Annotated in this window: 107 protein-coding genes and 2 pseudogenes (2 of these 109 only partly in view); 44 read left to right on the forward strand and 65 right to left on the reverse strand. The window is 72.6% G+C overall.

Going from position 1 to position 111,976, the window contains the following annotated elements; all coding sequences use genetic code 11:
- Positions 1-779, reverse strand: the 5' portion of a protein-coding gene (locus JYK18_RS37330; protein WP_206808402.1) for a TetR/AcrR family transcriptional regulator. Its footprint begins 376 nt before the window's first position; the window shows 779 of its 1,155 coding nt (coding positions 1-779); its start codon is at positions 777-779; its stop codon lies beyond the left edge, outside the window.
- A 172-nt stretch (positions 780-951) separates the two neighbouring features.
- Here JYK18_RS37330 and JYK18_RS37335 point away from each other — a divergent pair, with 172 nt between their 5' ends.
- On the forward strand, positions 952-2,514 hold the full coding sequence (locus JYK18_RS37335) for a long-chain-fatty-acid--CoA ligase (RefSeq protein ID WP_206808404.1): 1,563 nt from the start codon (positions 952-954) through the stop codon (positions 2,512-2,514).
- Here JYK18_RS37335 and JYK18_RS37340 read toward each other — a convergent pair.
- On the reverse strand, positions 2,465-3,538 hold the full coding sequence (locus JYK18_RS37340; protein WP_206808407.1) for an alcohol dehydrogenase catalytic domain-containing protein: 1,074 nt from the start codon (positions 3,536-3,538) through the stop codon (positions 2,465-2,467). The genes JYK18_RS37335 and JYK18_RS37340 overlap by 50 nt on opposite strands.
- Positions 3,535-4,020: a DUF4334 domain-containing protein gene (locus tag JYK18_RS37345; protein WP_206808408.1), complete on the reverse strand. Its 486-nt coding sequence runs from the start codon at positions 4,018-4,020 to the stop codon at positions 3,535-3,537. Before JYK18_RS37345 ends, JYK18_RS37340 begins: the two co-directional genes overlap by 4 nt.
- A gap of 141 nt (positions 4,021-4,161) precedes the next feature.
- Between JYK18_RS37345 and JYK18_RS37350 the strand changes: the two genes are divergently transcribed.
- Positions 4,162-5,358 (forward strand): oxygenase MpaB family protein, encoded by a 1,197-nt coding sequence (locus tag JYK18_RS37350; RefSeq protein WP_206808410.1) that lies wholly within the window; start codon positions 4,162-4,164, stop codon positions 5,356-5,358.
- Here the strand turns inward: JYK18_RS37350 and JYK18_RS37355 are convergent.
- From JYK18_RS37355 to JYK18_RS37390, 8 genes are read right to left on the reverse strand one after another with little or no spacing between them, the layout of a single operon-like run.
- Complete coding sequence (locus JYK18_RS37355; protein WP_206808412.1) at positions 5,330-6,697, reverse strand: dipeptidase; 1,368 nt, start codon at positions 6,695-6,697, stop codon at positions 5,330-5,332. The two genes, JYK18_RS37350 and JYK18_RS37355, sit on opposite strands and share 29 nt — an antisense overlap.
- 3 nt (positions 6,698-6,700) lie before the next feature.
- Positions 6,701-7,120 (reverse strand): hypothetical protein, encoded by a 420-nt coding sequence (locus JYK18_RS37360; protein WP_206808414.1) that lies wholly within the window; start codon positions 7,118-7,120, stop codon positions 6,701-6,703.
- Positions 7,117-8,550 carry an APC family permease gene (locus JYK18_RS37365; RefSeq protein WP_206808423.1) on the reverse strand — a complete coding sequence of 478 codons (1,434 nt, stop codon included), beginning with the start codon at positions 8,548-8,550 and terminating at the stop codon, positions 7,117-7,119. The genes JYK18_RS37360 and JYK18_RS37365 overlap by 4 nt, the downstream gene beginning before the upstream one ends.
- A gap of 58 nt (positions 8,551-8,608) precedes the next feature.
- Positions 8,609-9,757, reverse strand: coding sequence for a M24 family metallopeptidase (locus JYK18_RS48150; protein WP_206808425.1), 1,149 nt, complete (start codon positions 9,755-9,757; stop codon positions 8,609-8,611).
- A 9-nt stretch (positions 9,758-9,766) separates the two neighbouring features.
- Positions 9,767-10,204, reverse strand: coding sequence for a DUF6292 family protein (locus JYK18_RS37375; protein WP_206808427.1), 438 nt, complete (start codon positions 10,202-10,204; stop codon positions 9,767-9,769).
- A gap of 8 nt (positions 10,205-10,212) precedes the next feature.
- Positions 10,213-10,713, reverse strand: a complete 501-nt coding sequence (locus JYK18_RS37380; protein ID WP_206808428.1) for a DUF1269 domain-containing protein — start codon at positions 10,711-10,713, stop codon at positions 10,213-10,215.
- Complete coding sequence (locus JYK18_RS37385; protein WP_307796237.1) at positions 10,710-11,759, reverse strand: AI-2E family transporter; 1,050 nt, start codon at positions 11,757-11,759, stop codon at positions 10,710-10,712. The genes JYK18_RS37380 and JYK18_RS37385 overlap by 4 nt, the downstream gene beginning before the upstream one ends.
- Entirely contained in the window at positions 11,756-12,232 is a 477-nt protein-coding gene (locus JYK18_RS37390) for a hypothetical protein (protein WP_242583919.1), read from the reverse strand. The genes JYK18_RS37385 and JYK18_RS37390 overlap by 4 nt, the downstream gene beginning before the upstream one ends.
- Positions 12,233-12,502: 270 nt before the next feature.
- On the opposite strand from JYK18_RS37390, the gene JYK18_RS37395 reads away from it, so the two are divergent.
- The 4 genes from JYK18_RS37395 to JYK18_RS37410 all read left to right on the forward strand — a co-directional run bounded on the left by JYK18_RS37395 (position 12,503) and on the right by JYK18_RS37410 (position 17,465).
- Positions 12,503-12,712 (forward strand): hypothetical protein, encoded by a 210-nt coding sequence (locus tag JYK18_RS37395; protein WP_206808429.1) that lies wholly within the window; start codon positions 12,503-12,505, stop codon positions 12,710-12,712.
- Between the two features lie 61 nt (positions 12,713-12,773).
- Complete coding sequence (locus JYK18_RS37400; RefSeq protein WP_206808430.1) at positions 12,774-15,473, forward strand: LuxR C-terminal-related transcriptional regulator; 2,700 nt, start codon at positions 12,774-12,776, stop codon at positions 15,471-15,473.
- Between the two features lie 108 nt (positions 15,474-15,581).
- Positions 15,582-16,973: an MFS transporter gene (locus tag JYK18_RS37405; protein WP_206808432.1), complete on the forward strand. Its 1,392-nt coding sequence runs from the start codon at positions 15,582-15,584 to the stop codon at positions 16,971-16,973.
- A gap of 9 nt (positions 16,974-16,982) precedes the next feature.
- Positions 16,983-17,465 carry a potassium channel family protein gene (locus JYK18_RS37410; protein WP_206808434.1) on the forward strand — a complete coding sequence of 161 codons (483 nt, stop codon included), beginning with the start codon at positions 16,983-16,985 and terminating at the stop codon, positions 17,463-17,465.
- Here the strand turns inward: JYK18_RS37410 and JYK18_RS37415 are convergent.
- Positions 17,456-18,148 carry a hypothetical protein gene (locus JYK18_RS37415; protein ID WP_206808435.1) on the reverse strand — a complete coding sequence of 231 codons (693 nt, stop codon included), beginning with the start codon at positions 18,146-18,148 and terminating at the stop codon, positions 17,456-17,458. The genes JYK18_RS37410 and JYK18_RS37415 overlap by 10 nt on opposite strands.
- Before the next feature lie 153 nt (positions 18,149-18,301).
- A complete protein-coding gene (locus JYK18_RS37420; RefSeq protein ID WP_206808436.1) occupies positions 18,302-18,712 on the reverse strand; it encodes a hypothetical protein in 411 nt (136 codons plus the stop codon).
- A gap of 179 nt (positions 18,713-18,891) precedes the next feature.
- On the opposite strand from JYK18_RS37420, the pseudogene JYK18_RS47190 reads away from it, so the two are divergent.
- Positions 18,892-20,205, forward strand: a pseudogene (locus JYK18_RS47190) (BTAD domain-containing putative transcriptional regulator); the annotation flags it as partial.
- A 1,418-nt stretch (positions 20,206-21,623) separates the two neighbouring features.
- Here the strand turns inward: JYK18_RS47190 and JYK18_RS37430 are convergent.
- The 3 genes from JYK18_RS37430 to JYK18_RS37440 are packed head-to-tail and all read right to left on the reverse strand — an operon-like array spanning position 21,624 to position 25,119.
- Positions 21,624-22,751, reverse strand: coding sequence for a cytochrome P450 (locus JYK18_RS37430; protein ID WP_206808437.1), 1,128 nt, complete (start codon positions 22,749-22,751; stop codon positions 21,624-21,626).
- The gene (locus tag JYK18_RS37435) at positions 22,748-24,109 is read right to left on the reverse strand and encodes an AarF/ABC1/UbiB kinase family protein (RefSeq protein ID WP_206808438.1); all 1,362 of its coding nucleotides are present in this window, start codon (positions 24,107-24,109) and stop codon (positions 22,748-22,750) included. The genes JYK18_RS37430 and JYK18_RS37435 overlap by 4 nt, the downstream gene beginning before the upstream one ends.
- The gene (locus JYK18_RS37440; RefSeq protein ID WP_206808439.1) at positions 24,106-25,119 is read right to left on the reverse strand and encodes a methyltransferase; all 1,014 of its coding nucleotides are present in this window, start codon (positions 25,117-25,119) and stop codon (positions 24,106-24,108) included. The genes JYK18_RS37435 and JYK18_RS37440 overlap by 4 nt, the downstream gene beginning before the upstream one ends.
- A gap of 194 nt (positions 25,120-25,313) precedes the next feature.
- Here JYK18_RS37440 and JYK18_RS37445 point away from each other — a divergent pair, with 194 nt between their 5' ends.
- Both JYK18_RS37445 and JYK18_RS37450 read left to right on the forward strand, forming a co-directional pair.
- Positions 25,314-25,673: an antibiotic biosynthesis monooxygenase family protein gene (locus JYK18_RS37445; protein ID WP_307796339.1), complete on the forward strand. Its 360-nt coding sequence runs from the start codon at positions 25,314-25,316 to the stop codon at positions 25,671-25,673.
- Positions 25,670-26,461 carry an SDR family oxidoreductase gene (locus tag JYK18_RS37450; protein ID WP_307796238.1) on the forward strand — a complete coding sequence of 264 codons (792 nt, stop codon included), beginning with the start codon at positions 25,670-25,672 and terminating at the stop codon, positions 26,459-26,461. Before JYK18_RS37445 ends, JYK18_RS37450 begins: the two co-directional genes overlap by 4 nt.
- Before the next feature lie 50 nt (positions 26,462-26,511).
- On the opposite strand, the gene JYK18_RS37455 is transcribed toward JYK18_RS37450, so the two are convergent.
- From JYK18_RS37455 to JYK18_RS37510, 12 genes are all read right to left on the reverse strand, one after another.
- Positions 26,512-27,582: a polyprenyl synthetase family protein gene (locus JYK18_RS37455; protein ID WP_206808443.1), complete on the reverse strand. Its 1,071-nt coding sequence runs from the start codon at positions 27,580-27,582 to the stop codon at positions 26,512-26,514.
- Positions 27,579-28,892, reverse strand: coding sequence for an FAD-dependent monooxygenase (locus tag JYK18_RS37460; protein WP_206808444.1), 1,314 nt, complete (start codon positions 28,890-28,892; stop codon positions 27,579-27,581). The genes JYK18_RS37455 and JYK18_RS37460 overlap by 4 nt, the downstream gene beginning before the upstream one ends.
- A 2-nt stretch (positions 28,893-28,894) precedes the next feature.
- Entirely contained in the window at positions 28,895-29,827 is a 933-nt protein-coding gene (locus JYK18_RS37465) for an aromatase/cyclase (protein WP_206808446.1), read from the reverse strand.
- Between the two features lie 10 nt (positions 29,828-29,837).
- Entirely contained in the window at positions 29,838-30,623 is a 786-nt protein-coding gene (locus JYK18_RS37470) for an SDR family NAD(P)-dependent oxidoreductase (RefSeq protein ID WP_206808451.1), read from the reverse strand.
- Positions 30,624-30,645: 22 nt separating this feature from the next.
- Positions 30,646-30,900, reverse strand: coding sequence for an acyl carrier protein (locus JYK18_RS37475; protein WP_206808452.1), 255 nt, complete (start codon positions 30,898-30,900; stop codon positions 30,646-30,648).
- Positions 30,894-32,126 carry a ketosynthase chain-length factor gene (locus JYK18_RS37480; RefSeq protein WP_206810085.1) on the reverse strand — a complete coding sequence of 411 codons (1,233 nt, stop codon included), beginning with the start codon at positions 32,124-32,126 and terminating at the stop codon, positions 30,894-30,896. The genes JYK18_RS37475 and JYK18_RS37480 overlap by 7 nt, the downstream gene beginning before the upstream one ends.
- Positions 32,123-33,382, reverse strand: coding sequence for a beta-ketoacyl synthase (locus tag JYK18_RS37485; protein WP_206808454.1), 1,260 nt, complete (start codon positions 33,380-33,382; stop codon positions 32,123-32,125). Before JYK18_RS37485 ends, JYK18_RS37480 begins: the two co-directional genes overlap by 4 nt.
- Positions 33,379-33,720, reverse strand: coding sequence for a TcmI family type II polyketide cyclase (locus JYK18_RS37490; protein ID WP_307796239.1), 342 nt, complete (start codon positions 33,718-33,720; stop codon positions 33,379-33,381). Before JYK18_RS37490 ends, JYK18_RS37485 begins: the two co-directional genes overlap by 4 nt.
- Positions 33,717-35,183 (reverse strand): FAD-dependent monooxygenase, encoded by a 1,467-nt coding sequence (locus JYK18_RS37495; RefSeq protein WP_206808458.1) that lies wholly within the window; start codon positions 35,181-35,183, stop codon positions 33,717-33,719. The genes JYK18_RS37490 and JYK18_RS37495 overlap by 4 nt, the downstream gene beginning before the upstream one ends.
- Entirely contained in the window at positions 35,180-36,154 is a 975-nt protein-coding gene (locus tag JYK18_RS37500) for a squalene/phytoene synthase family protein (protein WP_206808460.1), read from the reverse strand. The genes JYK18_RS37495 and JYK18_RS37500 overlap by 4 nt, the downstream gene beginning before the upstream one ends.
- Positions 36,151-37,119, reverse strand: coding sequence for a hypothetical protein (locus JYK18_RS37505; RefSeq protein ID WP_206808461.1), 969 nt, complete (start codon positions 37,117-37,119; stop codon positions 36,151-36,153). The genes JYK18_RS37500 and JYK18_RS37505 overlap by 4 nt, the downstream gene beginning before the upstream one ends.
- A gap of 215 nt (positions 37,120-37,334) precedes the next feature.
- Complete coding sequence (locus JYK18_RS37510; protein ID WP_206808462.1) at positions 37,335-37,829, reverse strand: nuclear transport factor 2 family protein; 495 nt, start codon at positions 37,827-37,829, stop codon at positions 37,335-37,337.
- Between the two features lie 208 nt (positions 37,830-38,037).
- Between JYK18_RS37510 and JYK18_RS37515 the strand changes: the two genes are divergently transcribed.
- Positions 38,038-38,721, forward strand: coding sequence for a response regulator transcription factor (locus JYK18_RS37515; RefSeq protein ID WP_206808463.1), 684 nt, complete (start codon positions 38,038-38,040; stop codon positions 38,719-38,721).
- 186 nt (positions 38,722-38,907) lie between these two features.
- Here the strand turns inward: JYK18_RS37515 and JYK18_RS37520 are convergent, their stop codons facing one another.
- Together JYK18_RS37520 and JYK18_RS37525 are read right to left on the reverse strand one after the other, a co-directional pair.
- On the reverse strand, positions 38,908-40,152 hold the full coding sequence (locus JYK18_RS37520; RefSeq protein ID WP_206808468.1) for an FAD-dependent monooxygenase: 1,245 nt from the start codon (positions 40,150-40,152) through the stop codon (positions 38,908-38,910).
- A 95-nt stretch (positions 40,153-40,247) separates the two neighbouring features.
- Positions 40,248-40,757 carry a hypothetical protein gene (locus JYK18_RS37525; RefSeq protein WP_206808469.1) on the reverse strand — a complete coding sequence of 170 codons (510 nt, stop codon included), beginning with the start codon at positions 40,755-40,757 and terminating at the stop codon, positions 40,248-40,250.
- Here JYK18_RS37525 and JYK18_RS48350 point away from each other — a divergent pair.
- The 4 genes and pseudogenes from JYK18_RS48350 to JYK18_RS37555 all read left to right on the forward strand — a co-directional run.
- Positions 40,748-41,569, forward strand: a pseudogene (locus tag JYK18_RS48350) (ALF repeat-containing protein); the annotation flags it as partial. The gene JYK18_RS37525 and the pseudogene JYK18_RS48350 overlap by 10 nt on opposite strands.
- 500 nt (positions 41,570-42,069) lie before the next feature.
- Positions 42,070-44,511, forward strand: coding sequence for an ALF repeat-containing protein (locus JYK18_RS47785; RefSeq protein WP_307796240.1), 2,442 nt, complete (start codon positions 42,070-42,072; stop codon positions 44,509-44,511).
- Positions 44,512-44,543: 32 nt separating this feature from the next.
- A complete protein-coding gene (locus JYK18_RS37550) occupies positions 44,544-46,109 on the forward strand; it encodes a tachylectin-related carbohydrate-binding protein (RefSeq protein WP_206808474.1) in 1,566 nt (521 codons plus the stop codon).
- Between the two features lie 114 nt (positions 46,110-46,223).
- Positions 46,224-46,580: an HPF/RaiA family ribosome-associated protein gene (locus JYK18_RS37555; protein WP_206808476.1), complete on the forward strand. Its 357-nt coding sequence runs from the start codon at positions 46,224-46,226 to the stop codon at positions 46,578-46,580.
- Positions 46,581-46,662: 82 nt separating this feature from the next.
- On the opposite strand, the gene JYK18_RS37560 is transcribed toward JYK18_RS37555, so the two are convergent.
- Positions 46,663-47,520 carry a hypothetical protein gene (locus JYK18_RS37560; protein WP_206808478.1) on the reverse strand — a complete coding sequence of 286 codons (858 nt, stop codon included), beginning with the start codon at positions 47,518-47,520 and terminating at the stop codon, positions 46,663-46,665.
- A 19-nt stretch (positions 47,521-47,539) separates the two neighbouring features.
- On the reverse strand, positions 47,540-48,160 hold the full coding sequence (locus tag JYK18_RS37565) for an L-threonylcarbamoyladenylate synthase (protein ID WP_206808481.1): 621 nt from the start codon (positions 48,158-48,160) through the stop codon (positions 47,540-47,542).
- Between the two features lie 140 nt (positions 48,161-48,300).
- Between JYK18_RS37565 and JYK18_RS37570 the strand changes: the two genes are divergently transcribed.
- Entirely contained in the window at positions 48,301-48,696 is a 396-nt protein-coding gene (locus JYK18_RS37570; RefSeq protein WP_206808487.1) for an STAS domain-containing protein, read from the forward strand.
- On the opposite strand, the gene JYK18_RS37575 is transcribed toward JYK18_RS37570, so the two are convergent.
- The 5 genes from JYK18_RS37575 to JYK18_RS37595 all read right to left on the reverse strand — a co-directional run bounded on the left by JYK18_RS37575 (position 48,663) and on the right by JYK18_RS37595 (position 59,745).
- Positions 48,663-49,949: a cytochrome P450 gene (locus JYK18_RS37575; RefSeq protein WP_206808488.1), complete on the reverse strand. Its 1,287-nt coding sequence runs from the start codon at positions 49,947-49,949 to the stop codon at positions 48,663-48,665. The two genes, JYK18_RS37570 and JYK18_RS37575, sit on opposite strands and share 34 nt — an antisense overlap.
- Before the next feature lie 167 nt (positions 49,950-50,116).
- On the reverse strand, positions 50,117-50,809 hold the full coding sequence (locus JYK18_RS37580) for a LuxR C-terminal-related transcriptional regulator (protein WP_206808489.1): 693 nt from the start codon (positions 50,807-50,809) through the stop codon (positions 50,117-50,119).
- A 529-nt stretch (positions 50,810-51,338) separates the two neighbouring features.
- The gene (locus tag JYK18_RS37585; RefSeq protein WP_206808491.1) at positions 51,339-54,155 is read right to left on the reverse strand and encodes an AAA family ATPase; all 2,817 of its coding nucleotides are present in this window, start codon (positions 54,153-54,155) and stop codon (positions 51,339-51,341) included.
- A gap of 5 nt (positions 54,156-54,160) precedes the next feature.
- Positions 54,161-56,878 (reverse strand): LuxR family transcriptional regulator, encoded by a 2,718-nt coding sequence (locus JYK18_RS37590; protein ID WP_206808493.1) that lies wholly within the window; start codon positions 56,876-56,878, stop codon positions 54,161-54,163.
- Positions 56,875-59,745: a LuxR family transcriptional regulator gene (locus JYK18_RS37595; protein ID WP_206808495.1), complete on the reverse strand. Its 2,871-nt coding sequence runs from the start codon at positions 59,743-59,745 to the stop codon at positions 56,875-56,877. Before JYK18_RS37595 ends, JYK18_RS37590 begins: the two co-directional genes overlap by 4 nt.
- A 161-nt stretch (positions 59,746-59,906) precedes the next feature.
- Here JYK18_RS37595 and JYK18_RS37600 point away from each other — a divergent pair, with 161 nt between their 5' ends.
- Positions 59,907-60,092 (forward strand): hypothetical protein, encoded by a 186-nt coding sequence (locus tag JYK18_RS37600; protein WP_206808497.1) that lies wholly within the window; start codon positions 59,907-59,909, stop codon positions 60,090-60,092.
- 177 nt (positions 60,093-60,269) lie between these two features.
- Here the strand turns inward: JYK18_RS37600 and JYK18_RS37605 are convergent, their stop codons facing one another.
- Positions 60,270-61,028, reverse strand: a complete 759-nt coding sequence (locus tag JYK18_RS37605) for a thioesterase II family protein (RefSeq protein ID WP_206808499.1) — start codon at positions 61,026-61,028, stop codon at positions 60,270-60,272.
- A gap of 170 nt (positions 61,029-61,198) precedes the next feature.
- On the opposite strand from JYK18_RS37605, the gene JYK18_RS37610 reads away from it, so the two are divergent.
- Positions 61,199-62,617, forward strand: a complete 1,419-nt coding sequence (locus tag JYK18_RS37610) for an acyl-CoA carboxylase subunit beta (protein ID WP_206808501.1) — start codon at positions 61,199-61,201, stop codon at positions 62,615-62,617.
- An 84-nt stretch (positions 62,618-62,701) separates the two neighbouring features.
- Here JYK18_RS37610 and JYK18_RS37615 read toward each other — a convergent pair whose 3' ends face one another.
- Genes JYK18_RS37615 through JYK18_RS37625 form a run of 3 tightly spaced genes read right to left on the reverse strand, consistent with a single transcriptional unit; the run spans position 62,702 to position 64,586 of the window.
- Complete coding sequence (locus tag JYK18_RS37615) at positions 62,702-63,655, reverse strand: pirin family protein (protein ID WP_206808503.1); 954 nt, start codon at positions 63,653-63,655, stop codon at positions 62,702-62,704.
- Positions 63,652-63,951, reverse strand: a complete 300-nt coding sequence (locus tag JYK18_RS37620) for a GNAT family N-acetyltransferase (RefSeq protein ID WP_206808505.1) — start codon at positions 63,949-63,951, stop codon at positions 63,652-63,654. The genes JYK18_RS37615 and JYK18_RS37620 overlap by 4 nt, the downstream gene beginning before the upstream one ends.
- Entirely contained in the window at positions 63,948-64,586 is a 639-nt protein-coding gene (locus tag JYK18_RS37625; protein WP_206808507.1) for a TetR/AcrR family transcriptional regulator, read from the reverse strand. The genes JYK18_RS37620 and JYK18_RS37625 overlap by 4 nt, the downstream gene beginning before the upstream one ends.
- Positions 64,587-64,657: 71 nt before the next feature.
- On the opposite strand from JYK18_RS37625, the gene JYK18_RS37630 reads away from it, so the two are divergent.
- Together JYK18_RS37630 and JYK18_RS37635 are read left to right on the forward strand one after the other, a co-directional pair.
- Positions 64,658-65,224 (forward strand): peroxiredoxin-like family protein, encoded by a 567-nt coding sequence (locus JYK18_RS37630; protein ID WP_206808508.1) that lies wholly within the window; start codon positions 64,658-64,660, stop codon positions 65,222-65,224.
- 10 nt (positions 65,225-65,234) lie between these two features.
- Positions 65,235-66,311, forward strand: coding sequence for a DNA alkylation repair protein (locus tag JYK18_RS37635; RefSeq protein WP_206808509.1), 1,077 nt, complete (start codon positions 65,235-65,237; stop codon positions 66,309-66,311).
- Here JYK18_RS37635 and JYK18_RS47790 read toward each other — a convergent pair.
- Positions 66,308-66,499 carry a hypothetical protein gene (locus JYK18_RS47790; RefSeq protein ID WP_206808510.1) on the reverse strand — a complete coding sequence of 64 codons (192 nt, stop codon included), beginning with the start codon at positions 66,497-66,499 and terminating at the stop codon, positions 66,308-66,310. The two genes, JYK18_RS37635 and JYK18_RS47790, sit on opposite strands and share 4 nt — an antisense overlap.
- Before the next feature lie 11 nt (positions 66,500-66,510).
- The gene (locus tag JYK18_RS37645; RefSeq protein ID WP_206808511.1) at positions 66,511-66,924 is read right to left on the reverse strand and encodes a DUF6292 family protein; all 414 of its coding nucleotides are present in this window, start codon (positions 66,922-66,924) and stop codon (positions 66,511-66,513) included.
- Between the two features lie 173 nt (positions 66,925-67,097).
- On the opposite strand from JYK18_RS37645, the gene JYK18_RS37650 reads away from it, so the two are divergent.
- The gene (locus JYK18_RS37650) at positions 67,098-67,373 is read left to right on the forward strand and encodes a DUF3040 domain-containing protein (protein WP_206808512.1); all 276 of its coding nucleotides are present in this window, start codon (positions 67,098-67,100) and stop codon (positions 67,371-67,373) included.
- Between the two features lie 21 nt (positions 67,374-67,394).
- Here JYK18_RS37650 and JYK18_RS37655 read toward each other — a convergent pair whose 3' ends face one another.
- Positions 67,395-68,750 carry an erythromycin esterase family protein gene (locus tag JYK18_RS37655; protein ID WP_206808520.1) on the reverse strand — a complete coding sequence of 452 codons (1,356 nt, stop codon included), beginning with the start codon at positions 68,748-68,750 and terminating at the stop codon, positions 67,395-67,397.
- A 29-nt stretch (positions 68,751-68,779) separates the two neighbouring features.
- Entirely contained in the window at positions 68,780-69,241 is a 462-nt protein-coding gene (locus JYK18_RS37660) for an NUDIX domain-containing protein (protein ID WP_206808522.1), read from the reverse strand.
- A 193-nt stretch (positions 69,242-69,434) separates the two neighbouring features.
- Between JYK18_RS37660 and JYK18_RS37665 the strand changes: the two genes are divergently transcribed.
- Together JYK18_RS37665 and JYK18_RS37670 are read left to right on the forward strand one after the other, a co-directional pair.
- Entirely contained in the window at positions 69,435-69,932 is a 498-nt protein-coding gene (locus tag JYK18_RS37665) for a metallophosphoesterase (protein ID WP_206808524.1), read from the forward strand.
- A gap of 15 nt (positions 69,933-69,947) precedes the next feature.
- Positions 69,948-70,295, forward strand: a complete 348-nt coding sequence (locus JYK18_RS37670; RefSeq protein WP_206808526.1) for a sporulation protein — start codon at positions 69,948-69,950, stop codon at positions 70,293-70,295.
- Here JYK18_RS37670 and JYK18_RS37675 read toward each other — a convergent pair.
- Positions 70,232-71,257, reverse strand: a complete 1,026-nt coding sequence (locus JYK18_RS37675) for a LacI family DNA-binding transcriptional regulator (protein ID WP_206808527.1) — start codon at positions 71,255-71,257, stop codon at positions 70,232-70,234. The genes JYK18_RS37670 and JYK18_RS37675 overlap by 64 nt on opposite strands.
- Positions 71,258-71,342: 85 nt before the next feature.
- Between JYK18_RS37675 and JYK18_RS37680 the strand changes: the two genes are divergently transcribed.
- Together JYK18_RS37680 and JYK18_RS37685 are read left to right on the forward strand one after the other, a co-directional pair.
- On the forward strand, positions 71,343-73,394 hold the full coding sequence (locus JYK18_RS37680) for a bifunctional aldolase/short-chain dehydrogenase (RefSeq protein ID WP_206808529.1): 2,052 nt from the start codon (positions 71,343-71,345) through the stop codon (positions 73,392-73,394).
- Positions 73,394-74,749, forward strand: coding sequence for a rhamnulokinase family protein (locus JYK18_RS37685; protein ID WP_206808531.1), 1,356 nt, complete (start codon positions 73,394-73,396; stop codon positions 74,747-74,749). The genes JYK18_RS37680 and JYK18_RS37685 overlap by 1 nt, the downstream gene beginning before the upstream one ends.
- 25 nt (positions 74,750-74,774) lie before the next feature.
- Here JYK18_RS37685 and JYK18_RS37690 read toward each other — a convergent pair whose 3' ends face one another.
- Positions 74,775-77,390 carry a glycoside hydrolase family 97 catalytic domain-containing protein gene (locus JYK18_RS37690; RefSeq protein ID WP_206808535.1) on the reverse strand — a complete coding sequence of 872 codons (2,616 nt, stop codon included), beginning with the start codon at positions 77,388-77,390 and terminating at the stop codon, positions 74,775-74,777.
- Between the two features lie 222 nt (positions 77,391-77,612).
- Between JYK18_RS37690 and JYK18_RS37695 the strand changes: the two genes are divergently transcribed.
- Positions 77,613-78,392, forward strand: a complete 780-nt coding sequence (locus JYK18_RS37695; protein WP_206808536.1) for a DeoR/GlpR family DNA-binding transcription regulator — start codon at positions 77,613-77,615, stop codon at positions 78,390-78,392.
- 154 nt (positions 78,393-78,546) lie between these two features.
- Positions 78,547-79,440: a glycoside hydrolase family 16 protein gene (locus JYK18_RS37700; RefSeq protein ID WP_206808537.1), complete on the forward strand. Its 894-nt coding sequence runs from the start codon at positions 78,547-78,549 to the stop codon at positions 79,438-79,440.
- Here JYK18_RS37700 and JYK18_RS37705 read toward each other — a convergent pair.
- Complete coding sequence (locus tag JYK18_RS37705) at positions 79,437-80,978, reverse strand: AMP-binding protein (protein WP_206808538.1); 1,542 nt, start codon at positions 80,976-80,978, stop codon at positions 79,437-79,439. The two genes, JYK18_RS37700 and JYK18_RS37705, sit on opposite strands and share 4 nt — an antisense overlap.
- Positions 80,979-81,085: 107 nt before the next feature.
- Complete coding sequence (locus tag JYK18_RS48155) at positions 81,086-82,285, reverse strand: CdaR family transcriptional regulator (protein WP_206808539.1); 1,200 nt, start codon at positions 82,283-82,285, stop codon at positions 81,086-81,088.
- Between the two features lie 275 nt (positions 82,286-82,560).
- Between JYK18_RS48155 and JYK18_RS37715 the strand changes: the two genes are divergently transcribed.
- Entirely contained in the window at positions 82,561-83,490 is a 930-nt protein-coding gene (locus tag JYK18_RS37715; protein ID WP_206808540.1) for an RluA family pseudouridine synthase, read from the forward strand.
- 3 nt (positions 83,491-83,493) lie between these two features.
- On the opposite strand, the gene JYK18_RS37720 is transcribed toward JYK18_RS37715, so the two are convergent.
- Positions 83,494-84,546 (reverse strand): cobalamin-independent methionine synthase II family protein, encoded by a 1,053-nt coding sequence (locus tag JYK18_RS37720; RefSeq protein WP_206808546.1) that lies wholly within the window; start codon positions 84,544-84,546, stop codon positions 83,494-83,496.
- 169 nt (positions 84,547-84,715) lie between these two features.
- On the opposite strand from JYK18_RS37720, the gene JYK18_RS37725 reads away from it, so the two are divergent.
- The 5 genes from JYK18_RS37725 to surE all read left to right on the forward strand — a co-directional run bounded on the left by JYK18_RS37725 (position 84,716) and on the right by surE (position 88,235).
- Positions 84,716-85,810, forward strand: coding sequence for a hypothetical protein (locus JYK18_RS37725; protein ID WP_206808550.1), 1,095 nt, complete (start codon positions 84,716-84,718; stop codon positions 85,808-85,810).
- Between the two features lie 15 nt (positions 85,811-85,825).
- Positions 85,826-85,999, forward strand: coding sequence for a hypothetical protein (locus JYK18_RS37730; protein ID WP_206808551.1), 174 nt, complete (start codon positions 85,826-85,828; stop codon positions 85,997-85,999).
- A 99-nt stretch (positions 86,000-86,098) separates the two neighbouring features.
- Entirely contained in the window at positions 86,099-86,476 is a 378-nt protein-coding gene (locus JYK18_RS37735) for an STAS domain-containing protein (RefSeq protein ID WP_206808552.1), read from the forward strand.
- A gap of 68 nt (positions 86,477-86,544) precedes the next feature.
- Positions 86,545-87,492: a 1-phosphofructokinase family hexose kinase gene (locus tag JYK18_RS37740; protein ID WP_242583927.1), complete on the forward strand. Its 948-nt coding sequence runs from the start codon at positions 86,545-86,547 to the stop codon at positions 87,490-87,492.
- The gene (surE, locus tag JYK18_RS37745) at positions 87,489-88,235 is read left to right on the forward strand and encodes a 5'/3'-nucleotidase SurE (RefSeq protein ID WP_206808555.1); all 747 of its coding nucleotides are present in this window, start codon (positions 87,489-87,491) and stop codon (positions 88,233-88,235) included. Before JYK18_RS37740 ends, surE begins: the two co-directional genes overlap by 4 nt.
- 121 nt (positions 88,236-88,356) lie before the next feature.
- Here surE and JYK18_RS37750 read toward each other — a convergent pair whose 3' ends face one another.
- Positions 88,357-88,737: an STAS domain-containing protein gene (locus tag JYK18_RS37750; RefSeq protein ID WP_307796241.1), complete on the reverse strand. Its 381-nt coding sequence runs from the start codon at positions 88,735-88,737 to the stop codon at positions 88,357-88,359.
- A gap of 349 nt (positions 88,738-89,086) precedes the next feature.
- Between JYK18_RS37750 and JYK18_RS37755 the strand changes: the two genes are divergently transcribed.
- Positions 89,087-89,452, forward strand: coding sequence for an STAS domain-containing protein (locus JYK18_RS37755; protein ID WP_206808558.1), 366 nt, complete (start codon positions 89,087-89,089; stop codon positions 89,450-89,452).
- 44 nt (positions 89,453-89,496) lie between these two features.
- Here the strand turns inward: JYK18_RS37755 and JYK18_RS37760 are convergent, their stop codons facing one another.
- The 6 genes from JYK18_RS37760 to JYK18_RS37785 form a co-directional block, all read right to left on the reverse strand.
- Positions 89,497-89,886, reverse strand: a complete 390-nt coding sequence (locus tag JYK18_RS37760; protein ID WP_307796242.1) for a response regulator transcription factor — start codon at positions 89,884-89,886, stop codon at positions 89,497-89,499.
- Positions 89,883-90,989 carry a PAS domain S-box protein gene (locus JYK18_RS37765; protein ID WP_206808559.1) on the reverse strand — a complete coding sequence of 369 codons (1,107 nt, stop codon included), beginning with the start codon at positions 90,987-90,989 and terminating at the stop codon, positions 89,883-89,885. Before JYK18_RS37765 ends, JYK18_RS37760 begins: the two co-directional genes overlap by 4 nt.
- 31 nt (positions 90,990-91,020) lie before the next feature.
- Complete coding sequence (locus JYK18_RS37770) at positions 91,021-91,431, reverse strand: ATP-binding protein (protein WP_206808560.1); 411 nt, start codon at positions 91,429-91,431, stop codon at positions 91,021-91,023.
- A gap of 72 nt (positions 91,432-91,503) precedes the next feature.
- A complete protein-coding gene (locus JYK18_RS37775; RefSeq protein ID WP_206808561.1) occupies positions 91,504-92,133 on the reverse strand; it encodes a response regulator transcription factor in 630 nt (209 codons plus the stop codon).
- Positions 92,134-92,209: 76 nt separating this feature from the next.
- A complete protein-coding gene (locus JYK18_RS48160) occupies positions 92,210-93,634 on the reverse strand; it encodes a CYTH and CHAD domain-containing protein (RefSeq protein ID WP_206808562.1) in 1,425 nt (474 codons plus the stop codon).
- 138 nt (positions 93,635-93,772) lie between these two features.
- The gene (locus JYK18_RS37785; protein WP_206808563.1) at positions 93,773-94,417 is read right to left on the reverse strand and encodes a PhoU domain-containing protein; all 645 of its coding nucleotides are present in this window, start codon (positions 94,415-94,417) and stop codon (positions 93,773-93,775) included.
- A gap of 93 nt (positions 94,418-94,510) precedes the next feature.
- Here JYK18_RS37785 and JYK18_RS37790 point away from each other — a divergent pair, with 93 nt between their 5' ends.
- The gene (locus JYK18_RS37790) at positions 94,511-95,470 is read left to right on the forward strand and encodes a hypothetical protein (protein ID WP_307796243.1); all 960 of its coding nucleotides are present in this window, start codon (positions 94,511-94,513) and stop codon (positions 95,468-95,470) included.
- A gap of 46 nt (positions 95,471-95,516) precedes the next feature.
- Complete coding sequence (locus tag JYK18_RS37795; protein ID WP_307796244.1) at positions 95,517-96,014, forward strand: DUF6328 family protein; 498 nt, start codon at positions 95,517-95,519, stop codon at positions 96,012-96,014.
- Positions 96,015-96,018: 4 nt separating this feature from the next.
- On the opposite strand, the gene JYK18_RS37800 is transcribed toward JYK18_RS37795, so the two are convergent.
- The 3 genes from JYK18_RS37800 to JYK18_RS37810 are packed head-to-tail and all read right to left on the reverse strand — an operon-like array spanning position 96,019 to position 96,940.
- Entirely contained in the window at positions 96,019-96,285 is a 267-nt protein-coding gene (locus tag JYK18_RS37800) for a DUF4235 domain-containing protein (RefSeq protein WP_206808565.1), read from the reverse strand.
- A complete protein-coding gene (locus JYK18_RS37805; RefSeq protein WP_206808568.1) occupies positions 96,282-96,545 on the reverse strand; it encodes a DUF3618 domain-containing protein in 264 nt (87 codons plus the stop codon). The genes JYK18_RS37800 and JYK18_RS37805 overlap by 4 nt, the downstream gene beginning before the upstream one ends.
- Positions 96,542-96,940 (reverse strand): phage holin family protein, encoded by a 399-nt coding sequence (locus tag JYK18_RS37810; RefSeq protein ID WP_206808570.1) that lies wholly within the window; start codon positions 96,938-96,940, stop codon positions 96,542-96,544. Before JYK18_RS37810 ends, JYK18_RS37805 begins: the two co-directional genes overlap by 4 nt.
- Before the next feature lie 127 nt (positions 96,941-97,067).
- On the opposite strand from JYK18_RS37810, the gene JYK18_RS37815 reads away from it, so the two are divergent.
- The gene (locus tag JYK18_RS37815; RefSeq protein WP_206808572.1) at positions 97,068-97,400 is read left to right on the forward strand and encodes a plasmid stabilization protein; all 333 of its coding nucleotides are present in this window, start codon (positions 97,068-97,070) and stop codon (positions 97,398-97,400) included.
- A gap of 82 nt (positions 97,401-97,482) precedes the next feature.
- Here JYK18_RS37815 and JYK18_RS37820 read toward each other — a convergent pair whose 3' ends face one another.
- From JYK18_RS37820 to JYK18_RS37835, 4 genes are all read right to left on the reverse strand, one after another.
- Positions 97,483-97,944: an SRPBCC family protein gene (locus tag JYK18_RS37820; protein WP_206808574.1), complete on the reverse strand. Its 462-nt coding sequence runs from the start codon at positions 97,942-97,944 to the stop codon at positions 97,483-97,485.
- 30 nt (positions 97,945-97,974) lie between these two features.
- On the reverse strand, positions 97,975-98,175 hold the full coding sequence (locus JYK18_RS37825) for an MbtH family protein (protein ID WP_206808577.1): 201 nt from the start codon (positions 98,173-98,175) through the stop codon (positions 97,975-97,977).
- 159 nt (positions 98,176-98,334) lie between these two features.
- Entirely contained in the window at positions 98,335-98,541 is a 207-nt protein-coding gene (locus JYK18_RS37830) for an MbtH family NRPS accessory protein (RefSeq protein ID WP_206808579.1), read from the reverse strand.
- A 40-nt stretch (positions 98,542-98,581) separates the two neighbouring features.
- Positions 98,582-101,332, reverse strand: a complete 2,751-nt coding sequence (locus tag JYK18_RS37835) for a BTAD domain-containing putative transcriptional regulator (RefSeq protein ID WP_206808581.1) — start codon at positions 101,330-101,332, stop codon at positions 98,582-98,584.
- A gap of 905 nt (positions 101,333-102,237) precedes the next feature.
- On the opposite strand from JYK18_RS37835, the gene JYK18_RS37840 reads away from it, so the two are divergent.
- On the forward strand, positions 102,238-105,042 hold the full coding sequence (locus JYK18_RS37840) for a LuxR family transcriptional regulator (protein WP_206808584.1): 2,805 nt from the start codon (positions 102,238-102,240) through the stop codon (positions 105,040-105,042).
- Positions 105,043-105,137: 95 nt separating this feature from the next.
- Here the strand turns inward: JYK18_RS37840 and JYK18_RS37845 are convergent, their stop codons facing one another.
- The gene (locus JYK18_RS37845) at positions 105,138-105,782 is read right to left on the reverse strand and encodes a FadR/GntR family transcriptional regulator (RefSeq protein ID WP_206809921.1); all 645 of its coding nucleotides are present in this window, start codon (positions 105,780-105,782) and stop codon (positions 105,138-105,140) included.
- Between the two features lie 186 nt (positions 105,783-105,968).
- On the opposite strand from JYK18_RS37845, the gene JYK18_RS37850 reads away from it, so the two are divergent.
- The 7 genes from JYK18_RS37850 to JYK18_RS37880 form a co-directional block, all read left to right on the forward strand.
- The gene (locus JYK18_RS37850) at positions 105,969-106,673 is read left to right on the forward strand and encodes a DUF998 domain-containing protein (protein WP_206808585.1); all 705 of its coding nucleotides are present in this window, start codon (positions 105,969-105,971) and stop codon (positions 106,671-106,673) included.
- A 75-nt stretch (positions 106,674-106,748) separates the two neighbouring features.
- Positions 106,749-107,510: a 3-oxoacyl-ACP reductase FabG gene (gene fabG, locus JYK18_RS37855; RefSeq protein WP_206808588.1), complete on the forward strand. Its 762-nt coding sequence runs from the start codon at positions 106,749-106,751 to the stop codon at positions 107,508-107,510.
- A gap of 5 nt (positions 107,511-107,515) precedes the next feature.
- Positions 107,516-107,968 (forward strand): MaoC family dehydratase, encoded by a 453-nt coding sequence (locus tag JYK18_RS37860; protein WP_206808590.1) that lies wholly within the window; start codon positions 107,516-107,518, stop codon positions 107,966-107,968.
- 86 nt (positions 107,969-108,054) lie between these two features.
- Positions 108,055-109,083 (forward strand): phosphotransferase family protein, encoded by a 1,029-nt coding sequence (locus tag JYK18_RS37865; RefSeq protein WP_206808592.1) that lies wholly within the window; start codon positions 108,055-108,057, stop codon positions 109,081-109,083.
- Positions 109,084-109,085: 2 nt separating this feature from the next.
- Entirely contained in the window at positions 109,086-110,309 is a 1,224-nt protein-coding gene (locus JYK18_RS37870) for an acyl-CoA dehydrogenase family protein (protein WP_206809922.1), read from the forward strand.
- On the forward strand, positions 110,306-111,484 hold the full coding sequence (locus JYK18_RS37875; RefSeq protein WP_206808599.1) for an acyl-CoA dehydrogenase family protein: 1,179 nt from the start codon (positions 110,306-110,308) through the stop codon (positions 111,482-111,484). Before JYK18_RS37870 ends, JYK18_RS37875 begins: the two co-directional genes overlap by 4 nt.
- Positions 111,481-111,976: the beginning of an acyl-CoA dehydrogenase family protein gene (locus JYK18_RS37880; protein WP_206808602.1), read on the forward strand. The gene runs 587 nt beyond the window's last position; 496 of the gene's 1,083 nt are visible here — the first part of the coding sequence; it begins with the start codon at positions 111,481-111,483; its stop codon lies beyond the right edge, outside the window. The genes JYK18_RS37875 and JYK18_RS37880 overlap by 4 nt, the downstream gene beginning before the upstream one ends.

Raw genomic sequence — 111,976 nt, forward strand, 5'->3', positions numbered from 1 at the left:
GCCGCCTGGAGGCACGCGGCGGCCAGGATGTCCGCCTTGCCAGGGAAGTACCGGTACAACGCAGACGGGACCAGCCCCACCGCTTCGGCGATCTTCGCGTTGGTGACGTTCGTGAAGCCGTCCTGTTCGAACAAAGTTATCGCGGCTTCGAGGATTTCCGAACGCCGGGTGCGGGCGGTGGGCCTGGCGGGCAGGTCGACAAAGCGGCCGCCGACAAGCGGGTTGGTGGCGAGCACCCGGGTCGCGGACGCGACCAGCAACTCCTCCAGGCGCCGCTGGGCGATGGACACGCGGTGCATCGTGATCGAGCCGATCGCGCCGAGGGCGGCCGCCGCACGGAGGTCCTCCTCCGGCAAGGGGTGCTCGGCCCGCGCCGCCTCCCTGACGCGCTCGACGATGTGCCTGAACTTCGCCGCCAGCACGTGCCGGTCGTCCCGGTCCAGGAAGCGCGACTCCCACCGGTACAGCCCGCTCGAAGCGCGGTGGGTCAGGGTGAGCCGGGTCGCCGCGGTGAGCACCTCGGCCAGCGCCCCCTCCGGCGGCACCTCGTCGATCGCGGCCGCCAGCCGGTCCACCATCAGGTTCGCGCACTCGGCGAACAACGCGTACTTGTTCGGGAAGTGCCGGTACAGCGCCGCCGCGGTGATGCCCACGCCGGCGGCGATCTCCTCCATGGACGCCGCGTGGTACCCGCGCTCGCTGAACACCCGGCCCGCCGCCTCGACGATCAGCTGCCTGCGGTTGCGCGGCCGGACGGCCGCCGCCGACTCCGCGGTCACTGCGGCACCCGGGCGGACGGACGCGGGAACGAAGCCATAAGCCAGTCAACCACGACCGGCGCGGTGGCGGGCGAGCGGCGGGCGCCGTGTGATTCTCGATTAACTTAGTGCTTCTCAACCGGGGATCCACCAGGCATAATGGCGCCACTCGAACCAACCCAAGGAGTGGCCGATGTCGAATGCCGAGGTCCCCGCCTGGTCCTTCCGCCACCACTGGATGGCGCACACGGCGACGCACGCGCTGATGCGACCGGACAAGCCCGCGCTGCGCTACCTCGGGGAGACCACCACCTGGGCGCAGCTGTCGCGGCGGTCCCGGCAGCTCGCCGCCGCGCTCGCCGGCCGGGGCGTCGCCGACGGCGACCGCGTGGCGCTGCTGACCCTGAACCACCCGTGGTTCGTCGAGAGCGTGCTCGCGGCGAACAGCCTGGGCGCCATGGCCGTCCCGCTCAGCTTCCGGCTCGCACCGCTGGAACTCGACTACATCCTGGCCGACTGCACGCCGAGCGTGGCCATCGTCGACGCCCGGCTCCTCCCGCTGCTCCAGGCCGCCCCCGCCGCCGCGTCGATCGGCACGGTGGTGGTCATCGGCGGGGAAACCGAGGAAGAACCCTACGAGGAGTTCCTCGCCGCCCACGAGCCGATCGAGCTGCCCGACGTCAGCGAGGAGACGACCGCGCTGATCATGTACACCTCGGGCACCACCGGCCGCCCCAAGGGCGTGCTGCTCTCCCACCGCAACATGCAGTTGCAGGCGATGACCTGCATCCGCGCGATGAAGATGTTCGACGACTCCGACGTCGGCTTCCTGACCGCGCCCTTCTTCCACATCGCCGGCCTCGGCTCGATCGTGGCGAACCTCCTGGTCGGCGGCACGGTGGTGATCCACCCGCTGGGCGCCTTCGACCCGAAGGCGGTGCTCGACGCCTACGAGCGCGAGGGCGCCACCGTGGTGTTCAACGTGCCGCAGCAGTGGGACCTGATCTGCGCGCAACCGGACATCGAGCAGCGCGACCTGAAACTGCGGATCATCAGCTGGGGCGCCGCGCCCGCCAGCGACTCGACGCTGCGCGCGATGGCCGAGAAGTTCCCCGGCGCGCTGAACGTGGCCGTGTTCGGGCAGACCGAGACCTCGCCGATCACCTGCGTGCTCAGCGGCGAGGACTCGCTGCGCAAGCTCGGCTCGGTCGGCAGGCCGATCCCGACCATCCAGTACCGCATCGTCGACGAGGCGATGAACGACGTGGCCGTCGGCGACGTCGGCGAGATCGTCTACCGCGGCCCCACCGTGACGCAGGGGTACTGGAAGAAGCCGCGGGAGACCGAGGAGGCCTTCGCCGGTGGCTGGTTCCACTCCGGCGACCTGGTCAAGCAGGACGAGGAGGGCTTCGTCTGGGTGGTCGACCGCAAGAAGGACATGATCATCAGCGGCGGCGAGAACATCTACTGCGCCGAGGTCGAGAACGCGATCGCCGCGCACCCGGCGGTGCGGGAGGTCGCCGTGGTCGGCCGCGCCGACGAGCGCTGGGGCCAGGTGCCGGTCGCCTACGTCGCCCTCGCTCCCGACACCACCCTGTCGATGCCGGAGCTGACCGAGTTCCTCGACGGGCGCCTCGCGTCCTTCAAGCGCCCCAAGGATCTCGTGGTCGTCGCCGAACTCCCCCGCAACGCGGGCGGCAAGGTGGTCAAGGGCGCGTTGCGCACCCTGGACGAGAAGGCACCAGCACCGGCTTGAGCACCCGGCCCGCCCGCTGGTCGGCGACCGCCCGGTCGTACTCGGCCAGCGGGTAGGCCGTCACCAGCCGGTCGAGGGGCAGGCGCCCGTCCCGGTACCGCCGGGCCAGTTCGGGCACGAGCACCGCGGGCTCGGCGTCGCCCTCGACGCACCCGCGCAGCTGGAGTCCGCGCAGCATCAGCGATCGCACGTCCAGCGTCGCTTCCCGGGGGCCGAGCCCGACCAGCGCCAGCACCCCGCGCGGGGCGAGCAGGTCGAGCACGCGGGCGATCAGCTCGGGCCGTCCCGTGGTGTCGAGCGTGTGGGTCACCGGCGGGATCGGCTCGTCCAGCGACGCGACGGCCTTGGCCCCCAAGGAACCGGCGAGCTCCCGTCGCGCGGCGACGGGTTCCGCCACCACGACTTCGACGCCTTCGGACAGGGCGGTCAGCATCGCCGCGGCGCCCACGCCACCGCCGCCGACCACCAGCAGCCGGTCACCCGGCACGGGCCGCAGCGCGTTGAGGACCGCGCCCGCGCCGGTCAGGAACCCGCAACCCAGTGGCGCGGCGATTTCCGGGGCCAGGTCGCCGACCCGGACGCAGGAGCGGGCGGCCACCACCGCGGCCTCAGCGAAGGACGACTGCCCGAAGAAGGCCCCGAACACCGGCTCACCGTCGACGCGGATCGTCGGTGAGCCGTCCGGCCGCGCCCCCGAGTTGTTCAGCGCGTTCGCCGAGCCGCAGTAAGCCGGTTGGCCCGCACGGCATTGCGCGCAAGCACCGCAGGACGCGAACGAGAGGACCACCCGGTCCCCCACCGCCAGCGTGCCGACCCCCGCGCCCAGCCGCTCGACGACGCCGCAGCCCTCGTGCCCGAGCACGGCGGGCCGGTCCCCGAGCGCCCGCCGGGTGACCAGATCGGTGTGGCACACGCCGACCGCCTCGATCCGGACGATCACCTCGTCCGGGCGCGGATCGTCCAGTTCGGCCTCGACCACCTCGCTCGGCCCCGTGCCGCGCGAGAGCAGGACCGAGGTCCTCAATCGCGTTCCAGGCCGAAGTAGAAGTGGCGGCCGTCCGCGAGCGCGACGCCCGGCTTGCCGTTCATCACGCCCATCAGCGTGGTGTCGTCGACGCGTTTGAAGTGGTCGAAGACCGGCATGCCGTCGTACACCATGGTGGCGGTGACCTCGCCGCGGAACTCGACGTTCCACAGGCTCGCCTCGCCCTTGCCCGCCAGGGTGTCGGAGTAGAGGCTGCCGTCCTCGGCGCGGCAGATCAGCGGCTTGGCGTCGTCCAGCGCGACGAACCGCTTGCCGTGCCACCGGCTGCTCGCCAGCACCTTCTCGATCGGGTGACCGGTGGAGAAGGCGAACCCCCGCCACGAGCCCAGGATCGACGCGGCGTCGACGACTTCGAGCGCCGCCCAGACCGCGTCGAGCCGGTCCGGATCCACCCTTCCCGGTGCCGCGCGCAGTTCCCGCCAGTCCTCCAGCACGGACGTCCGGCTCTGCTCGGTGGTCATCCTGGCTCCTCCGGGGTAGCGGATCCGATTCAGCCGCGAGAGCCCTTGCCGACCGGCTACCCGCGTCGCTATGTTAACGAAGAGTCTCGCGCTTGATCAAGCGGCAGCGCTCCATACCTACCGAGGAAGCTAGGTAAGTAAATGAGCAATCTCAGCAGAAGGAACGTACTGTCCCTCGGCGTCGCGCTGGGCCTGGTGGGTGCGGCCGGCGCGGTACCCGGCCTGGCCTCGGCGGCGTCGGCCCAGGCGGCCGCGGGCGACCCGTGGTGGGTCTGGGACGACGAGATCGACGGCATCATGGCCCGGATCCTCGACGCCGGCGGCGTTCCGGCGGTCAACACCGCGATCAAGCCGTGGGTGAACAACAACCACGCGCTGCCGAGCGGGCTGCCCGCCGACCTCTCCGGTTACCTCGGGAAGGTCAACAAGCTGCCGTCCTGGGCGAACCAGTCGAAGCTGCGCCTGGCCGCCGACTTCAACCGGCGCAAGGACACCTACCTGTTCATGCTCTACGGCCTCGGCAGCGGCATCATGAGCACGGTCATCCCGCGCGAGGCCAAGTCGGTGTACTGGTCCGCGGGTGGCGCCGACATGCAGGACCGCGCGGCGAAGACCTTCACCTTCGGCTACGACCTGGCCGACCTCAACGCCTTCGAGCCCAGCGGCCAGTTCGTCGTCACCGCCAACAAGACGCGCCTGGTGCACGCCGCGGTCCGGCACCTGCTGCCGCAGTCGCCGCACTGGTCGGCGGTGGCGGACGAGCCGGACCGCATCCCGATCAGCAACGGCGACATCCTGGTCACCTTCCACAGCCTCGGCACCTTCGTGCACAAGAAGCTCAAGGACTGGAAGGTGCCGATGACCGCGGCGGAGGAGGACGCCTTCCTGCACTCGTGGCAGGTCGCCATCCACCTGCTCGGCGTGCGGCCGGAGTTCATCCCGAAGACCTGGGCCGAGGCCTACGCGCAGTCGGGGCAGGCGCTCACGCCCATCCTCGCGCCGTCGTTCGAAGGCAAGGAACTCGCCGAGGACCTGCTCGGCCTGACCGCGCAGATCGATCTCGGGGTGACCAGGGGTTTCCTCAACGAGTTCGTGCGGTACCTGCTCAGCGACGAGATCGGCGACTGGCTGAACCTGCGCCGGGACTACGCCGCGAAGGCCGTGATCCAGACCGGGTGGCCCGCCTACATCGCCTTCCGCGAGGGCCTGATCCCGATCATGCCGGTCGGCTTCTACATGTTCGACCAGCTGATCCGCGCGATCGCGATGCTGTTCCTCAACAAGGTCACCTCGCCGACCACCACGCCGATCACCATCCCGACCGGGAACCGCCCCTGACCGCGGTGGCGTAGGCACGCAGGAACAACGCCTCGGCCAGGGCCACGGCCGCGATCTCGCCGGGGTCCACGCTCTCGTTCGGCGCGTGGATCAGCGAGCGGGGGTCCTCCACGCCCATCAGGATGATCTCCGCTTCGGGATAGGTCTCGGCGAGCACCGTGCAGAGCGGGATCGAGCCGCCCTGGCCGAGGGTGGTCGGCGCGACGCCGTACGCCTCCGCCATCGCCCCGGCCATCGCCCGGTGGGCGGGGCCGTCGACGGTGGTGGCGAACGGCGCGCCCGAAGCCTCGGTCCGCACGGTGACCTTCGTGCCCCAGGGCGCGGCCGTGTGGAGGTGGTCGATGAGCGCGACCTCGGCGGCCCGGAGGGCGGTGCCCGGCGGGACGCGGAGGTTCAGCCGCGCCGCGGCCCTGGGGGTGATGGCCGCCGCCGAACCCCGTACCGGCGGGCAGTCGATGCCGAGAACGGTCACCGCCGGGCGCGCCCACAGCTGGTCGGCGACGGTGCCGTCGCCCAGCAGCGACACGTCCGGCAGCACCCCGGCGTCGGTGCGGAACTCCTCGGCCGGGTACGGCTCCCCGTGCCAGGTCTGCCCGGCGGGCAGCCCGGCGATCGTGGTGTTGCCCGCGGCGTCGCGCAGGGTCGCCAGCACCGCGACGAGCGCGGCGAGCGCGTCCGGCGCCGGGCCGCCGTACATTCCCGAGTGGACGGCCGAGTCCAGCGCCTCCACGGTCAGCACCACGTTCACCATGCCGCGCAGGCTGACCGTCACCGCCGGCTTGCCCACCGCGGCGTTCCCGGTGTCGCACACCAGGATCGCGTCGGCGCGGAGCAGGTCCGGATAGTCGGTGACGAAGTCCTCCAGCCCGCCGGTCCCCTGCTCCTCGCTGCCTTCGACGACCACCTTCAGGTGGACGGGCAGGTCGTCGCCGAGTGCGCGCAACGCGGTCAGGGTGGCGATGATGTTGCCCTTGCAGTCCGCCGCGCCGCGGCCGTGCCAGCGACCGTCCACTTCGGTCAGCACGAACGGCGGGGTGTGCCAGGCGGACTCGTCCACCGGCGGCTGCACGTCGTAGTGGGTGTAGAGCAGCACGGTGGGCGCGGCGGGATCACCGCACAGCCGGGAGCCGAGCACGGCCTGGCTGCCGTCCGCGGTTTCCACCAGCCGGGCGTCGTCGAAGCCGGCCCCGGCGAACGCGTCGCGGACCCACTGGGCCGCGCGCAGGCACTCCCGCGGCGGGTACCGCACGGGATCGGCGACCGACTGGATCGCGACCAGGTCGGCGAGATCGAGGCGGGCCAGCGACATCAGCCCGGTCACGTGCGCGCGCAAGTCCATGGCTCACTCCGAATTCTGTGCGGTGCGAAGGCCGTCGACGTAGTCTTCGAACTCCGACAACCGGTCCGGGCAGTAGATGGCGATCACCGCGAGCTGGCCCGCGGCGAGCTTGTCCCCGGCCAGGACCGGCCGGGAACCGGGGCCGCCCGCGCCGTTCGACAACATGCCGAGCGACGCGGCCCGCTGTGCCGCGCCGACGGGGTCCGCGCAGACCGGGCCGCCGTCGTCGCCGAGCAGGCGCACCACCTGGTCCCGTTCCGGTACCGCGGTGCCCAGCTCCGTCAGCGCGGCGATCAGCCGGTCCGCCTTGTCCTCGGCCGCGCGGTTCGCCTTCCCGGCCCGCCACGCCGCCACCGCCAGCGCCATCAGCGCCACGGTCAGCGCGGCGACCACGGTGTAGAGCACGATGCGACCGGTGGTCATGACTCCTCCTCCGGCTGCCGCCACGACGGTTTGCGGAAGCGGTAGAACAGGAACGGCACCACGAGCCCGAGCCCGATCGCCCCGCCGGCGACGATCAGCACGTACACGGCGGTGTTGCCGGAACCGAACTGCGACGGCGGGACGAAGCCGACCAGCAGCGCCGCCAGCGAGGCGGTGAAACCGACCCCGCACAACCCGGTGAGCACGGGTGCGCGATAGCCCCGGGGATGGCCGGGTTCCTTGCGGCGCAACCGGACCGCGGCGACGAACAGCAGCAGGTAGGTGATCAGGTACACCTGCGTGGTGATCACCGAGAAGATCCAGTACGTGCTGGAGACGTCCGGGATGAACGCGTACAGCAGCGCGATCACCGTGGTGACCAAACCCTGTGCCACCAGGATGTTCTGCTGCACGCCGTGCTTGTTCCGCTTCTGCAGCACCGGCGGGAGGTAGCCCTCGTTCCGCGAGATGAGCAGCAGCCCCTTCGACGGCCCGGCGAGCCACGTCAGCATCCCGCCGAGCGAAGCGGCGACCAGCATCACGCCCACCACCGGTGTCAGCAGCTGCCAGCCGAACTGGGCGAACACCGCGTCGAACGCCTGCATCACGCCCGCGGTGAGCGAGAGTTCCCCGGCGGGCACCACCCAGCTGATCGCCAGCGCGGGCAGCACGAAGATCAGCAGTACCAGTCCCATCGCCAGGAACATCGACTTCGGGAACTGCTTCGCCGGATCGCGCAGCGAGGAGACGTGCACCGCGTTCATCTCCATCCCGGAGTAGGACAGGAAGTTGTTCACGATCAGCACCAGGCTGGCCAGCCCGGCCCACTCCGGCAGCAGTTCGCCCGCGGTCATCGGGGCCGCCGGGGCGTTTCCCTGGCCCAGGAACACAAAACCGAGGGCGACCAGGACGACGCCGGGCACGAGGGTGCCGATGACCAGGCCACCGCTCGCCAGCCCGGCGACGCCCTTGGTGCCGCGCGAGGAGATCCAGACCCCCGACCAGTAGGCGACCACGATCACCGTCGCGGTCCAGAGCCCGTTGCTCGCCAGCGCGGGGTCGAAGACGTAGGCGAGGGTGCTCGCGACGTAGCCGAGCAGGCTCGGGTAGTAGAAGATCGTCATCGCGAACTGGCACCAGACCGCGAAGAACCCCGCCGGGCGGGAGATCCCGCGGGCGACCCAGTTGTAGACCCCGCCCCGGTAGCCCGACGCGAGTTCGGCGGAGACGAGCGAGGTCGGCAGCAGGAAAACGAGTGCGGGTACCAGGTACAGGAACACGCACGCCAGCCCGTAGACCGCCATCGTCGGCGACGGCCGCAGGCTGGCCACGGAGCTGGTGGTCATCAAAGCCAGTGCCACCCAGGAAATCCAGGCGGCGGGCGGTCTCGTGCGCTCGGCGGAACGGTCCGGTGACCTGTGCTGAGTCATGGGATCAGCCTCCGGGTGACGCGGTGGCCCGCGCCTCGCCCGTCGCGTGTGAACGGAGCTAGCCGACCACGCGGAGGGCGTGCTCGGCGTGGGTGAGCCGCCGCCCGCCGTCGGGGGTGACGGTGACGATGTCCGCCAGGCGCACGCCGAAGCGGCCCGGCAGGTCGATGCCCGGTTCGAGGGAGAAGCACATCCCGGGTTCGAGGCGCTGCTCGGAACCGGGCAGCAGGAACGGCGGCTCGTCGGTGGTCAACCCGACGCCGTGGCCGGTGCGGTGGGTGCTCCGATCGCCGTAACCCGCGTCGCCGATCACCTCGCGGGCGACGCGATCGACCTGCCCGCACCGGATCCCGGGCCGCACCGCCTCGAACGCCGCCTGCTGCGCGGCGCGCACCACCTCGTGCACGCGCCGGAGTTCCGCGGCCGGTTCGCCGACCACGACCGTGCGGGTGGTGCCGGAGCCGTACCCGCACATCAACCCGCGGACGCCGAGCACGACCGCGTCACCGGGTCCGAGCACGCGGCCGGTGGGTCCCTGGTGCGCCCGGGCGCTGCGGGGCCCGGACCCGACGAACGCGCGGTCGACGCGGTCGTGCCCGAACCGCCGCAGCAACCGGGTCAGGTGCGCGGCGACCTCGACCTCCCGCCGGCCGGCGAAGGGCGTGCGGACGAGCTCGGCGTACGCCGCGTCGGCCGCCGCGCCCGCGGCGGTGAGCCGGAACAGCTCCCCGCCGTCCTTGACCGCGCGGAGGTGCGGCAGGCAGCCGGAAAGCCCCCCGTACCGGCTTCCCGGTACTGCCTGCCGCAAGCGCGCCGCGTGGCTCGCCCAGATGGCGTCGGACACCGCGAACACGCCACCCGCCTCCAGGTATTTTCCCGCCACCGCACAGGGATCGTGGTCCCAGCAGGCGATCCCGACGCCGAGCGCCGCCGCGGTCGCCGCCAGTCCGTCGCGTTCCCCGTCCGGGACGAGGAGCACCGGGGGCCGGTGCGTGGAGAGGATGAACAGGACCAGGCGCCGGGGTAGGCGTTCGTATCCGGTCAGCCAGACCAGGTCCGGGCCCGGTGCGACGAGCACGCCGTCCAGCCCCGCCGCCATCGCGCGCCGGATCGTCCGGCCGATCCGGCGCGCGTGGTCGGCCGCGGTGAACGGGGGCGGCGGCCACCGCGGCCCGCCTTCGATCGTGTCGTCCCGCTGGATGTCCACGGCCTCAAGCTAGGCGGGCCCCGGCTTCCGGGTGCTCACCCCGCACAGGTGAACCGGGGCCGCCCGGTGCCGGGGCACGGCGTACCCGGCCAGCCGCGCGAAAACCTCGCGGGCGTCCCCTCCCAGCGGCCGGTCGGGCCGGCCGGGCAGCTCGGCGCGGAACAGGCCGCGGTGGAAGGCGGCGACCGCCTCGGGCTCCGGCAGGACGTCGATCCCGTGGTACCGCAACACCCTCAGCACCCCGGTGGCGCGGGTGTGCAGTTCCGCCGCCCAGCCGCGTTCGGCGTCCCAGGTGAACACCACGTCGCGGCCGGGGAACCAGCGCAGGCGGCCGGTCAGGGCGAGGCAGGCGCTCGCCGGGTGGTCCGGGTGCACGGCGGCGGTGTCCACCGCCGGGCCCAGCGCGGCGGCCACCGACCGGACGTACCGCCGCAGCCCGGTGGCCACCGGCCCGGTCAGGACGGCACCTCCTCGTTCGCGAAGACCTCCCGCAGCGCCTCCTCCTGCTCCGGGGTCAGGCTGGTGAACACCAGCTCCGGCGGGTCGTCGGCGAAGACGTCGGAGATCCGGTCGATCACCGCGTCGGAGGTGAGCAGGAACAGCGCCGAGGTGCCCGGGCTGAGCCGCTCCTTGATCCGCCGGATGAGGTCGTCGTCGATGCCGACGTCGCTCAGCGCGCCCCCGGCGGCGCCCGCGGCGGCCCCGACCGCCGCACCCGCCAGCGGCATGAGGAAGAGCAGGCCGAACAACATGCCCCAGAACGCACCGGAGAGCGCGCCGCGGCCGGCCAGGTCGTGCAACTGCCGCAGTTTCGGCCGTTTGCGGTCCAGCGGCCAGGACACCACGGCGGCGTCGTGGACGGAGACGAGCCGTTCCCTGGCCAGTTCCTCCACCCGGCGCGAGGCGAGTTTCGCCCCGTCCGGTGAGTCGAACCGCCAGATGGTCAGCGTGGTCATGATCGATGTCCTTTCTCCGATTTGGCGGTCCGCAGGAGCGCGGCCGCCCATTCCGCCCGCGGGTCGACGTCGACCAGCACGGCCATCACCAGCAAGGTCGCCGGCACCGCGAGCAGCGCGCCGAGCGGACCCAGCACCCAGGCCCAGAAGACCAGCGACACGAACGTCAGCACCGCCGAGAGCCCCACGGCGTCCCCGACGTACCGGGGCTGGACCAGCGACTGGAGCACGAAGTTGAGCACCACGTAGACCCCGACGACGCTGAGCGTGGTGCCCCAGCCGCCGCTGAGCAGGCCCAGCAGCGCGGGTGGTGCGACGCCGAGCAGGAACCCGACGTTCGGGATGTAGTTGGTCACGAAGGAGAGCAGCCCCCACAGCACGGGCAGCGGGATTCCCAGCCACAGCAGGGCGATCGTGTCGAGCACCGCGACCGCGGCGCCGAAGGCCGTGGTCACCACCAGGAACCGGCGGGTCTTGCCGGTGAACCCGGCCAGCGCGACGCGGACCCGGGGCCGCGCGCGTCCGACGGCTTCGAGGCGGCCGCCGACGGTCCCGGTCTCGACGCTGAAGAACAGCAGCAGCGCCAGCAGGAACACGATGCTCGTGGTCACCGCGGTCAGCTCGCCGAGCAGCGCCGCCGCGGACGAGGCCAGCTCGCCGGGGTCGATCGAGTGCACGAGCGCGTCGAACTGCTCCGGGCCGATCCCCCAGGCGCGCAACCGATCCGCGGCCCCGGCGCGCAACGCGCGCGCTCGTTCGGTGTAGCCGGGCAGCAACGCCGCCAGCCGGACCAGCGAACCCACCACCACCGCGGTGAACACCAGGAACACCCCGTACACCGCGGTCACCAGGGTGGCGGTGGCGAGCCAGGCGGGCAGTCCCCGGCGGCGCAGCCACCGGTGCACCGGGCTGACCACGATCACCATGACCAGCGCGAGCAACACCGGTGCCACCAGCCAGGCCGCCGCGCGGAGCCCGGCCACCACGACCACCGCCGACGCGGCACCCAGCAGCACCACCAGCCCGCGGGGCAGCGGGCCGGTCACCCGATCTCTTCGCCACCGCGGACGATGACCGCCCAGATGACCACCACGCACAGCCCGATCACCAGCAGCGACCACAGTGGCTGGACGGTGAGGAAGGCCAGTTGCGCGGTGGCGTTGAAGATCAGCAGCACCACGGTGACCACGCGGGCCCACTGCGCGCCGCCGAGCAGCGCCGCCCCGGTGAGCACCACCAGCACGCCGACGGCGGTGTGCAGCCAGGCCCAGGCGGTCAGGTCGAGCACCAGCACCGCGGTGGGCGCCACCAGGTAGTAGTCGTCGGTGATCAGCCCCGCCAGGCCCTCGATCACGTTGAACGCGCCGATCAGCACCATCATCGCGCCGGCGAAGGCGATCCACCCGCTGCGCACCACGCCGTGGCGGGTGGAGCGGCCGGGTGAGCGCGCCAGGCGCCATTCAGCGGACACGTCGTTGACGTCGGCAACGTCACCGTAATGCTGCTGGTGCTCGCTCATCTGCTTTCCTCTCGTCGGTGAATTTCCCGGCGCGGTCACCGTCGCACCGGTACCGCCGGGACCACTTCGCCCAGTGCGGGCGAGACCGGGAATCCACATCGGCGGCGACCGCATTCCCGGCCCCGCGCACTAATGCTGGTTTTTCCGCGCCCGCGCACCCGCCGCGATCGACCATTCACCCGGCACGGGCGAGGTACGGCTCACCGGTGCACCAGCACGATGGCCGCAGCCGGCAGGCAGCGGCCGGGCGGCATGGCGGAGGAGGCCGGTATGAGCGGTTCGGGCAAGCGCGGGCGCACCGGAATGGCGATCGCCGGGGTGGTGGTCTCGCTCGTGCTCACCACCCGGGAAACCGAACCCGGACAACCGGGGGTTTCCGGCCCGGCCGCCGCCGAAGTGGTGGTCGCCGAATGCCTCGGCGCTTTCACGAAGCTGGCGAGGGCGGTATTCCTGCTGGCCGCGGCCGCTCCGGAAAGATAACGCCTCGCACTATTTTCCGACGAAACTCGATCAGTGCCCGGAAACAGGGAGAAAAATGCAGATGGCGCAGGTGCACGGTACCGCTTTCCCCGGCCGTGCCGTACCGCACGGAGCAAGACCCCGGCCGCACGAGATCGCCCCGCCCGCGGTCGTCGCGGCGGCCAAGGTCCGCATTCCGGCGGCCCCGCCCGCGGTACTGGTCCGGGAACGGCTGCACACCCTGCTCGACGCCGCGGTGGCCGAGGCGGACACCGGTCCCCCGGTGACCGTGGTGTGCGCGCCGGCCGGTTCCGGCAAGACCACCATGCTCGCCACCTGGGCGCGGCACCGGGTCGACCGGTCCGGTGCGCACGTGGCCTGGGTTTCGCTGGACGCGGAGGACAACGACGTCGTTCTACTGTGGACGGCCGTGGTCCGCGCGCTGGAGCACGCCGGTGCCTGGCCCTCCGGTGCCGGGCCGACCCCGCCGCCCGGTGAACCGCACGGCTCGTTCGTGGCCAGGCTCGGCACCGCGCTCGAGCGGCTGGCCAAACCCGTGGTGCTCGTCCTCGACGGCGTGCACGACCTGCACTCCGACGGCGCCGTGCGCACGGTGAACTTCCTCCTGCGCCACTGCCCGGCGACCATGCCGGTGGTGCTGGCGACGCGGTTCCCGCCGCCGCTGATCCTGCCCCGGCTCCGGCTGGAGGGACGGCTGCGCGAGATCGGGCCGGACATGCTCACCTTCACCCCGGTCGAGGCCCGCCTGCTCTACCTCCGCGACGGCGTCCGGCTCACCGACGCCGAACTCGCCCTGCTGATGGAGCGGACCGAGGGCTGGGCGGCCGCGCTCCGCCTCGCCGCGATCGGCCTGGACGCCGGGCAGCCGCACGGGGAACTGATCAGCCGCCTCACCGGTGACGACCACTTCGTCGCCGACTACCTGCTCGGTGAGGTCGTCACCCGCCAGCCGGAGGACGTCCAGCGGTTCATGCTGGCGACCTGCGTCTGCCGCACCTTCCCGGCGCGGCTGGCCGCCAAGCTGTCCCGGCAGGAGAACGCCGGGCAGATCCTCGACTGGCTGGAACGCACCGGCGTGGTCACCGCCGCGCACGACCGCGACGGGGCCAGCTACCGCTACCACCCCCTCCTGCGCGGGTACCTGCGCGCGGAACTGGGCAGGCGCGACGTTTCCGCGCTGCACCGGCTGCACCGCACCGCCACCGGCTGGTACCTCGCCGCGGGTGACGAACTGCGGGCGATCGAGCACTCCGCCCGCGCCGGGGACAACGACCTGCTCACCCGCCTGCTCGCGAAGCACGGCCTCGCCCGCGTGCTCGCGGGCGACGGCCGGCGGCTGGGCCGGGTGCTCGACGCCGTACCGGGCCACGTGCTCGGCAGGCCGTCGGTGGCCCTCGTGGCCGCGGCGACCGCACTGGAACTGGGTGACGTGCTCGCCGCGGACCACCTGCTCCGGTCCGTGGACGGGGCCGCGTACCCGTTGCGCACCCAGCGCCTGCGGGCCCTGCGCGCCACCATCGAGGTGCACCGGGCCCGCCTGCGCGGCGACACCACCGAAGCGCTGAACGCGCTCAAGTCCACCCGGGCGGGCCAGACCGGTGATCTCGACGTGGACCTGTTCGCCCACCTCAACCGCGGCATCGCGGCGGTGTGGACGGGAAACCACGAGGCCGCCGAGGCGGACCTGACCGAGGCGCTGCGGCTGGCCGTCGCCGAAGGGCGGGACGCGGCGCGGTTGCAGTGCGAAACGCAGCTCGCCGCACTGGCCGGCGCCCGGGGCGACCTGGCCACCGTGGGCACGCGGGCCAGGGCCGCGCTGGCCATCGCGAAGGACCGGACCTGGGAAAGCACTTCGCGCTGCGCCTACACCTACGCGCTGCTGGGCGTGGAGGCCCACGAGCGGCTGGAGGACGAGCGGGCGGCACGGCTGGCCGGGCTGGCCACCGAACTGCTGGCTGCGCCGGTCGATCCCAGCATCGAACTGTTCGTGCGCACCCTCGGCGCGCTGGTCGAGTTCGGCACCGCCGACGACCCGCACCAGGTGGTGGCCGCGCTGCGGGAGCACTGGCAGCGGCTGGGCGATCGGTCCATCGTGCCCGCGCTGGTCGCCTACGCCGCCCCGGCCCAGCAGCGGATGGCGCTGCTGGTCGGCGAGTACCCGTGGGCGGCCGACGTGCTGCGGCAGGTGACCGATCTGCTCGGCGACGGTGGTGAGCAGGCGCTGCTGCGCGCGATCCTGCACGCCCACCGCGGCAAGGCCGGTTCGACGCGGCGGGTGCTGGAACCCCTGCTGGCCCAGCGGTTGCCGGTGGTGTCCCCGGCCACGCTGGTGCACGGCTGGTTGCTCGAAGCGCAGCTCGCCGCCCGGTGCGACGAGGAGCACCGGGCCCACGAAGCGCTCACCGAGGCGCTTTCGCTGGCGGCCCCGCACGAGGCGCTGCGGGCGTTCCGCGACGCCGGCCAGGCCGTGCGGTCCCTGCTCGCCGGCGGCGCGGGGCGGTTCGGCAGGCTCGACGCGTTCGCCGCCAGGGCGCTGGCGGAGATCCCGGTGACCGCCGCCGATCCCACCGACGGGCTGACCGAACGGGAGCAGGCGCTGCTGACCGAGCTGCCGTCCATGCGCACGGCGGAGGAGATCGCGAACACGATGTTCGTCTCGGTGAACACGGTGAAGACGCACCTGCGCGGCATCTACCGCAAGCTCGGCGTCAACCACCGCCGCGACGCGATCACCGTCGCCCGCACGCGCGGGTTGTTGTGACGTGGTCGCCGCACTGGTGTTGTTCGCGGTGCTGATGATCGGGCCGCTGCTGCTGGAACGGCTGGAGCGCCGGGTGCTCCGTCCGTCCACAACGGACGATGAGTCCCGGTGAGCGCCCGCTCCGGAGTGCTCGTGGTGACGTGTGCTTCGACGCTGGTGGTGAACGCGAACACCTCGGCGGTCAGCATCCTGCTGCCCGCCATCGGCGAGGACGTCGGGGTGGGACCGTCGACCCTGCGGTGGGCGGTGACGGGGTACTCGCTCGTCGGCGCCGCGGTGATCGTGACCGGCGGGGTGCTCGGCGACATCGCGGGACGGCGGCGGGTTTTCGCCGGCGCGCTGGGGTTGTTCGTGGTGTCGTGCGTGCTGATCGCGCTGGCGCGCACCGGCGCGGGGGTGATCGCCGGGCGCCTGCTCCAGGGCGCGGCGGGGTCGACGCTGGTGGCGTGCGGGCTGAGCCTGCTCACGGTGGCGACTTCCGGCCCGGCGCAGGTGCGGGCGGTTTCCTTGTGGGGCGCGGCTTCCGCGGTCGGCGCCGCCGCCGGGCCGCTGGCCGGGGGCGCGCTGGCCGGTTCGATCGGCTGGCAGGCGCTCTTCTGGATCGACGCCGCGATCGCGGCGGCCTGCGTACCGCTGACGGTGCGCACGGTCGCCGAGTCGCGCGACCCGGATCGCCCGCGTGCCATCGACTTCGCCGGCCTGCTGCTCCTCGCCGGGGTGCTGGTGCCGTTCGTGCTGGCGCTCGGCGAAGGGCCGGACTGGGGCTGGACCTCGGCGGCGACGCTGGGCTGCTTCGCCGTCTCGGCCGCCTCGCTGGCCGGGTTCGCCGCGGTCGAGCGGCGGGTGCGCGCCCCGCTGGTGGAGCCGCGGTTGCTGCGCAATCGCGTGCTCGTCGCGGCGACCGCGGCGATCCTCATCGTGGCCGGCGCGCTCAACGGCCTGATGTACGTGCTGAGCCTGTACTTCCAGGATCCGGCGGGCCTGGCGATGAGCCCGCTGGCCGCCGGGCTCGCCACCCTGCCCGCCGCCGCGGGGCTGGTGGTCGTCGCGCCGTTCGTCGGTCCGCTGGCCACACGCTTCGGCACGCGCACCGTGGTCACCGCCGGGTTCGCGCTCACCACCGCCGGTTTCGCGCTGCTGGCCACGCGCTCCGGTTACGCGGGCCTCGTGCTGCCCCTCCTCGCGATCGCGGTGGGCATGGGGTTCGCCAACGGGTGCGCGTCCTCGGCCGCGACCGCCGCGGTGCCGGTGAACGAGGCCGGCGCCGCGTCGGGCATCTCCAACATGGCCCGCTACGTCGGCGCCGCCCTCCTGGTCGCCGCGACCGCGACGAGCTACGGCACCGCGGGCTTCGCCCGATCGGCCCTGGTGCTGGCCGCCGTTTCGGCGCTGGGCATCGTGCTCGCGCTTTGTTACGGTCGCCACCGCCCGCCCCCCAGCGGCGCGGCGAACCGCGTCGCCGCGGCGGCCGGGGTCGCGCACACCATTCCGGGAAGCTGAGGTCAGCGCATGCCCGTCGGGGCCGTCGTGCGGCCACTCGTGACGGCCGGCCTGCTGCTCACCGCGTACTACCTGCTCCCGGTGGACCGGCGACTGACCGGCTGGCACGCGGCCGGGCTGATCGCCGGGCTGTGCCTGGTGATCGCCGTCGTCGCCTGGCAGGTCCGGCTGATCTCCCGCGCGAAGTACCCGGCCCTGCAAGGGGTTCAGGCACTAGCGCTGAGCGTGCCGCTGTTCCTGCTGCTCTTCGCCAACACCTACTACCTGCTCTCGCACACCCTGCCGCCGAGCTTCACCGAACCGCTGACCAGGACCGACGCCCTCTACTTCACCGTCACCGTGTTCGCCACCGTCGGCTTCGGCGACATCGCACCGGTCAGCCAGGCCGCGCGCGTGCTGGTCACCGTCCAGATGGTCGGCAACCTGCTGGTGCTGGGCGCGGCCCTGCGCGTGATCGTCACCGCCGTGCAGCGCAGGCGGCGTCAGGAGTAGGTCACCGAGAACTGGTTGGTGCGGAAGTCCAGGCCGCCGCTGGACGAGGTGATCTCGTAGCCGAACTGGGCCCGGCTCAGCGTGACGTCACCGAACCAGGCGCGGGCGCGGATCCAGTTCATGATCGCGAGGATGTCGACCGTGCCCGCGGTGGTGTTCGACCGGCGGAGGAAGGAGAAGACCTGCGCCGAACCGTGGGAACCGCGGTAGACGGCCCAGTCGTGCCCGCCGACCGTGGCGTTGGTCTGGAAGGTACCGATCGGCCCGATCGGGCCGGTCTGGTTCATCCACAGCATGATCTCGTAGGCGTGGTCGTCGGCCCAGATGTCGTAGGTGCTGGTGTGGGCGCCGCTGCCGGGCACGGTGACGTTGAAGCTGCTCGACACGCTGTTGAGCGAACTGAGCCGCCGGTTCACCTGCCGGGTGGCGTTCGGGTAGGACTTCACGCCGCCGGTGTTGGGGTGGTTGGCCCAGACACCCCAGTTGCCGTACGAGTTGGCCCAGATGGTCTGCGGGCCGCCGCCGTCGCCCCAGATGTTGTTGTAGAGGGTGTAGCCGCCGTTGTCCCAGGTGGCCCAGCGGTCGGCGGAACTCCAGGTCGCCGCCATGGCCGGGGACGGCAGTGCGGTGAACACCAGTGCCAGCACCAGTGCGGTGATCGCCGGGCGGGTGAACTTGACCATGACCGACTCCTTCGTCGCTGACCGTCGAAGCGCTTCGACGGTAGACCAGCGGCGCGAGCCTTGGCCAGCGAACTCCGGCCCACCGGATCTGCTCGCCCCGGGGCGTCCCCCGGGCGCGGACACCCTCCTCCGCGCCCGGGGAACCGCCGGTGCTCAGCCCTTGAAGTGGACCATTCCGGCGAAGGGCAACTGCACGCTCTGCGCGCGGATCTTGCCGGTCGCCAGCACGTAGCCCCAGGGCACGTTCGCGCTCCCGCTCTGCCCGCAGCCCAGGTCGTACCAGCCGCCCGCGCCGCTGGAATTGAAGCCCCAGCCCTGCACGCACACGGTCACGTCACCGTTGACCACGTTCCAGGTGTAGTTCTTGTTGTAGCCGGGGTACCCCGACGAGCCACAGCTGGAATTCGTGTCCGGGCCCCAGAACCCGGGCGGCGCCGCCGCGGTGCCGCCGCACTCCTGGATCCCGGCTTCCCCGGCCGAAGCCGCGGTGGCGCCGGCCATCCCGGAAAACACCGACAACGCGAATGCCGCGGTGGTCACCGCGGCCCTCATCTTCTTCCCCACAGGTACTCCACATTTTCCGTAAGGTGATCTCCGTACGGGCCACCGCTCTTCCCGGTCGTCATCCGCCGAGCCGGTGCCCCTGTCGGAAAATCCTGCCCGGCCGGGCTTGCAGGAAACTGGCACGCCCTTGCAGCGCACCGGATGGGCGGACGAACAATTCATCGGGGGATGAGAAACAAATGGAAGTGACGTTGCTGGGCAGTGTCGCGCTCCACTCCGGCGACGGACCGGTCGACACGGGCTCGGGCCGCCAGCGCTGCGTGCTCGCCGCACTGGCGGTGGACGCCGGTCAGGTGGTGCCCACCGCGCGCGTGGCCGAACGCGTCTGGGGGGCGACCCCGCCCCCGCGCGCGAGGGCGACGCTGCACAGCTACCTGTCCCGGCTCCGGCGCAGCGGCGCGGAGATCACCCACCGCAGCGGCGGGTACGTGCTGGAACTGCCTGCCGAGGCGATCGACCTGCACCGGTTCCGCGCGCTCACCGCACTGGCCAGGAACGCGACCCCGGCGGACGCGGTGCCCCTGCTGCGGGAGGCGCTCGGCCTGTGGCGCGGCGACGCGCTGGCCGGATTGGACGGTTACTGGGCGGCGGGCGAACGCGACCGCCTGCACCAGGAACGCGTCACCGCGGAGAACGAGCTGACCGACGCCCTGCTGGCCGAGGGCCGGGGCGAACAGCTGGTGGCCGGCCTGGCCGCCCGCGTCGCGGCGGCACCGCTGGAGCAGCGCACCACGGCCCAGTACCTGCGCGCGCTGCGGCAGACCGGGCGCGTGGCCGAGGCGCTGACCCACTACCAGGACTTCCGGCGCGGGCTGGTCGACGAGCTGGGCATCGAACCGGGACAGGCGGTGCAGGACGCGCACCGGGAGCTGCTCGGCGGCGGCGCCGAGGCCGGGCCGCCCCAGCTCCCCGTGCCGAGGCAGCTGCCGGCGCCGCCCCGCCACTTCGCCGGCCGCCACCCCGAGCTGGACCGGCTCGACATCGCCTTCGACGCCACCGCCGTGGCCATCGCGGGCACCGGCGGCATCGGCAAGACCTGGCTGGCGCTGCACTGGGCCCACCGCCACCTCGACCGGTTCCCGGACGGCCAGCTGTACGTGGACCTGCGGGGGTTCAGCCCGGACGAGGCACCGATGGAGCCCGGGGTCGCGGTCCGGGGGTTCCTCGACGCGCTCGGGGTGGCGGCGAACGCCACCCCCCAGGGCCTGCACGCCCAGGCCGCCCTGTTCCGGAGTCTGGTGCGGGACAAGGAACTGCTGCTGATCCTGGACAACGCCGCGGACAGCACCCAGCTCACCCACCTGCTGCCCGGCGGGACGAGCTGCACCGTGCTGATCACCAGCCGCGACCGGCTCCAGGGCCTCGTCGTCGAGCACGAGGTCCACCACCTCCGGCTCGAGACGATGTCCGACGAGGAAGCGGGCGCGGTGCTCGAAGCCCGGCTCGGTGCTCCCCGCGTCCCCGGTGAAGCCGCGGCGGTGCACGAGATCGTGCGCATGTGCGGGGGTTTCCCGCTCGCGCTGAGCATCGTGGCCAGCCAGCTCCACACGCGACCGGACGCCGGCGTCGCCACGCTGGCGGCGGAGCTGCGCGAAGCCGGCCTCGACGCGCTCGACGCCCCCGATCCCACCGCGAGCCTGCCCGGTGCCCTGTCGTGGTCCCGCGACCGGCTCACCCCGGCCCAGGCGCGCCTGTTCGCCCTGCTGGGCGTGGCCCCGGGCCCGGACATCGGCCTGCCCGGCGCCGCCCGGCTCGCGGACCTGCCCGTCCGCCGGGCCCAGGGCGAACTCCGCGCGCTGGAGCACGCGTCGCTGATCGACCTCGATGCCGCCGGCCGCTACACCATGCACGACCTCCTGCGCCGGTACGCCATCGACACCGCGAACGAGCTGCCCGCGGCGGAGACCGACGCCGCGGTGCGGCGGCTGGTGGACTTCTACGGCGCCGCCGCCCACGCCGCGGACCGGGTGCTCTCCCCCTACCGTCCACAAGTGACAGACGAGCGGCGGCCCGCGGCGGAGGTGCCCGAATTCCGCGACACGGCGGAGGCGCTGAGCTGGTTCGAGGGTGAGCACCGCTGCCTGCTCGCCGCGCAGCAGGCCGCCGCGGCGCGCCGGTGGCACCGGCAGGTGTGGGAGCTGGCCTGGTCGCTGGACACCTTCCACGCCCGCCGGGCGCACCGCCACGACGACCTGAACTCCTGGCGGACCGCGCTGGCCAGTGCCGAGCAGCTGGCCGATCCGGACATCCGGGCCACCACGCACCGGCTCACCGGCACCGCCTACGCCGATCTCGGGCTGCAGGAGGAAGCCGGGCACCACCTGGAGCTGGCGCTGGCGATCGCCGAGCGGAGCCGGGACGAGCCCAGCCAGGCCCGCGCGCACGCCGCGCTCGCCTGGATCTGCGGCAGGCGCGGACTGGCCGCCGAAGCGCTCGCCCACGCGCTGCGCGCGCTGCGGGTGCAGGAGAAGCTGGGCAATCCGGTGTGGACGGCCGACGCCGGGAACACGGTCGGCTGGTACTACGCCAGGATCGGCGACCACGAGCGCGCCCGGAACCACTGCCTGGCCGCGCTCCGGCGGTACCAGGGCAGCGGCGAAATCGAGGGCCAGGCCGCCACGCACGACAGCCTGGGTTACGTGGAGAGCGGGGCGGGCAATCTCCGGCTCGCCCTCGAGCACTACCGGAAGGCGCTGGCCCTGCGCCGGGAGACCGGCGACGTGGTCCGGGAGGCGAACGCGCTGGAACGCATCGGCGACACCCACGCCGCGCTCGACGACTACGGCGCGGCGCGGCGACTACGGCGCGGCGCGGCGCAACTGGCAGCACGCGGTCGCGCTCTACCGCGCCCAGCGCCGCACCCAGGAGGCCGAGGCGCTGCTGGCCCGGCTCGGCGAGGGGCCGGGCCTGGTCAAGTGCGGATGAGCAGCCGTCGCAGCGCGTGGAAGTTCTGCGACGGCCGCCTCGGCGGTCCCGGTTCGGCCAGCGCGAGCCCGGGTAGTTGCCCGGCCACCTCCCGGAGCACCTCCTCGGTCTCCACCCTGGCCAGCGCGGCACCGAGGCAGAAGTGGCCACCGCCGCCGAAGGCCAGGTGACCGGGGCCGTCCCGGCCCGGGGCGAACCGGCCGGGTTCGGTGAACCGGGCCGGGTCGCGGTTGGCTTCGGCCAGGTGCACCAGCACCTTCTGCCCGGCGGGCACGACCAGTTCGCCGAGGCGCTGCTCGGTGACCGCCAGCCGCCCGGTGGTGCGCAGCGGCGGGTCCAGTCGCAGGACCTCCCGCACCACGGCCCCGGCGCGGCCGGGCTCGGCCCGCAGCGCGGCCAGTTCGCCGGGGTGGTGGAGCAGGTCGAGCACGCCGTTGCCGATCAGGCTCGCGGTGGTTTCCTGCCCGGCGATGAGCAGGAGCAGCACGATGGCGAGCGCTTCGTCCAGGCTGAGCTCGCCCGCTCCGGCCCGCAGCAGTTCGCTGACGAAGTCCGTGCCCGGCTCGTCCCGGCGCTCGGCGAGCAGCGGCAGCAGGAACATCGCGCACTCGATCGCCGCGTGCCCGGCGTCGAGCAGTTGCTCCTCCGCGGGATCGGTTTCCAGCACCGCGGTCAGCCGGGGTGCCGTCGCGCTGATCAGCTCCGCGCCCTCCTGGCCCACGTCGAGCAGTCCGGCGATCACCGCCACCGGCACCGGGTGCGCCAGCAGGCCGACCAGATCGGCCACACCGTCCACAGTGGATATCTCAGCCACCCCGGCCACGCCGGCCGCGGCGATTTCGGCGATCCAGGGGCGAAGCGCCTCGATCCGCTTCGCCGAGAAGCTCGGGGCGACCAGTTCGCGGAACCGGTCGTGCGCGGGCCCGTCGGTGAACAGGTCGAGCATGGTCCGCATCAGCGGCGGCAGGTCCTCGGCCCCGCCCGCACCGGCCAGCAACCGCAGGTTGACCTCCAGGTCGCTGACCCAGCCCTGGCCGTGCAGGACCTGGCGGGCCAGCGGGAACGAGGTGACCACCAGCGCGCCGAGCCGCTCATCGTGGTGCACGCCGGTCATGCGCGCCCGGCCCGGAACCCGGCGGCCAGCTCGCCCAGTTCGGTGGCGGGCGGGCGCAGGCCGTCCAGCTCCGCCAGCACCGCCGCCCAGTCGGCGGTGCTCCGCAGCGCGCCGAGGATCGCGGTCACCCCGGTGTCCATCCGGGAGTGGAACAGCGTGTGCGGTGGCATGGTCAGCTGCTTCAGCACCGCGCCGTACGGGCCGAACGGGGAGAACATCCGCCGGTTGAGCGCGGCGGCGTGCTCACGGGTGTAGGTGAACGGCTGCTCGGCGGTGAGCGGGAGGAACTGCGCGGACATCCAGTCGTGCAGCTCGGCCGGGCTCGGGCCGTCCTCCTCGCGCAACGAGCCCAGTGCCAGCGAAGCCCGCCACACGCCCTCGGCGTCCGCCTCGGCCCCGGCCCGCTGCAACGCGACGATCTGCGCGAGGCGATCCGGCTCGAACTCCTTGACGCAGCCGAAGTCCAGGAAGGTGACGGAGCCGTCGGGGTGGAACAGGTAGTTGCCGGGATGGGGATCGGCGTAGGCGACGCCCAGTTCGCGCAGGCTCCCCCACAGGAAGCGGAAGACCACCTCGCCCCAGCGGTCGCGCAGGTCCTGCGCGGCCCCGGTGGCTTCGGCCCAGGGCAGGCCGTCGGCCAGCTCGGTGGTCAGCACCCGGCCGGTGGACAGCTCCGGCAGCACCGCGGGCACGCGGATGAACGGGTGCCCGGCGTAGGCCGCGGCGAACCGCCGCTGGTGGCGCGCCTCGGCCCGGTAGTCCACCTCCTCCCCGATCCGGCCGGCGATTTCCCCGATCAGCGCCCGGGTGTCCACCGCGGGCATACCGCGGCTGAGCACCCCGCGCACGCGCAGGAACGCGGTCAGCAGTTCGACGTTGGCCAGATCGGCCCGGATCGCTTCGCCGATGCCGGGGTACTGCACCTTGACCGCGACCTCGCGGCCGCCGGGCAGCCGCGCCCGGTGCACCTGGCCGATCGAGGCGGCGGCCAGCGGTTCGGTGTCGAACTCGGCGAAGTGCCGCTCCAGCGGCCCGTCCAGTTCCGCGGTGAGCACCGCCGACGTCTCCGCCCACGGCATCGCCGGAGCACCGGACTGCAGGCGGCTGAACGCCTCCTGCACCGATCCCGCCGAGCCGCCGGGGTCCAGCGACAGGAACGAGAGCAGCTGCCCGGCCTTCATCAGCACCCCCCGGGACCGCCCGAGCAGCTCCGCGTACCGGCCGGCGGCGCGTTCGCGGGCGGCTTCACGGCGCTGCCCGCCCTGCAGCGCCGCCACCACGGCCCCGCCCGCGGTCCGCCCGGTCAGCGCCGCCAGCGGCAGCGCCCGCTTCAGCCGGCCGGTGGGCAGTTCGCTCATCGGACCGGGCGTGCCCGCAGCACGCTGAACCCGCTCTGGCCGCAGGGCGTCACCTCGTCGAGGGCGAATCCGTTCCCGTCGAGCAGGGCGGTCAGCTCGGCCGCGGTGCGCTCGCGCCCGCCGGTCCCCACCATCAGGTTCAGATCACTCATCACCGCCTGCACGTTCGGGACCGGGTCACCGGGCCCGGGCAGGACCAGTTCGACCAGCAGCAGCACCGAATCCGGCCGCATGGCCGCCCGGCAGCTGGCCAGGATGGTGCCCGCCCGCTCGTCCGGCCAGTCGTGCACGATGCTCTTGAGCAGGTAGGCGTCCGCACCGGCCGGGACCGAGGTGAAGAAGTCGGTGGGCACCACCTCGCAGCGGTCGGCCACGCCCGCTTCCCGCAGCACTTCGGCGGCCCCGGTCGAACCGGCGGCGGAATCGGCCAGCACGCTCTTGAGCTCCGGGTGCGCCACGAGCAGCCGCGACAGCAGCAGGCCGTTGCCCCCGCCGACGTCGGCCAGCGTGCCGACGCCGGTCAGGTCGCAGTGCTCGACGATGTCCGGTGCGGCGAGCGCGGTGGCCGCCGCCATCGCGCGGGCGAACCGCGCCGCTGTCCCCGGTTCGGCGTCCAGGTGGTCGAACCAGCCGGTGCCGAAGGCGCGGTCGAAGCCGGGCTCACCGGTGCGCAGGCTGTGCCCCAGCTCGCCCCACGAGCGCCACGCCTCGTGGCCGCCGGTCAGCACCGCGAATTCACGCAGCGAGCCCGGCACGTCCGATCGCAGGAGCTCGCCCAGCCCGGTGAGCGAGTACTTGTTTTCCTCCGCGCTCACCACGCCGAACACCGCCGCGGCCCGCAGGACGCGGGTCAGCGACGGGCCGTGCGTGCCGGTCAGCCCGGCCAGTTCCGCGGCGGTGCGCGGGCCGCCGGCGAGGTGGTCCGGCACCCCGAACTCGGCGATCGCCTGCAGCACCTTCGCCGGGATGTAGCCGGCCACCATCGGCAGCAGCATCGAAGGATCGGTCATCGTCGTCGTGCCCCATTTCCGCCCGGGAGTGTAGGTGGCCGACTCTGCCGACCCCGGTGCGCGGTGGTCAACGAAATCCGTTGAGAACGAACACAAATGATTGTCAGGCAACGGTAAACCCGCAGTTCGCCGTCCACCGCCGGTGTTACCGTCGCGCCGACCCGATCGTTTCCAGCGAGGAGATTTCCTTGACCGTGCAGGTGGATCTGACCGAATCCGATGTGGACGAACCGGTGACCCTGATCAACGCGTTCACCGTGCCACCGGGGGAATCCGAGTTGTTCCTCGAACGCTGGAAGGACAACGCGCGGGTGATGGCCGCCCAGCCCGGTTTCCTCCGCGCGCGGATGTACCACGCGCTGACCGAGCAGGCGGAACTGAATTTCGTCAACGTCGCCGAATGGCGCAGCGGGCGCGATTTCGACGCGGCACGCGCGAATCCGGAATGGCGGGCCTCGATCAAGCGGATGATCGACGACCCCGGCCTGCACGTGACCCCGCGGCCGGTGGTGCACCGGGTCGGCATCGACGTGCGCCCGGGGGACGCGCTGTGACCGCGGGGAGGGTGGCGCTGGTCAGCGGCGCCGGCCGCGGCATCGGCGCGGCGACCGCGCGGATCCTCGGCGCCGGCGGTTACCACGTGGTCGTCAACTACCTGAACCGCGAGGACGCGGCGAAGGAGGTGGTGGCGGCCATCGAAACCGCGGGCGGTTCGGCCGAGCCGTTCCAGGCCGACGTCCGCGACGGCGCCGCCGTGGCCGCGATGACCGCGCACATCCGCGACACCCGCGGCAGGCTCGACGCGCTGGTGTGCAACGCGAACACCGCGCACCCGCCGTTCGCCCAGCTCGACGAGCTGAGCTGGGAAACCTTCTCCGCCAAGGTGAACAGCGAACTGGCCGGGGTGTTCTTCCTGACCCAGCGCGCGCTCGAGCTGATGCGGCCGCGGAAGTCCGGGCGCATCGTCTACGTCTCCAGCATCGACGCCGACGCGGCGGCGGGCAGCGTGGCGCAGTCGGCGGCGAAGGCCGCGCTCAACACCTTCAGCAGGCACGTCGCCGGGCACGCCGGGCGGTCCGGCATCTCGGTGAACACGATTTCGCCGGGCGCGGTGCGCACCGACGCCAGCGCCACGGTCAACACCCCGGAACTGCGGCAGTACCTGCGTGAGCGGTCGGTGCTGGAGCGCATGCTCGAACCGGAGGACCTCGGCCGGGTGATCGCCGCGTTCGCCGGCGGCTCGCTGGTCGCGGCCACCGGGCAGGTGATCACCGTGGACGGCGGCATGGATGTGCTGGCCCAGCAGATCTCCCTGGTCGGCGAGCGCACCACGCTCGACTGAGCACCACGGCGGAAAGCCCCGGGGCAGGTGTCCCCGGGGCTTTCCGCGGTTCAGGCCACGCCCGAGACCCGGGCGGCGAACTCGGTGAGCAGCCGCTTCGCCTGGTCGTCGAGGTCCGCGGGGTCGAGCGCGGCCACCGCGTCGGCGGCCAGCGCGGCGCAGGTGCGCTCGACCTCCGCCCGCGCGCCCGCCTCGATCAGCAGCTCCTGCACCAGGGTCACTTCGCCGTCGGAGAGCCCGCCGTCGGCCGCCCGCCGGAGCAGTTCGCCCGCGACCGGATCGCTGACCCGGCGGCGCGCCACCGCCAGCAGCAGCGTCCGCTTGCCCTGCCGCAGGTCGTCGCCCACCGGCTTGCCGGTGACCGCCGGATCGCCGAACGCGCCGATCAGGTCGTCGCGCAGCTGGTAGGCCAGCCCGGCCGGCCTGCCGAACGCGGTGAACACCGCATCGAGCTCGCCCAGCCGCCCGCACAGCGCCGCGCCCAGCCGCAGCGGCCCCTCCACCGTGTACCGCCCGGTCTTGTACCGGGCGATCACCAGCGGGTCCGGCGCGGTGTCGGCCGGTCCCGCCGCAGCGAGCAGGTCGAGGTACTGCCCGATCCCGGCGTCGACGGCCATTTCGAAGAACACCTGCTGCGCGGCCGCGCCCGCCCCGCGCAGCAGGCCGATGGCGTGGAAGAAGGCCAGATCGCCGACGATGGTCGCGACGCCTTCACCGAACCGCCGCCCCTCACCCGAGTACCCGGCCACGGCGTGCCGCCGCCCGAAGACGGCGTGCGTGGTGGGCAGCCCGCGCCGGACCGGCGAATCGTCCATCACGTCGTCGTGCACCAGGCACCCGGCGTGCAGAAGTTCCAGCGCGGCACCGACATCGACCACCCGGTGGTCGGCCGGATCGCCACCGGCGCCGGTGAAGGCGAGGTGGGCCAGTGCCGGGCGCAAGCGCTTGCCACCACCGAGCACCGCGGTCAGCAACGCGTCGACGACGTCGGCCGCCTGCGGCACGAGCTCGGTGTACCGCTCCCGGTCACGGGTGAGCACCTCGCGGAGGCGGTCGTCGACCCGCCCGGCGATCGCCCGGCCGGCCTCGGCGAGACCGGGCCCCAGTGCCAGCGCGCTCATGCCGCCGCCCGCGCGGTCGGGGGCCGCTGCTCGCCGAACCAGCGGCGCAGCGCCGAAGCCAGCCCGCCCGGCTCGGTGCCGGTCCAGGCCACGTACCCGTCCGGCCGGACCAGCACCCGCTCCGGGCCGCGGTCGAGCAGCAGCCCGCGCCCGGCCGCCAGCAGGTCCACTGTGGACTCGCCGTTCGCCAGGCGGGTCTCGGGCAGCCGCCCGCCGGTGCCGGGGTACCGCACGTCCAGCCCGCCGATCGCCCCGGCCAGGTGCGCCGCGACGCTCGGCCGGTCGAGCAGCTCGGTGAGCACCGAGCGCACCGGCTCCACCTCCGGCCCGCCGAACAGCAGCGTCTCCTGGGCGGTGACCAGGTCCATGGTGCGCACTGCCACCGGGTGCCGTTCGTCGTGGTAGCTGTCGAGCAGGCCGGGCGGTGCGTCGCCGCGCACGGTCGCGGCGAGCTTCCAGCCCAGGTTCAGCGCGTCCTGCAGGCCCACGTTCAGCGACTGCCCGCCGACCGGCAGGTGCCGGTGCGCGGCGTCGCCCGCCAGCAGGACCCGCCCCCGCCGGTACCGCGTGACCAGCGCGCGGGTGTTGTCGAAGGCGTCCACCCACACCGGTTCCCCGTGGGAGACGTCCTCCCCGGTCACCCGGTGCCAGGCGGCGGCCAGCGCGCCGTAGTCCGGCGGCGGGCCGGGCCGCCTGCCGAACTCGTGCACCATGAGGCGGGTCCGGCCCGCGCGGGTGGCGGCCACGGCGACCCCGCGCGGATGGCGTTCGAACCGCCGGTCGGGCACCCGCAGGCCGAGCACGTCGGCCCGGAGGATCTCCCGGGTGGGCGGCACCTCCGTGTGCTCGAACCCGGCCAGCCGCCGCACGGTGCTGTCCTGCCCGTCGCAGCCGACCAGGTACCCGGCCCGCAGTCCGGTCGAGCCGAACCGGGCGATCACCCCGTGCTCGTGCTGGTCGAGTGCGGTCAGTTCCCGTCCGCGCACCAGGTCCACGCCCAGTTCCGCGGCCCGCGCCGCGAGTGCGGCCTCGGTCCGGTACTGCGGCACCTTCCGGTACCCGGCCGCGCTCGCCAGTGCCAGCCCGGCGAAGTGGCCACCGGCCTCCGGCACGGCTTCGGCCAGCAGCCCGAAGAAACCGCGTTCGCGCAGCACCTCGACCGTGCGCGGGTTGAGCTGGGCCGCGCGGGATTCCGCCATCGGCTCGGCCAGCCGGTCCACCACGGTCACCGGCACCCCGGCCAGCCGCAGTTCCGTCGCCAGCAGCAGGCCGACCGGGCCCGCCCCGGCCACCAGCACCCCGGTGGCCACGATCAGCGCCCTTCGGCGAAGGACTTCGCGTGCCCGAGCGTGGCCAGGCTGTTCGTGCTCAGCGCCGTGCGGACGAACTCCTCGGCCTGCGCCGGCCCCGCGCCCGTGCCGAGCACGGACTCGATCCGGGACTGTTCGATCCGCACGCTGTGCCGCGAGGTGACCCGCACGCCCCCGCCGTCCGGCTCGATCACCCACTGTCCGGTGTGGAGGCTCAGCAGCGCGGGCAGGCCGATCTGCTTGTAGGCGATCAGCCGGTGCGGCAGGCACACGCGGATCGACTTCGTCGCGTGCCGCGAACCGTCCCCGGCCTCGGTGTCCATCGCCAGGGTCTGGAGCCCGGGCACCGGTTCCTCCAGCGACACACCGGCCACGTGCGGCAACCGGTCCGGCCAGTGCTGCGCCTGGTCGAGGAAGTCGAAGACGTCCTCGGCCCGGCCGGCCACGGAAACGGTGTCGGCGAAGCTGATCACCGGGTCGCCGTGCTCGGCGTGCCGTTTGAGCGCGGCGAGCTCGGCGTCGCTGTTGCGGTCCACCGCGCGGTCGATCCAGGCGAGGTCGGCCGGGTCGCCGGTCGCGGCGCGGTAGGTGTGCAGCAACCGCACGCGGCACTCCCGCTCCCCGCCCGGCTCGATCACCCACGCGCCGCTCATCGCCCCGACGGGCGGCTGCGAGACCTCCTGGCGGAAGTCGATCCGGAGCCCGTCCGGGTCCAGCTCGCGGCGGGAGGTCCAGCCCTTGGCCGTGCCGTTGGCGGTGGCCCAGATGCGCAGGCGCTCGGCACCCCGCCCGCCCGGCGCGTGCGCCACGTGCTCGACGTGCACGGTCGGGCCGAACACCTGCGGCCAGTTGCCGGCGTCGGCCACCAGCGCGTAGACCGACGCGGCCGGGGCGGCCACGGTGATCTCGTGCTCCACCTCTCGAGTGGCGGTCATCGTCCTCCTGTCAGAAGTTGCCGAGTCCGCCGCAGACGTTGAGCGCCTGCGCGGTGATCGAGGCGGCGGTGTCGGAGACCAGGTACCCGGTCAGCCCGGCCACCTCGGCGGGGGTGGCGTAGCGCCCGAGCGGGATCTTGGCCTCGAACTTGGCCAGCACGGCCTCCTCGGTGATCCCCCAGAACGCCGCGTAGCGCGCCCGGACCCCCTGTGCCATCGGGGTTTCCACGTAGCCGGGGCACACCGCGTTCACGGTGATCCCGGTCGGGGCCAGCTCGTTGCCCAGCGCCTTGGTGAAGCCGACCACGCCGTGCTTGGCGGCCGAGTACGGGGCACCGAGCACCACGCCCTGCTTGCCCGCGGTGGAGGCGATGTTGACGATCCGGCCCCAGCCGCGCCCGGACATGCCACCGGCGGACAGCACGGCCCTGCTCATCAGGAAGACGCTGTGCAGGTTCGTGCTGATCACGTCGAACCACAGCTCGTCGGCGATCTCCGCGGTCACCCCGCCGCCACCGCGACCGGCGTTGTTGACCAGGATGTCGACCGGCCCGTACCGGTCCACCGCCGCGTCCACAAAGGACTTCACCTGGTCCGGGGAGCGCACGTCGCAGGCGCGGCCGCCGGCTTCGTACCCCTTCGCGCGCAACTGCTTCACGGTGGCGTCGACGGCCTCGCCGTCGCGGGCGCACAGGAAGACCCGTGCTCCCCGCTCGGCGAGCAGTCCGGCGATCGCGTGACCGATCCCGCTGGTGCCACCGGTCACCAGCGCGGTCCGTCCACTGTGCTCGGTCATCCTGGGTTCCTCCGGCACCGGCTCAGCCCGCCCGCACCGAGCTCGCGGCGTTCACCAGGTCCAGCAGTTCGCGCGGGGTCCGCACGTCGGCCACCGCGTCGTCCTCGACGCGCACCCCGTGGTCGCGGGTGATGCGGGCGACGGTCTCGATCACCGCGATCGAGTCGTAGCCCAGCTCGTCGAACGCGGTGTCGAGGATTTCGCCGTCGAGATCGACCTCCTCGTCCACGCCGGCGCTCTCGCGCAGCAGGTTCCTCAGTTCGTCCAGGGTCAGCACGCTTTCTCCTCCGGTCGCCGATCGCGCAGTACCACCACCGAGTTGAACCCGCCCGCACCGCGGGCGAGCACCACCACCGTGCGCAGGTCGGCGGTTCTCGGGCTGCCGGTCACCAGATCGATCCGGTGCCCGGGGTCGGGAATCACCCTCGCCGTGGCCGGCAGCACCCCGTGCCGCAGCGAGAGCAGAGCGGTCGCCACGTCGAGCGCGGCGCCGCCGGCGGCCAGCCGACCGGTGAGCGCCTTGGGCGCGGTCACCGGCACCGCGTGCGGGCCGAACACCGCGGTGATCGCGCCGGCCTCGGCCCGGTCGGCCTCGGGGGTCGCGGCGGCGTCGGCGAACACCGCGTCCACCTCGCCCGGCTCGGTACCGGCGTCGCGGAGCGCGTTCTCGATCGCCCGGCGCAGCGCGGGCGGGCGGCCGCGCCCCGGCGGCGGGTCGAAGGTGGCCGCGTATCCGGCGAGTTCGCCGTAGACCACCGGCGCACCGCGGTCGCGCGCCGAGGTTTCGCTTTCCAGCACCAGGATCGCGCCGCCCTCGCCGGGCACGTGCCCGGCGGCCCGGCGGTCGAAGGGCAGGTACGCGGTGTCCGGATCGGTGCCGGTGCTCAGCCGCCCGTCGGCCGAGAGCGCCACCCAGCCCCACGGGCAGAGCGCACCGTCGACCGCGCCGGTGACGATCGCGCGGGCGCCGCGGCGCAACCGGCGCCGGGCCTCCCCCAGCGCGTCGAGCCCGCCCGCCTGGTCGGTGACCACCACCCCGCCCGGCCCCTTGAGCCCGTGGCGGATGGAGATCTGCCCGGTGTTCACCGCGTAGAACCAGGCGAACGACTGGTAGGCGCTGACGTGGTCACCGCCGTGGCGCCACAGCTTCTGCAGTTCCCGCTGGCCGAATTCGAAGCCGCCCGCCGAACTCGCGGTGACCACCCCGAGTTCGCCATCGGGCAGCTCACCCGGCCGGATCCCGGAATCGGCCAGCGCCCAGTCCGCGGCGACCAGGGCCAGCCGGGTCATGTGGTCGGTCTGCGGCAGCAGCCGGCCCGGCAGGTGCGCGGCCGGGTCGAAGCCGGGCACCTCCCCGGCCAGGGTCGCCGGGTACCCGGAGGCGTCGAACCGGCGCACCGGGCCGATGCCGCCGCGGCCGGCGAGCGCGGCCTCCCAGTACCGGCCGGCGCCGAGCCCGTTCGGCGCGGTCACCCCGATCCCGGTGAACACCGCGGCGCTCACGCGGCCACCTCCCGCAGCACCACCGCGCTCTGGAACCCGCCGAACCCGCTGCCGACGCTGAGCACGGTGCGGGTGCGCCACGGCCGGGCGGTCACCGGCACGTAGTCGAGATCGCATTCGGGGTCCGGCTGGTGCAGGTTCGCCGTCGGCGGCACCACGTCGTGCCGGATGGCCAGCACCGACGCGGCGATCTCCAGCGCGCCGATCGCGCCGAGCGAGTGCCCGATCATCGACTTGATCGAGCTGACCGGGGTGCGGCGGGCGTGCTCGCCCAGCGCGCGCTTGACCGCCGCCGTCTCGTGCCGGTCGTTCTGCCGGGTGCCCGAGCCGTGCGCGTTGACGTAGTCGACCTGCCCGGCGTCGATCCGCGCCTGGTCGAGCGCCGCGGTGATCGCCCCGGCCAGTTCGGTGCCGTCCGGGCGGAGACCGGTCATGTGGTGGGCGTTGCACCGCGTGCCGTACCCGGCGAACTCGGCGTGCACCACCGCCCCGCGCCGCCGCGCGTGCGCCAGGCTTTCCAGCACGAACACCGCCGCGCCCTCGCCGAGCACGAACCCGTTGCGGGTGGCGTCGAACGGCCGTGAGGCGTGCGCCGGGTCGTCGTTGCGCGGGGTGGTCGCCTTGAGCGCGTCGAAGCAGGCCACCGTGATCGGGGAGATCGGCGCGTCGGTGGCCCCGGCGAGCACCACCTCGGCCGAACCTTCGCGGATCAGCCCGGCCGCGTGCGCGACCGCGTCGAGGCCCGAGGTGCAGCCGGTGGAGACCACCGACACCGGCCCCTCCGCGCCGAAGGCCACGGCCAGTTCCGCGGCGAACGAGCTCGGCACCAGGAAGTTGTGCAGGTGCCGGACCGCGTACTCGTGCTCGACCTCGAACAGCCTGCCCTCGTCGCTGACCACCCGGTACTCCTGCTCCAGCCCGGTGGTCGCGCCGACGGCGGTGCCCAGGGTGACACCGAGCTCGCCGGGGTCGAGCGCGGCCAGGTCGATCCCGCTGTCGCGCACCGCTTCCCCGGCCGCGACCAGCGCGAGCTGCGCGGCCCGGTCGGTGCGGCGGATCTGGCGCGGGGTGAGCCCGGCCGCGATCGGGTCGAAGTCGATCTCGGCGGCCGTTCTCGACCGGAACGGCGCCGGGTCGAACCTGCTGATCAGCCGGGTCGCCGTCCGCCCTTCGCGGAGCAGCTCCCAGAACGGCCCGGTCCCGGTGCCGCCCGGTGCCAGCACGCCGATCCCGGTGATCACCACCCGTTCGCTCATCGGTCCCGCTCCGCGGCCCAGTCGTAGAAGCGCTCCGCCATGGCGTCCTTCGGCGACCGCCAGGTGGCCGGGTCGTAGGCGGTGATGAACGGCTTGAGCTCCTCGCTGATCCGCGCGAACTCCGGGCGCGTCCTGGCCGCCTCGATCCGCTCGGGCCCCTCCTGCCCGTCGAAGTCCTGCAGGTGGAAGTACAGGCCGCGGTAGTGGAACAGCTGCCGCCGCCGGGTGCCCATCAGCTCCGGCATCGCGCCGCGGTCGAACTCGGTGAACAACGCGGCGACCTCGGCGCTCGAGGCCGCGTCCATCCGCGCCACGATCAGCGTGCTGTGCCCGTTCACCGCGCCACCCCCGCTTCCATCGGCCGGGCCGCGCCGAACCAGCGCCCGAGTTCGGTTTCCAGCTCCGTGGTCCCGGTCCAGGCCACGTACCCGTCGGGACGCAGCAGCAGCGCCGCCACCCCGGCCGGCCAGCCCGCCGGGGTGTGCGCGAGCGGCCGCGCGACGACGTGGTCGACCCGGTCGGCCCAGCCTCCGGCGGCCGCGGCCAGCCCGGCCGAGCCGGTGCCGTCGAGCAGCACCCCGCGGCCGTCGTGCAGCAGTTCCGAGACCGTCCTCCGGGCATCGAGCGGCACGTCGGGCATCCGCATGCCCAGCGGCGCCGGGCCCGGACCGAGGTCGTAGCGGATGTCCAGGCCGCTCACCATGCCCACCAGCAGCCGGGCGGCATCGGGCACGGCCATCAGCTCGGCCATGATCGCGCGCAGCGGGTCGACCTCCTCCCCGCTGAGGTAGAGCAGCCCCTGGGCCAGGGTGTTCCGCAGCACCCGGCTCCCGACCGGGTGGCGTTCGGCGTGGTAGCTGTCAAGCAGTCCGGGCGGTGCCGTGCCCCGCACGGTCGCGGCGAGCTTCCAGCCCAGGTTCACCGCGTCCTGCACGCCGAGGCTCAGCCCCTGCCCACCGGCGGGCAGGTGGATGTGCGCGGCGTCACCGGCCAGCAGCACCCGTCCCTTGCGATAGGTGCTCACCTGGCGCGTGGCGTCGGTGAACCGGCTGTGCCACCGGACCTCCGCGTCGTGCAGACGCTGCCCGGTCAGCTCCAGCCACCGGTCGGCGATCTCGCCGAAGGCCGGTTCGCCCGCGCCCGGGGACAGGCCCAGCGGGCAGACGATGATCCGGTCCACCCCGCCGCCCAGCGGCGCGGCCATCACCATGCCGCCGGCCACCCGCTCGCCGATGAACCGCGGGCGGATGTCGCAGCCGGCCACATCGGCCAGGTACATCTCGCGCGTGGCCGCGGTGCCGGGGAAGTCGAACCCGGCCAGCCCGCGCACGGTGCTCTGGCCACCGTCGCAGCCGACCAGGTAGCCGGCGGAGAACTCGGCGGGGCCGTCCGGGCCGTCGGCCACCGCGACCACGCCGTCCCCGGTGTCGGACAGCTCCACCAGCGAGTGCCCGCGCAGGATGGTCGCCCCCAGCTCACCGGCCCACTGCTCGAGCACCGCCTCGACCCGGTGCTGCGGAATGCCGCGCACGCCGAAGTGCGCCCCGTCGACCACCCCGAAATCCAGCGGGATCCCGCCGAAGTGGCCCTGCGTGGTGGTTTCCACCGCGCCGAAGCGGCCGAGCAGGCCGCGCTGGGCGAACACCTCGGTGGCCCGCGCGGTGAACCCCAGCCCGCGTGACTGTCCACTCGGGACTGCCCGGGCCTCCAGCACCACCACCTCGGCGCCGCCCAGCCGGAGCTCACCGGCCAGCATCAGCCCGACCGGCCCGGCGCCCACCACGATCACGTCGTGCTTCACCACGGGAATCCCTTCCGCCGGAGCGCCGCCCCGGCGATGTCGCGATAGGTGCGGCCCAGCGCCCTGGCCTTGAACGAGACCGGGGTGCGGAACCCGGGCGCCAGGTGCGCCACCGGGTCCTGCTCCAGCGCGAGCAGCCGCAGTTCGTTGAGGGCGAACTCCCACTCGATGAAGGTGCGGGAACTCACCGGGAGCAGCCGCGGCCACGGCCGGGCCGTGTCGAAGCTCTCCCGGACGCGCCGCACCTCGGCGGCCAGCAGGTCCCGCACCGCCGGGCCGAGCCGGCCACCACGCACCCCGGCCTCGAGCTCGGCGCGGCCGAGCCCGGCCGCGGCCACCGCGTCCAGCGGCAGGTAGAGGCAACCCAGTTCGAGGTCCTCCCGCAGGTCCCACAGGAAGTCGATCATCTGGAACGAGGTGGTGGCGTGGCCGCACAGCTCGGCCGCCTCGGCGCTTTCGTTGCCCAGCAAGCGGTTCGCCCACACCGCGGGCATCAGCGTCACCGTGTCGATGAACCGCCGCAGATCCTCGCGGGTGCGGTACTCGGTCGTGGTGAGGGTGTCCCGCTGGCCCTGCACCCACCGGGGGACCTCATCCAGCGGCAGCTCCCAGCGGCGCATCAGGTGCACGAAGGCGCGGGCGACGGCCCGGTCGGACTCCTCGTCGCGCGACGCGCTCACGGCCGGCGTTTCGTCCTTCACCGCCGCCGAAAAGGCCGCCTCCCATTCGGCGAGCCGGCGTTCCCGGATTTCGACGCTGTGCTCGCGGAGGTCCACGATGTCGTCGACGTAGGTGATGAAAGCGAACAGCACTTCGAAGTACGGGCGGGTCGACGGCGGGAACATGAATCGGATCGCGGTACCGGACCCGCGTGCCCTGGCTTGGCGCCGCAGCAGCGCACTCGCCCGGCGGTAGGCGTCGCGATCCAGCGGACCGGTGATGCCCGCGGCATCGAGTTCGGCGTCGTTCACCGGCGGCCTCCCGGCTGCGAAAGGCGGAGCGCGCTGGCCGCGAACAAGGTCGACAGCACACGCGAGCCGAAGTAGACCGGGAACCGCCCCAGCCGGTAGTACGGCGAAGCCGGCCAGGCGCCGTCCGCACCCTGCTGCCGGGCGAGCAGCCGCCGCCGCGCGGGCTGCCCACCGGTGACGCCGATGTTCACCGCGGTGATCGTGCGCAGCGCCACGTTGATCGACCGGTCCCGGTCGGCGCCACCGGCGGCTTCCAGGTCGCGAAGCGCTTCGGCCAGCGGGGCGGCCACCAGCTCCCGGCAGTCCCCGAACCGCCCGGCCAGCCGGGACACCGAATGCAGGAACGCCTCCGGGTAGGGGTAGTACCGGCTGCCGTCACGGTAGGCACCGGAGCTCAGGTGCTCCACCACGTAACGCTGGGTCGCCTCGATCACCTCCCCGGCCCGCACCAGACCCTGCCGGTCCGCCTCCTTGAGTACACAAAGGACGTTCGCGCAGACGACCGGGTCGTGTTTGCGGCCGCGCACCAGCCTGCCGTCGTCCCAGTACACGGTGACCACACCCGGCAGCACCGGGGCGGGCTCGGGGAGCTCGCCCTCCGGCGGCGCGGCGGCACGCAGCAGCTCCCCGGCGAAGGCGGCGAGTTCGCCGTCCGGCAGCAGGTCCTTCTCCAGCAGGCCCTGCGCGGCGACCGCGGTGCAGTCGGTGTCGGCCGGGAAGGCGCCTTCCTCGGCGAACAGCCGCACCCGGTGCCCGGCCCGGCCGCGCTCGATCAGCCGGGCGAAACTGCCCGCCAGCACGTCCTCCTCCGGCGGCAGCAGCGACAGCCCGAGGATCACCGTGGACAGGTCGTCGCTGAAGTCGAAGCCGACGTCCACCCCCAGTTCGCTCCGGATCGCCGCCCGGGCCCCGGTGATCCGGTGCGACCGGGCGAACGACGGGTCGAAGCTCACCTGGGAGAGCATGCGCTCTTCACTGTCCACACAGGATCGAATGAAGGCGATGGCCCGGTCGAGCGCCACCGCTGTTCTCGCCGTCGTGCCCGTCGCCCGCATGGGCATTGTTTTCTCGCGCAAGTTCATGCGTTGACTTCCCCGGCCTCGATTTCGATTACCCGAATTCCAGCGGATCGGCAAAGCCGGGTCAATGCGGGCGGATTCAGGGAATTGACAATTCCCGGTCAGGCATTCGGCAGGGCGGTGGCACCGGTGAAGACGCCGGGCAATTCCGCGTCACCACCGACCCAGACCGGGTGGAACTCCAGCACGCGGAAGCGCCAGCCGCGCGGCCCGCGCACCGCCTCGGCGTCGTAGTAGCCGCCGAGCACGAAGTGCGTGCCCGGCGCCGCCGCGTCGGGCACGTGCACCGCGACCAGGTGCGCGCGCACCCTGGCCACGTCGCCGTCCGGCTCGACCAGCACGGTGGACCCCGTGTGCAGCGTCTTCTCGAAGCGGGCGCGGCCGTGGGCGTGGAACTCGGCCAGCCCGGCCAGGCCGTGGAACTCCCCGAGCGGGAACACCGCGCGCACGTCCTCGGTGAACACCCGGGCGCACCACTGGTCGTCGTCGTGGGCGTCCAGCGACACCAGGTAGCGATCGGCCAGCTCGCGCAACTCCAGCCGGTCGGCCAGTTCCTGCTCGCGGGTACGCGTGCCACCGGGTACGGGCAGCGTCATTTCAGCCTCCAACAAAAGGTGAGCGGATTTCGGCAAGGCTGACACGGCCGCGGCCGGGCGGTCAACGCACTTGCAGAATCCTTGCAACATCCTTGTGTCAGATCTTTGCAAAACGTCTGGTCGGCGGCCCTGACTGCCCGGCGGACATTAAGCGCAGTTCTGCTATTGTCCACGATGTCATCGCAACGGCGATCCGCTGGGGGATTCTGTGGCGCGAATTCTGTACACCGACGACGATCCGGACCGCACGTCCGCGGTCGTCACGAGCCTGCGGCAGCGCGGGTTCGAAGTATCCAAAGTAGACGACGAGTCGGCGGTGGTGGCCTGGGCGCCGTTCGCCGACGTCGTGGTGCTCGACCTCGACCTGCCCGCGCTGAACGGCTACGAAGCGTGCCGCCGGATCCGGGCGGCCTGCGCGGTGCCGGTCATCGGCACCGCCGAGCACGATTCCGATCTCGACCGCGTGCTCGGCCTGTGCAGCGGCCTGAGCGCCTTCCTGCCCAAGCCGTTCGACGCCAGGCAGCTGCTGCAGCGCGTGCACGCGGCCTCCGGCCGCGGCGGGCCGCGGCCGGACGAGATCGTCCACGGGCCGCTGCGGGTCACCCCGCAGCGCCGGGAGGTGCGGGTGGGCGAGCGGCCGGTCGAGCTGACGAGGAAGGAGTTCGACCTGCTGCACCTGCTCGCCGCGGAACCGGGCCGGGTGTTCACCCGGCGCGAGATCATGTACGTGGTGTGGAACGACGAATGGGCCCAGTCGAGCCGCACCATCGACACCCATGTGAGCAGCCTGCGCGGCAAGCTCGGGCTGACCTCGGTGATCCACACCGTGCGCGGGGTGGGCTTCCGGATGGGGTTCGCCGAGCAGCTGCGACCCTTCTCCGCGTCCGCCTGAGGCGGTGGCCCCGGCGGCACCGAGCCGGGGCCACCGGCACCGTTGTGGTCAGCAAAGCCTGGCTCCTCGGGTCCGCGGCACGAGCGTGGGCGAGCCTGGCAAGCGGCGGTGTCATTTCCCTGTCACCCGCTCACCCCGGCGACCCCTGGTCGCCCCGGTCACCCCGGCCACCCCCGGTCGCCCCGGTCACCCCACTGTCTCCGGCGCGCCCGCCGCGCTGATGTCCATCGCCTTCATCCGCTGCGCCTTCCCCGCCGTGGTGTCCAGCAACCAGCGGAAGAAACCGCCCGACCGGGGAGATTTCAGCCCGCAGAGCACGGTCGAGCGGGCCACCCGCTCCAGCCGGCTCGCGGGGGTGAAGAACTGCCGCTGCCGGACCGCTTCCCGTTGGTGGTAGGCGACGAAGGGGCGCAACCGCCGTTCCCACCGGTCCAGCGCGTCCGCCACCGGGTACCGCGCCAGCAGGGTGCCCAGCAGCTGCGCGGCCGCCATGCCGGTCGAGGCCCCCATGCCCGAGTAGAGCGTCATGCACCAGGCGGAGTCGCCCAGCAGCACCACCCGGCCGCGGTGCCAGCGGTCCAGCCGGATCTGCTCGGCCGAGTCGAACAGCGGCCGCTCGGCGCGCTCGTACTCGGCGAACACCGCCTCCAGCAGGGCACCGGGCGGCTCCGGGCCGAACGCGGCCCGCAGCCGGTCGATCGGCGGTGCGGTGAACTCGGCGGCCACATCGGTGGTGCGGTAGGAGAACAGCGCCGCCGGCGTGGTCCCGGTGAAGGGGAACAACCACATCGAGCGGCCGACCTCCGCGAGCACCGCCCCGTCGCCCGGCCGGAAGCCGGGTACCGGCCGGGCCAGCTTCACCGCGCCCACCATGTAGTTCAGCCGTCGCACGTGGACACCCGCCGGGCCGAAGGCCAGCGCGCGCACCGCCGAGCGCACCCCGTCGGCGCCGACGACCAGGTCGAAGCGCTCGGTGCCGGAGCGGCCGGTCGCGGTGTCGCGCAGGGTCACCTCGACCCCGTCCGGGTCCTGCTCGATGGCCGTGGGCACGGTGGCGAACCGGATCGCCACCCCCGGCGGCAGCGCCCGGTACGCCGCGGCCTCGACGTCCCCGCGCAGCAGCACCCGCGGCGTGCCGGGCAGTTCGTGGAAGCCCACGCACCGGCGGCCGCGGCCGGACCGGTCCACCTCGTGGATGCTGCCGTCCCGGCTGGCCCGGTCGGCCAGGTCGCCGAGGAAGCCGAGCCGGGCGGCCGCCGCGGTGCCCGCGCCGAACAGGCCGATGAAGTAGCCCTCGGTGCGGCGGGCCGGTGCCCGCTCCACCACCACCGGCTCCCAGCCGGCCCGCCGCAGGCTGATCGCGGTGGAAAGGCCGCTGATGCCCAGGCCGACGACCAGCGCGCGGCGACCGTTCCCGGTACTTGTGATCACGACCCCCACCGAATCCGGAAAATTGTTTTCACCGCCTTTCTAGCGAGTTCGGCGAATGGTCGTCAAGCCGCTCATTCGCGAACTACAAATCTTTGTCAGACAATGCGGAGTTCCATGAGCGCCGCTTCGACACCGGTGTCACTCTCCCCGACCGGCTTCCACAGTCCGGCCGCCACGTCGTAGGTCTTGGACTGGCCACTGGCCGCGGTGAGCTTGGCGGTGAGGTTCTTGTCCCCGCCGTAGATCAGGTAGACGCTCGGGACCTGCATGCTCAGGTAACCGGTGGCGCCGACCGCGCGGAAGCAGACGTCGCCGGCGGCCCGGCTGCGCAGCTGGATCAACGTGGGCCCACCGCAGTCGGCCAGTGCGATGTGGCCGTCCCCCCGGCCGAGCACGATGCCGCGCTCGGCGAGGATCTCCTCGGCGTTGGGGTGGACGAAGTCCTCGACCAGGGACCCGGGCGCGTCGGCGGGGGCGGCGGGGGCGGCCGCGGCCGGGGACGCCGCGCCGGTCCCGGCGAGCCCGGCGGCCCCGGCCACCGCGGCCGCGGCCAGCACGGCGGTCAGCGCGACCTTGACGCCCGGGGGCAGCGTGAATGAGGGCATGGTTCTTTTCCTTCGGGATAGGTGCAACGCAGAAGTTCGAACACCGGCCAGAATGCCATTGCCGGGACCCGGCTGGCGATAAGCCATTCGGCCGATTGCCGCCGGGAGCACGGCTGCTACCTTCATTCCGCCCGGATGGGCGTTCACTTTTCAATTCTCTGACATTTCTGCCTCATTGTGCTGCCCAAATCAGCGAGAGGAATGGGCTGGTGCGTGTTAGAAGATCACTGAGACGGGGCCTGGCCGCCCCGCTGGCGGCGTTGACCGCCCTGTCCCTGCTGGTGGCCCCGGCCGCCGCCGACCCACCGCCGTCGGCACAGAGCGTGCTGACCGACCGCGCGGTGACCCTGTCCATCCTGAAGTCCGGCGGGCCGGGCGTGGCCAGGGCCGCGGGCACCGCGCTCGCGGGCACCGACGAGGACGTGCGCACGTTCCTCGCCACCGGGTTCGCCGTGGCCGAGGAGAACGACCTGCGGGTCCGCGTCGGGCAGATGCTCGCCGAGGGCGGGCCCGGTGTGCGCCAGGCCGCGCAGACCGCGCTCGGCGGCTCGGCCGAGACCCTGCGCACGTTTCTCGCCTCGGGCTGGCAACGCCCGTGGGAGGACGACATGCGCGTGCAGATCGCGCAGCTGATCAACTCGGGCGGCCCCGGGGTGAAGGCGGCCGCGCAGCGCGCGCTCAACGGCACCGTGCAGCAGCTGATGACCTTTCTCGGCACCGGCCGCCAGAGCGCGCAGGACGACGACGACCGGGTGCGGGTCGGGCAGATCATGAACGCCGGCGGCCCGGCGGTGAACCGGGCCGCGCAGGCCGCGCTCAACGGGTCCATCGAGGACGTGCGCGCGTTCCTGCTCGACGGTTACCTGGTCGCCGCCGCCCGCGACCACGAGACGCTCTCCGTCGCGCAGCTGGCGGATCTGGCCAAGGAGGCGGGGACGCAGGCCGCGCAGCAGACCGAGATCGCCAGGGACGCCTCCAGCAAGGCGGTGGAAGCGGCGCGGTTGGCCAAGGAAGCAGGCGAGACGGCGGCCCGTGAGGCGGCCGCGGCCCGGGATTCGGCGATCAAGGCGGGCAACGCGGCCGGCCGGGCCGCCGGCGCCGCCGGGCGCGCCGCGCAGGCGGTCGCAGGCCGGTGCGGCGTCGCGGGCGGCCAACGACGCGGCCCGCGTGGCCGCCAACGCGGCCGGGCAGGCGTCGCACGCGGCGTCGCTGGCCAGCCAGACCGCGGCCAAGGCGCGGAAGGCGGCCAGGCCGCGGCCGGGGACCGGCAGCACGCCCAGCCGCGCGGCAGGCCTCGGTGGAGGCCCATCGCGTGGCACAGGACGCGAGGGTGGCCGCGCAGGCCGCGGACGCCGCGGTCACCGCGGCGAACGCGGCGGCCGGGGGCGCGCAACCGGGATCGGCCGCGGCGAACGCCACCGCCGCGGCCGACGCGCCGGCGGCGCAGGCGGGCGCAACGCCCAGGCAGGCGGGCGCCAGCGCCGAAGAAGCCAGGCGGGCGGGCGAACGCGCACGCCAGGCGGCCGCGGAAGCGACCCGCGCGGCGAACGTGGCCAAGGCCATCGCCCAGGAGGCGGCGGCCGCGGCGGCCGAGTCACGGGACGCGGCGAACCAGGCCGCGCAGCACGCCTCCGCCGCCGGTGACGCGGCCTACCAGGCCTACCTGCACGCCGGCGAGTCCGCCGGGCAGGCCGACAAGGCACAGGCCGCGGCGGACGCCGCCGACCTCGCCGCGGACCAGGCCGAAGCGGCGGCGAACTCGGCGGGCAAGGTCAGCGCGCTCGCGCGCAAGGCCGACGCCGAACGCCTGCTCAGCCAGCAGAACAAGCAGATACAGGAGGCGCAGGCGGCCAAGCAGGCCGAGGCCGACCGGGCGGCCGCGGCCGCGTGGGAAGCCGGGCAGCAGGCCAGATTGAACGCCGAAGCGCAGCGCCTGCTCGACGAGGCCAGGAATCCCGCGACCGCGCCGGCCGTGGTGGTCTCGAACGGCCGGAAGGTGGCCGTGCGGCTGCACCAGACCGGTGGTCCCTGGGTGCGGCAGGCCGCGGAGTTCGCGCTGACCGGGACCGAGACCGACGTCACCGAGTTCGTGCGGACCGCGCTGGCCGTGGCCACCGAACGCGACGACCGGGCGAGCACGGGCGCGATCGCGGACTCCACCGCGAAACCGGCCCAGCGGGCCGCCGCGCTGACCGCGATGGCCGGAAACCACGACCAGGTCAAGGAATTCCTGCGCACCCGGTACTACCCGGGCAAGGACGACGACGACCGGATCGAACTGGCCCGCATCATGAACGAAGGCGGCCCGGGCGTGCGGCAGGGCGCCCAGCGGGCGCTCAGCGGCACCATCGAACAGGTCCGCGAGTTCCTGGCGACCGGGCAGCACACCGCGCGGCGCGCCGACGACGCGGTGCTCGTCGGCCAGGCGCTCAACACCGGCGGGCCCGAGGTGAAGGCCGCCGCGCAGGCCGCGCTGTCCGGACCGGACTCGTACGTGCGCACGTTCGTCACCTCCGGGATCCCCCGTGCCCAGCAGCGCGATGCCGACACCGCGGCGCACGTGGCCGAGATCGGCGGCTACCTCGCCGCGGCGTCGAGGTCGGCCGCGGGGGCCAGGCAGGACGCGTTCACCGCGCTGAGCTACGCGGCGACCGCCCGGCAGGCGGCCAACGAGGCCGCCGAGTACGCCAACCAGGCCACCGCGTCGGCCGAACGGGCCCGGCAGTTCGCCGCGCAGGCGGCGGCCTCGGCCGACCAGGCGGAACGGTCGGCGGCCGACGCCGCCCGGTCCGCGCAGCTGGCCAGGGAGGCCGAAGCGGCGGCGCACCGCAGCGCGAGCCAGGCACAGCAGTCGGTCATCCACGCGCAGGACTCCGCCACCAGGGCGGACCAGTCGGCGAACTCGGCGAAGGCGGCCGCCGACCGGGCCCGGGCGGACGCGATCGCGGCGGGCGAGTCCGCCGCCGACGCGGCCAGGCTGGCGCGCGAAGCCGCCGACCGGGCCGCCGAGCTCGAACGGCAGGAGGCGGAAGCCCGCAGGCGGGCCGAGGACGAGGCCCGCAAGCCCGAACCAGCGCCGGGTCAGCCGGCTCGCCCCGACGACCCGAACTACGAAGCCGCCAAGCGGAACTTCTTCGGCGGGGCCCCGGCCGACGGGGCGCACAAGGTGTGGGACACCAACGCCAGGATGCCCGGGCGCGGGATCATCATGATGCGGTTCTTCATCCACAGCGACGACGCGGCCTTCGGCCTGCTCGACGGGGACGACCGCGGTTTCTCGATGGATCCCGGCGCCTCGTCCCGCATCATCGCGGCCTGGGACACCGACACCGGCAAGGTCAGCTACACCGTCACGAAGTCCACCAAGGAGGGCGGCTACATCTGGTCGCCCGGTGGCGCGGTCCGCGTACCCGACCGCGTCTACCCGGCCCATCCGATCACCCCGGGCGGGGACAACGACCTGCGGGTGCGGATCCAGCAGGAGGGCTACCTGGCCGCGGACTACACCGGGCTCAACGGCCTGCTGCCGTTGTTCCAGGTCAACGGCCGGGTCGAGGTCAAGATCGACAGCCAGGTCGGCACCAAGAGCTACATCGGTGGCGACGACTACCCGGACTTCGAGGTGGTCCAGTACTGGAAGAACGAGGCCCCGCGCAGCCTCGGCACCGACGAGATGAGCGCGCTGCAGGGGGTCGCGAGCGCGCCGCTGATGGGCCACCGCTCGGTGTCGTGGCTCAACGGCCAGCCCGCCTAGTCCCGATCCACGAACTCTGGGGAATGGAAACCATGAGGAACAGAAGGAACACCAGAACCGCGGTGGCGGCGCTGACCGCCGCCGCGGCGGCCGCGGCCGTCCTGGCCACCCCGGCCGCCGCGGTCAGCGGGGGCACGCCCACCGGTGACTACGGTGACCCGCACTGGGCCACCGCGCGGATCACCATCGGGGACAACTTCCGGGCCTGCTCGGGCACGCTGGTCTCGGACCAGTGGGTGGTCACCGCCGCGAGCTGCTTCGCGGAGAACCCCGGCTCCCCCGTCCCGCCCGGGCCGCCGTCCCGGCCCACCACCGCCAAGTTCTGGTACAGCGCCGTGCAGCCCGCCGCCGCCAGTGGCGGGGCGGACGCCCTCGTCCAGCGGATCGTCGACCTGAGACCGCGCACCGACCGCGACCTGGTCTTCGCCAAGCTCGAGTCCCGCGTCGGGTTCTACGGGGCCCGGCTGTCGTCACGGGCGCCGCAGCAGGCCGAACCGCTGCAGCTGGCCGGTTTCGGCCGGACCGGCACCGACTGGGTGCCGCTGCGCCAGCACGTCGCCGGCACCACGGTGTCGGCGGTTTCGGCCACCACCTTCACCGCGACCGGCGCCTCGGACACCTGCCGCGGTGACGCCGGCGGTCCGGCCTACCGCGGTGACCCGCACGACCCGGAGCTGGCCGGGGTGCACAGCACGTCCTGGCAGAAGGGCTGCTTCGGCTCCTCGGAGACCAGGAGCGGATCGGTCGAGACCAGGGTGGACGATCTGCTCGACTGGTTCGGCGAGCACAACCCGGACCAGTTCATCCGGTGCACGACCAATCCGCAGTTCTTCGCCACCAAGGCGGGCTCGGTCAAGTTCGTGCACAACACCTACCCGCCGAACAGCACGCTGAAGCCGGCGCTCGACGGGGTGAACCACTGGACCGACTGGGGGACCAGCTCGGTGCCGGGCCTGTTCAAGGCCGGGCCGGGGACCGGCTGGTCGGTGCACCAGAAGACCGGCTCCGGTGACGGGTTCAACGACGGCGACCTGCGCATGTGGAACAACTTCGCCAACCCGGTCACCGGCGGCACGCGGGTCGGCACCGGCTGGCAGTACTACCTTTCCGCGGCCAACCGGGACAAGCTCACGGTGGACGAGAAGGGCAGGCTCTACCGCATCGACCCGAACGGCGACCTCCGGCTGTTCGTCTGGGACACCGCGGCCGGACGCTGGCAGAACGACGCCGGAGTGGTGCTCGACACCGGGTGGGGCCGGTTCAACTCCGTCACCGCCGCCGGTGACGGCGTGCTCTACGCCCGCACCACGGCGGGCGCGCTGATCCGGTTCCACTACGACCACACCGCCGGGACCTGGGTGCAGCGGGACCACACCACGCCCGGTTACTGGGGCGACTACGCGCAGCTGGTCTCCCCCGGCGCGGACGTCATCTTCGGCACGCTCCTGCCCTCGAGCGCGCAGAAGATCGCGTGGACGCGGTACAACCCGCGCACGAACACCTGGCGCACGCCGCTGGTGGTCGGCCAGGCCGCGCACTGGGGCGGTGACTACTCCGTCACCGCGATACCGAACAGCTGCACCCGCACGCGTCACTAGCGGGCGACCGGGCCGCCGCTTTCCCCCGGGCGGCCCGGTTCGCCACCCGGTGGTTTGCCCGGCGCGGCAACGGGGTAGTAGCACCTCCACAGTCGCCCGACATGGAGGTCGCGCATGCAGATCCAGGTCAACACCGATCACCGCATCGAAGCCGGGGAGCGGCTCAGCGCCTACCTGACCGAGGAGCTGGCCTCCGCGCTGTCCCGCTTCGACGGGTGGTTGACCAGGGTTGAGGTGCACATCAGCGAGGAGGGTGCGCCACCGACCGAGACCAAGCGGTGCGTGATGGAGGCACGCCCCGCGGGCGCGCAGCCGATCGTCGCCCGCCACGAAGCGGGTTCGGTGGACGAGGCCTGCACCGGCGCCACACTAAAGCTGGAGAAAGCGCTGGACGCCAAGTACTCCCGCAAACACGAGCACAAGGGCGGCGAGAGCATCCGGCACCTGCCGGTGACCGAGCAGCCCGCCTGAGCGACCGACCGCCGTGGCATCCGTGCCACGGCGGTCCGTTGCGGGCAGGCCGAGAAAGGCCGGCCGGCGGAAATTCGCACCGTCAAGGCTGCGGCAGCGAGGACAGCGCCCGTTCCGCGGCCCCCGCCGCGCCGGTCGCCTTTTCCAGGGTTTTCTCCGCCACCGCGACGGCTTTGCGGACCTCGCGGTGTTTCTGCTTCAGTTTCGCCAGTTCCGTTTCGAGGTTTTCCACGCGGGTGCCCAGTTCCGCGGCCTCGGATTCCAAATCGGACAGTTCGCGGGCGGCGTCGTCCCGTTCGGCGGCGGTGCGCTTGGCCCGTTCCTCGGCGTGGGCGCGTTCCTCGCGGCGACGGCGTTCGGCCTCCGCGCGCTTGGCGGCCAGCTCGTCGTGCACCGGCTTTTTCTTCTCCGGCTTGGGTTTCTCCCGCGCGGGCGCGGGCGAAGGCGCGGTGGACGCGGCCATCAGCCACATGTCGGTCATGTCCGGGGTCAGCGCCGTGCTCAGCCGGGCCGCGGTCAGCTGCGCGGCGGCCTCCTCCCCCGCCACCGCCGCTTCGAGGGAACTCTCGATCTCCCGCGTGATCGACTCGCTCATCGCGACGCCCTCGGTCCGCGCCACTTCGCGCGCCAGCCCGAGCAGCCGGTTGATCTGCTCGCGGCGGCGGTGGGAAAGCTCCCGGATGTCGTCACTGGCCAGCGACCGGTGCGCCTCGCGCAACGACTCGCCCAGTTCGGTCAGCTCGCCGATCTCGTCCGGGTGCGCGACCACCAGCCGGTTCGCCAGCCACGCCGAACTGGTCGGCTTGCGCAGTTCCTTGATCCGCGCCGCCAGGTCCTTCTCGCCCGCCTTGCGGGCCTCGGCCGCCAGCTCGTTGCGGCGGCCGGTGAACTCCTCCCGCGATCCGGCGTACAGCTCGGCGGCGGCTGAATCGAGGTCCATGCGTTCAGGAAAACACAGCTCACTCGAACCGGGCTGTGTCGCCCGCCCCGCGCCGCACGATCTCCGGCTCGCCGCCGGACAGGTCGATCACCGTGGTCGGCTCGGTCCCGCACTCGCCGGAGTCCAGCACCGCGTCGACCTGGTGGTCCAGCCGCTCCTTGATCTCCCAGCCCTGGGTCATCGGCTCCTCGGAGTCGGGCAGCAGGAGCGTGCTCGACAGCAGCGGCTCCCCCAGTTCGGCGACCAGCGCCTGGGTGACCACGTGCTCGGGGATGCGCACGCCGACGGTCTTCTTCTTCGGGTGCATCAGCCGCCGCGGCACCTCCTTCGTGGCCGGCAGGATGAACGTGTAGCTACCCGGCGTCGACGCCTTGACCAGGCGGAACACCGCGTTGCTGACGTGCACGAACTGCCCGAGCTGGGCGAAGTCCTGGCAGACCAGGGTGAAGTGGTGCTTGTCGTCGAGGCCGCGGATCTCCTTGATCCGGTCGATCCCGTTCTTGTTGCCCAGCCGGCAGCCCAGCGCGTAGCAGGAGTCGGTCGGGTAGGCGATCAGGCCGTCTTCGGTGATCAGCCGCACGACCTGGCTGATCGCCCGGCGCTGGGGGTTCTCGGGGTGCACGTCGAAGTACCTGGCCATGGCCGGAGCATAGAGACGGTGATCGGCCGCCGCCGGGCAGGGGCGGGCTCGTCTTGTCGGCGGCTGCCCGGCCCCGTACCGTGCTGGGGAAAGCCGTCACGATGAGCGATCGTGCGCACACACCCCAGCGAGGTGCTGCCGTGGAGCGAACCGCCACCACCTTGGCCGTGCGAACCGCCCGCCCGGCCGCGGGCGTCGCCGTGGTCAGCGCGGCCGGCGAGATCGACCTCGGCACGCTCACCACCTGGGACACCGCACTGGCCGCCGCCCTGCACTCCCCGCCGGAGGTGCTGGTCGCCGACCTGTCCGCGGTCGAGTTCCTCGGCAGCAGCGGCATCGCCACCCTGGTCATGGTGCAGCAGGAGACCGCCGAACGCGGGGTGGAGTTCCGGGTGGCCGGTGCCACCCGCGCGGTGCGCCGCGCACTGGAAGCCACCGGCGTCGGCGAGGTGCTACGCCTGTACGAGACGGTCGAACTGGCCGTGCACGGCGGTGCGCTGACTCAGACGAGCACCGGCAGCGACTCGACCCCGTAGACCACCGACACCTTCCGGAACGCCAGCTCCTGCGCCGGGACGGCCAGGCGCAGCTCGGGGAACCGCCGGACCAGCGCCGGGTAGGCCGCGCGCAACTCCATCCTGGCCAGCTCGGCGCCGATGCAGCGGTGCACGCCGTGCCCGAAGGCCACGTGCGAGGTCGGGCTGCGGAAGGCGTCGAAGTCCTCCAGCGCCGGCCCGAACTGCGGGTCCCGGTTCGCCGCGCTCAGCGACACCACCACCACGTCGCCCTCGCCGATCCGCACCCCGCCGATCTCCAGGTCCTCCCTGGCGAAGCGCGGGAACGCGGCCTGCACCACGGTCAGGTGGCGCAGCGCCTCCTCGACGAACCCGTTGATCGCGGCCCCGTCGTCGGCGTCGTCGTGGACGCGCTTGAAGGTCTCCTGGTCCTGCAGCAGCACCAGCGCGCCGAGTGCCAGCATGCTGGCGGTCGTCTCGAACCCGCCGGTCAGCACGCCGTCGGCGAGCCCGGCCAGTTCCCGGTCGCCGACCTCGTCGCCGTGTTCCTTGATGATCTGGCCGAGCAGCCCGTCACCGGGGTTCTCCCGCTGCTTGCGGACCACGCCGAGCAGGTACTCCAGCGATTCCGAGATCGCCCCGAACGAGGCCTCCGCCCCGCTGAACAGGTCGAACCGCGCCACGCTCAGGTGCTGGAACTCGTCGCGGTCCTCGTACGGCACGCCGAGCAGCTCGCAGATCACCAGCGACGGGATCGGCAGCGCGAACTCCTGCACCAGGTCCACCGGACCGTGCGCCGAGGCGGCCTCGATCGCGTCCAGCCGTTCCTCGATGATCCTGGCGATACCGGGCTTGAGCCGCGACAGCCGCCGCATGGTGAATTCGGGGGTGAGCAGCTTGCGCAGCCGCGTGTGCACCGGCGGGTCGGCGAACCCGAGCCCGCCGGGGTTGGCTTCGGCGCTCGCGCCCGCCTCCCCGACCAGGTTGTTGAAGTCGTTGCTGAACCGGGTGGCATCGGCGAGCACCGCCTTGGCCTCCTCGTGCCCGGAGACCAGCCACACGTTCACCCCGAACGGGATGTCCAGCTTGCTGATCGGCTCGCGTTCGCGCAGCCGGGCCAGCTCCGGCACCGGGTCGAGCCCGTTGCGCCGCAGCGGCATCAGTGCCGAATCCGGGAACATGCCCAGCTTCGACAGGTCGAATCCCTTTTTGCGCACCCTGCTGAGATACCGGCGTGCCAGCCAGGCACTCACTCGCGTCCGAAGCTGCCCCACCCGGCCGACGGTACCCCTGACTCCGGCAAACCGCCCACACCCCCCGGGGTCTGTGCGGCAACCCACAAGCTCCCGGTTACCTGATCGTTAGCGGCCGGAAAGGTCGTCCCCCGGACGTGGGAGGAGGCCACGACCCACCGGGTCGCGGCCTCCGGTCCGGGACAGCCCTACTTGACGAAGTCGTCGACCACCTTGGGCGGCCAGATGCCGACGTTGAGCACGCCCATCGAGTACGCGCGCGAGACCAGCGCGGCGCGGTTGGGCACCTTCAGCTTCCGGAGCAGGCCGCTGACGTGGTACTCCACGCCCTGCCTGCTCAGGTACAGCCGCGAAGCCAGCGGAATGGTGGAGAACCCGGCCGCGATGCCCTCCAGGATCCGGGCGTCCATTTCGGACAGGATCTTCTTGCGGTTGGTCACCACACCGGCGTCGGCGACGCCCTGCGCCGGCCGCATCATCACCAGGATGGTGGTGGACCCACCGACCTCGGCCGCCCCGCCGCGCACCGCCACCCCGGTCAGCGTCGCCGGGAAGGCCACCCCGCCCGCGCGCACCAGCACCACGTGCGCGGCGAAGCGGTGGCGCTTGCCCTCGACCAGCCCGGCGAACTGCCGCCGCAGCGCCTGCTGCATGCTCGGGTGCACCAGCTCGGTGAACCCCCGGCCGCACACGTCCGCCGAAGCCATTCCGAACTGGCGGAAGAACTCCTGGTTCGCCTGCTGGATCCGCAGCGCGGAGTCCAGGCACACCATCAGCCCGGACTTCTCGGCGTGCGCCTGGGCCTCGGTGTCCACGGTCAGTTCGTGCTCCAGACCGCGGACCGGTGCCCGGCCGGCTTCCGCGAGTGCTGCACTCGTCATGGTGACTGCCCATCCCTTCGCTCGTCAAAGAACCGACGCCGCCGATCGCCATTTCGAAACGGTGTTCAAAAACAGTGTTTCGATCGCTGGCACCCGAGTCCGGCGGCGAGTTCCCGCCCCGCGTTTCTTAGAGCGCTCTACGCCGTCAAGTCGTATTGAAAACTATCCACCGAAAGAGCGGGGCGTCAATGAAGGCGGTAACTGGTGGAGAAGCCTGTGGGAACTTGTCGAAGTAGTACGGGGCGACACCGGCGGTGCCGGTGGTTCGGTACGGTCGGTCCGCCCGAACCCCGCTCCCACCGGCGCGAATCCGGCCGTTCACCTGGGCTGTCCCGGGTCGACCGAACCGTACCACCGACACCGTCGGTACCGACACCGAACCATGCGGGCGGTGGACCGAGGGAATAGCGACAGCGGTGGAATCACGCTTGGAACGGGCTGATTGCCATTAAGTTTACCGGCGGGAAACGCGAGAACTTCCCTAGCTGGTAAGTGAGCTGCGGCACCAGGCGGGCACTGGAATTATTCGTCAACCCGCGTCGGGTGCGGCGGCCGAGATCGCCTCGGCCAGCCCGGCCCGCCCGGCCACGCCGAGCTTGCGGTAGGAATTCGTCAGGTGCTTTTCCACCGCGCGCGAGGAGACCCCGAGCCGCTCGGCGATCTCGGCGTTGGTCAGCCCGGTCCCGGCCAGTTCGGCCACCCGGCGCTCGGTCCGGGTCAGCGACACCTTCGGCGGCGGGGCGGCCGCCTTGCCCGCCGACCCCGGCCGGGCGCGTTCCACCAGCCAGTTCGCCCCGCAGGCGGTGGCCAGTTCGGCGCCCTCGCGCAACGCGGCGGCGGCCTCGGGAGTGTCCCCCAGCCGACGGCCGAGCAGGATCAGCGCCCGCGCCAGTTCCAGGTCGTTGGCCGAGCCGCGCAGCGTGCCGACCGCGTCCCGCAGCAGGTCCAGCCCTCGGTCACCGCCGTGCAGCCAGCCCTGCAACCGCAGCGCCCGCCCGATCGCCGAGGCCGCGCCCCACGATTCGGCCCAGGCGTGCTCCTCCTCGGCCAGCGCCAGCGCCGACGGGCCGTCGCCGAGCCGCTGGTGCAGGCTGATCGCCCACGGCCGCCACGGGTACAGCGAGGAATTGCGCCAGCCCGACGCCTCCAGCAGCCTGCCCACGGTGAGCAGCCCGTCCAGCGCGCTGACCCACTGGCCCTGGTGGGCGTCCACCGCCGACTCCAGGATCTGCGCCACCGCGGTCAGGCTCAGGCTCTCCCCGCGCCGCCTGCCCACCCCGCTGACGATCCGCTTGCTCAGCTCGATGTCACGCAGTTCCAGCGCCACCGCGGCGAGCGAGACCATGGCGCACGCGCTGACCTCGTGCCAGTCGGCGTCGACCAGCTGCATCGCGCGCTCGGCCTGCTCGCGCGCGGCGGGCAGCCTGCCGCGCGCGGTCAGCACGAGCGAATGCTCCACGTGCACCAGCGCGTCGGCCACGGTCACCTGCTGGCGGCGTGCCTGCCGCTCGATGGAGAGCCAGGAACTGATGCCCTGCACCGAATCCGCCGCGATCAGGGTGAGCACCAGCAGCGGCAGCGCGGTGTGCACGTGCGAGGGGGTGGCCGGTTCGCGCTCCAGGATGCGGTTCGCCAGCGAGGCCAGTTCGGCGGCGGGGCGCCGCGAGCTGATCGTGGCGGCGTGCAGCAGCACGACGATCAGCTCGCGTTCGGCCCCCGAGCGCATCGGCGGGCTGTCACCGAGGCCGCGCAGCCGTTCGCTGGCCGAGGCCAGCTCCGCCGGGTCCTCGTGCCCGGCGTGGCGCAGGCGGGCTTCCAGGCGCAGCGCGATCTCCCGTGCCGAACCGTCCAAAGTGTCCGCACTGCCGAGGTCGCCGGCCACCTGCCCGATCAGGTCGATCATCGACGCCGGTGGCGCGCCGAGCACGGTCGGCGCGATGCGCAGCACGGCCGCGGCGCGGTCGCGCGGGGTGGTCAGCAGCGGCACCGCCTGGGACACGTGGCGTTCGCAGGCGGCCGGGTCGAACCCGCGTTCGGCGGTGGCCAGGTCGATCAGCAGCCGCGCGCGGTCCTCGCCCTCGGTGGAGCTGTCCAGCAGCGCGCGCCGCAGGTAGCGGGCGGCGGTGTCCGGCGCGCCCCGGCGCAGCGCGGTGTCGGCGGCGGCCCGCAGCACCACCACCGACCACGGCTGCCGCGACACGGTCACCGCCATCAGCTGCGCGGCCACCTGCTCGGCCGGCGCGCCGAACCGGTAGAGCAGGGCGGCGGCCGAATCGTGCAGCCGTTCGCGCTCGACCACGGTCATCGAGGCCTCGACCGCGTCCTGCACCACGCGGTGGAAGAAGCGCGGTTCCTGCTCGGTGGCCAGCAGGCCGAGCTGGTGCAGCGAGCGCAGCGCGCCGGCGAAGCCGATCGCGTCGAGCCCGGCCAGCCGCGCGATCAGCTCGGGATCGCCCTGTTCGCCGAAGGTGGCGATGGCCGCGGCCAGGTCCCGCACCGGCCGCGGCTGGTTGCGCAGCCCGCTTTCCACGCGCTCGCGCAGTTTCGACGGCCGCTGCGTGCGCAGTTGCGGTGCCTGCGCGGCTTCCGGGCGGCAGCCGGTGGCGACCAGGCTGAACAGCACGGAGTTCAGGAACAGCGGATTGCCGGCGGAGGCCTCGTGGCAGGCGCTGGCGAACTCGTCGTCGCCCTCCTCGCCGAAGTGCCCGAGGATGACTTCCCTGGTGGCCTCGAAGGAAAGCGGCGCCGGGGTGAGCACGCGGGTGGCCGCGTCGGCCACTTCGCGCACCAGCGCGTGCTGCGCGCGCGGATCCCCGTCGCGCAGCGTGCAGACCACCACCACCCGCAGCCCCGGCAACCGGCGCGCGAGGTAGGCGAACCAGCGCAGCGACGGCACGTCCGCCCACTGGAGGTCGTCGACCAGCAGCAACAGCGGGGTTTCCTCGCCGACGTTGGCCAGCAGCGTGCACAACCCGTGCAGCACGGCCTCGGACTGGGCCACGTCACGGGATTCGGCGGCGGGCACGGCGTCGTCGGCGAAGACCAGCTTGGCGAACCCGGCGCGCTCCTGCAGCCAGTGCTCGTGGGTCTCCTCCGGCGTGCCCGCCAGCAGGCTGTCGAACAACTGCCGGACCACGCCGAAGGCGAAGTCCTGTTCCATCGGCGCCGCGTGCGCGCGCAGCACGCGGACCGCCTCGGTGCCGGTCACCCCGGGAAGCCGCTGCAGCAGCGCGGATCGGCCGATGCCCAGCGGGCCGCGCAGCAGGATCAGCGCGGACTCGCCCGCCGTCGCCGCGCGCAGCGCCTTGGCCACCAGCGCGAGTTCGGCGTCCCGCTCGAGCAACATCGGTTTCAGAATCCCTCCATCGACCGGACCAGCGCGCCGAGCTCCTCCCGCCCGCTGATGCCCAGCTTGCGGTAGACGCAGCTCAGCCGCCGCTCCACGGTCCGCTTGGTGACCGAGAGGGACTCGGCGATCTCACCGTTGACCCGACCGCGGGCGACCATGACGGCGACCTTACGCTCCGGTTCGGACAGCGAGGTCCAGATCGGCGAAACCGGTGCGGGCGGGCCGCTGCCCGCGCGCTCGCTCAGCTCCCGCAGGCGCGTGGTGAGCCAGTGCGACCGGTGGATGGTGGCCAGTGCGGAGGCCTCGGCCAGCAGCGGCGGCACCTCGGCCGGATCGCCGTCGTCCAGTTCGGCGGCGGCGACCTCCAGCAGGGCCAGCGTGTAGACCGGGCTCAGCCGGAACCCCCGCAGCACGCGCAGCGCCTCGCGGGCCCGGCCGATCCGGTGTTCGCCGGACAGCCGGGAAAAGCCCATCTCCGCCCAGCCCAGCGCGCTCGGCGCGCCCCACTTCTCGGCGAGCGTCCACTCCTCCAGGCTCAGCTGCTGTGCTTCCTTGACCTGGCCCAGCGCGGCGGCCGCGCCGGCCGCGACCGAGCGCCACGGCAGCAGCCCCGGGTTGACGATGTGCTGGCGCAGCAACCGCCTGCCGCACTCGCGGAACATGTCCAGCGCGTCCACCGGCCTGCCCTCGGCCAGCGACAGCAGGCCCCTGGCGAACATGAAGTAGGCGGAGAAGGCGCCCTCGGCCGGGCGCGCCCGGCCGAGTAGTTCCCTGGCCCGGTCCAGCCGTCCATATTGGACGTGAATGCAGATCTGCAGCGAGATCGGGTAGGAGGCCACGTTCGGGTGCCAGCCGCTCAGCGGCAGCGCGCGCTCGGCGGCGGCCAGGTCCCGTTCGGCCACGTCGTTGCGCCCGATGCGCATGCTCAGCTCGGCGCGCGCGGCGAGCACCCGCGCCGTGCCCGCGCGCAGGTGCTCGCGCTGCACGTCGGCGAGCAGCGCGTTCAGCTGGACCTCCGCCTCTTCCAGGTCGTCGGTGAGGATCAGCGCGCGGCAGGCGGACAGCCTCGGCATCACCAGCAGCGGGCGCGAATCCTCCCGGCGCAGCGCCCGCCGGGCGAGCACCCTGGTGGCCTGCAGGTCGTTCGCCGACGCGGCCAGCTGCCACGCCCGCGCCCCGGCCTGCGCGGTGTCCAGCGGGTGGTCCGGCAGCGAGGGCATCTCCGGCACCATCGGCTCGCCGTCGTCCTGACGGGTCTGCTCGGACATCCAGTACAGCGCCAGCATCCCGTCCTTTTCGGACTCGTGCTCGGCGAGCACCGCCTCGGCGGAGACCCGGCGCGCCCAGTGGCTGTCGCCCCGGCTGAGCTTGGCGTCGACCGCGCGCAACCGCAGCGCGGCGAACTCGCGGCCCGGCGTGGCGGCGAGTTCGCTCAGCCGCCGGTCGCTGGCCACCGGCATCCGGCCCACCTGCACCGAGGCGAGTTCGAAGCTCAGCCGCGCCCGGGCCAGTGGTTCCAGCGGCTCGTCGAGTGCGCGGTTGAGGTACGCGATCGCCTGGCCGTCCTCGCCGTCCCGCAACGCCGAGACGAAGCTCCGGCGCAGCAGGTGCACCACCCAGTTGGTGCCGATCGGCCCGGCCCACAACAGGATCCGCGCCACGTCGGCGTCGCGCACGTCGGCCCGGTAGGCGAGTTCGGCGGCCCGCGCGTGCAGGTCGGCGCGCTCGGCACCGGGCATGCTCTCCAGCACCCTGGCCGCCACCACCGGGGCGCGCACGCGCAACCGCTCCCCCGCCTCGACGGTGAGCCCGCTGGAGGCGATGATCGACCGGATCCGCGACTCGTGCAGGCCGGGTTCCCCGGCCAGCCGGCAGACCAGCGGGAAGTCCAGCACCGCACCGCAGACCGCGACCGCGCGCAGCACCGAGATGGCCTCTTCGGACAGTCCATCCAGGACACGGGTGGCGTAGTCGCCCAAGGCCGACTCGCCGATCGCCCGCAACCGCGGCACCCCGGCGGCCACCGGCGTGCCACCCCGGCAGCGGAACTCACCGAGTACTTCCTTGAGCAGCAAAGGGTTCCCGCCGGTGGCAGCCAGCGCGGCGGCGCAGAACTCGTCGTCTCCCCGGGTACCGCAGACCAGTTCGACCGCGTCCGCCACTCCGGCCGCGCTCAGCGGCGCGAGCAGCATCTCGGTGACGTTGACCTGGCTGTTCCCGGCCAGCCCGGACACCGAACCGCAGTCCCCGCAGGTCCCGCCGGTGCTGGCGAGCATGGCGATCCGGGTGCCCGGCAGCCGCCGCACCAGTGCCTGCAACCACGCCGAGGACTCGGGGTCGAGCCACTGCCCGTCCTCGACGATCACCATGGTCGGCCGGGTGCGCGCGGCCCGCAGCAGTTCGGGCAGGCCCGGCAGCTGGTCCGGCCCGGCCAGCAGGTCGCGCACCCCGGGCACGAGCGGGGTGAGCAGCTGGGCCAGCACGCCGTAGCGCAGGGTGTGCTCGGCCGGCGCCGCCCGCGCCCACAGCACCCGCACGCCCTGACCGGAGGCCAGCCGCGCGATCCACCGCAGCAGGTCGAGCTGGCCGAGCCCGGGCGCCCCGGAAATCGTGACCACGGAAGGAGTTCCGCGGTCGAGCGCGCCGAGCACCGCGGTCAGCGCGTTCCGCTCGGCGTCGCGTTCGAGGCCGAACAGGTCGGCGTGGCGGTCTCCGCTCACGAGAGCACCCGCTTCACCGGGCCGCCGAGCGAGGCGGGCATGTCGGCCAGCGCGGTGTCGAGTTCGGCCCGCGACCCGACGCCGAGCTTGCGGTAGACGTTGGTCAGGTGCGATTCGACCGTGCGCACGGTGACGAACAGGGATTCGGCGATCATCCGGTTGCTGGACCCGGCCACCGCCAGCGCGGCCACCTTGCGCTCGGTCCCGGTGAGCATGTCGACCGGCGATTCGGTGATCTCGCGCATCCGCCCGCCCGCGGCGAGCAGCCCGCGGCGGGCCGAGCGCGCCAGCGCCAGCGCCCCGCACCGGCGGGCCAGGTCGGCGGCGGTCCGCAGGTGCCCGCGCGCGCGTTCGGAATACCCGGCCTCCAGCAACGCCTGCCCCAGCCGGAATTCGGCGCGCGCCTGCTCCAGCCGGGCGGGCGAGCGCGCCAGCAGCGCGGCGGCTTCGGCGAGCAGGTCGATCCCGGCGGTGCCCGGGGTGATCACCCCGCGGGCCAGCGCGGCCAGCCCGAGCACGCGCGGCGTGCCCCAGCGCCGGGCCAGTTCCTCGCCGTGGTCGACGATCCCGGCCGCGTCGCCGGGGCGGCGGGTGTCGGCCAGCACGCACGCCGACTCCACCCACCACGGCACGAACGCCGGGTTCACCAGCCCGGCGTCGGTCAGCGAGCGCCCGCACTCGTCGAACAGCGACAACGCGGTGTCGGCGTCGCCGAGGGCCCAGCGCGCCCGCGCGCGGGTCATCAGGAACCAGTGGTACTCCCAGACGAACCGGTCCAGGTCGGTGCGGACCACCCCGGCCAGCAGTTCCTCGGCGCGGACCGGCTCGCCGCGGTCGATCAGCCCGGCGGCGAGCGCGGTCGGCGGCATGGTCACCGCGTCCCCCCACGGCTCGCCGCGGCTGACGTCGAGCGAGACCTGGGCGTCGGAGATCGCGTCGGCCAGTTCGCCCAGCCCGTGCATGATGAACGCGCGGAAGGACAGCGTGAGCACGTAGGTGCGCACGGCCGCGTTCTCCCTGGCGTGGTCGAGCACGCGCTCGAGCGCGTCCATGCAGTCGCCCACCTCGTCGGCGAAGCTGAGCGCCAGCGCCGAGGACAGCAGCGACCAGCCGCCGAGCGTGACGCCGGGCGCGCGCATCGCCCGCCGCGCCTGCTCCACCGCCAGTTCCGGGGAGGTGCCGTCCATCGCGGTCACCACGGTCATCGTGCCGAGCAGCTGCCGCTGCGCCGGGGTGTCCCCTGGCGGCGGCGTCATCTTGGCCACCCGCTCGCGGATCGGCGCGATGGTGGCCTTCTCGTCCACGCCGGTGAGCAGCAGCGCCGATTCGACGTGGGTGCGCAGTTCGCGGTCGGCCGGATCGGGGTCCGGGCCCAGTTCCAGGTCCAGTGCGTCGAGCACCTCGCTGAGCACCCGCACGGCTTCCGGGGAGGACTGCACGTGGAGGCAGGTCATGCCGAACTGCACCGCGACCATCGCCCTGGTGCGCACGTCCAGCGCCAGCACCAGTGCTTCACGCAGCAGGGCCGCGCCCTTCGGCGGGTCGATCTCGACCAGCGACCGCGCCAGCTGCAGCCGGACCGGCACGCTCTCCGGCTCGGCCTCCAGAACCCGGTACAGGTAACGGATCGCGGCCTCGGGCGCGCCCCGCAGCTCGGCGCGCGCGGCGGCCGCGCGCAGCACGCCCGCCATCCACGGCTGGGTCACGTCCGGTACCAGCAGCAGCAGGTTCGCCACGTCCTCGGCCGGGCGGCCGGCGTCGCTGAGCAGGCTGGCCGCCCGCACGCGCAGCGCGGCGAGATCGGCCGGGCTGATCGAGTCGAGCACCGCCGAGCGCACCACGTCGTGCACCGGCTCGATCCGGTCGGCGGCCAGGATGTCCGCGCCCCGCAGCACTTCCAGCGCGGTTTCCACCTGCGCCGATGGCACCCCGGCCAGTGCGCCGAGCAGTTCCTCGCCGTGGTCGCCGAGCACGGCCACGGCGATCGCGATGTCGCGCACCCAGTCCGGTTTGCTGTCCAATGTGGCGCGCACCGAGGTGGCCACCACGTACCGCCCGACCTCGGTGACCCGCCGGGCCCCTTCGCGGTCGGCGGCCACGCCGAGCTCGCGCAGTTCCTGCAGCAGCCGGGTGAGCACCAGCGGGTTGCCGCCGGAGACCACCGCCGCGTTGTGCACAAAGGACTCGTCGGGCCGGCCGGGGAACTCGCGGCCGATCATGGTGGCCACGTCGGCGTCGGCCAGCGGTCCCACCCCGACGGTGAGCGAGCGCGGCTGGGCGGAGATGTCGGCCAGCGCGCCCGGCGCGACCGGTTCGATCTCGGTGCGCAGCGCCAGCACCACCAGCAGCGGCAGCGTGTCCGCCCGCCGCATCAGGAACTCCAGCCAGCGCAGCGACCGCTCGTCGCACCAGTGCACGTCGTCCAGCGCGAGCACCAGCGGGCCGTCGGCCATCAGGTTCACCGCGAGCCAGTAGAGCCCGTGCAGCGCCGGGTAGTCGGCGCCGGTGGAACTCGGGTCGCCGGGTTCGTCGGCCAGCGCCACCAGTGCCCGCCGGGCGCCGCCGCGCAGCAGCGGCGAATCGCCGGTCAGTTCCAGCGAACCGAACAACGCCTGCGCGCCGCCGTACCCGGTGCCCGCCACCACTTCCCCGCAGGTGCCGTGCAGCACCCGCATGCCGTCGGCGGCCGCCTGGGCGGTGAACGCCCGCAGCAGACTGGACTTGCCGATCCCGCTCGGTCCGGAAAGGACGACCAGGCCCGCCTCGCCGTCGCGCGCGGCCGCGGCCAGCCGGGCCAGGGCCCCCAGTTCACCGCTCCGGCCGATGAGCACGCCGGAGTCGCCGGGGACTTCCGTCCGCTCGACCAACTGGTCCTCCCTAGGCACGGCACGGCCCGTGACGACGTCGCCAGATGACGGGCGCATCCCGCATCCCGGCCCCCAGGCCGCATCCGCGGGTCCAAGGTTAGGCGGCACTCGGGCGTTCGCGCACGGCCAGTGATCCGGCAGTGGAACCGTACGTTCGTACGGTGAACGAGCAAGGGCCGAACGCACCACTTCAGCACGTCGCGACGATTTCCGGTGAAGGATTCACCAATGACCGCGCCGAGCAGGTCTTCCGCTCGGCGGCGCCGCCGCCGGGCGCCGGGCGGATGTCCGATTCGGCCGCCCGAACGGGTGCGGCGGGCACGTATCCGCCGCATCAGCGGCGCTGAACGCAGTTACCGCCCGATGGGTGACGGGTGGAAAAGCCAGCGGCGGCCTCGGGAACTCACCGCACGGAATGCGATCGGCCGTACACGTTCCGCTGACTGCCGGGTGCTCACCCGATTACGAGGGAGTGCGTCAGTCATTTACCAACCGCACTCGAACAATAACAGAAGGTGCCGGGTTCAGGCGAGGTGCGCGATGCCCGCGGTCAGCTCCAGCACCGCTTCGAGGTGGCGGGTGAGGAAGAAGTGCCCGCCCGGGTAGACCTTCACCTCGACCGGGCCGTCGGTCACCTCGGCCCACGCGTGCGCCTCGCCGAGCTCGGTCTTCGGATCGCGGTCGCCGGTGAGCACGGTGACCGGGCAGCTCAGCCGGGGACCGGGCGCGGGCCGGTAGGTCTCGACGGCGCGGTAGTCGGCGCGGACCGCGGGCATGATCATCCGCAGGATCTCCTCGTCGCCGAGCACCCGGGTGTCGGTGCCGCTGAGCAGTTTCAGCTCGGCGATGATCCCGTCGTCGTCGCGTTCGTGGACGCGTTCGTCCCGGTGCGTGCCCGGGCCGCGGCGGCCGGAGGCGATCAGGTGCGCCGGCGCTTCGAGGCCACGGGCGGCGAAGGCCCGCGCCACCTCGTAGGCCACCACCGCGCCCATGCTGTGCCCGAAGAACACCAGCGGCCGGTCGGCCAGCCCGGCCAGCACGCCGGCGATCCGCCCCGCCAGCTCGGTCACGTCGTCGACCGGGCGCTCGCCGCGGCGGTCCTGGCGGCCCGGGTACTGCACCGAGCACACCTCCGCGCGCGGGGACAACGCGGCGGACATCGGGTGGTACCAGCTGGCGGAACCCCCGGCGTGCGGGAAGCAGACCACCCGCGGCGCCCCGGCCCGCGCCGGGTGGTAGCGGCGGATCCAGAGGTCGGTGTCGATGGCGCTGGGGCTCGGCATGCGCCAAGGGAACCCTGGTGAGAACGCGGAAAATCCTAGAAAACCGCGTCCGCGAATCGCGGAAATCGGCGGCAATGACGGGAAACCGGCCCAAGACTAGGCGTTTCCGGCGCCGGCGCCCGGTCTACTGGGCCCCGTCCCTGCCCGCGGTAGACCGCCCGAGGTGAGTGATGACGCTGTTCGCCGTGCCGGACGCCACCGAGTCCGCCCCGGACCACCGCGACCCGGTGCACCGGCTTTCGCAGTTGCTCGACCCGGGTTCGCTGCGGCTGGTCCACGGCCGCGAGAAGATCGGCCTGGCGGTGGCGCGCGGGCTGGTCGACGGCACGCCGGTGATCGCCTACTGCACCGACGGTGCCCGGATGGGCGGGGCCATCGGCATCGACGAGTCGCCGCTGATCGTGGACGCGATCGAGCTGGCCGTCGCCGAGGAGTGCCCGGTGATCGGGGTGTGGCACTCCGGCGGCGCGAAGCTGAACGAGGGCGTGGCCGCGCTCGACGGCATCGGGCACATGTTCGCCGCGATGGTGCGGGCCTCCGGCCGGGTCCTCCAGCTCTCGGTGGTGCTCGGCCCGGCCGCCGGTGGTGCGGCGTACGGTCCCGCGCTCACCGACCTGGTGGTGATGTCGGAGTCCGGCCGGGTGTTCGTCACCGGGCCGGACGTGGTCCGCTCGGTCACCGGTGAGCAGATCGACATGGCCGGGCTGGGCGGGGCCGAGGCGCACGGCCGCAAGTCCGGAGTGGTGCACGTGACCACCGATTCCGAGGCCGACGCCTACACCGAGGCCCGGCGCATCATCGGGTTCGTCGGCAGGCCGGGCGCGGTGGATCCCGCCGCGATCGCCCCCGCCGAGGACCTCCGCGCCCTGCTGCCCGACTCGCCCCGCCGCGCCTACGACGTCAAACCGCTCGTGCGCGCCCTGCTCGACGACGGTGATTTCGCCGAACTGCAGGCGAAGTGGGCGCCGAACGTGGTGATCGGGTTCGGCCGCGTCGGCGGGAAGACGGTCGGGGTGATCGCGAACAACCCGCTGCGCAAGGGCGGCTGCCTCGATTCGCTGTCGGCCGAGAAGGCCTCGCGGTTCGTGCGGATGTGCGACGCGTTCGGCATCCCGCTGCTGGTGCTGGTCGACGTTCCCGGGTACCTGCCCGGGGTGAGCCAGGAATGGGGCGGCGTGGTCCGGCGGGGCGCGAAACTGCTGCACGCCTTCGCCGAGGCGGTGGTCCCGCGGATCACGCTGGTGACCAGGAAGTCCTACGGTGGCGCGTACATCGCCATGAACTCGCGCTCGCTCGGCGCCAGCGCGGTGCTCGCCTGGCCGGAGGCAGAGGTGGCGGTGATGGGTGCCGAGGCGGCGGTCGGCATCCTGCACCGGAAGAAGCTGGCGGCCGCGCCCGAACACGAACGGGAAGCACTGCTGGCGACGCTGGTCGCCGAACACGAGGTGATCGCCGGGGGCGTGGGGCGCGCGATGAGCATCGGCGTGGTCGACGAGGTGATCAAGCCCGCCGACACCCGGCAGCGGCTGGCGGAACTGTTCGCCTCCTACCCGGACACCCGGGGCGACCACCGCAACATCCCGCTCTGACGGAGCCTCAGCAATGCTATGAGTGGGGCATTACTAGCAATCAATGCAAGTAATGCCCCACTCATAGCATTCAGGACCGCGCGGTCAGCCGCGGCGGCGTGGGGTCAGGCGTACCCCCGGCAGAGCAGGCGCCGGGATCCGCTGCCCGTCATGGCCCTCGACGTGCCCGAACCGGTCCCCGTGCTCCCACTCCTCGCGCGCCTGGGCGATCTCGTCGTGCCCGCGCCCGACGAAGTTCCACCACATCACCAGCTCCCCCGGGAACGGCTCACCCCCGAGCAGCAGCGCCCGCGCGCCCGCCCCGGCGGTGATCTCCAGTTCCGCCCGCCCCGTGCCCAGGTACAGCAACGGCCCGGCGCCCACCGGCACCCCCGCCACCTCGATCTCCCCCTCGACCACCAGCACCGCGTGCTCGAAGTCCGGCCGCAGCGGCAGCACCGCCCGCGCCCCCGCCTCGACCACCAGATCCGCGCCCAGCAACGGCGTGTACGTGGTGGCGGGCGAAACCGCGTCGCCCAGTGAGCCCATCAGCACGGTCGCCGTCACGCCGTCCGCCTCGTAGGTCGGCAACTCCGTGTGCTGCTCGAACGCCGGCTCCACCCCCAACGCCTCGTCCGGCAGCGCGACCCACAGCTGCAACGCGTGCAGCACCGGGACTTCCTCTTCCCGCACGGAGAACTCCGAATGCGAGATCCCCCGCCCGGCGGTCATCAGGTTCAGCTGCCCGGGCCGCACCAGCACGTCCGAGCCGACCGAGTCCCGGTGCCGGATCTCCCCGGCCAGCGGCCAGGTCACCGTCTGCAGCCCGGTGTGCGGATGCGGCAGCACCGCCATCTCGACCCGCTCCGGGCCGAACTGGTCGAGGAAGCACCACGCCCCCACGGTCGGCAGCACGCGCTGCGGCAGCACCCGCTCGACCCGCATCGCGCGCAACCCGCCCAGCGGCACCTCCCGCGGCTCCAGGAACTCGGCGACGGCCCCCTCCCCCGCCGCCGACCGGCACGGGGTCACCTCGGGCCCGCTGTCCAGGTTGGTCATCGCGCCGCGCCCCAGCTGACGTGCTCCTCGTACCCCGGGTTCTTCTTCAGGTACCCCGCGATGAACGGGCACAGCGGCACGATCACCCGGCCCCGGCCCACCACGTCGTCGAGCGCACCGGCGGCGAGCACCTTGCCCAGCCCGCGCCCGCCGAACTCGTCACCGATCTCGGTGTGGGTGAACACCGTCCGGTCACCCTTCTCGACGTACTCGGCGAAACCGGCCACCACGTCGCCGACCAGGACCTGGTACCGGCTGCCCGCCTCGTCCCTGCGCACGCGGGTTTCCTCGCTCATCGCTGCTCTCCGTTCTGTCCCAGGTCCCGTTCGAGCCCCTGCAGTACAACCGACAGTCCACACCGGAATTCCTCGGCCGCGCCGATCCGCCGCGCCCGGCGCGCGGTTTCGCTCAACCGGGGGAACTCGGTCTCGGGCAGCGCGGCCAGCGCCTCGGTGCCCGGTCCGGACAACGGCCCCAGGTGCTCGGACTGCAGCGCGCCGAGCAGGTAGGCGATGAGCACGCGGAACGCGATGACCCGCCGCTTCCCGGTGAACCCCGCCCCGGTCAGCACCTCCAGCGCCGCCTCACCCCAGCGCGCCGAGGAAAGCGAGCTGTGCCGGTGCGCGAGCAGCAACGGCACCACGGCGGGGTGGCCGCCGACGGCCGCGCGCATCCGCTCGGCCAGCGTGGTCAGCCCGGCCGGCCAGGGCGCACCCGGGTCCAGCTCGAAGTCGATCCCGCCGAGCACCAGCTCCACGATCAGCCGTTCGAGCTGCTCGCGGTCATCCACGTACCGGTAGAGCGACATCGTGCCCATGCCGAGTTCACCGGCCACCGCGCGCATCGAGAGCGCGGCGAGGCCGTCGCGGTCGAGCACGGCGAGCGCGGCGGCGGCGATCTGGTCCGGGGTCAGGGAACGTGGTCGGGGCATCTCATTTGACAGCGTACGACATACGCGCATACGTTCGTAGGCGTACACCGCACGCTTAACGGGAGGCAGTGATGGCAGGACGGATCGAGGCGGGCACCGTGCTCGCCCCGCGCGAGGTCGAGGTGGTCGACGGCGAACCGGTGGACATCCCCAAGCCGGGCCGCCTGGTGCACCTGCAGTTCCGGCGGTTCGCCGGCTGCCCGGTGTGCAACGTCCACCTGCGCTCGGTGACCCGGCGGCACGCCGAACTCGCCGCGGCCGGGGTGCTCGAGGTGGCGGTGTTCCACTCCCCCGAGGCCGAACTGCGCGAGCACACCGCGGACATCCCGTTCGCCGTGGTCGCCGATCCCGGCAAGCGCCTCTACCGCGAGTTCGGTGTCGAGGCCGGGACCCGCGCGCTGCTGCACCCGCGGGCGTGGCTGCCGATCGTGCGCAGCATCGCGGCCGGGCTGGCCAGACGGGATCCGGCGCCCGCGTCCAAACAGGAACACGGCAGGCTCGGCCTGCCCGCCGACTTCCTCATCCGCGAGGACGGCACCGTGCTCGCGGTGAAGTACGGCGAGCACATCTACGACCAGTGGAGCGTCGACGAGATCCTCGCCCTCGCACGCGCCGAAACTGACGTACCCCGTCGCTAGGGTGTGCGCCGTGCCGACCGCCGAAGAGATGTTGAGTACCGCCGCCGTCACCGAACTGGGCCGCTGCCTGGGCGAAGCCGCGCCGGAGCTGGACCTGTCCGCGTTGCGCGCGGCGCCGCCCGCGCTCGCGGGGATGAGCTTCAGCGAGCGCGGGCGGTTCGTCCGCGACGCGGTGCTCGCCGGGCTGCCCGAGGACTACGCGGCCTTCGCGGCGGTGGTCCGCACGGCACTGGCGGATCCGCGGTTCACCGGGTGGATGATCTGGCCGGTCACCGAGGCGGTCGCGGTGCGTGCGCTCCCGTCGGACTTCGAGGCCGGGCTGGACCTGCTGGCCGAACTCACCCCGCTGCTCACCGCCGAGTTCGCCATCCGGTCCTTTTTGGACGCCGACCTGGACCGCGCGCTGGCGAAGGCACTGGAGTGGACCACGCACGAGAACGAGCACGTGCGGCGGCTGGCCAGCGAGGGCACCCGGCCGCGGCTGCCGTGGGCGCGGCAGGTCAAGGCGATCACCCGGCGGCCCGCGGCGGCGCTGCCGGTGCTCGACGCGCTGCACCGCGACGAGTCGGAGTACGTGCGCCGCTCGGTCGCCAACCACCTCAACGACCTCAGCAGGCTGGACCCCGAGCTCTGCGTCCGGACCGCCGCCCGCTGGATCGGCGCCTCCCCGCGGCTGATCCGGCACGGCCTGCGCACCCTGGTCAAGCAGGGCGACCCGGCCGCGCTGGAGCTGCTCGGCTTCGGCCCGCCCGCCGGTCTCGCGGTCGACGGCCCGCGCACGCCGGTGGCCGAAGTCGCCATCGGCGAGCACCTCGCCTTCGACTTCACCCTGCTCAACCAGGGCGACGCCCCGCTGACGCTGGCCATCGACTACGTGGTGCACCACCGCAAGGCCAACGGCAGCCTGGCGCCGAAGGTGTTCAAGCTGACCACCCGCACGCTGCCCGCCGGAGCGGCGGCCACGATCGAGCGGAAGCACTCGTTCAAGCCGATCTCGACGCGCGTCTACCACCCCGGGGAGCACGCGCTGGAACTGCAGATCAACGGGCAGCCGTTCGGCAGGCTCCCATTCCGCCTCACGACCTAGCCAGGCGCCCCAGCAGTTCCCCGCCAGGCGAGGCGCTCCAGCGGCCCCGCGTTAGGCGAGGCGCTCCAGCAGCTCACCGGCCAGGCCAAGCGCCCCAGCAGCTCACCGGCCAGGCGCTCCACCAGCTCACCGATCACCGGCCAGGCCAGGCGCTCCCACCAGCTCACCAGCCAGACCAAGCGCCCCACCAGCTCACCGACTAGGCCAGGCGCTCCAGCAGCTCACCGTGGTTGCCCGGCCGCCGGATGGCCGGCGGGCCGGGCTGCCCCAGCGAATGGTCGTCCGCGCGCAACGCGGCCAGGAACCGCACCACCTGCCGCGGGTCCGGCAGCACGTCGTCCCCGCCGAGGTAGGCCAGCACGATCACGTCCTCACCGCACCCCGCCTCGATCGTGGCCGCCCAGCCGTGCTGTTCGTCCCAGATCAGCGCCACGTCCCGCCCCGGGAACCGGGTGAACCGCCAGTCGATGGCGATGTAGGCGGACACCGGCGTGTCCAGGTCCACCGTGCACGATTCGAGCCCGATGCCCAGCGCGGCGGTGACGGCTTCGAGGTAGCCGCGCAGGCCGCGGTTGAACCGGTACTCGACGTCGGAGTCGATCAGGCTGCTCACGGGCGGGGCCTTTCTTCGGGGGACTCGGTGGCGGTACCGGGCCTTTACCCCGCGCACCCGGCGGTCACACCTGGTATCCGGATTTCCCGCCGAAGATCACCCGTTCCGACGTGTGACCGCTCGTCCGAGTGGGTACCCGTCGGTGTCGGGATCGGGCGAAGGGCTGGTACTCCATGCTGAGTCACGATGATCGCGAGCAGTTGAAGAAGATCGAGGAGTGGTTCGAGGCCGCCGAACCCGCCCTGGCCGCCTCCTTCCGCCGCATCGGCGACCGGCGCCGGTTCCGCATCGGCAAGGTCCTGCCGGTCTGCGTGGACGTGCTCGCCGGTTTCCTGCTCACCCTGGCCGTGATCACCGCCAACGCCACCCTGGTGCTGGCCGGCATGCTCGCCCTGGTGATCGGCGTCGGCCTGCACCTCGCCCGCCACCTTCCGGCCGACCAGTCCTGAGCGTCATACGCCGTATTACGCTCAGCGCAGGGTCGTCGCGTAATGCCGGACCAGCTCCGGGAAGCGCGGTTCCTTCGGCGGGCTGGTCGCCTTCACCACGGGCTGCCCGTCCAGCACGAGGGCCAGGTTGTCGAGCGAGATGTGGAACCCGGCGGCGCTGTGCGTGACGTGGCCGGGGTCGGCCATGGTGGTGTCGAGGCTGAGCAGGCAACCGCCGTCGTGCTCGGCCAGCGACCAGTCCAGCAGTTCGCCGTAGCAGCGCCAGACCACCCGGCGCCCGGGTTCCACCGCCACCACCTCGCCCTTCGACGCCTTGCCCCGGCCGAACGCGACCGACAGCGCGCCACCGGGCACGGTGTCCACGCGCATCCGCCACGGGGTCCACGCGGAGAGCTCGGCGTTGTCGGTCAGCGCCCGCCAGACCCTGGCGACCTCGTGCGGGTAGTGCCGGGTGAAGTGGAGCCGCCCGTCCTGGGCGCGCACCTCGAACTCGGTCATGGTGACTCCTTCCGTCATCCTGCCGACGGACGGGACCGGCGCGGACCGACAGCTCAGCCGAAAAAATTCGCCCGGGGTGACCCGCCGGGTGTGCCGGACCAGGTCGAACCACCCGGCCGGGGTGCCATCGAGGTGGTGCCCGTCCTCGGCCGGGTCGTAGGCGGGGCCGACCAGCCGGGTCCTGGCCGGGGCGTGTGCCCAGGCGGCCGGGGCGTCGCGGAGGTCGAGCAGGAAGGTGTCCAGGGCGGCCGTGTCCAGGGTGGCTTCGAGGAAGTCCGGCGGCGGCGCCGGCATCCACGCCGACGGCTCGCCGTGGTGGAAGGTCAGCCCGACCGACAGGTAGGCGTACCGCTCGCGCAGCAGCTTGCCGAGGGTCGGGATGTCGTCCGGGGCGGTGTGCGCGATCCCGCCCCAGTAGACGATCTTCGCCGGGTTCTCCTCGTGCCACCGGGAGATGCCGTCGGCGAGCATGCGCTCGATCCCGGCCCGGTCGCCCGGCAGCTCCGGGGGTCGCGCCGGGTGCACCACGCGGACCGGATCGCCGGGGTGGCGTTCGTTGAACGACCGCACCCAGCGAACGGCGTCGAGGACCTCTTCGGTGCGGAGGAAGGGCCGGGACTCGGCGAGGATCTGCCGCGGATCGCCTTCGCCGGTCCGCACGTGGGCGTCGAGCAGCGCGCCGGCCACGTCGTCGCCTTCCAGTGCCAGCGCGCGGAAACCGTGGTGCTCCACCAGGTAGCGCAGCATCTCGTCGGCCATTGTGGACAGTTCGCGGGCACTGCGGCAGGACACGCCGAGCGCCACGATCTCCGCTTCCGCGGCGCGGCTGCCCAGTGCGTCCAGGCCCTCGCGGGCCGCTTCGTCGAGCCAAGTGGTCATGGGCCCGACGCTAGAACTTGAACCAAGGTTCAGGTCAACCGCTCGGCCAGCCTGCCGAGGAACGGGCGTTGCCCCTTCACCAGTTTCCGCTCGGCTTCGGGCAGGGCGAACCACTCGAACCGGTCCATCTCGGGGAACTCCTGCAACCGCCCGGACCGCGGTGGCCACTCCATTGCGAAGGTGCCCGGCACGGCGAGCGCCGGATCGAGGTCCGCTTCGAGCGCGAACACCGTGACCACCTTGCCGGACTGGCGGACCTCGCCCAGTTCGACGGGCTCCCCGTCGGGCACCGGCAGGCCGAGCTCCTCCTCGAACTCCCGGCGCGCGGCGGCCAGCGGTGCCTCGTCGGGTTCGTACTCGCCCTTGGGCACCGACCACGCGGCCTCGTCCTTGCGTGCCCAGAACGGCCCGCCCATGTGTCCCAGCATCACCTCGGTGTGCGCCGATCCCCCGCGGTACAGGAGGATCCCGGCGCTGCGTTTGGCCGCCATGGGGAGCATTGTGCCCCAGGGGGTGTCCACGAAGCCCGGGTCGATGGGCTTCGCGAGCCAGGTGGTTCCTGGCGGTGCCGGGCGTTCGCCCTCGTACTGGACCGTACTCGGGTGAAGGCCCGGTGCCGCCAGGGGCCACCTGGGCGCGGAGAGCGCGATCCGGGTTTCGCGGACACCCCCTAAGGTCGGAAGCATGCGCCTGCTGATCATCTCCGACACGCACGTGCCCCTGCGCGCTCGCGGGCTGCCCGCCGAGGTCTGGGCGCGGGTGGCGGAGGCGGACGTGGTGGTCCACGCCGGCGACTGGGTCGAGCCCGCGCTGCTGGACGAGCTGGAACGGCGGTCGAAGCGGCTGATCGGCGTGTGGGGCAACAACGACGGCCCGGAGCTGCGTGCCCGGCTGCCCGAGGTCGCCCGGGCCGAACTGGCCGGGCTGCGGCTGGCCGTGGTGCACGAGACCGGGCCCGCGAAAGGCCGGGAAGCCCGCTGCGCCAAGGAATACCCGGACACCGACGTGCTCGTCTTCGGGCACAGCCACATCCCGTGGGACACCGAGACCGGCACCGGCCTGCGCCTGCTCAACCCCGGCTCGCCCACCGACCGGCGCCGCCAGCCGCACCACACCTACCTCACCGCGGTGGTCGAGCGCGGCGAGCTGACCGAGGTCGAACTGCACACCCTCTCCCGCTAGCACCCGAGGAGCGCCGTGAACATCCCCGAACTGATCGGCTCGGCCTGGAATTCGCTCACCGCCAAGCGGGTCTACGGCGAACCGTACGAAAAGGACGGCGTCGTGGTCATCCCCGCCGGGTTCGTCTGGGGCGGCGGGGGCGGTGGCGACCACCTCGACGGGCAGACCGCCCAGGGCGCGGGCTTCGGCGTCGTCGCGCACCCGGTCGGCGCCTACGAGATCAAGGGCGACCGGGTCCGCTGGGTGCCCGCGATCGACGTGAACCTGCTGATCACCGCCACCGCGGCGGTCGCGATCGCCTACCTGCGCTCGCGGTCGCGGCGCACCCGCGTGGAGTCGCGCACCACCAGTTCCGGGGTGTAGACCACGGTCTGGTGCTCGTGCTCGCCACCGTCATCCGCGGTTTCGGCGATGATCAGCTCGGCCGCCGTCCTGCCCAGCCGCGTGGCGGGCTGGCGGACCGAGGTGAGCGGCACCGCGGCGGCCGCGGCGAACTCGATGTCGTCGTAGCCGACGATGGCCATCTCCTCCGGCACCCGCACCCCGGCCGCGACCATCGCCTGCAGCACGCCGAGCGCGAGCAGGTCGTTGGCGCAGAACACCGCGGTCGGCCGCGGGCTGATGCCGAGCACGCGGGCACCGGCGTCCCGCCCGGACGCCACGTCCAGCGCCTCGGACTCCAGCACGGTGAAGGTGCGGCCGGGCGCGGGGGCCTCGGCCAGCGCGGCCCTGGCCCCGGCTTCGCGGTCGCGGCACTGCACCAGCATCTGGGGGCCGTTGACGAAGGCGATGTGCGTGTGCCCGGCCTCGATCAGGTGCCGCGCCGCCAGCGCGCCGCCCGCCACGTCGTCCACCGACACCGAGCACGCGTCGGCGTTGGGCATCTTGCGGTCCACGAACACGTACGGGATCCCGCTGCGGCGGAAGTGCTCCAGGCTCTCCCCCGCCGAGGCCACCGGGGACAGCAGCACCCCGCGCACCCGCTGCTCGGCCAGCATCGCCAGGTGCCCGGCCTCGCGGTCGACCCGCTGGCCGCTGTTGCAGGTGATCACGTTCAGCCCCTCGGCCTGCGCCGCCTGCTCGGCGCCCTGCGCCACGTCGACGAAGAACGGGTTGCCCAGGTCCAGCACCAGCACCGCCAGCGTGCGGCTGCGCCCGGCCCGCAGCTGCCTGGCCGACTCGTCGCGGACGTAGCCCAGCTCCTGGATCACCGACAGCACCCGGGACCGGGTCGCGGCCGACACCACGTGCGGCCGGTTGACCACGTTCGACACCGTGCCGATGGAAACCCCGGCGATCCGGGCGACGTCCTTAATGCCGACCATACTTGCTCTCCGTCACACCGAACCCTAACATGCGGATGAAACGTTTCAACCCCTCGTTCCACCCATCCGACGCGCGGGAGACGTGATGACCGAGCCACGCGAGGAAACCGCCGGGACCGTCGACCGGCTGCTGTCCCGGTCCCACCGGCTGGGCGCCGACCCGGCCAACACGAACTACGCGGGCGGCAACACCTCGGCGAAGGGCACCGCCCCCGACCCCGCCTCCGGTGAGGAGGTGGAACTGTTGTGGGTCAAGGGTTCCGGCGGCGACCTCGGCACGCTCACCGAACCGGGGCTGGCGGTGCTGCGGCTGGACCGGCTGCGCGGGCTGACCCGCGTCTACCCCGGACCGGAGCGCGAGGACGAGATGGTCGCCGCGTTCGACTACTGCCTGCACGGCCGCGGTGGCGCGGCCCCGTCCATCGACACCGCGATGCACGGCCTGGTCGACTCCGCGCACGTCGACCACCTCCACCCCGACTCCGGGATCGCGCTGGCGACCGCGGCCGACGGCGAGAAGCTCACCGAACGCTGCTTCGGCGACCGGGTGGTGTGGGTGCCGTGGCGGCGCCCGGGTTTCCAGCTGGGCCTGGACATCGCCGAGATCAAGGCGGCGAACCCGCGGGCGATCGGCTGCATCCTCGGCGGGCACGGGATCACCGCATGGGGTGACACTTCGGACGAATGCGAGGCGCGTTCGCTGGAGATCATCCAGACCGCGGCGCGGTTCCTGGCCGAAACCGGACGCGCGGAACCGTTCGGCGCGCGGGTGGCGGAGTTCGAACCGCTGCCCGAGGCCGCCCGCCGCGAACGGGCCGCCGCGCTGGCGCCGGTGCTGCGCGGGCTCGCCTCCACCGACCGCCGCCAGCTCGGGCACTTCACCGATTCCGCCGTGGTGCTGGACTTCCTGGCCGGCGCCGAACACCCGCGGCTGGCCGCGCTCGGCACCTCCTGCCCGGACCACTTCCTGCGCACCAAGGTCCGGCCGATGGTGCTCGACCTGCCGCCGTCCGCGCCGCTGGACGAGGTGGTGGCGCGGCTGCGCGAACTGCACGAGGAGTACCGCGCGGACTACCGCGCCTACTACGAGCGCCACGCCGAGCCGGACTCCCCCGCGATGCGCGGCGCCGATCCGGCGATCGTGCTGGTGCCCGGGGTGGGCATGTTCTCCTTCGGCGCCGACGCGCAGACCGCGCGCGTGGCGGGCGAGTTCTACGTCAACGCCATCAACGTGATGCGGGGCGCGGAAGCCGTGTCGACCTATGCGCCGATCCCGGAAAGCGAGAAGTTCCGCATCGAGTACTGGTCGCTCGAGGAGGCCAAGCTCCGCCGCCGCCCCGCGCCCAAACCGCTGGCCGGCCGGGTCGCGCTGGTCACCGGTGGCGGGTCGGGCATCGGCAAGGCGACCGCGCGGCGGCTCGCGGCCGAGGGCGCGTGCGTGGTCGTCGCCGACCGCGCTTTCGAGTCCGCGCGCGAGGTCGCCGGGGAACTCGGGCGGGACACCGCCGTCGCGGTGCACGCGGACGTCACCGACGAGAACGCGGTCGCCGCCGCCTTCGCCGAGGGCGCGCTCGCGTTCGGCGGGATCGACCTGGTGGTCAACAACGCCGGGCTGTCGGTGTCGAAGCCGTTGCTGGAAACCAGCGCGGCGGACTGGGACCTCCAGCACGACGTGATGGCGCGCGGCTCTTTCCTGGTCTCGCGGGAGGCGGCGCGGATCATGGTCGCGCAGGGCCTCGGCGGCGATCTGGTGTACATCGTCAGCAAGAACGCGGTGTTCGCCGGGCCGAGCAACGTCGCCTACGGGGCGGCGAAGGCGGACCAGGCCCACCAGGTGCGCCTGCTCGCCGCCGAACTCGGTGAGCACGGCATCCGCGTCAACGGGGTGAACCCGGACGGGGTGGTGCGCGGGTCGGGCATCTTCGCCGGCGGCTGGGGCGCGAAGCGGGCGGCGGTCTACGGCGTGGAAGAGGAGGACCTCGGCGCCTTCTACGCGCAGCGGACCCTGCTCAAGCGGGAGGTGCTGCCGGAACACGTGGCCAACGCGGTGTTCGTGCTGACGGCGGGCGAACTCGGGCACACCACCGGCCTGCACGTGCCGGTGGACGCCGGGGTCGCCGCGGCCTTCCTCCGCTGATGGAGCCGGTGTTCGCGGCGGTCGACCTCGGCGCGTCCAGCGGCCGCGTGGTGACCGGGCGCTTCGGTGACGGCACGCTGGAACTGGCCGAGGTGCACCGGTTCCCGAACGAACCGGTGACCACCGGGGGCACGCTGCGGTGGAACATCCGGTCTCTCTACAAAGGACTCACCGAGGGCCTGGACGCGGCGCTCGCGCGGCACGGCACGCTGGCCGGGATCGGCATCGATTCGTGGGCGGTGGACTACGGGCTGCTCGACGCCGACGGCGCGCTGCTCGGGGATCCCGTTCACTACCGGGATTCCCGCACCGCGGCGGGGGTTTCGCGGGTGCACTCGAGGGTCCCGGCCGAGCGGCTCTACGCCACCACCGGCATCCAGTTCCAGCCGTTCAACACGGTTTTCCAGCTGGCCACCGAGGACCTGTCGCCGGTGTCCTCGGTGGTGCTGGTGCCGGACCTGCTCTCGTACTGGCTCACCGGGGAGCTGGGCACCGAGCGGACGAACGCGTCCACCACCGGCCTGCTCGACCCGCGCACCGGGGAGTGGGCGACCGGGTTGTTCGGCGAACTCGGGCTGCGGCCGGGGTTGTTCCCGCCGCTGCGGGACCCTGGCGTGGCCGCGGGTACGTACCAGGGGTGTCCGGTGTGGACGGTGGGCTCGCACGACACGGCCTCGGCGGTGGTCGCGGTGCCCGCCGAAGACGACCGCTTCGCCTACATCTCGTGCGGTACCTGGTCGCTGGTCGGCCTGGAACTGGACGCGCCGGTGCTCACCGAGGAAGCACGCGAGGCGAACTTCACCAACGAGCGCGGGGTGGACGGCACGGTCCGGTTCCTGCGGAACGTGATGGGGTTGTGGATGCTGCAGGAGGTGCAGCGGGATCTCGGGCTGGGCCTCGGCCACCTGCTCGACGGCGCGGCCGAGGCGACACCGTGGCGCAGCGTCGTGGACGCGACCGACCCGCGTTTCCTGCCGCCGGGCGGGATGGCCGCCCGCATCACCGAGGCCTGCCGGGACGCCGGTCAGCCGACCCCGCGCGACCCCGGCGAACTGGCCCGCTGCGTGCTGGACAGCCTGGCGATCGCCTACCGGGACGCCGTCGCCGACGCCGTCCGCCTGTCCGGGCGGCCGGTGGAAGCCATCCACCTGGTCGGCGGGGGCGCGCACAACGACCTGCTGTGCCGGCTCACCGCCGAAGCCTGCGGCCTGCCGGTGCACGCGGGCCCGACGGAGGCCACCGCGGCCGGGAACCTGCTGGTCCAGGCACGTGCCGCGGGCACACTGGACGGCGGCCTTCAAGACCTGCGCCGGTTGCTGCGGACCGCGCACCCGCCGCGCACCTACCGGGAATGAATCGTTTCATTCCCGGTAGGCCCGGTTAGGGCGCACAGGTCAGGCGCGGCGTGACCCAGTCGGTGTGGTCGTGGTTCTTGCCGTCCCCGCCGTCCGTGGTGCGCAGGGTCAGCATGCGCACGCCGCGCACATCGGCCGTGACGGCGACGGCGGGTGAGCCGCCGCGCAGCACCGGGGTGGCGGCCAGCAGGACACCGTCGCCCAGCACCTCGAAGGCCGCCGAGCCGGGTTCGGTGGTTTCGTCGTCCAGCCCGGCCAGCGCGCTGAACCACTGGCAACCCCGTCCCAAGTAGACGGTCACCTCGCTCGGCGCGTGCGTGCCCAGCCCCTTCTCGTAGGTGACGCCGCCGATCCGCATGGGATTCCCGTCGCCGGCGGCCTGGTCGTTGTTGGACCGGTCCCGCTCCACCGGGCCCCAGCCGTTCGTCACCCCGGCGAACGGCAGGTCGCTCACCCAGGCCCCGTCCGACGGGACCGGCGGCGGCACGAACACCGAGACCGCCTTCGCGACGTGCACTTCGGGCGCCGACAGCGACGGGTCGACGAAGTCCGCGGCGATCGGGACCTCGTGCTTGCCGACCGCGGGGCCCACCGTCACCGTCCACCGCCCGCTGAGCACCTCCCCCGGCGTGAACTCGTTGTCCCGCACCGGTTCCCCGGCCAGCGACCAGCCTTCCGGCACGACCGGCGCCAGCACCACGTCCCGCACCACCCGGTCCGACGCCAGCTCGAACTCCGCGCTCACCTCGAACGACGAGCCCGGCACCCGGTCACCGGCGTCCGCCGGGCTGATCGTCAGCGAGGTCGCGGGCACCTGCTGGATCGGCTCGTCGCAGGTGGCCCGGCCGTCGGCCGGGCAGGCGATCGCGGCGAAACCGCCGTTCGACGGGACGTCGTAGGCCAACGTGTCCGCCGACCGCACGACCCGGCTCTCCCGCTGGACGTCGACCGAACCCGGCACGTCACGCACCGTCTCGACCAGCCAGTCACCGGCGCCGAGGAAGGTCAGCGGGGTGCTCACCCGGCGCGCCGGGCCGACGGTGATCGCTCCGACGAACCACCGGTCGCCGTCCCGCCTGGCCAGCGCCGCCTCGTCACCCGGGTACCCGCCCAGGTACCGCGTCTCGTCCCAGACCGTCGGCACCTGGTTCAGGAAGCGCAGCGCGTTCGGGTGCCGGTCGTAGGCCTCCGGCTTGTCCGCGAAGTGCTGCCAGGCCGATTCGTAGAGCACCGGCAGCGCCACCTCGTGCCCCACGCTCGAGGTCCGCGGCCCGACCTCCAGCGCCACCGGGGTGAAGTCCATCGAGCCGACCACGTTCCTGGTGAACGGGTGCACCGGGTTGTTCGCCGGCTGCGGCAGCTGCTCCTGGCCGTGGATCGCCTCCATGGTCATCAGGTGCGGCCAGGTCCTGGCCAGCCCGTGCGGAATGGTCGAGCCGTGGAAGTTGATCATCAGCTCGAGCGCCGCGGTGTCCGCCAGTATCGCGTCGTACCACTGGTACCGCGCCTGCGTGTCGGACTCCATGAAGTCCACCTTGACGCCCTTGACGCCCCACGCCTTCACCTTCGGCAGGATCTCCGCCCGCTTCTCCGGCGTGTCCAGCGTCTGCCAGTGGAACCACAGCAGCACCTCGACGCCGCGGGCCCGCGCGTACCGGGTCAGCTCCGGCACCCAGTCCTCGCTCCAGCCCTCGTCGACCAGCACGTACGGCCAGCCGTTGCGGGCGGCGAAGTCCACGTAGACCTTCTGCCGCTCGAAGTCCCGCGGACTCTGGTGCTCGCTGAGCCACGACCAGGCCGACTTGCCGGGCCGGATCCACGAGGTGTCCGCGATCCGCGACGGCGCGGCCAGGTCGTCGACCAGGGTGGACTCGGTGACCGTGGCGAGGTCGCCGATGATCGCGGTCCGCCACGGCGTGCGCGAGGCGGGGACCCGCGCGTCGGCCAGCTTCACCGCGTACTCCGGCGAACCCGCCTGGTGCACCAGCCTGCTGCCCGAGTACGAACCGTCCACATCGGACTCGGTGAGCAGGGCGAAGTCCTCGCCGGTGCGGAACAGCGACGGGTGGCCGAACTCCCCGGCCGCGGCACCGGCGGCGGTGGTCTCCACCCGCTGGTTCTCGTAGTAGGAGTTGTACGGCAGCAGCCAGGCGGTGGCGGCCGGGTCCAGCCGGTAGGCCGACGCCTCGCCGGTGACCACCGCCTGCTCCGGCAGCAGGTAGCGGTAGGCGAGACCGTCGTCGGACACCCGGACCAGCAGGTCGAAGCGCGCGTCGCCGGCGGCGAGCTGGAAGCGGGTCTCCCGCGCGCGGACCGCCCGCTCGTGCCGCTTGCCGGTGGTCATCGTGTAGCGCTCGGCCAGAATGCGCTGCTGGTGCCCGAGAACCCGCAGGTCACGGCTCAGGTCGGCGCCCTCGGTGCGCAGGCCGAGCGGCGCCGGGGCGAGCACGGTCCGGCCCGCTCGTGCCGCCGAAAGCTTCAGCTCGCCCGCGTCCAGGGTGAGTTCCGCGGTGACCGGGGACCGTGCGGACGGCCCGGTGATCGTCCAGCTCGACGCGGCCGCGGCGGGCACGGTCGAGAGCGAGAACAGCACCGCCAGCGAGAGCAGCAGTGCGGCATGGGACCGGCCGGGCCACGTCATCGGAGCACTCCTCGGTGGTGGTGCGGGCACAGGTGTCAACGTTGTCAGTTCGGGTTGTCACCGGATATCCGCAGAACGCGGACGATCTTCAGCAAAGCGCACGGAAAGCGCGAGCACAAGGGGCCGTTCGGCGCACCCGTCGAACACCGGAGGTAATCACCATTCACCGATGGCCTCGCTTCGGCGCTAGGAATCCGCTATTCCCTCGGTTAGCGTGCGGCCATGTTCGCCGCCGAACGCCGCCAGGTCATCCTCGAACTCGTCCGCTCGAACGGGGCCGTCTCCCTGCGCGAACTCGCCCGGATCGTGCAGACCAGCGAGGTCACCGTGCGCCGCGATCTGCGGCAGCTGGCCGCCGACGGACTGCTCGCGCGCAGACACGGCGGCGCGGTCGCCACGAACCGCACCTCCTACGAACCCAGCTGCACCGAGAAGGCGAAGGTGGCCGGCGCGCAGAAGGAGGCGATCGCCGCGCTGGCCGCCGGTCTGGTCTCCCCCGGCGACTCGGTGGCGCTGGGCCCGGGCACTACCACGCAGGCGCTGGCGCGGCGGCTGGTCCGCACCTCGGAGCTGACCGTGGTGACGAATTCCCTGCTGGTGGCGCAGATCATCGCGCAGGCGCCGGGGGTCGAGGTGCTGATGCCGGGCGGCACGCTGCGCGCGTCGATCTTCGCCACGGTGGGCAGCGCGGCCGAGGCCGGGCTCTCGCAGCTGCGCGTGCGCCACGCCTTCCTCTCCGGCAACGGGTTGACCGCCGCGCGCGGACTGTCCACGCCGAACCCCGCGGTGGCCGGGGCGGACCGCGCGCTGGCCGGGGCCGCGGAGCAGGTGGTGGTGCTGGCCGACTCGACCAAGATCGGCGCCGACGCCATGGTCCAGACCATCCCGCCGGAGCGGATCCACCGGCTGGTCACCGACGAGGCCGCCGATCCGGCCGAACTGGACGGTCTGCGCGAGGCGGGCACCGAGGTCGGCCTGGCCGCCGTCGGCACAGCGGACTGACCGTTTCCCGTCCGCAAACGGTCAACCTCGGACATCGGGGCCACCGGGCTTGCGATCGCCTGTCCGCCCGCGCGTTAATGGGAGCCCGGACGAATCACCGCCACAATTCTCCGGCGCGTTTTCCCTCCAGTCCCCCTGAACCGAAGGGCGTGAAATGAACCGCCGAATTCCCGTGGCTTCCCGGATGCTGCTCGCCGCCGCCGTGCTGGCCGGGCTGTGCGCTCCGGGAGCGTCGGCCGCCGCCGAAGCGGCCTGTTCCGGCGTGCTGTTCGACGACTTCGCCTACGACTCCCACACCGATCCCCGCCTGGCGCAGCGCGGCTGGCAGCTCCGCAACGGCGGTGGCGGGCCGGGCGTGGGCGGCTGGTCGGCGGCCAACGCGACCTTCCCGGTGGTGGACGGGCAGCCGGTGCTGCAGCTGTCCGCGCACACCGACGGCACCACCGGCGGCACCAGCCAGGCCGAGGTGATGCACCAGCGGAAGTTCTTCGAAGGCACCTACGCCGCGCGCGTGCGGTTCAGCGACGTGCCGGTGTCCGGCGCCGACGGCGACCACCTGGTCCAGACCTTCTTCACCATCACCCCGCTCGCCTTCCCGAACGACCCGGCCTACGGCGAGCTGGACTTCGAGTACCTGCCCAACGGCGGCTGGGGCGAAACCGGGCCGACCATGTTCCTGACCAGCTGGGAGACCTACCAGCCCGATCCGTGGGTGGCCGACAACCGCAGCACGGCGGTGCGCGGTGGCTTCTCCGGGTGGCGGACGCTGACCGTGCAGGTGTCCGGGGGCGTGCTGCGCTACTTCATCGGTGACCAGCTGGTGGCCACGCACGACGGGCACGTCTACCCCGAGACGCCGATGATGATCGCCTTCCAGGAGTGGTTCATCGACCACGCGGCGCACTCCGGGGGCCGCAGCACCTACCAGACGCAGAACGACTGGGTCTACTACGCGGCGAACGAGGTGCTCTCCCCCGGTGAGGTCGGCAACCGGGTGAACGGCCTGCGGGCGAACGGGACCCGGCACACCGACACCGCCGCCTGTTAGCCGGCGCGGGCGCGCAGGCGGGGTTTGTCGTGCTTGCCGACCGCGGTGAGCGGGATGGCGTCCACGAAGTCGACGCGGCGGGGTGCCATCGCCTCGCCGCGTCGTTCGGCCACCCAGGTGATCAGGTCCTCGGCGCAGACGGTGGCGCCCGGATCCGCGACGACGACCGCGTGCACCACCTCACCGCGGCGGTCGTCCGGTGAGCCGAAGACACACGCGTCGCGTACCGCCGGATGGGTGATCAGGCCGTCCTCCACCTGCTTCGGGTACACGGTCACGCCGGCCGAGCGGATCGTCTCGCGCTGCCGGTCGGCCAGGTGCAGGAAGCCGCCTTCGTCGAAGTGCCCGAAGTCGCCGGTGTAGAGGTGCCCGCCGCGCAGCGCGCGTTCGGTGTCGGCGTAGCGGTTCCAGTAGCGCCGCATCACGTGCGGCCCGCCGACCACCACCTCGCCGCGCTCCCCCGGCCGGGCCTGCCTGCCGTCGGGGTGCTCGATCCGCACGTCGGCGATCGCCACCGGGCGGCCGCACGAGGACAGCGGTTCGAGGTACCCGGTGGCCACCGCGGCGGCGTGGTCGCGCTTGCGCAGCACGGTCACCTGCGTCGGCACCTCGGTCAGGCCGTAGAACTGGACGAACACCGGGCCGCACCGGTCCATCGCGGCGATCAGCCGTTCGGGTTCGACGCGGCCACCGCTGTAGACCACGGTGGTCAGCGACAGCAGTTTCGCGCCCGCCGCCGGGGCGGCGTCCATCAGCCCGGCCAGCATGTCCGGCGAGAGCAGGGTGGCGGTGATGCGCTCGCGGGCGATCGTGGCGACCAGGCGGTCCGGGTCGAACCGCCCGGCCAGCACGTTGGTCCCGCCCCGCAGCCACACCGGCAGCACGAACGCGCCCGCAGCGTGCGAGAGCGGGGTGACGTGGGCGAACCGGTCGCCGTCGCCGAGGCCGAGTTCGGCGAGTTGGCTGAACAACGCGGCGAGCACGGTGCGATGGGTGTGGACCACGCCCTTGGGCTGGCCGGTGGTGCCCGCGGTGTAGTAGATGCCGTAGAGGTCGCTGGGGAAGACCGGCGGGCTGCCCGGGTGGTCGGGCTGGTGGCCGGACAGGCGCTGCCAGCTGTGGCCGCCGTCGAGCACGGCGTCGTCGTCGACGGAGACCACGTGCTCGACGCCGGAGGTGCCGCGGATCTGGCGCACGCGGCGGGCGTGGGCGGCGTCGTGGACCAGGACCAGCGCGCCGGAGTCGCAGACGATGTACTGGTGGTCGGCGACGCCGAGGCGGGCGTTCAGCGGGACCACGGCGAGGCCGGCCCAGAGCGCGCCGTAGTAGACGTCGAGTTGCTCGGGGCGGTCGTGCATCAGGATGGCGACGCGGTCGCCGGTGTGCAGGCCGAGTTCGAGCAGCGCGCGCCCGGCGCGGCGGACGCGGGCGATCTGTTCGCGGTAGGTGATGCGCCGCTCGCCCCACACCACGGCGGTCTTCGGCCCGTTCGCCGCGGCCGCGGTCTCCACCAGCGCGCCGACGGTCTGCTCGTGCATCCGCTGTCCCCTCCGCCCGCCGGATCCCTTACCCCCCAAGCTAGTTCGGCGAACGCCCGGACCCAATGTCGGAAAGGGACAACCGGGCGCGGGGTTTCCCACAGGACCTAACTGACGGCGTCCATGGTTGCGGTGCCGGGGCGGGGTCCCAGTGCTCGGCGCAGGCGCAGGGCGACCAGCAGTTCGGTGCGGCGTTCGGACAGGGCGTCGCCGAGGAGGTCGGTGGCGGTGCGGATGCGCAGCCGGACGGTGTTCTCGTGCACGCCGAGTTCGGCCGCGGCGCGGGCCTGCGAACCGCTGGCGAGTGCGGCCAACAGGGTTTCGCGGATCCGGTCGGCGCGCTCGTTCGCTTCGGCCAGTTCGCCGAGTTCCTCCGCGACGAACCGCCACGCCGCCGAGGGGTTCTCCAGCAGGAAGGCCTCCAGCCGGACATCGTTGTACCAGAGGAAATTCCCCGGATCCGCCAGCACTTCGCGCAATGCCAGCGCACGCGTGGCTTCGTCGAAAGCGCGGCGGAACCCGGCCAGCCCGACGGCCGGGCCACCGGCCACCACCGGCTCACCGTGCCGCGAGACCGCGTGCCGGATCACGCCCAGCGTCGCGGGGTCGACCCGGCCCGGGAAACCCAGCCAGCCGGCGAACAACCCGGGACCGCGCTGGACGAGCAGCGCCGCCGGGGCCTCGGTTTCGTGCCGCAGCCTGGCCAGCCGCCGCTCGGCCTGGAAGCGGTCGCCGTGCAGCAGCAGGGCGACGTGGCAGGCACGCAGCCGGTAACCGAGTTCGTCGTCGAGGAACTGGGTGTAGGCGGGCGGGGCGCTGCCGAGCAGTTCCTCGACCAGCGCGCGACGGCGTTCGGCCCCGGTGCAGGCCAGTTCGCTCGACGTCTCGTCGTACCGGGCGCTGACCAGGCCGAGCACCCTGGTGACGTACCCGAACACGGCCGGGGTCCGGTTGCCGATCAGCTCGTTGACCGTGCCGTCCCCGCGTTCGGCGGCTTCGCCGACGATGGCCAGCCAGCGGTGCCAGAACTGCTCCAGGCCGACCCAGTAGGCGCGCTCCAGGTCCTCGAACGGCAGGCCCTGCGCGGCGACCAGTTCGGCGAAGGCGAGCGCGTGCCCGAGGTCGGGTTCGCTGTGGTGCACCCGCCCAGCGGCGACGTCGGCCAGGTAACCGATGTTACCGCGAACGCACCGGCGCAGTTTGAGGTCGAAGGTGGTTTCCGCGGCGTGGTGCGGGAAAACCCGCGAGGCGATGGCCTGGTGCACCGTCTCCGCGATGGTCTCGGCCTCGGTCGTGCTCGTCGCCACCACCCCTCCCTGCCGGGGCTCCAGGGTAACGCCGATGCCATGCTCGGGGAGTCATGACCGGTTTTCATGACACACCCCACAACCACCACGCCCGGTACTCGGCCGCGGTCGATGCCGCTCGGCTGGGGCCCGTCCCTCGAGGCGAGGACCCGGCACACCCAGGTGGCCGGCCCTGCTGATCGTCGACTGGTCCATCCGGGGGACGGCACCGAGGATGGACCTGTCCGGCACGGCCGCGGGCTGACCCCGAAACCAGCAGCGCCTAGAGTCGTCCCGTGCGCAGGAAGCTCCGTTCACCGCTGCCGCAGCGGCACGGCCTCGACGCCGCCCGGCTCCGCCTGCCGGACGAGGGGCCGTGGTCGACGCTGCGCGAGCACCTGGTGGAGCGCCTGCCGCGGGTGAGCCCCGCGCGCATCGACGAACTGCTGGCCGAGGAACGGATCGTCGGGCTCGACGGGCCGCTGGGGCCCGACACCCCGTTCCGGCCGGGCACCTTCATCTGGTTCCACCGCGACCTGCCCGACGAGGTGCCGGTGCCCTTCGAGATCGGCGTCGTGCACCGCGACGACGACCTGCTGGTGGTGGACAAACCCCACTTCCTCGCCACCATCCCGCGGGGCAGGCACGTGGTGGAGACCGCGCTGGTGCGGCTGCGCCGCGACCTCGACCTGCCGAAGCTGAGCCCGGCGCACCGGCTCGACCGGGTCACCGCCGGCCTGCTGCTGTTCGTGATCCGCCCCGAACTCCGCGGCGCGTACCAGACGATGTTCCGGGATCGCCTGGTGCACAAGGAATACGAGGCGATCGCCCCGGTGGACCCCGCGCTGGACCTGCCGCGGGTGGTGCGCAGCCGGATCGTCAAGGAACGCGGGGTGCTGGCCGCGCAGGAGGTGCCGGGGCCGCCGAACAGCGAAACCCGCGTGGAACTCGCGGAATCGCGCGACGGCCTCGGCCGGTACCGCCTGCTGCCCGCCACCGGGCGCACCCACCAGCTCCGGTTGCACCTGAGCGGGCTGGGCATTCCCATTCTCGGCGACGATTTCTACCCCGTGCTCACCGAAACCGCGCTGGACGACTTCACCCGCCCGCTGCAGTTGCTGGCGAAAACGCTGGAATTCACCGACCCGGTCAGCGGGCGGCACCGCCGCTTCGAAAGCCGGCGCACACTCGGCGCGTGGACCGACTTCCGGAGCTGGGCGGGCTGACGCCTATTCGAATGCCAGCCGGGTGCCCTCCACCCGCGCCGCGATCTTCGCGAAGGCGATGTCCCGCGAAGTCGAGGTGTCGTCGGCGAACGGCGAGAAACCGCAGTCGTCGCACGTGCCGAGCCGGTCGGCCGGGAGGTACTCGGCGGCCAGCCGCACCCGGTCGCGCACCTGCTGGGCGGTCTCCACCACCGGATCGACCGGATCGGTGACACCGACGAAGATCCGTTGTTCCGGCCGCGAGTGCTCGCGCACGATCTCCAGCACCCGGCGCGGATCGGGCTCGCTGGCCAGTTGCAGGTAGAACCGGCCGGCGCGGAGCGAGAACAACGCGGGCAGCAGCCCGGCGTAGTCGACGTCCAGGCTGTGCACCGAATCCTGGTCACCACCGGGACAGGTGTGCACCCCGATGCGGGCGCGTTCCTCGGCGGAGAACCGGTCCAGCACCTGGTTGTTCAGGTCCACAAAGGACTGCAGCAGCCCGCCGGACGGGTCCAGCTTGAGCGAGAGCCTGCCCTCGGTGAAGTCCAGCTGGACGCTGTCCGCGCCCGCCTCCAGGCTGCGCCGGATGTCGGCCTCGGCCTGGTCGACCAGATCGGCCAGGAAGGCCTCGCGGGGGTAGCCGTCGATGCCGTCCTGCGGGTAGATCAGGCTGATCGCCGACGGCGCGATCACCGCCTGCTTGACCGGGAGATCGGTGAGTTTCCTGGCGGTGCGCAGGTATTCGTCGGCGTGCGTGGCGTAGCGGAACGGACCGGCGGTCAACCTCGGCAGCTGCCGGGTGTGGCCGTCGGCGAACGGGATCACCACCCCGTCCGGGGCCAGCGAGTCCAACCCGGCCAGCGGGTAGGTGGCGAAGCTCGGCTTGCCCTGCTCGCCGTCGGTGAGCACCGGCGAACCGGTTTCGGTCAGCCGGGAAATGGTGTCGGCCAGTGCCTTTTCCTGGTTTTCCGCCAGTGCGGCGGCGTCGATCCGCCCCTCGGCGAACGCGCCCATGGCCTCGATCAGGTACCGCGGCCGGGGAATGCTGCCGATCGGCTCGGTGGGAATGCGCACGGAGAAACCCCTCCAGATCACCGGCTTCGCTCGCCGGGTGGGAGGAATTCTACGGTTCGATCTTGGCTTGCCAGCCGCCTCACGAGTGAACCTCGAGCGTTTGCCGAGTACCGCGTGGGGTACCCGCCGCACAGGTACATGATCATCCGCACGCGAAAGGAGCGTCCCCTTGGACACCACCACGCTGCGTGAGCTGGCCGGGACCGGCGGCCCGTACGTCTCCGTCTACTTCGAAGACTCGCACGACACCGAGGACGCGGCCAAACAGCTCGAACTGAAGCGGCGGGACATCCGCGAGCAGCTGACCGGCCAGGGCGCCGGTGACGAGACCATCGACGCGGTGGACCGCGCGCTCCGCGACGGGCGGCCGCCGGTCGGGCGCAGCGGCCGGGCGGTGCTGGCCGCGCAGGGGCGGGTCTTGCTCGACGAAGGGCTGGCCGAGCCGCCGGGCCAGGCCGAGGTCCGGTTCTCCGAACTGCCCTACCTGACCCCGCTGGTCGCGCACTCGGCCATCGGCACCCCGCACCTGGTGGTCGTCGCCGACCGGACCGGCGCCGACCTCACCGCGGTGGATGCCAAGGGGCGCAGGCAGTCCGTGGTCCGCGTGGACGGCGACGACCACCCCGTGCACAAGGTGCGAGGCGGGGCCGAGGCACACCACGACATCCAGGCGCGCGTGGAGGAGAACGTCCACCGCAATCTCGACCAGGTGGCCGAGCGCACGGCGAAGCTGGCCGCCGAAACCGGCGCCGAGCTGATCGTGCTCGCCGGGGAGGTGCGGGCGCGGCGGGAGCTGCGCGAGCTGCTGCCCAAGGCGGCCAAGGAGATCGCCACCGAGGTGACCGCCGGGGCGCGGGCCGACTCCGCCACCGGGGCACAGCTCGACGCCGCGATCGGTGAACTGCTCACCGGGCGCAGGCTGGCCCGGCTCGACCGGGTCGCCGAGCGGTACCGCGCCGAACTCGGCCGGGCGCCGGGACTCGCGGTGTCCGGACTGGAGGGGGTGACCACCGCGCTGCGCGAGGGCAACGTGGAGACCCTGCTGGTGACCGAACCGGGTGACGCCACCGTGGCGGTCGGCGAGCAGCCGGCGCAGGTGGCCGTGGACGCCGGGGAACTCGCCGCGTTCGGCGGCGCCCCGAGCACCGAACGCCGGGCCGACGAAGCGCTCCCGGTGGCCGCGGTCTCGGTCGGCGCCGGGATCGTGGTGTTCGACGAACGACTGGACCTCGCCGAAGGTTTCGGCGCCATCCTGCGCCACTGAAGGGAAGCAGCACCGATGAGCACTCCGGACCACGAGCTCGAAAAGCCCACTGAGGACACCTTGGACCAGACGCGGCCGGTCGTGCCGGAGGACCCGGCCGGGCCCGCCGGGACCGAGGTACCGCTGGAGGCCGATCCCGCCGACGCCGCGGACCAACGGGAACCGGCCGACCCCGGCGACGAACGTTAGCACTCCATTTCGGACACTCACCCGCCGTTCAGGTTGTGAGCGCGGGAAAACCGGCCTACCGTCGGCAGCAAGGCACGGCTCCAGGCGGGAGACGAACCCTTGCGCTCGGCCGGTGAGGTCTCGATCCACCTCCGCGTGCACCCGGACGGGGTGGTCATCGCGGTGCTGACCGGCGACCTCGACCGGCTCGGCGCGCCCGCGCTGGCGGAGGTGCTCGGGGAACTGCTCGCCGACCGCCAGGACTTCGTGCTGGACCTCCGCGGCCTCGGTTTCCTCGGCGTGGCCGGGCTGGAGGTGCTGCTCGACACCGCCAGGGCCACCACCCGCTGCGGGGTGGCCTGGGCGGTGGTCACCTGGGGCTCGGTGGTGAACCGCGTGCTCGACGCGGTCGGCGTCAGCAGCGTGCTGCCGGTGCACCCCACGCTGATCGACGCGCTGGCCGAGGTCGAGGTGGAACGCGCCGAGCACGCCCGGTAAGCCGGTTTCGCCCGGTCGCCACCCGGGTAGCCGGGAACAAGTCGTTCCGGCCCTAGGAGGACATCCCCTTGAGACCCCTGCGACGCGTCACGGTGTTCGCCCCTTCCCCGCAGTTGACGGTGACCATCGAGGAACTCGACGGCATTCCGGAAATGCACCTGCACGCCGGCGGGCAGGGGGTGTGGCAGGCCCGCATGATCGTCTCGCTCGGCGTGCCCGCCGTGCTCTGCGCCGCGCTGGGCGGGGAAACCGGCGATCTGCTCAGGCACCTGATCCCCGGCGAGGGCATCGAACTCGTCGAGCAGGAAGCGCACTCCCGCAACGGTGGTTACGTGCACGACCGGCGCGACGACCGCCGCGAACCGGTGGTCGAGGCACCCGGTGCACCGCTGTCGCGGCACGAACTGGACGGGCTGTACGAGAAAACGCTCGTGGAGGGGCTGCGCTCCACCACGGTCACGCTCAGCGGGCCGTCCACCGGGCAGCCGGTGCCCGCCGACATGTACCGGCGGCTGGCCACCGACCTGCGGGCCAACGGCTGCCTGCTGGTGGTCGACCTCTCCGGTGACCTGCTCTCCGCCGCGATCGACGGCAAACCGCAGTTCATCAAGGTCAGCCACGAGGAACTGCTCGACGACGGACTGGCCGAGGAGAACGAGCCCGGCGCGCTGATCGCGGCGATGCGGGAGCTGAGCAGGCGGGCCGACGGCGCTTCGGTGGTCGTCTCGCGGGCGGCCGACCCGGCGCTGGCTCTGCTCGAAGGCGAACTGTTCGAGGTGGAGGCACCGCCGCTGCACCCGATGGATTCGCGGGGTGCCGGTGATTCGATGACCGCCGCCGTGGCCGCCGCACTCACCGAGGGCGCGTCGCTCCTGGACGCGGTCCGCCTCGGCGCCGCGGCGGGGGCGCTGAACGTGACCCGCCGCGGGCTCGCCACCGGCAACGGCGAGAGCGTGCGCGCGGTCGCCGACCGCGTCGAACTGCGGCGGCTGAAGGAGAACGGGGAGGCCGGATGACCAAGGTGCTGATCACCAACGACGACGGGATCGACTCGCCGGGGCTGGTCACGCTGGCCAGGGCCGCGCTGCGGCACGGACTCGACGTGGTGGTGGCCGCGCCGCACGAGGAGTCGAGCGGGACCAGCGCCGGGCTGACCGTGCTCGGCGAGGAACCGGTGGCCAAGCCCGTCGAACTCGAGGGGCTGCCCGGGGTGCCGTGCCACGCGGTGACCGCGCGGCCCGCCTTCATCGTGCTTTCGGCCCGGGAGGGCGCGTTCGGCGATCCGCCGGACGCGGTGCTGTCCGGGGTGAACCGGGGCATCAACGTCGGGCGCGCGGTGCTGCACTCGGGCACCGTCGGCGCGGCGCTGACCGCGAGCGCCAACGACCTGCTCGGGCTGGCCGTGTCGCTGGAGCACCCGGCTTCGGACGTGCTGCACTGGGACAGCGCGGAGGAGGTGGCCGCGGAGGTCATCCCGCTGCTGCTGGAGTCGGCGCCGGGATCGGTGCTCAACCTCAACGTGCCCGCGTTGCCGCCCGCCGAACTCGGCCCGCTCGCCCGGGCTTCGCTGGCGTCGGCCGGTGCCGTGCAGACGCGGCTGGAACAGGCCGACGACAGCGCCGAGGTGGTGACCACGGTGGTCGACGGCAGCGCCGAGCCCGGCACGGACGCGTACTTGCTGCGCAAGGGGAATCCCACCGTCACCGCGTTGCGTTCGGTGGACGAGGACCCAGACTTCGACTGGCCCGCCGGGCGCTGACGCGGTGCGGTGAAGGTGGCTTTCACTGCGGATTTCGCAGTGAAAGCCACCTTCACCGCACACGACAAGCGAGTGGGGCACCCCCCGCCTCGCGGCGGACGATGCCCCACTCGGCGGAACGTCAGCGGCCGTCGGCGCCCTCCGGCTGACGGCTCACCGCGGCTTCGACGGTCTCATCGATGGTCAGCACGGGCTGGAGCCCAGCCGCCTCGATGGCCCTCGGCACCACGCGGCCGGTGGCGACCAGCCGCAGCGGCGTACCCGCGTCGGCGCACTTCTGCTGGATCTCCACCAGTGCGGCCAGCCCCGAGGATCCGAGGAAGTTGACCCTGGTGAAGTCGGCGACCACCGGCAGCGGTGGCTTCGCCAGCTCGCGCGCGGTGTCGAACTCCGCGACCAGCGCGGGTACGGTCAGCATGTCCACGTCACCGGACGCGACCACGATCACCGCCGATTCCTCGGCACGGTGTTCCAGCTCCAGCAGCTCGCTGGGCAATGGCACGGGACCTCCCGGGTTCGGGCGAACGGAAAGTTTCTCCGCCGGTCTCGGTTGGTCGTGACCGAGCGCGATCGGAAATCCCGGCTGGCTGCTCAACCGGTTGCCCAGATCGTAGCGACCGCACCGGAGCACTGCCATCCGGTACCGGATGCGCGAATTTCCCCCCAACGGAGTAAGGATCATCACTCCGACGAGTACCCCGCCCCGGGGGTGCGCCATTGAGTCCCACCGATCAGGGGCGTACGGTCGGTGGTTCAGCGGTTGAAACCAGCAGCCGAAGCACTGGGCACGTACCGCACAAGCGTGTCTCCGCCGATCTCCGGGAGTACCGGAGCCGGAAGGAGCGTCCGCCATGACCCTGGCGTTCAGGCGCGACAAGCTGACCATCCAGGCCGAGCACACCGACCAGGCGAACACCGTCGTGGTCTCCGGTGAAGTCGACCTGGCCACCAAAACCCAGTTCGACACCGAACTGACCGCCGCACTCGAACCGCCGGCCCCGGTCCTCGTGGTCGACCTCAGCGGCGTGGACTTCCTCTCCAGCTGCGGCCTGCAGGTGCTGCTGGAGCTCGCCGAACGCGCCGAACGGCGTGCGTGCGACCTCCGGATCGTCTGCGCCGGGCGCCCGGTCCGCCGCCCGATCGAGATCGTCGGCCTCGACCGCACGCTCCGGCTGTTCGGCAGCCGCGAGGAGGCGCTCGCCGCCCAGCTGATCTGACCGGCCCGCGCTCGACCGGCCTGACCGGCCCGCAGTCACCGCGCTCAGCCGGCCTGGCCGGCCCGCGCGGTCACCGCCCGCCGCACGGCCGCCACGATCTCGGCGTTCGGCATGCCCTTGATCACGTACTCACCGACCCCGGCGTCGCGCATGCGCCTGCGGTGCCCGGCGTCGTCGTAGGCGGAGAAGGCGACCAGGCTGGTACCGAGCCCGGCCACCCGCCGGGCCACCTCGGCCCCGCCACCGGTGGGCATCCGGACGTCGATGACCGCGACCTCGGGGCGGTGGTGCTCGATGAGCGCCACCGCCTCGTCCACGGTTCCCGCGTCACCCACCACGGTGAGATCGCCTTCGGCGTCCAGCACGGCCCGCAGCGCCTCGCGGATGAGCAGTTCGTCGTCGGCGATCACCACCGCGACCGGGGTTGTGCTCACGATTGCTCCCCACTGGCCGGGCCGCCGGGCCCGTCCGGGATCCAGAAGCGCACCAGCGCCCCCTCGCCGGGGTCGCTGATCAGTTCCCACCAGCCCCCGACCGCCTCCGCGCGCTCGCGCATGGCCTGCAGGCCGAAGTGCGTGTCGGCACCGCTGAGCGCGTCGGCCACCACGTCGGTGCCCACGCCGTCGTCGGTGATCTCGACCAGGGTGCCGCGGTCGATCGAGCGGAACCGCACCCGCGCGCGGCTCGCCCGCGCGTGCTTCTGCACGTTGGCCAGCGCTTCGCCGATGATGCGGAAGATGGTCACCGACGCCTCGGGCGGCGGGTCCGCGGCCAGCTCGATGTCGTCGAGCTGGGTTTCGATGCCCTGGGCGGCCAGCTGCCGCAGGTGCGCGCCGACCGCCTCGGCCAGATCGCGCTCGTCCAGCGTGGGCGGGCGCAGCCGCAGGACCAGGTCGCGCAGCCTGCCGATGGTCTCGGCGACCGCGGTGTCCAGTGCGCGGACCGCGGGCAGGTGCTCGGCGGGCAGCTGGGTGGTGAGCAGCTGCAACCGCATGGACACCGCCGCCATCGCCTGGATCGAGTCGTCGTGCACGTCCCAGGCGATCCGGCGGCGCTCGGCCTCCTGCGCCTCGACCAGGTGGAAGAACAACCGCCGGCGTTCGACGAGCTCGCTCTCGGCGCGCACGCGCTCACTCACATCCCTGGTGACCTTGCCGTAGCCGCGGAGCCTGCCCCGCTCGTCGAACAACGCGGTGATCACCACCACCGCCCAGAACCGGCTGCCGTCCTGGCGGACCCGCCAGCCCTCGTCCTCGAACCGGCCGACCTCGGCGGCCACCTCCAGTTCGTGGGCCGGTTTCCCGGCGCGCAGGTCCTCGGGCGGGTAGAACACGGAGAAGTGCTTGCCGATGATCTCGTTCGCCCGGTAGCCCTTGATCCGCTCGGCGCCGGTGTTCCAGGTGGCCACGTTGCCCTGCGGGTCGAGCATGAAGATGGCGTAGTCCTGGACGCTCTGCACGAACAGGCGGAAGGAATCCCCGGAATAGGGGTTCGACAGCGGATCGTTCTCGGGGAACTCGGGCTCCGGCACGTTCATCCCGGGATACACGCGGGCCGGCGCCCGCAGCTCAACCATCCGCCTTCGGCGGGGGAAGCCGCATCTCGCACCAGACGACCTTACCGGCGCCGCGCGCGAGCACCCCCCACCGCTGCGAAAGCCGTTCCACCAGTGCCAGTCCCCAGCCGCCGTCCGGGCCGCCGGTCTTCGGCCGCGGGGGCGCCGGGTTGCCGTCCTCGCACTCGATCCGGATGCCGCCGGGGGTGCTGGTGATGCTCAGGGTCGGCTTGCCACCGGCGTGGCGCACCACGTTCGCGACGAGTTCCGAGGCGATCAGCGTGGCGTCCTCGTAGGGCAGCGTGCCCCGCCAGGCCGACAGCACGCGGGCGACGAACCGCCGGGCCTCGCCCTCGGCGGTCAGGTCCGCAGGCAGCACCGTGGTGACCGGTCCCGGCGCCGCCGCACTGATAATGCTGTCCATCGTGGTTCATCGTCCCCCGTCCGACGCAGCCCGGCTAGACGCAGCGGTCCCCGATCCACTGATGCATTTGCATCAGTCGAGCAGGCCGCGGCGGCGGGCGATGGCGACCGCCTCCAGCCGCGAGTGCGCGCCGAGCTTCGCCAGCGCCCGCTGGGCGTGGTTGCGCACGGTGTTGCGCGCCAGGTGCAGCCGCCGGGTGATCTCCTCGACCGTGGCGCCCTCGGCGAACAGGCGCAGGATCTCGCGTTCGCGGGCGGTCAGCTCGGCCGGCGTGCCGCGGCCGGAGAGCCGGTCGATCACCTCGCCGAGCAGGACCGCGTCGAACACCATCTCCCCCGCCGCGGCGCGCCGGATGGCGTCGGCCAGCTCGTCCAGCCCGGCGGTCTTGGCCACCACCCCGGAACCGCCCGCCTCGACCACCCTGGTCGCCACCCCGGCGGTGACCTCGGCGGTGAGCAGCAGGACCTTGGGCGCGGCGGCGAGTTCGCGCAGGCGGGCGATCACCTCGATGCCGTCGCCGTCGGGCAGCCTGCGGTCGAGCAGCACCAGATCCGGGTGGGTCAGCTCGACCTCGCGCACCGCGGCGGCCACCGAACCGGCCCGCGCGGCGAGATCGATGTCGCCGATCCCGGCGAAGACGAGTTCCATCGCTTCCGCCACCATGTCGTGGTCTTCGACTAGTACGACACGGATAGCAGGCATCGCGGGAACGCTACCAGCCGGATCGGCGCCCAGCAGACCCACCAGGTCCCCCGGTGACCGGCCGTCCACAGCGGAATCACCCCAGCCAGCCGGGCCGCTTGCCCTCCACGCGCGGCCACCGCCTGCCGAACTCCTCGTCCAGGCGCGCGCCGGCCAGCGCGTTGCGGCCGTGCAGCACGCCGAAGGAGAACGAGCTGTACCCGGCGCGGTCGGCGGCCACGGCCAGCGGTACCAGTTCCGCGCGGGCGACCACGCTGTCGTGGTGGTCGCCCAAGGTGGACTGGACCGCCTTGACCCGTTTGCGCCAGGCGTTGAGCTTCTTGCCCGCCACCGGGCGCACGGCGTCGGCGGTGTACCTGGCCTGCTTGGCTTTCTTGCGCACCTCGTGCAACGCGGTGTCGCGGTCGTCGGCGGTGTCCAGCGCCGCGACGGCCTTCCGCAGCCGCCGGTCGGCGCGGCGCACGGCGTGGCGCAGTTCGTCGCGGGCGGGCCGCTTCGCCTTCTTCGTCAGCGGCGGGTCGTCGAGCAGCGCGTCGAGCGCGCGCAGCAGAGCGAGGTAGCGTGGGCTGTTCAATGCGTCGAGCGCACCCGCCCGCACCCGCGCGGCCCGTTCCCCGCAGTAGGTGTCGAGGTACGCGCGCACCGGGCCGATGGTCAGCTCGCGCGGCAGCGCGGCCACCTGCTCGGCCAGTCCGGCGTGCAGCACTTCGTTGTCCCGCACCGGTCCCAGCTCACCGCCGAGCCACTTCAGCTCGTCGCGCAACGGCTGCACGGCGTCGCGGTCGAGGATCCGGCGGAACGAGCCGAGCGCGCTGCGCAGGCGCCGCATCGCCACCCGCATCTGGTGCACCGAATCCTCGGCGTCGCGGCGGACCCCGGCGTCCTGGCGGCGCATCGCCTCGACCTGGGTGCGCAGGTAGTGCAGCACCACGTCGCCGGCGGAGGCCTTCTTCCCCGGTGCCGGGTACGAGGTCTCCGGCAACAGGTCGCCGATCAGCCGCCGCAGTTTCGACGGCCACTCCGAGCGCACCGCACCGGCTTCGGTGACCAGTTCGGCCAGCACGTCCAAGGTGCGGTCGTCGGCGTCGGGCGCCAGCTCGATCTCCAGTTCCCGCCACTGGTCCAGCCGCGCCACCGCACCGGCTGCCTCACCGGTTACGTGGTCGTCGGTCAGCGTCGCCAGCACGCGGCCGTCGGCGTCGGCCAGTTCCACCGAGTACCGCACGGTGCGCAGCCCGGCGATGCCGGTCAGCTCCTCACCGCGGCTGTGCCCGCGCACCAGCTCGGCCAGTTCGGCGGGCACTCCCCCGTCGGAATCCCCCAGCGGCGCGGTGATCTCCTCGCGCGAGTCCGGGCCGACCGGCAGCTTCAGGTGCCAGCCGTCGTCCCCGCCGCCGGTGCGCCGCCGCAGCGTCACCCCGGCGCGGGCCAGGTCGTAGCGGACGGTGTCGTAGTAGGTCGCGTCGAGTCTTTCCTCGGCCGGTTCGGACTGCCCTGCCACCGGGCCGCGCGCGGAGATCCGGGATGGCCAGATCCAGCGGGAAATCGAACTTCCGCTCGCGCTCCAGCGCGGTGCTCGTGCTCATCGGCGTCCTCCGTGTCGTTCAGCGTCGAACCGGTGTCGAACTGGCTCAGCGGCTCAGCCAGGCAGGGCACCCGTGGTGGCGAAATCGGTCCGGCGGGCCACCGAGACCGCCTGGTCGGCGAACCGGCCGTAGAACCGGGCGAGCAGGGCCACGTTCACCGCCGCGGGCACCCCGTGGCGCCAGCCGTCACCGGTCACCTCGGCGAGCACGTGCTGTTGCAGCGCCTCGGCCTCGGCGCACGCCGCGCTCAGCTGCTCGAAGGCGGCGCACCCGGTTTCGCTGAGGAACACGCACAGGTCGTCGGCCATGCCCTCGGTGCACGCGGCGAGTTGTTCGAAGGCGGGCAGGAGGTCCTCGGGCACGGCGGGCTCGGGATGCGACCGCGCCGCTGTTTCGGCGATGTGCCTGGCGAGATCGCCCATCCGCTCCAGCCGGTCGGCGCAGTACACCGCGACCAGCACCATCCGCAGGTCCCCGGCCACCGGCGCCTGGAGCGCCAGCAACCGGTGCGCGGTGTGTTCGCACTCGGTGCGCGCGGAGTCGAGCAGCCGGTCGGTGCGGATCGCTTCGGCGGCCACCGCGGGTTCGCGCTCGAACAACGCGCGGTTCGCCAGGCGCAGTTCGGCCGCGGCCGTGGCGGACAACCGGATCAGCTGGACACCCAGGTCCTCGAGCTGCCCGTGAAAACGCTCCCGCACCCGCCTCACCTCGCCGCCGTGGGTTACCCGATCGGGGCACCGGTCAAACCGCGCGGGGTTTCGGCGGGCCCCGCGCGGGTTATCCCTGCCCTCGTGCACACCCTGGACCACGACGGGCGGCAACCGCTACCGGTGTTCCTCCCGCCGATGCAGCCGAAACCCGGCACGCTGCCCCCGGTCGCCGAGGACGAGGAATGGGCCTACGAACCCGATTGGGGCGGTCCGCGCACCCTGGTCCGGGTGCAGGACGGCCGGACCACCGTGCGGGAGCGCTCGGGCCGGGTGATCACCGACGAGTTCCCGGAACTGCGCGATCTCGGCGCCCTGCTCGGGAACACCGAGGTCCTGCTGGACGGCCAGCTGATGACCTTCGAAGCCGGCCTGCCGAACCCGGCCGCGCTGCGGCGGCGCGGCAAGCGCCGCACCCCGGTCTGGTACCTGATCTCGGACGTGCTGCACCTGGACGGCACGCCGTGCCTCGGCCTGCCGTACCTGCAACGCCGCGACCTGCTCGCCGACCTCGCCCTGCACGGGCCCGCCTGGCAGACCCCGGACCACCAGCTCGGCGGCGGGGGCGCGGCCCTGCGCTCGGCGATCGGCCGCGGCCTGCCCGGTGTGCTCGCGAAACGGCTGAAAAGCCCGTACCAGCCCGGAAAACGCAGTCCGCACTGGCTCGCGGTGACCGGGACCGGGGTGCAGGAGGTGGTGATCGGCGGCTGGCGCGCCGGCGGGGGTTCACGCGGCGGCACCTTCGGCTCGCTGCTGCTCGGCATCCCGCACGGCAGCCGGTTGCGCTACGTGGGCAACGTCGGCACCGGCTTCACCCACCGCGCGCTGGAAGTGCTGGCCGGGCGGCTGAACCGGCTCGAACGCAAGACCTCGCCGTTCCACTCGGTGCCCGAGCCGCAGGGCCGGGGTGCGCACTGGGTGCGCCCGTGCCTGGTCGGCGAGGTGGTCTTCCGCGGCTGGACGGACGCGGCCTGCCTGCGCACCCCGCGCTGGCGCGGGCTGCTGCCCGGCCGGGACCCGGGCGGTGTCGTCATCGGCGAGTGAGCCCGGCGCGGGCATGGAACCGGGCCGCACTGGGTACTACGACCGGGTGAGCAGTCAGCCGGTCGCCGAGTCGCGTGACGAACAACTGGCGCGCAACGTCAGTGAACTGCTCGGCGAACTGCGGGTGGCGCAGGCCGCCGTGCAGTTCCTCTTCGGCTTCCTGCTCTCGGTCGCCTTCACCGATCTCTTCCGCGCCGCCAACGGGTTCGAGAAGGGCCTGCACCTGGCCGCGGTCCTGCTGGCCGCCACCTCCACCGCGTTGCTGGCCGCGCCCCCGGTCTGGCACCGGATGCTGTTCCGCGAGGGCAGGCGCGAGGAAATCCTGGCCATCGGCAACAAGTCGGTGCTGGGCGGGCTGATCTGCCTCGCCGCCGCGGTCACCGCGACGGTGTCGCTGATCGCCAAGGTCATCTTCGGCTCGGTCACCATGGCGGTGATCGGCCCGGCGGTGGGCCTGCTCTTCGGCGTGCTGTGGTTCGTGGTGCCCCACCACATCCGCCGCCGGCCCGGTGCGGAACCGGCGCCGACGGCGGACGGGGAGTGAAGCGCTACTCGTCGCCGGGCCAGTCGCCGGTCGCCTTGCGGTAGCCCTCGGCCCCGGCCCGGTCGACCGCGGCCTTGACCGCGCCGAAGATGGCGCCCTGCACCGCGGCGGCGACCACCACCTCGGCCCAGCCGTACTTGGCGTCGGTGGCGTCCGGGGCGTCGTCCTCCCCGGAGACCCGGCGCCAGATCTGCTTGAACAGCATGCTGGCGGCGATCCCGCCGAGGGAACTGACCACCAGGCCGAGCGGTTTGTACAACATCTTGTTCATTTCCGGCTCCTGCGCACGATCAGCAGCACGATCAGGGCGAGCACCGCGGCGCCGCCACCGGCGACCGGCCACGGGTTGCGGCGCACCGACACCGCCGCCTGCTGAGCCTGTTCCTTGGCCCGCGCGGGCACGTTCACCTTGTGCGCCAAGGCTTCCACGGTTTCCCCGAGTTCCTGCCTGGTCAGTTCGATGTCCACCCGCGCCTGTTCGGCGTCGTGCGGGAACCCGGCTTTCTCGGCACTGCTCTTGCCGCCGCTCATGAGTGCACACTCTCCTTCAGCACCTTGACGTCGGTCCGCACGCTGGACATGGCTTCCTCCGGCACCGGCGGGGTGGCGCGCTTGAGCTGCGCGCGCCCGGCCAGCGCGGCGATCCCGGCCACCAGCAGCAGCGCCCCGGCCACGATCAGCGCGGCGGCCCAGCCCGGCAGCACCACCGCCAGGCCGAGCACCGCGGCGGCGACCAGGGTCACCACGGCGAGCACCGCGACGAACCCGGCCGCACCGGCCAGGCCGGCGCCCGCGCCCATCCTCTTGCCCTTGCGCTGGAGTTCCGCGGTGGCCAGGCGCATTTCGTCGCGGACCAGCCTGCTCAGTTGCTCGGACGCGTCCCCCACCAGCTGGGAGACCGAACGGTCGTCCTGGGTCTGGGTCATCGTTACTACCTCCCGTGACTTCCTGACCACCGGCTACCCCGGTCACCGGCCCCCCAATCAGGCTGTTTGCCCGCTCCGGTGCCGGGTACCCGGACAACCGCAGGAAACCCGACAGGGAGGCGGAGAAATGCCACAGCAAGCCTGGAGCGACAAACGAGAACGCCAGTACAAGCACATCAAATCGAGCCAGAAACAACGGGGCGCCAGCGAGGACCGCGCCGAGGAGATCGCCGCGCGCACGGTGAACAAGAACCGCGCGCAGTCGGGCGAATCCCAGCAGGCCAGCAAATCCTCCACCCGGGACGTCTCACCGCAGCACCGCGGTGGCAAGCGCTCGGGCAACCGCCAGGGCCCCGGCGGCCCGACCAAGGAACAGCTCTACAACGACGCGAAGAAGCGCAACATCAAAGGCCGGTCCACGATGACCAAAAAGGAGCTGCAGCGCGCACTCGGCCGCTAGGTCGTGAAACGCGCACTGGCGCCGCGAAAAACGAAGGTGGCTTCCGAGGGTTCCCCGGAAGCCACCTTCGTGTCCACTTGGGTCAGTTGCCGGGACGCGGCACGTCCCCGCGCCAGCCGCCGGTTTCGCGGCCCTGGTTCTCGATGAAGTCCTCGAACCGCTTCATGTCGCCCTTGATCCGGCGGTCGAGCACGCCCAGCTTGTCGCCGACGTTCTCCACGAAGCCCTCGGGATCGATGTCCAGCTGCGCGGTCACCCGCGTCCGGTTGTCGTCGATGCGGTGGAAGGTGATGACGCCCGCGTGCCGCGGCCCGTCGTCGGACCGCCACGCGACCCGCTCGTCGGGGTGCTGTTCGGTGATCGTGGCGTCGAACTCCCGTTCCGCGCCACCGATCTTCACCCGCCAGTGGGTGTGCGTGTCGTCGAGCTGCCGGACCTCCTCGACGCCTTCCATGAACTGCGGGAAGGACTCGAACTGGGTCCACTGGTTGTACGCGGTGGAAACCGGTACGCCGACTTCCACGGTCTCGGTGATCGTGCCCACCCTGTACTCCTCGATCGCGGTTGCGGTTGCTTACGCGATCCGGGTACCCGGCCTCCGGCCCGTCACACAACTGGCTTGGATGTAGTCCAGCGCGTCCTGCCGCGGGGACTCCTCCAGCACCGTGGCCCACCCCTCGGGTACCTCGACGAACGAGGGCCACAGCGAGTAGTGGCCGTTCTCGTTCAGCAGCACCACGAACCGGCCCCGGGGATCCGCGAACGGATTGCTCATCAGCGCCGACCTTCCCTGCACTCGGCTCCAGGCACCGGCCCGCCCCGACCGGCCCTGCCACCCAAGGTAGGCAGCCGGGGACGCGGGGGCAAAGGCCAACCGGGGGTTCGCTGTCCACCCGCCGGCCACCCGCCAGTAACTCGGCGTTGTCGCCGCAGGTCAGACCGCCGCCGCCGGCTCGTCGGCGAACAGCCGGTCGGTCCGCTTCGCGGTGATGAACGCGATCGCCTCGGGCCGCCAGGTGGCGGGCAGGGCCACCCGCCACCCGCGGGGCACGTCCACGAACGACGGCCACAGCGAGTGCTCCCCGCTCGCGCTCTCCAGCACCAGGTACCGCGCGTCGGGATCGTCCAGGAAGGGGTCCACACCTGCCTCCTCGGCGCACTCGGTCAGCACGCGCAACCGGTCAGGACGCGCACTTCTCCTCGGCCAGCGCCGAATCCCAGCCCACCGCGCCCCATTCCCGTGCCCGGCGCTGCTTGTCCGCGCGTTCGGACCGCGGCAACTGCGCGTAGGCCACGTCCCGGACCAGTGAGTGGCCGAAGGTGTAGGCCGCCTCGCCCGAGGCACCGGCCGGGCGCGCCCGGCGCAGGAACTCCAGTCTTTCCAGATTGCCCAGCGAGCGCGCGACCTCGGCCTGGTCGCGTTCGCCGACCGCGGCCACCACCGCCGGGGTCACCGGCTCGCCGACCACCGACGCGTCCAGCAGCACCGCCTTGTCCGCCTCGGGCAGGGTGTCCAGCCGGGCGGCGATCACGCTGTGCACCGCCTGCGGCAACGGGAGCTGGTCGCGTCCGGCGTCGGGCCAGTCGCCGCTGCGCAACCGGTCGGCCAGCACGCGGGCGTACTCCACGGCGAACAGCGGGTTGCCGCCCACCCGCGCGGCCAGCACCCGGCAGAACTCGGTCAGCGAGTCGGCGACGATCGGGTCGGTGTCCTCGGCGTCCTCGGTGCCGCCCGCCACCAGGTGCCGCAGGATGCCGGTGATCGCGTTGTCCGACAAGGGATCCATCGTCGTGGTGGTGGCGTGCCGCCGTCCCCCGCCCCAGCCGGGACGCCGCTGCAGCAGTTCCGGGCGCGCGGTGGCCACCACGAACAACGGCACCGGCGCGGCGTGGTCGGACAGCTCGTCGACGAAGTCCAGCAGTTCGTCGGTGGCCCAGTGCAGGTCCTCCAGCACCACCACGACCGGACCGGCGACCGCGATGGCTTCGACGAACCGGCACCACGCGGCCAGCAGCTGACCCGGATCGGCGGGCCGTTCCCCGAGCCCGGCCAGGCGGCACAGGTTCTCCCGCATCCAGGCGGCCGCCTCGGCGGGCACCGCGAGCCCGTCGATGGCGGCGGCGATCTTCTCCCGCACCCGCACCGCCGGATCGGTGGCGGAGAACCCGCAGTGCTCGCGGAGCACCCCGGTCAGCGCGGCGTACGGCGCACCGGCCGCGAACGGCTGGGTGTTGCCGGTCAGCACGGCGGCGATCTCCCCGCGCTCGGCGGCCTGGCTGCCGAACTCGGCCAGCAGCCTGCTCTTGCCGATCCCCGGTTCGCCCAGGAGGGTCACCAGGTGCGGCCGCCGCCAGCCGCGGACCTGGCCGAGCAGGCTGCGCAGCACCTGCAGTTCGTGGTCCCGGCCGACCAGCCTGCCCGCACCGGCCTCCGGCGTGGCGATCGACCGCGGCGCCGGCGCCACCGCCAGCGCGCCACGCCCGCCGCCGGGCACCGGGGCGTAGGTGATGGCCGCCGCGGTGGCGTGCCGGGTGGCGTCGCAGACCAGGACGTCACCGGCGGGCACCGCGTTCAGCAGTTTCGCGCAGCCGTGGATCACCGCACCGGTCACCACCGGCGGCGCGTCACAGCCCGCCGCGGCGTAGCGGACCAGCGCGCTGCCGGTCGCCACCGCCACGCCGACGCTGATCCCGGTGGCCGCGCGGCTGCCCAGTTCCGGGATCTCGTCGGCGAGGAACCGGTCGCGGATGGCCAGCGCGGCCCGCACCGCGCGCTCGGCGTCGTTCTCGTGGTTGCGCGGCACCCCGAACAACATCAGGTAGGTCGGGCCGATCGAACCGCCGGCCACCCCGTCGAACCGGCGGACCTCGCCGCCGATGATCGTGCCGATCCCGCGCATCGCCTCGTCGACGTCCTCGGGATCGGCGGTGTCCATGCCGGGGCCGAGGTGCGCGGAAACCAGTACCGCGCTGACGTTCTTGCGTTCGGCCCTGGCGTCGGCCGGGGCCGACGGCGGCATCCGCACGGCGGTGACCGGGGCCGCGGCCACCGTCTCCACCGGCTCGACCGGCTTCTCCGCCCGGGCGGGCGGTTCCGGGGAAAGCTGGCGCTGCCCGGGAATGGTGCGCGGCGCCAGCGCGGTGGCCACGCGGATCTGCCCGGCGGACACGGTCAGCGCGGCGTCCTGGTTGAGGATCATCCGCTGCAGTTCACGCAGTTCGCGGCCCGGCTCGATGCCGAGGCCGTCGACCAGCAGCGCGTAGGTGCGGCGGTAGGCGTCGAGCGCGTCGGCCTGCCTGCCGGACCGGTAGAGCGCGAGCATCAACTGCCCGCACAGCCGCTCGCGCAGCGGTTCGGCGGCGACCACCTCCTCCAGTTCGGCGATCACCTCGTGGTGGCGCCCGCAGCTCAGCTCCGCCTCGAACCGGTCCTCCAGCGCGACCAGCTTGACCTTCTCCAGCGCGGCCAGTTCCGGCCAGGCGATCCCGGTCTCGACCAGATCGGCCAGCGCGGGCCCGCGCCAGAGGCCGAGCGCCTCACGCAGGGTGCGGGCGGCCGGTTCGGCCAGCCCTTCGGCGAGTTCGGCGCGGCCGCGTTCGGCGAGGGTCTGGAAGTGGTGCAGGTCGACCGACTCGGGGTCGACGCGCAGCAGGTAACCGGGGGCGTGGGTGAGCAGCATCGGGGTGCGGCCGGGGGCGTGCGGGCGGGAGGCCAGGGTGCGGCGGATGCCGGAGACCGCGTTCTGCACCATCTTGCGCCCGGTCGAGGGCACGCCGTCGGCCCACAGCGCCTTGACCACGTGACTGGTCGGCACCACGTTGTTCGCGTGCAGCAGCAGGTAGCCCAGCACGGCCCGCTGCTTCACCCCGCTCAGTTCCACCGGCGGCCCGTCGTCCACTATCTCCAGAGAACCGAGAACGCAGAACCTCACGAACATTCACCCCGACTCCGGCCGGCCAAACTCGAAAAACTTTCACAATCGAGCGAGTCCCGGCATTCGGACCGAAATCCGCTTCCCGGACGGTCGCCGGGCCGGCGATCAATCGCTTGTGGCGATTCACCACCCACCCCGGCGGCGGAGTCGCCGCGGCGTCCTCCGCGCCCAGCCAGCGGGCCCCAGTCCCTCGACTCAGGTAACTGCTCGAGTGCACCTATAGTCACACATGAGTCACTCCACAGGTACTGCGGAACTCCACAGGTCGATCCACAGAGATGTTGGGAAGTATCCGCCGCGAGCCGCGTAACACTGTCACAGAAAGGTCGGGAACCCGTTGAACGCCAAGGAAAACGCAGGAATCGGCGGGGGCGGGCGAAGATCGGCCGCGGCCGCGCGGCACCACAGTGGATGATCACGAACGGTAGTTTCCGCGCACGGGCGGTGACCTGCCCGTGGAGCTGCGGACCACCCGGGGCGCCCCCGGTGGCGCCCTGGGTGAGGCAACCTTAAGTGCATGTTAATTCGCCACACGGGCTCACCGGCTCGCCTAAGATACAGATTGCCCAAACCGGTCCGGTCGCGCAGTTCGGCCCGTCAGCGGGAGGTGTCCATTAATGCGCTCTAACGCGAAACACGCACGCAACACAGTGAACACCGTCGCCCCCGATCTCGCAGCTTCGCCGGCGAGAATCACACTTTCCGCCGCCTTCGTCCGATCTGCGCACTCCGCGTACCGAAGCCACCGGGGCCTGCCTCACCCGGACGGCGGTATCCGGCGAAAACCGGCAGACTGAGCGCCGCACCGGCCCGGCCGGCGCACGCCTTGACAGTCATCCGGACGCGGTGACATGGTCCATCACGAACCTGTCGGACAGCCGGACAGGACGCGGGAGGTAACCGTGGAGGGTTCCACCCAGCACGCGCCGCGGCTTCGCGGGCGCACCGAACAGCTCTGCGCGCTCGGCCACCACCTCGACGCGGTGGCCGGCGGCCGCCCGGGCATCCTCAACCTGACCGGGACGGTCGGATCGGGCAAAACCGCCCTGCTCACCGCGGCCACCGCCGACGCGTGCGCGCGCGGCTTCCGCGTGCTGACCGCCCGCTCCGCCCGGCTGGAACGCGACTTCGTCTTCGGCGTGGTCCGGCAGTTGCTGGAGAGCACGGTGTTCGAGGCGGCGCCCGCCGACCGCGAGCGCCTGCTCGGCGGGCCCGCCGCGTTCGCCGTCGAGGTGCTGGAGGCCGGCCCGTCGGCCACCGCGGTGGACCTGCACTCCACCTTCCACTCCCTGTGGCACCTGTCGCGGTTCCTCGCCGAGGGATCCCCGCTGCTGCTGGTGATCGACGACGTGCACTTCGCCGACTCGCTGTCCACCCAATGGCTCGACTACGTCTCGCGCCGCCTGTCCGGGCAGCGCATCGGCATCCTCACCGCCAGTGCCGCCGACCCCGGCCCGTTCGGCAAGGCACCCGGGGTCACCGGGGCGCGGCAGCTGGAGATCGGCGGCTTGGACACCGCCGCGATCACCGAGATCGTCACCGACACGCTCGGCGAGGACGTCTCCCCCGAGTTCGTGCGCACCTGCCACACCGTGACCGCGGGCAACCCGGCCCTGCTCGAAGGCCTGCTCCGGTCGTGCCACGGCGCTCGCGGCGAGCGGCTGGACCCGTCCCGGTTCGGCGCGCAGGAGCTGGCCACCACCGTCTACCACCGGCTGGAGCAGGAGGACACCGCGCTGGTGGCGCTGGCGCAGGCGATCGCCGCGCTGGAGGGCACCGACACCGATCTCGAACTGGCGGCGGCGGTGGCCGGGCTGCCCGCGTCGGCCACCTTCTGGGCCGCGCGGCGGCTGCGCGAGATGAGCCTGCTCGCCGAGACCGAGGCGCTGACCTTCACCGAACGCGGGATCCAGGCCGCGATCGCCTGCCGGCTGACCCCGCAGGACCTGCACACCGCGCACGCCAAGGCCGCGCGCTTCCTCAACGGCGTGCACGCGCCGTGCGCCAGGGTCGCCGCGCACCTGCAGGAAACCCGGCAGGTGGGCCAGGACTGGGCGGTGCACACGCTGCTCAACGCCGCCCGCGAGGCGATCGCCGACGGCGACCCGAACACCGCGGTGGTGCACCTGCGCCGCGTGCTGCACGAACCGCTTTCCCCCGAGCAGCGCAACGAGGTGCTGTTCGAACTGGGGTCCGCCGAGATCCACGCCGATCCGCCCGCGGCCGTGCACCACCTGTCCATGGTGGAGTCCGAGGCGGCCGATCCCCGGCGGCAGGCCGCGATCGCCGCGTTGCTGGCCGGCGCACTGTCCGAATGCGACAGGTTCCGCGAGTCGCTGAACGTGCTGCAGCACGCGGTCGACCGGCTCGACCCGGCGCACCCGGAACTGGCCTCGGAACTGGAAACCGAGATCCTCTACCTCTCGCGCCACGATCCGCACACCGCGACCACGGTGCCGCAGCGGCTGGCGAACCTGAGGCGCCGCAACAGTTCCACCCCGCAGGCGCGGCGGCGGCTCAACGCCTTCGTGGCCGAGCACGGCGCGGTGGCGCTGGACCACATGTCGGCCGCGGCCCTGCGCAGGCTGGCGCTGGACTCGACACCGCCCGGCCCGCTGAACGACCTCGGCGAGCTGCGCGCGTTCGGCGCGGTGGTCGGCGCACTGTCCAATTTGGAGGAATACGACCTCGCGCTGCAGATCTGCGAGGAGGTGCTGGACGACCGCAGGCGCAGCCTGCCGCTGGCCACCGGGCTGGCCAGCGCGTACTGCGCGGACATCCGGTACCAGGTCGGCCAGCTCACCGCGGCCCGGTCCGACGCGCAGACCGCGCGCGACAAGCTGGAGGCCTTCGAGATCCGCCGCGGCATCATCCCGGCGCTGCTCGACGGCACCGAGATGCGGCTGGCCGCGGTGCAGCACGACACCGAGGCCGCCGAACGCCTGCTGGCGCGGCACCGGCACATCGCCAAGTCGACCTACCTGCGCACCTGCATGGCGTTGCACGGGCGCGGGCTGCTGCACGCGTCGCTGGGCAACCACACCGCCGCGCTGAACGACCAGCTCGACTGCGGGCGGCGGCTGGAGCGGTTCGGCTACGTCGACCACCCGCAGATCCCGTGGCGCGTCCCGGCGGCGCTGGCGCAGTTCCAGCTGGGCAACCACGAAGAGGCGATCCTGCTGGCGAAGACGCAGCTCGCCTTCGCCAGGAAGCGCGGCCTGCCGCGGACGCTCGGCATCGCACTGCACACCGCGGCCACGGTGACCGAGGGCGCGCGCTCGATCGACCTGCTGACCGAGGCCGTCGACGTGCTGGGCCGGTCGCAGGCGAAGCTGGAGTTCGCGCAGGCGCAGGCGGAACTGGCGGTGCGGCTCGGCGGCAGCGGCGGGCACGAGCAGGCTGCCACCATGCTGAACCAGGCCATGTCCACCGCCACCAGCTGCGGCGCGATCGCGCTGGCCGGGCGGATCCACCGGCAGCTGCACTCCCCCGCCGCGGCGCAGCCGCAGGTGCTCACCCGGCGCGAGCACAACATCGCCACCCTGGCGGCGCAGGGCAAGAGCAACCCGGAGATCGCGCAGGCGCTGGTGCTGTCGCGGCGCACCATCGAGTTCCACCTGACGAACATCTACCGCAAGCTCGGCATCTCCCGCCGCAACCAGCTGACCCAGTCACTGGTCGGCTCCACCACCCCGACGGCCTTCTGACCCCGCCGCCGCGATTGCTATGAGTGGGGCATTACTTGCATTCAACGCTAGTAATGCCCCATTCATAGCAATCGCGGCGGCCGCGGCGCGGCCGATCAGCCGGGCGCGACGATCGTGGTCAGGGTCTTCTCCACCTGCTCCAGGTGCGTGGTCATGGCGGCGGTGGCGGCTTCCGGTGCCGCCTCCCGGATCGCGGTGACCAGCGCCTCGTGCTCCCGGTTCGACCGCTCCCGCCGGTCCCCCAGCTTGTTCAGGAAGAACGACTGCTGCCGCAGCGCGTCCCTGATCTCCTCGATCACCTTCGCGAACACCGGGTTCCCGGACGCCTGCGCCACGCTGATGTGGAACAGCGTGTCCAGCGCGACCCACGCCAGGTCGTCGGTCTCGTGCCGCATGCGCTCGGTCAGCTCCGCGAGCCGGTCCAGGTCGTCGGGGCCGCGGCGCACCGCGGCGAACCCGGCCACCGGGATCTCCACGTGCCGCCGCACCTCCAGCAGGTCCCGCGCCGAGTACGAGCCGAAGATCGGGTTCTGCGCCGCCCCCGCCGACTGCACGTAGGTGCCCTTGCCGGTGCGCGACACGGTCAGCCCCAGTGCCGCCGCCGCGCGCAGCGCCTCCCGGATCACCGACCGGCTGACCCCGAACGACTGGGCCAGCGCCGCCTCGGCCGGGAGCTTGTCCCCCACCCCGTACTCACCGCGCTCGATGGCCCCGCGGATCTCGCCGAGCACGGCTTCCATCGCGGTCACCCGGCGCGGCGGGACCGCGCCTGTCCGCCTGTCTGACAGGCTCATGGCGATACAAGTTGACACACCCGCCCACCGGCGTCAAGCAGCATCTCGACAGCTTGTTCTCAGGATTTCGTCATGTTCGGTCCATAACCTCGAAACCGGACATACGAAACACCGAGCGCGCCGAGGAGTTCCATGACGCCGCCCGCCCGTACCTCACCCGCCGACGCCGTCGCGGGCTTCGCCGCGCTGGCCACCGGCGTGGTGCTGGTCGCCCTGCTGCACGTGCTGCCCGGTACCGCGGACATCAGCCCGGTCCGCCGCACCATCAGCCAGTACGCGCTCACCGACAGCCGGTGGATCTTCGACCTCGGCCTGGTGCTGGTGGCGATCGGCTCGGCGCTGCTGTTCTACGCGCTGATCCGGCGGGGCCTGATCGAGCGGTTCTCCGCGGCGAGCGTGTTCGGCGCGCTGTGGACGGCGAGCCTGGTGCTGATCGTGGCGTTCCCCAAGACGAACTGGGCGATCGGCCCGAGCATCGGCGGCACGATCCACCGCTACGCCAGCGTGGTCGCCTTCGTCGCGCTGCCGCTGGCGGTGATCTTCGGTGCCCGCGCGGTCTTCCGCGACTCCCCCGTCGCCCGCCGGCTCGCGGTGTTCTTCGGCATCACCTCGCTGATGTGGTTCGGGCTGATCCTGCTCGGTGTGGTGAACATGCTGGCCGGCGGCGAGGCCTGGTGGACCTTCGTGCCGCTGGGCCTGGTGGAACGGCTGATGGCGCTGAACGAGATGTTCGCCATCGCCGCGCTCGGCTTCGGCGCGCTGCGGGCGCGGCAGCCGGTCACCGAGCGCATGACGCAGGTCACACCCGAGGGCGAACCCGCGGTAGTAACTTCCTAAGCGCTTGCTTAGCGCGGCGGCCGGGCGCATGCTCGAAGCCGTCGCGCTTTCGTACTCGCTCGTAGGAGGAAACCAGTGACCCAGTCCCCTTCCCGTGTCGCGATCGTCACCGGCGCCGGTCGTGGTATCGGCGCGGCGGTCGCCGCCCGGCTGGCCGCGGACGGATTCGCCGTCGGGCTGCTGGACCTGGACGCCGACGCCGTCGCGAAGGGCGCCGAGACGCTGACCGCGGCCGGTGGCCGCGCGGTCGGGGTGAGCCTCGACGTCAGCGACGCCGAGCAGGCCGAGCGCGCGGTCGAGCGGGTGGCCGCCGAACTCGGCCCGCCGACCGTGCTGGTCAACAACGCCGGCATCACCAGGGACAACCTGCTGTTCAAGATGACTGACCAGGACTGGGACTCGGTCATCGGGGTGCACCTGCGCGGCTCGTTCCTGATGACCCGCGCGGCCCAGAAGCACATGACCGAGCAGGGCTGGGGCCGGATCGTGAACCTGTCGAGCACCTCGGCGCTGGGCAACCGCGGCCAGGTCAACTACTCCGCGGCCAAGGCCGGCCTGCAGGGCTTCACCAAGACGCTGGCGATCGAGCTGGGCAAGTTCGGCGTCACCGCGAACGCGATCGCGCCGGGCTTCATCGCCACCGACATGACCGCGGCCACCGCCGAGCGGGTGGGCATGTCCTTCGAGGACTTCAAGAAGGCCGCCGCCGAGCAGATCCCGGTGCGCCGGGTCGGTGAGCCCGCCGACATCGCCAACCTGGTCGCGTTCCTGGTCGGTGACGGCGCCGGGTTCATCTCCGGCCAGGTCATCTACGTCGCCGGCGGACCGAAGGACTGAGGCCGATGCGCACCTTCCCCGACGTCGACGCCTTCGAAGCGGCCATCGGCGAGCACCTCGGCCACAGCGACTGGACCACCATCACCCAGGAGCAGGTCCAGCAGTTCGCCGACGCCACCGGCGACCACCAGTGGATCCACCTGGACGCCGAACGGGCCGCGGCCGGGCCGTTCGGCGGCACCATCGCGCACGGTTACCTGACGCTGTCGCTGATCCCGAAGTTCGGGCAGGGCATCTACCGGGTCGAGAACCTGTCCATGGGCATCAACTACGGCCTGAACAAGGTGCGGTTCCCGCAGCCGGTCCGGGTCGGCGCCAAGGTGCGCGCCGGCGCGGAACTGGTCGAGGTGACCGACGTGCCCGGCGGCAAGCAGGCCGTGGTGCGGTGGACCATCGAGATCGACGGCGAGGCGAAACCCGCCTGCGTGGCCGAGACCGTGGCCAGGCTGATCCGCTGAGCACACGGCGGCGGCCCCACCCGGCTGTACCCCATACCGACTAGTCGGTATGCTATCCGGACCGGACCGAGGCGACAGGAGAGCAGATGGCCACCCGCGAAGACCTGCCCGGACTCGATCTCGAGCGCCTGCGCGCGCACGTGGACGAGGTGCGGCCCGGACTGCTGTCGGGCCCGTTGCACGGCACCGTGGTCGAGGGCGGCCGGTCCAACCTCACCTACGTGGTCGGTGACGGCACCGGGCAGTGGGTGGTCCGCCGCCCGCCGCTGGGGCACGTGCTGCCCACCGCGCACGACATGGCGCGCGAGCACCGGGTGATCACCGCGCTGCACCCGACCCCGGTGCCGGTGCCGGAAACCCTGTTGCTGTGCCAGGACACCGAGGTGCTCGGCGCGCCGTTCTACCTGATGGAGTTCGTCGCGGGCACGCCGTACCGCTCCCGCGAGGAGATGGTCGGACTCGGTGAGCGGCGCACCCGCGACATCGCGCTCGCGCTGGTGGACACCCTGGTCGAGTTGCACGCGGTGGACCCGGCTTCGGTGGGGCTGGGCGATTTCGGCCGCCCGGACGGCTTCCTGGAGCGGCAGCTGCGGCGGTGGAAGAAGCAGCTGGATGGTTCGCGCAGCCGGGAGGTCCCCGGGATCGACCGGCTGCACGACCGGCTGGCCGCCGCGGTGCCGGTTTCGCCGTCCCCGACGGTGATCCACGGCGACTACCGGCTGGACAACGTGCTCGTCGGGAGCGACGACCGGATCAACGCGGTGCTGGACTGGGAGATGTCCACCCTCGGCGACCCGCTCACCGACGTCGCGCTGCTGCTGGCCTACGCCGAACGGGACGCGGTGAACCTCGGTTTTGTCTCCAGCGCCACCTCGGCGCCCGGGTACCCGACCTCGGACGAGGTGGTCTCCCGCTACGCCGAGCGCTCCGGCCGGGACGTGGCGAAGCTGAACTGGTACGTCGGCTTCGCCTTCTTCAAGCTCGCGGTGATCCTCGAAGGCATCTACTTCCGCTTCACCCAGGGGAAAACGGTCGGCGAGGGGTTCGAGAAGGTCGGGGCCGGGGTGGCTCCGCTGGTCGCACACGGCAACGAGATTCTCAAAGAGGAGAAGTGACGATGGAATTCGCCTACGACGCGAAGACCGAGGAACTCCGCGAGCGGCTGCTGTCCTTCATGGACGAGCACGTCTACCCGGCCGAGGCGGTGTTCGAGGAGCAGCTCGAGGAACGCGACAGCGAGTGGACCAGCGTGCCGGTCGTCGAGGAGCTCAAGGCCGAGGCGCGCCGGCGCGGGCTGTGGAACTTCTTCCTGCCCGGCGAGCACGGCGGTGGCCTGACCAACCTCCAGTACGCGCCGCTGGCCGAGATCACCGGGCACAGCCCGCGCCTGGCACCCGCCGCGCTGAACTGCGCCGCGCCGGACACCGGGAACATGGAGGTGCTGGCCATGTTCGGCACCGAGCAGCAGCGCAAGCAGTGGCTGCAGCCGTTGCTGGACGGGGAGATCCGCTCGGCGTTCGCGATGACCGAGCCGGACGTGGCCTCCTCCGACGCGCGCAACATCTCCACCCGGATCGAGCGCGACGGCGACGAGTACGTGCTCAACGGCCGCAAGTGGTTCATCTCCGGCGCGATGAACCCGAACTGCCAGATCTTCATCGTGATGGGCAAAACCGATCCGGACGCGCCCGCGCACCGGCAGCAGAGCATGATCCTGGTCCCCCGCGACACCCCCGGCATGACGGTCAAGCGCGGGATGAAGGTGTTCGGCTACAGCGACGGCGACCACGGCGGGCACGCCGAGGTCGTGTTCGAGAACTGCCGGGTGCCCGCGGAGAACCTGCTCACCGAGGAGGGCAGCGGGTTCGCCATCGCCCAGGCGCGGCTCGGCCCCGGCCGGATCCACCACTGCATGCGGTTGATCGGCATGGCCGAGCGGGCGCTGAAGCTCATGTGCGAGCGAACGCTGTCGCGGTCCGCCTTCGGCAAGCCGATCGCCGAGCAGGGCGTGGTGCAGGACTGGATCGCCGAGTCGCGGGTGCGCATCGAGCAGCTGCGGCTGCTGGTGCTCAAAACCGCATGGCTGATGGACACCGTGGGCAACCAGGGCGCGCACACCGAGATCCAGTCGATCAAGATCGCCACCCCGGCCTCGGTGGAGTGGATCATCGACAAGGCCATCCAGGCCCACGGCGCGGGCGGGGTCAGCCAGGACTTCCCGCTGGCCGAGCTGTGGATGTCCGCGCGCATGCTGCGACTGGCCGACGGCCCCGACGAGGTGCACAAGCGCTCGCTGGCGCACCGCGAACTCAAGCAGTACCGGACGGAGCGTGCGAAATGACGGTCACCGCCGACGAACTGCGTGAGCGGACGAAGAAGCTGCTCGCCGAGCACGGTTTCGCCGACCGGCTCGCCTTCCTGCGGGCCCGGTTCGACGCCGGGCTGGCCTGGGTGCACTTCCCCGAAGGCCTCGGCGGGCTGGACGCGCCGCGGGCGCTCCAGTCCGTTGTGGACGCCGAACTGGCGGCCGCGGGCGCCCCGGACAACGACCCCCGGCGCATCGGCATCGGCCTCGGCATGGCCGCGCCGACCATCCTGCGCTTCGGCACCGCCGAGCAGCACCAGCGCTACCTTCGTCCACTGTGGACCGGCGAGGAGGTGTGGTGCCAGCTGTTCTCCGAACCGGGCGCGGGTTCGGACCTGGCGGCGCTGGGCACTCGCGCGGTGCGAGACGGGGACGACTGGGTGGTGACCGGGCAGAAGGTGTGGACCTCCAGCGCGCACACCGCGCGGTTCGCCATCCTGGTCACCCGCAGCAATCCGGACGTGCCCAAGCACCAGGGCATGACCTACTTCATCTGCGACATGCACGCGCCCGGCGTGGAGGTCCGGCCGCTGCGCCAGATCACCGGCGAGGCGGAGTTCAACGAGGTTTTCCTGACCGGGGTGCGCATCCCGGACGCGAACCGGCTCGGTGAGGTCGGCGATGGCTGGCGCGTCGCGCAGACCACGCTGATGAACGAGCGGGTGGCCATCGGCGGGCACGCGCTCCCGCGCGAGGGCGGCATGATCGGCATCGTGGCGAAGTTGTGGCGGGACCGGCCGGAGCTGCGCACGCCGGAACTGCACGACCGGCTGCTCCGGCTGTGGGTGCGTGCCGAGGGCGTGCGGCTGGCCGGGACGCGGCTGCGCCAGCAGCTGGCGGCGGGCTCCCCCGGTCCGGAGGGCTCGGGCATGAAGCTCGCCTTCTCCAGCCTGAACCAGGAGATTTCCGGGCTGGAGCTGGAACTGCTCGGCGAAGCGGGACTGCACTACGACGACTGGACCATGCGCCGTCCGGACAAAGTGGACTTCACCGGCCGTGAGGCGGGGTACCGCTACCTGCGCGCCAAGGGGAACTCGATCGAGGGCGGCACCTCGGAGATCCTGCGCAACATCATCTCGGAGCGGGTGCTCGGGCTGCCGTCCGAGCCGCGCGTGGACAAGGACGTCGCCTGGAAGGACCTGCCCCGATGACCGCGGACCTGTTGTACTCCGACGTCGAGGACGATCTGCGGGCCAGTGTGCGGTCGCTGCTCACCGACCACTGCGAGCCCGCCGCGTTGCTGAAGCGGGCCGAAAGCGCCGAACCGTACGACCTGAAGCTGTGGCGCGCGCTGGCCGGGGATCTCGGGGCCGCCGGGCTCCAGGTTCCCGAGGACCGCGGCGGGCACGGCGCGTCGGCGCGGGAAGTCGCGCTGGTGCTGGAAGAACTGGGCCGCAGTGTGGCGCCGGTGCCGTTCCTCGGCAGCGCGGTGCTGGCCACCAACGCGCTGCTCGCCAGCGGCACCGACCACGAACTGCTGGGCAAGCTCGCCTCGGGCGCCGCGACCGCCGTGCTGGCCGTGCCGCTGTCCAGTGGTCCCGGCGGGTTCGAGTCCACTGTGGAGGTTGCGGACGGGGTGCTGACCGGCCGCGTGGGCACGGTCGCCGACGCTTCGGTGGCGGACTACCTGGTGGTGCCCGCCG

Source organism: Amycolatopsis sp. 195334CR (assembly GCF_017309385.1).
Lineage (GTDB): Bacteria > Actinomycetota > Actinomycetes > Mycobacteriales > Pseudonocardiaceae > Amycolatopsis.

What these genes read in the sequence shown, in the direction of transcription:
- JYK18_RS37755 (WP_206808558.1), top strand. Translation starts at nt 89,087, where the DNA reads ATGACCCTGGCGTTCAGGCGCGACAAGCTGACCATCCAGGCCGAGCAC.
- JYK18_RS37395 (WP_206808429.1), top strand. Translation starts at nt 12,503, where the DNA reads ATGAGCGGTTCGGGCAAGCGCGGGCGCACCGGAATGGCGATCGCCGGG.
- JYK18_RS37355 (WP_206808412.1), bottom strand. Translation starts at nt 6,697, where the DNA reads ATGGACTTGCGCGCGCACGTGACCGGGCTGATGTCGCTGGCCCGCCTC.
- JYK18_RS37615 (WP_206808503.1), bottom strand. Translation starts at nt 63,655, where the DNA reads ATGACCAACCTGGACAGCGGGCCCGAGGTGACCCCGTGCCGGTCGGCG.
- JYK18_RS37550 (WP_206808474.1), top strand. Translation starts at nt 44,544, where the DNA reads ATGAGGAACAGAAGGAACACCAGAACCGCGGTGGCGGCGCTGACCGCC.
- surE (WP_206808555.1), top strand. Translation starts at nt 87,489, where the DNA reads ATGACCAAGGTGCTGATCACCAACGACGACGGGATCGACTCGCCGGGG.
- JYK18_RS37705 (WP_206808538.1), bottom strand. Translation starts at nt 80,978, where the DNA reads ATGCACGAGCAGACCGTCGGCGCGCTGGTGGAGACCGCGGCCGCGGCG.
- JYK18_RS37555 (WP_206808476.1), top strand. Translation starts at nt 46,224, where the DNA reads ATGCAGATCCAGGTCAACACCGATCACCGCATCGAAGCCGGGGAGCGG.
- JYK18_RS37655 (WP_206808520.1), bottom strand. Translation starts at nt 68,750, where the DNA reads ATGACCACTTGGCTCGACGAAGCGGCCCGCGAGGGCCTGGACGCACTG.
- JYK18_RS37560 (WP_206808478.1), bottom strand. Translation starts at nt 47,520, where the DNA reads ATGGACCTCGATTCAGCCGCCGCCGAGCTGTACGCCGGATCGCGGGAG.
- JYK18_RS37430 (WP_206808437.1), bottom strand. Translation starts at nt 22,751, where the DNA reads ATGACCGGCGTGCACCACGATGAGCGGCTCGGCGCGCTGGTGGTCACC.
- JYK18_RS37805 (WP_206808568.1), bottom strand. Translation starts at nt 96,545, where the DNA reads ATGAGCGGCGGCAAGAGCAGTGCCGAGAAAGCCGGGTTCCCGCACGAC.
- JYK18_RS37610 (WP_206808501.1), top strand. Translation starts at nt 61,199, where the DNA reads ATGACGCTGTTCGCCGTGCCGGACGCCACCGAGTCCGCCCCGGACCAC.
- JYK18_RS37350 (WP_206808410.1), top strand. Translation starts at nt 4,162, where the DNA reads ATGAGCAATCTCAGCAGAAGGAACGTACTGTCCCTCGGCGTCGCGCTG.
- JYK18_RS37455 (WP_206808443.1), bottom strand. Translation starts at nt 27,582, where the DNA reads ATGAGCGCGCTGGCACTGGGGCCCGGTCTCGCCGAGGCCGGCCGGGCG.
- JYK18_RS37390 (WP_242583919.1), bottom strand. Translation starts at nt 12,232, where the DNA reads ATGAGCGAGCACCAGCAGCATTACGGTGACGTTGCCGACGTCAACGAC.
- JYK18_RS37770 (WP_206808560.1), bottom strand. Translation starts at nt 91,431, where the DNA reads ATGGACAGCATTATCAGTGCGGCGGCGCCGGGACCGGTCACCACGGTG.
- JYK18_RS37605 (WP_206808499.1), bottom strand. Translation starts at nt 61,028, where the DNA reads ATGCCGAGCCCCAGCGCCATCGACACCGACCTCTGGATCCGCCGCTAC.
- JYK18_RS37505 (WP_206808461.1), bottom strand. Translation starts at nt 37,119, where the DNA reads ATGCTCTCCCAGGTGAGCTTCGACCCGTCGTTCGCCCGGTCGCACCGG.
- JYK18_RS37465 (WP_206808446.1), bottom strand. Translation starts at nt 29,827, where the DNA reads ATGACCGCCACTCGAGAGGTGGAGCACGAGATCACCGTGGCCGCCCCG.
- JYK18_RS37675 (WP_206808527.1), bottom strand. Translation starts at nt 71,257, where the DNA reads ATGGTCGGCATTAAGGACGTCGCCCGGATCGCCGGGGTTTCCATCGGC.
- JYK18_RS37400 (WP_206808430.1), top strand. Translation starts at nt 12,774, where the DNA reads ATGGCGCAGGTGCACGGTACCGCTTTCCCCGGCCGTGCCGTACCGCAC.
- JYK18_RS37690 (WP_206808535.1), bottom strand. Translation starts at nt 77,390, where the DNA reads ATGACGTGGCCCGGCCGGTCCCATGCCGCACTGCTGCTCTCGCTGGCG.
- JYK18_RS37580 (WP_206808489.1), bottom strand. Translation starts at nt 50,809, where the DNA reads ATGACGAGTGCAGCACTCGCGGAAGCCGGCCGGGCACCGGTCCGCGGT.
- JYK18_RS37810 (WP_206808570.1), bottom strand. Translation starts at nt 96,940, where the DNA reads ATGACCCAGACCCAGGACGACCGTTCGGTCTCCCAGCTGGTGGGGGAC.
- JYK18_RS37365 (WP_206808423.1), bottom strand. Translation starts at nt 8,550, where the DNA reads ATGACTCAGCACAGGTCACCGGACCGTTCCGCCGAGCGCACGAGACCG.
- JYK18_RS37620 (WP_206808505.1), bottom strand. Translation starts at nt 63,951, where the DNA reads ATGAGCGAGGAAACCCGCGTGCGCAGGGACGAGGCGGGCAGCCGGTAC.
- JYK18_RS37435 (WP_206808438.1), bottom strand. Translation starts at nt 24,109, where the DNA reads ATGAGCGAACTGCCCACCGGCCGGCTGAAGCGGGCGCTGCCGCTGGCG.
- JYK18_RS37585 (WP_206808491.1), bottom strand. Translation starts at nt 54,155, where the DNA reads ATGTTGCTCGAGCGGGACGCCGAACTCGCGCTGGTGGCCAAGGCGCTG.
- JYK18_RS37665 (WP_206808524.1), top strand. Translation starts at nt 69,435, where the DNA reads ATGCGCCTGCTGATCATCTCCGACACGCACGTGCCCCTGCGCGCTCGC.
- JYK18_RS37730 (WP_206808551.1), top strand. Translation starts at nt 85,826, where the DNA reads ATGAGCACTCCGGACCACGAGCTCGAAAAGCCCACTGAGGACACCTTG.
- JYK18_RS37625 (WP_206808507.1), bottom strand. Translation starts at nt 64,586, where the DNA reads ATGCCCCGACCACGTTCCCTGACCCCGGACCAGATCGCCGCCGCCGCG.
- JYK18_RS37360 (WP_206808414.1), bottom strand. Translation starts at nt 7,120, where the DNA reads ATGACCACCGGTCGCATCGTGCTCTACACCGTGGTCGCCGCGCTGACC.
- JYK18_RS37470 (WP_206808451.1), bottom strand. Translation starts at nt 30,623, where the DNA reads ATGACCGAGCACAGTGGACGGACCGCGCTGGTGACCGGTGGCACCAGC.
- JYK18_RS37345 (WP_206808408.1), bottom strand. Translation starts at nt 4,020, where the DNA reads ATGACCACCGAGCAGAGCCGGACGTCCGTGCTGGAGGACTGGCGGGAA.
- JYK18_RS37695 (WP_206808536.1), top strand. Translation starts at nt 77,613, where the DNA reads ATGTTCGCCGCCGAACGCCGCCAGGTCATCCTCGAACTCGTCCGCTCG.
- JYK18_RS37875 (WP_206808599.1), top strand. Translation starts at nt 110,306, where the DNA reads ATGACGGTCACCGCCGACGAACTGCGTGAGCGGACGAAGAAGCTGCTC.
- JYK18_RS37650 (WP_206808512.1), top strand. Translation starts at nt 67,098, where the DNA reads ATGCTGAGTCACGATGATCGCGAGCAGTTGAAGAAGATCGAGGAGTGG.
- JYK18_RS37860 (WP_206808590.1), top strand. Translation starts at nt 107,516, where the DNA reads ATGCGCACCTTCCCCGACGTCGACGCCTTCGAAGCGGCCATCGGCGAG.
- JYK18_RS37630 (WP_206808508.1), top strand. Translation starts at nt 64,658, where the DNA reads ATGGCAGGACGGATCGAGGCGGGCACCGTGCTCGCCCCGCGCGAGGTC.
- JYK18_RS37660 (WP_206808522.1), bottom strand. Translation starts at nt 69,241, where the DNA reads ATGGCGGCCAAACGCAGCGCCGGGATCCTCCTGTACCGCGGGGGATCG.
- JYK18_RS37415 (WP_206808435.1), bottom strand. Translation starts at nt 18,148, where the DNA reads ATGGTCAAGTTCACCCGCCCGGCGATCACCGCACTGGTGCTGGCACTG.
- JYK18_RS37440 (WP_206808439.1), bottom strand. Translation starts at nt 25,119, where the DNA reads ATGACCGATCCTTCGATGCTGCTGCCGATGGTGGCCGGCTACATCCCG.
- JYK18_RS37825 (WP_206808577.1), bottom strand. Translation starts at nt 98,175, where the DNA reads ATGAGCAATCCGTTCGCGGATCCCCGGGGCCGGTTCGTGGTGCTGCTG.
- JYK18_RS37565 (WP_206808481.1), bottom strand. Translation starts at nt 48,160, where the DNA reads ATGGCCAGGTACTTCGACGTGCACCCCGAGAACCCCCAGCGCCGGGCG.
- JYK18_RS37845 (WP_206809921.1), bottom strand. Translation starts at nt 105,782, where the DNA reads ATGGAAGCCGTGCTCGGCGAGATCCGCGGGGCCATCGAGCGCGGTGAG.
- JYK18_RS37700 (WP_206808537.1), top strand. Translation starts at nt 78,547, where the DNA reads ATGAACCGCCGAATTCCCGTGGCTTCCCGGATGCTGCTCGCCGCCGCC.
- JYK18_RS37870 (WP_206809922.1), top strand. Translation starts at nt 109,086, where the DNA reads ATGGAATTCGCCTACGACGCGAAGACCGAGGAACTCCGCGAGCGGCTG.
- JYK18_RS37865 (WP_206808592.1), top strand. Translation starts at nt 108,055, where the DNA reads ATGGCCACCCGCGAAGACCTGCCCGGACTCGATCTCGAGCGCCTGCGC.
- JYK18_RS37765 (WP_206808559.1), bottom strand. Translation starts at nt 90,989, where the DNA reads ATGAACGTGCCGGAGCCCGAGTTCCCCGAGAACGATCCGCTGTCGAAC.
- JYK18_RS37380 (WP_206808428.1), bottom strand. Translation starts at nt 10,713, where the DNA reads ATGACCACGCTGACCATCTGGCGGTTCGACTCACCGGACGGGGCGAAA.
- JYK18_RS37525 (WP_206808469.1), bottom strand. Translation starts at nt 40,757, where the DNA reads ATGCCCTCATTCACGCTGCCCCCGGGCGTCAAGGTCGCGCTGACCGCC.
- JYK18_RS37775 (WP_206808561.1), bottom strand. Translation starts at nt 92,133, where the DNA reads ATGCCTGCTATCCGTGTCGTACTAGTCGAAGACCACGACATGGTGGCG.
- JYK18_RS37800 (WP_206808565.1), bottom strand. Translation starts at nt 96,285, where the DNA reads ATGAACAAGATGTTGTACAAACCGCTCGGCCTGGTGGTCAGTTCCCTC.
- JYK18_RS37850 (WP_206808585.1), top strand. Translation starts at nt 105,969, where the DNA reads ATGACGCCGCCCGCCCGTACCTCACCCGCCGACGCCGTCGCGGGCTTC.
- JYK18_RS37485 (WP_206808454.1), bottom strand. Translation starts at nt 33,382, where the DNA reads ATGAGCGAACGGGTGGTGATCACCGGGATCGGCGTGCTGGCACCGGGC.
- JYK18_RS37510 (WP_206808462.1), bottom strand. Translation starts at nt 37,829, where the DNA reads ATGACGCTGCCCGTACCCGGTGGCACGCGTACCCGCGAGCAGGAACTG.
- JYK18_RS37685 (WP_206808531.1), top strand. Translation starts at nt 73,394, where the DNA reads ATGGAGCCGGTGTTCGCGGCGGTCGACCTCGGCGCGTCCAGCGGCCGC.
- JYK18_RS37410 (WP_206808434.1), top strand. Translation starts at nt 16,983, where the DNA reads ATGCCCGTCGGGGCCGTCGTGCGGCCACTCGTGACGGCCGGCCTGCTG.
- JYK18_RS37680 (WP_206808529.1), top strand. Translation starts at nt 71,343, where the DNA reads ATGACCGAGCCACGCGAGGAAACCGCCGGGACCGTCGACCGGCTGCTG.
- JYK18_RS37335 (WP_206808404.1), top strand. Translation starts at nt 952, where the DNA reads ATGTCGAATGCCGAGGTCCCCGCCTGGTCCTTCCGCCACCACTGGATG.
- JYK18_RS37815 (WP_206808572.1), top strand. Translation starts at nt 97,068, where the DNA reads ATGCCACAGCAAGCCTGGAGCGACAAACGAGAACGCCAGTACAAGCAC.